111 protein-coding genes, 3 tRNA genes and 1 pseudogene (2 of these 115 only partly in view) are annotated in these 110164 nt (G+C 67.8%); 65 read left to right on the forward strand and 50 right to left on the reverse strand.

The window, feature by feature from the left end:
• Nucleotides 1-243 carry the 5' portion of a type II toxin-antitoxin system VapB family antitoxin gene (locus ACJH6J_RS12960; RefSeq protein WP_064860908.1) on the reverse strand. The gene continues 87 nt to the left of window position 1, outside the view, so 243 of the gene's 330 nt are visible here — the first part of the coding sequence; it begins with the start codon at nucleotides 241-243; the stop codon falls past the left edge of the window.
• A gap of 190 nt (nucleotides 244-433) precedes the next feature.
• Between ACJH6J_RS12960 and hrcA the strand changes: the two genes are divergently transcribed.
• From hrcA to ACJH6J_RS12975, 3 genes are read left to right on the forward strand one after another with little or no spacing between them, the layout of a single operon-like run.
• Nucleotides 434-1465: a heat-inducible transcriptional repressor HrcA gene (gene hrcA, locus ACJH6J_RS12965; RefSeq protein WP_212812251.1), complete on the forward strand. Its 1032-nt coding sequence runs from the start codon at nucleotides 434-436 to the stop codon at nucleotides 1463-1465.
• Nucleotides 1466-1506: 41 nt separating this feature from the next.
• Nucleotides 1507-2658 (forward strand): molecular chaperone DnaJ, encoded by a 1152-nt coding sequence (dnaJ, locus tag ACJH6J_RS12970; protein ID WP_212812250.1) that lies wholly within the window; start codon nucleotides 1507-1509, stop codon nucleotides 2656-2658.
• A gap of 15 nt (nucleotides 2659-2673) precedes the next feature.
• The gene (locus ACJH6J_RS12975) at nucleotides 2674-3429 is read left to right on the forward strand and encodes a 16S rRNA (uracil(1498)-N(3))-methyltransferase (protein ID WP_318985309.1); all 756 of its coding nucleotides are present in this window, start codon (nucleotides 2674-2676) and stop codon (nucleotides 3427-3429) included.
• A 75-nt stretch (nucleotides 3430-3504) separates the two neighbouring features.
• Here the strand turns inward: ACJH6J_RS12975 and ACJH6J_RS12980 are convergent, their stop codons facing one another.
• Genes ACJH6J_RS12980 through ACJH6J_RS12990 form a run of 3 tightly spaced genes read right to left on the reverse strand, consistent with a single transcriptional unit; the run spans nucleotide 3505 to nucleotide 6099 of the window.
• Nucleotides 3505-4095 (reverse strand): hypothetical protein, encoded by a 591-nt coding sequence (locus ACJH6J_RS12980; RefSeq protein ID WP_318985308.1) that lies wholly within the window; start codon nucleotides 4093-4095, stop codon nucleotides 3505-3507.
• Nucleotides 4096-4098: 3 nt separating this feature from the next.
• Entirely contained in the window at nucleotides 4099-4413 is a 315-nt protein-coding gene (locus ACJH6J_RS12985; protein ID WP_064980653.1) for an ESX-1 secretion-associated protein, read from the reverse strand.
• A 30-nt stretch (nucleotides 4414-4443) separates the two neighbouring features.
• Nucleotides 4444-6099, reverse strand: a complete 1656-nt coding sequence (locus ACJH6J_RS12990) for an EspA/EspE family type VII secretion system effector (protein WP_406804042.1) — start codon at nucleotides 6097-6099, stop codon at nucleotides 4444-4446.
• Between the two features lie 639 nt (nucleotides 6100-6738).
• On the opposite strand from ACJH6J_RS12990, the gene ACJH6J_RS12995 reads away from it, so the two are divergent.
• From ACJH6J_RS12995 to era, 4 genes are read left to right on the forward strand one after another with little or no spacing between them, the layout of a single operon-like run.
• The gene (locus tag ACJH6J_RS12995) at nucleotides 6739-7800 is read left to right on the forward strand and encodes a PhoH family protein (protein ID WP_064982702.1); all 1062 of its coding nucleotides are present in this window, start codon (nucleotides 6739-6741) and stop codon (nucleotides 7798-7800) included.
• A gap of 4 nt (nucleotides 7801-7804) precedes the next feature.
• The gene (ybeY, locus tag ACJH6J_RS13000; RefSeq protein WP_020102089.1) at nucleotides 7805-8341 is read left to right on the forward strand and encodes an rRNA maturation RNase YbeY; all 537 of its coding nucleotides are present in this window, start codon (nucleotides 7805-7807) and stop codon (nucleotides 8339-8341) included.
• Nucleotides 8338-9678 carry a hemolysin family protein gene (locus tag ACJH6J_RS13005; RefSeq protein WP_212812245.1) on the forward strand — a complete coding sequence of 447 codons (1341 nt, stop codon included), beginning with the start codon at nucleotides 8338-8340 and terminating at the stop codon, nucleotides 9676-9678. Before ybeY ends, ACJH6J_RS13005 begins: the two co-directional genes overlap by 4 nt.
• Nucleotides 9671-10585, forward strand: coding sequence for a GTPase Era (era, locus tag ACJH6J_RS13010; RefSeq protein WP_212812244.1), 915 nt, complete (start codon nucleotides 9671-9673; stop codon nucleotides 10583-10585). The genes ACJH6J_RS13005 and era overlap by 8 nt, the downstream gene beginning before the upstream one ends.
• 171 nt (nucleotides 10586-10756) lie before the next feature.
• Here era and ACJH6J_RS13015 read toward each other — a convergent pair whose 3' ends face one another.
• Entirely contained in the window at nucleotides 10757-12184 is a 1428-nt protein-coding gene (locus tag ACJH6J_RS13015) for an amidase (protein ID WP_406804043.1), read from the reverse strand.
• Nucleotides 12185-12265: 81 nt separating this feature from the next.
• Here ACJH6J_RS13015 and recO point away from each other — a divergent pair, with 81 nt between their 5' ends.
• The 4 genes from recO to ACJH6J_RS13035 are packed head-to-tail and all read left to right on the forward strand — an operon-like array spanning nucleotide 12266 to nucleotide 14765.
• Nucleotides 12266-13111 (forward strand): DNA repair protein RecO, encoded by an 846-nt coding sequence (gene recO / locus ACJH6J_RS13020; RefSeq protein ID WP_212812242.1) that lies wholly within the window; start codon nucleotides 12266-12268, stop codon nucleotides 13109-13111.
• Nucleotides 13056-13940, forward strand: a complete 885-nt coding sequence (locus ACJH6J_RS13025; protein WP_212812241.1) for a decaprenyl diphosphate synthase — start codon at nucleotides 13056-13058, stop codon at nucleotides 13938-13940. Before recO ends, ACJH6J_RS13025 begins: the two co-directional genes overlap by 56 nt.
• Nucleotides 13940-14353, forward strand: coding sequence for a hypothetical protein (locus tag ACJH6J_RS13030; protein ID WP_212812240.1), 414 nt, complete (start codon nucleotides 13940-13942; stop codon nucleotides 14351-14353). Before ACJH6J_RS13025 ends, ACJH6J_RS13030 begins: the two co-directional genes overlap by 1 nt.
• 7 nt (nucleotides 14354-14360) lie before the next feature.
• Complete coding sequence (locus tag ACJH6J_RS13035) at nucleotides 14361-14765, forward strand: NUDIX domain-containing protein (RefSeq protein ID WP_318985305.1); 405 nt, start codon at nucleotides 14361-14363, stop codon at nucleotides 14763-14765.
• Nucleotides 14766-14768: 3 nt separating this feature from the next.
• Here ACJH6J_RS13035 and ACJH6J_RS13040 read toward each other — a convergent pair whose 3' ends face one another.
• Both ACJH6J_RS13040 and ACJH6J_RS13045 read right to left on the reverse strand, forming a co-directional pair.
• Nucleotides 14769-15164, reverse strand: coding sequence for a Fur family transcriptional regulator (locus tag ACJH6J_RS13040; protein WP_212812238.1), 396 nt, complete (start codon nucleotides 15162-15164; stop codon nucleotides 14769-14771).
• Nucleotides 15161-15517 carry a metalloregulator ArsR/SmtB family transcription factor gene (locus ACJH6J_RS13045; RefSeq protein ID WP_212812237.1) on the reverse strand — a complete coding sequence of 119 codons (357 nt, stop codon included), beginning with the start codon at nucleotides 15515-15517 and terminating at the stop codon, nucleotides 15161-15163. The genes ACJH6J_RS13040 and ACJH6J_RS13045 overlap by 4 nt, the downstream gene beginning before the upstream one ends.
• A gap of 150 nt (nucleotides 15518-15667) precedes the next feature.
• Here ACJH6J_RS13045 and ACJH6J_RS13050 point away from each other — a divergent pair, with 150 nt between their 5' ends.
• From ACJH6J_RS13050 to ACJH6J_RS13065, 4 genes are all read left to right on the forward strand, one after another.
• A complete protein-coding gene (locus tag ACJH6J_RS13050; RefSeq protein WP_318985304.1) occupies nucleotides 15668-17053 on the forward strand; it encodes a glycine--tRNA ligase in 1386 nt (461 codons plus the stop codon).
• Between the two features lie 113 nt (nucleotides 17054-17166).
• Nucleotides 17167-18378 carry an EspA/EspE family type VII secretion system effector gene (locus ACJH6J_RS13055; protein WP_318985303.1) on the forward strand — a complete coding sequence of 404 codons (1212 nt, stop codon included), beginning with the start codon at nucleotides 17167-17169 and terminating at the stop codon, nucleotides 18376-18378.
• Nucleotides 18379-18461: 83 nt separating this feature from the next.
• A complete protein-coding gene (locus tag ACJH6J_RS13060) occupies nucleotides 18462-18812 on the forward strand; it encodes a hypothetical protein (protein WP_318985302.1) in 351 nt (116 codons plus the stop codon).
• A gap of 69 nt (nucleotides 18813-18881) precedes the next feature.
• Nucleotides 18882-19721, forward strand: coding sequence for an SDR family oxidoreductase (locus ACJH6J_RS13065; RefSeq protein WP_318985301.1), 840 nt, complete (start codon nucleotides 18882-18884; stop codon nucleotides 19719-19721).
• Between the two features lie 13 nt (nucleotides 19722-19734).
• Here ACJH6J_RS13065 and ACJH6J_RS13070 read toward each other — a convergent pair whose 3' ends face one another.
• Nucleotides 19735-21693, reverse strand: a complete 1959-nt coding sequence (locus ACJH6J_RS13070) for a TPM domain-containing protein (RefSeq protein WP_406804044.1) — start codon at nucleotides 21691-21693, stop codon at nucleotides 19735-19737.
• A 63-nt stretch (nucleotides 21694-21756) separates the two neighbouring features.
• On the opposite strand from ACJH6J_RS13070, the gene ACJH6J_RS13075 reads away from it, so the two are divergent.
• The 3 genes from ACJH6J_RS13075 (at nucleotide 21757) to ACJH6J_RS13085 (ending at nucleotide 25302) form a co-directional block, all read left to right on the forward strand.
• Nucleotides 21757-23025 (forward strand): deoxyguanosinetriphosphate triphosphohydrolase, encoded by a 1269-nt coding sequence (locus tag ACJH6J_RS13075; RefSeq protein WP_346414413.1) that lies wholly within the window; start codon nucleotides 21757-21759, stop codon nucleotides 23023-23025.
• 25 nt (nucleotides 23026-23050) lie between these two features.
• The gene (gene dnaG / locus ACJH6J_RS13080) at nucleotides 23051-24940 is read left to right on the forward strand and encodes a DNA primase (RefSeq protein WP_406801284.1); all 1890 of its coding nucleotides are present in this window, start codon (nucleotides 23051-23053) and stop codon (nucleotides 24938-24940) included.
• An 80-nt stretch (nucleotides 24941-25020) separates the two neighbouring features.
• Nucleotides 25021-25302 carry a hypothetical protein gene (locus ACJH6J_RS13085; protein ID WP_212812229.1) on the forward strand — a complete coding sequence of 94 codons (282 nt, stop codon included), beginning with the start codon at nucleotides 25021-25023 and terminating at the stop codon, nucleotides 25300-25302.
• A 38-nt stretch (nucleotides 25303-25340) separates the two neighbouring features.
• Here ACJH6J_RS13085 and ACJH6J_RS13090 read toward each other — a convergent pair whose 3' ends face one another.
• Entirely contained in the window at nucleotides 25341-25583 is a 243-nt protein-coding gene (locus ACJH6J_RS13090) for a hypothetical protein (RefSeq protein ID WP_212812228.1), read from the reverse strand.
• A gap of 158 nt (nucleotides 25584-25741) precedes the next feature.
• Between ACJH6J_RS13090 and ACJH6J_RS13095 the strand changes: the two genes are divergently transcribed.
• From ACJH6J_RS13095 to ACJH6J_RS13105, 3 genes are all read left to right on the forward strand, one after another.
• Nucleotides 25742-25814: transfer RNA gene (locus ACJH6J_RS13095), tRNA-Asn, on the forward strand.
• Nucleotides 25815-25996: 182 nt separating this feature from the next.
• Nucleotides 25997-26227 carry a hypothetical protein gene (locus tag ACJH6J_RS13100; protein WP_133427281.1) on the forward strand — a complete coding sequence of 77 codons (231 nt, stop codon included), beginning with the start codon at nucleotides 25997-25999 and terminating at the stop codon, nucleotides 26225-26227.
• Nucleotides 26228-26403: 176 nt separating this feature from the next.
• Complete coding sequence (locus ACJH6J_RS13105; RefSeq protein ID WP_406775434.1) at nucleotides 26404-27255, forward strand: DUF2382 domain-containing protein; 852 nt, start codon at nucleotides 26404-26406, stop codon at nucleotides 27253-27255.
• 5 nt (nucleotides 27256-27260) lie between these two features.
• Here the strand turns inward: ACJH6J_RS13105 and ACJH6J_RS13110 are convergent, their stop codons facing one another.
• The 3 genes from ACJH6J_RS13110 to ACJH6J_RS13120 form a co-directional block, all read right to left on the reverse strand.
• Nucleotides 27261-27731 (reverse strand): GNAT family N-acetyltransferase, encoded by a 471-nt coding sequence (locus ACJH6J_RS13110; protein WP_406775433.1) that lies wholly within the window; start codon nucleotides 27729-27731, stop codon nucleotides 27261-27263.
• A gap of 30 nt (nucleotides 27732-27761) precedes the next feature.
• Nucleotides 27762-28157 carry a hypothetical protein gene (locus ACJH6J_RS13115; RefSeq protein ID WP_406775432.1) on the reverse strand — a complete coding sequence of 132 codons (396 nt, stop codon included), beginning with the start codon at nucleotides 28155-28157 and terminating at the stop codon, nucleotides 27762-27764.
• Between the two features lie 87 nt (nucleotides 28158-28244).
• Nucleotides 28245-29900, reverse strand: coding sequence for a cellulase family glycosylhydrolase (locus ACJH6J_RS13120; RefSeq protein ID WP_406775431.1), 1656 nt, complete (start codon nucleotides 29898-29900; stop codon nucleotides 28245-28247).
• 257 nt (nucleotides 29901-30157) lie between these two features.
• Here ACJH6J_RS13120 and ACJH6J_RS13125 point away from each other — a divergent pair, with 257 nt between their 5' ends.
• On the forward strand, nucleotides 30158-30658 hold the full coding sequence (locus ACJH6J_RS13125; RefSeq protein ID WP_406804045.1) for an LppP/LprE family lipoprotein: 501 nt from the start codon (nucleotides 30158-30160) through the stop codon (nucleotides 30656-30658).
• Nucleotides 30659-30661: 3 nt separating this feature from the next.
• Here ACJH6J_RS13125 and ACJH6J_RS13130 read toward each other — a convergent pair whose 3' ends face one another.
• Nucleotides 30662-31105, reverse strand: coding sequence for a MarR family winged helix-turn-helix transcriptional regulator (locus tag ACJH6J_RS13130; protein ID WP_212812223.1), 444 nt, complete (start codon nucleotides 31103-31105; stop codon nucleotides 30662-30664).
• A 100-nt stretch (nucleotides 31106-31205) separates the two neighbouring features.
• Between ACJH6J_RS13130 and ACJH6J_RS13135 the strand changes: the two genes are divergently transcribed.
• Nucleotides 31206-33233, forward strand: coding sequence for an ATP-binding cassette domain-containing protein (locus ACJH6J_RS13135; protein WP_318985292.1), 2028 nt, complete (start codon nucleotides 31206-31208; stop codon nucleotides 33231-33233).
• Nucleotides 33230-34066, forward strand: a complete 837-nt coding sequence (locus tag ACJH6J_RS13140) for a CbiQ family ECF transporter T component (protein ID WP_406775429.1) — start codon at nucleotides 33230-33232, stop codon at nucleotides 34064-34066. Before ACJH6J_RS13135 ends, ACJH6J_RS13140 begins: the two co-directional genes overlap by 4 nt.
• Here the strand turns inward: ACJH6J_RS13140 and ACJH6J_RS13145 are convergent.
• Genes ACJH6J_RS13145 through ACJH6J_RS13155 form a run of 3 tightly spaced genes read right to left on the reverse strand, consistent with a single transcriptional unit; the run spans nucleotide 34063 to nucleotide 37053 of the window.
• Nucleotides 34063-35385, reverse strand: a complete 1323-nt coding sequence (locus ACJH6J_RS13145) for an ABC transporter substrate-binding protein (protein ID WP_406775428.1) — start codon at nucleotides 35383-35385, stop codon at nucleotides 34063-34065. The two genes, ACJH6J_RS13140 and ACJH6J_RS13145, sit on opposite strands and share 4 nt — an antisense overlap.
• Nucleotides 35382-36194 carry a carbohydrate ABC transporter permease gene (locus tag ACJH6J_RS13150; RefSeq protein WP_406801289.1) on the reverse strand — a complete coding sequence of 271 codons (813 nt, stop codon included), beginning with the start codon at nucleotides 36192-36194 and terminating at the stop codon, nucleotides 35382-35384. The genes ACJH6J_RS13145 and ACJH6J_RS13150 overlap by 4 nt, the downstream gene beginning before the upstream one ends.
• A complete protein-coding gene (locus ACJH6J_RS13155) occupies nucleotides 36181-37053 on the reverse strand; it encodes a carbohydrate ABC transporter permease (protein ID WP_406801290.1) in 873 nt (290 codons plus the stop codon). The genes ACJH6J_RS13150 and ACJH6J_RS13155 overlap by 14 nt, the downstream gene beginning before the upstream one ends.
• Nucleotides 37054-37091: 38 nt before the next feature.
• On the opposite strand from ACJH6J_RS13155, the gene ACJH6J_RS13160 reads away from it, so the two are divergent.
• A complete protein-coding gene (locus ACJH6J_RS13160; RefSeq protein ID WP_212812217.1) occupies nucleotides 37092-38609 on the forward strand; it encodes a TldD/PmbA family protein in 1518 nt (505 codons plus the stop codon).
• A complete protein-coding gene (locus ACJH6J_RS13165; RefSeq protein ID WP_212812216.1) occupies nucleotides 38609-40009 on the forward strand; it encodes a metallopeptidase TldD-related protein in 1401 nt (466 codons plus the stop codon). The genes ACJH6J_RS13160 and ACJH6J_RS13165 overlap by 1 nt, the downstream gene beginning before the upstream one ends.
• Here ACJH6J_RS13165 and ACJH6J_RS13170 read toward each other — a convergent pair.
• Complete coding sequence (locus ACJH6J_RS13170; RefSeq protein WP_212812215.1) at nucleotides 39993-41018, reverse strand: low specificity L-threonine aldolase; 1026 nt, start codon at nucleotides 41016-41018, stop codon at nucleotides 39993-39995. The two genes, ACJH6J_RS13165 and ACJH6J_RS13170, sit on opposite strands and share 17 nt — an antisense overlap.
• A 14-nt stretch (nucleotides 41019-41032) precedes the next feature.
• Here ACJH6J_RS13170 and ACJH6J_RS13175 point away from each other — a divergent pair, with 14 nt between their 5' ends.
• Together ACJH6J_RS13175 and ACJH6J_RS13180 are read left to right on the forward strand one after the other, a co-directional pair.
• On the forward strand, nucleotides 41033-41875 hold the full coding sequence (locus ACJH6J_RS13175) for a carboxymuconolactone decarboxylase family protein (RefSeq protein ID WP_212814887.1): 843 nt from the start codon (nucleotides 41033-41035) through the stop codon (nucleotides 41873-41875).
• A 118-nt stretch (nucleotides 41876-41993) separates the two neighbouring features.
• Nucleotides 41994-43391, forward strand: a complete 1398-nt coding sequence (locus tag ACJH6J_RS13180) for an HNH endonuclease signature motif containing protein (RefSeq protein WP_212812214.1) — start codon at nucleotides 41994-41996, stop codon at nucleotides 43389-43391.
• 79 nt (nucleotides 43392-43470) lie between these two features.
• On the opposite strand, the gene ACJH6J_RS13185 is transcribed toward ACJH6J_RS13180, so the two are convergent.
• A complete protein-coding gene (locus ACJH6J_RS13185; RefSeq protein WP_212812213.1) occupies nucleotides 43471-44274 on the reverse strand; it encodes an acyl-CoA thioesterase II in 804 nt (267 codons plus the stop codon).
• Nucleotides 44275-44397: 123 nt separating this feature from the next.
• Between ACJH6J_RS13185 and ACJH6J_RS13190 the strand changes: the two genes are divergently transcribed.
• On the forward strand, nucleotides 44398-44880 hold the full coding sequence (locus ACJH6J_RS13190) for an SRPBCC family protein (RefSeq protein WP_212812212.1): 483 nt from the start codon (nucleotides 44398-44400) through the stop codon (nucleotides 44878-44880).
• Nucleotides 44881-44956: 76 nt separating this feature from the next.
• Nucleotides 44957-45030, forward strand: a tRNA-Ile gene (locus ACJH6J_RS13195).
• 1 nt (nucleotide 45031) lies between these two features.
• Here the strand turns inward: ACJH6J_RS13195 and ACJH6J_RS13200 are convergent.
• Nucleotides 45032-45403 carry a hypothetical protein gene (locus ACJH6J_RS13200; RefSeq protein WP_406804046.1) on the reverse strand — a complete coding sequence of 124 codons (372 nt, stop codon included), beginning with the start codon at nucleotides 45401-45403 and terminating at the stop codon, nucleotides 45032-45034.
• 184 nt (nucleotides 45404-45587) lie between these two features.
• Here ACJH6J_RS13200 and ACJH6J_RS13205 point away from each other — a divergent pair, with 184 nt between their 5' ends.
• Together ACJH6J_RS13205 and ACJH6J_RS13210 are read left to right on the forward strand one after the other, a co-directional pair.
• Nucleotides 45588-47663 carry an FUSC family protein gene (locus ACJH6J_RS13205; RefSeq protein ID WP_406804047.1) on the forward strand — a complete coding sequence of 692 codons (2076 nt, stop codon included), beginning with the start codon at nucleotides 45588-45590 and terminating at the stop codon, nucleotides 47661-47663.
• Nucleotides 47664-47780: 117 nt separating this feature from the next.
• Nucleotides 47781-49112, forward strand: a pseudogene (locus ACJH6J_RS13210) (erythromycin esterase family protein); the annotation flags it as partial.
• A gap of 56 nt (nucleotides 49113-49168) precedes the next feature.
• Here ACJH6J_RS13210 and ACJH6J_RS13215 read toward each other — a convergent pair.
• From ACJH6J_RS13215 to ACJH6J_RS13225, 3 genes are read right to left on the reverse strand one after another with little or no spacing between them, the layout of a single operon-like run.
• Complete coding sequence (locus ACJH6J_RS13215) at nucleotides 49169-49783, reverse strand: hypothetical protein (RefSeq protein ID WP_244872610.1); 615 nt, start codon at nucleotides 49781-49783, stop codon at nucleotides 49169-49171.
• A 28-nt stretch (nucleotides 49784-49811) separates the two neighbouring features.
• On the reverse strand, nucleotides 49812-50156 hold the full coding sequence (locus ACJH6J_RS13220) for a heme-binding protein (RefSeq protein WP_212812209.1): 345 nt from the start codon (nucleotides 50154-50156) through the stop codon (nucleotides 49812-49814).
• Between the two features lie 36 nt (nucleotides 50157-50192).
• Entirely contained in the window at nucleotides 50193-50486 is a 294-nt protein-coding gene (locus ACJH6J_RS13225; protein WP_406804048.1) for a hypothetical protein, read from the reverse strand.
• Between the two features lie 240 nt (nucleotides 50487-50726).
• Here ACJH6J_RS13225 and ACJH6J_RS13230 point away from each other — a divergent pair, with 240 nt between their 5' ends.
• The 6 genes from ACJH6J_RS13230 (at nucleotide 50727) to ACJH6J_RS13255 (ending at nucleotide 54735) form a co-directional block, all read left to right on the forward strand.
• Nucleotides 50727-51287, forward strand: a complete 561-nt coding sequence (locus tag ACJH6J_RS13230) for a hypothetical protein (RefSeq protein ID WP_406804049.1) — start codon at nucleotides 50727-50729, stop codon at nucleotides 51285-51287.
• The gene (locus ACJH6J_RS13235; RefSeq protein WP_406804050.1) at nucleotides 51284-51688 is read left to right on the forward strand and encodes a YybH family protein; all 405 of its coding nucleotides are present in this window, start codon (nucleotides 51284-51286) and stop codon (nucleotides 51686-51688) included. The genes ACJH6J_RS13230 and ACJH6J_RS13235 overlap by 4 nt, the downstream gene beginning before the upstream one ends.
• Nucleotides 51655-53019 (forward strand): Dyp-type peroxidase, encoded by a 1365-nt coding sequence (locus tag ACJH6J_RS13240; RefSeq protein ID WP_406774967.1) that lies wholly within the window; start codon nucleotides 51655-51657, stop codon nucleotides 53017-53019. The genes ACJH6J_RS13235 and ACJH6J_RS13240 overlap by 34 nt, the downstream gene beginning before the upstream one ends.
• Before the next feature lie 136 nt (nucleotides 53020-53155).
• Nucleotides 53156-53395 carry a CsbD family protein gene (locus tag ACJH6J_RS13245; RefSeq protein ID WP_318985278.1) on the forward strand — a complete coding sequence of 80 codons (240 nt, stop codon included), beginning with the start codon at nucleotides 53156-53158 and terminating at the stop codon, nucleotides 53393-53395.
• A 27-nt stretch (nucleotides 53396-53422) separates the two neighbouring features.
• The gene (locus ACJH6J_RS13250) at nucleotides 53423-54409 is read left to right on the forward strand and encodes a TIGR03557 family F420-dependent LLM class oxidoreductase (protein ID WP_212812204.1); all 987 of its coding nucleotides are present in this window, start codon (nucleotides 53423-53425) and stop codon (nucleotides 54407-54409) included.
• Nucleotides 54410-54588: 179 nt separating this feature from the next.
• A complete protein-coding gene (locus ACJH6J_RS13255; protein ID WP_212812203.1) occupies nucleotides 54589-54735 on the forward strand; it encodes a hypothetical protein in 147 nt (48 codons plus the stop codon).
• Between the two features lie 12 nt (nucleotides 54736-54747).
• Here the strand turns inward: ACJH6J_RS13255 and ACJH6J_RS13260 are convergent, their stop codons facing one another.
• The gene (locus tag ACJH6J_RS13260) at nucleotides 54748-55164 is read right to left on the reverse strand and encodes a transglycosylase family protein (RefSeq protein ID WP_020104397.1); all 417 of its coding nucleotides are present in this window, start codon (nucleotides 55162-55164) and stop codon (nucleotides 54748-54750) included.
• A gap of 518 nt (nucleotides 55165-55682) precedes the next feature.
• Here ACJH6J_RS13260 and ACJH6J_RS13265 point away from each other — a divergent pair.
• The 3 genes from ACJH6J_RS13265 to ACJH6J_RS13275 all read left to right on the forward strand — a co-directional run bounded on the left by ACJH6J_RS13265 (nucleotide 55683) and on the right by ACJH6J_RS13275 (nucleotide 59423).
• Entirely contained in the window at nucleotides 55683-55913 is a 231-nt protein-coding gene (locus ACJH6J_RS13265; protein ID WP_212812202.1) for a hypothetical protein, read from the forward strand.
• A 69-nt stretch (nucleotides 55914-55982) separates the two neighbouring features.
• Nucleotides 55983-57485, forward strand: coding sequence for an alpha/beta hydrolase family protein (locus tag ACJH6J_RS13270; protein ID WP_212812201.1), 1503 nt, complete (start codon nucleotides 55983-55985; stop codon nucleotides 57483-57485).
• A 144-nt stretch (nucleotides 57486-57629) separates the two neighbouring features.
• Nucleotides 57630-59423, forward strand: coding sequence for a hypothetical protein (locus ACJH6J_RS13275; protein WP_212812200.1), 1794 nt, complete (start codon nucleotides 57630-57632; stop codon nucleotides 59421-59423).
• 14 nt (nucleotides 59424-59437) lie between these two features.
• Here ACJH6J_RS13275 and ACJH6J_RS13280 read toward each other — a convergent pair whose 3' ends face one another.
• The 3 genes from ACJH6J_RS13280 to ACJH6J_RS13290 are packed head-to-tail and all read right to left on the reverse strand — an operon-like array spanning nucleotide 59438 to nucleotide 61593.
• Complete coding sequence (locus ACJH6J_RS13280) at nucleotides 59438-59809, reverse strand: cupin domain-containing protein (protein WP_212812199.1); 372 nt, start codon at nucleotides 59807-59809, stop codon at nucleotides 59438-59440.
• Nucleotides 59806-60732: an alpha/beta hydrolase gene (locus tag ACJH6J_RS13285; RefSeq protein ID WP_406804051.1), complete on the reverse strand. Its 927-nt coding sequence runs from the start codon at nucleotides 60730-60732 to the stop codon at nucleotides 59806-59808. The genes ACJH6J_RS13280 and ACJH6J_RS13285 overlap by 4 nt, the downstream gene beginning before the upstream one ends.
• Before the next feature lie 54 nt (nucleotides 60733-60786).
• Nucleotides 60787-61593, reverse strand: coding sequence for a helix-turn-helix domain-containing protein (locus ACJH6J_RS13290; protein WP_406804052.1), 807 nt, complete (start codon nucleotides 61591-61593; stop codon nucleotides 60787-60789).
• Nucleotides 61594-61710: 117 nt separating this feature from the next.
• On the opposite strand from ACJH6J_RS13290, the gene ACJH6J_RS13295 reads away from it, so the two are divergent.
• The 7 genes from ACJH6J_RS13295 to ACJH6J_RS13325 all read left to right on the forward strand — a co-directional run bounded on the left by ACJH6J_RS13295 (nucleotide 61711) and on the right by ACJH6J_RS13325 (nucleotide 68694).
• Nucleotides 61711-62736 (forward strand): zinc-binding dehydrogenase, encoded by a 1026-nt coding sequence (locus tag ACJH6J_RS13295; protein ID WP_406804053.1) that lies wholly within the window; start codon nucleotides 61711-61713, stop codon nucleotides 62734-62736.
• Nucleotides 62737-62741: 5 nt separating this feature from the next.
• Nucleotides 62742-63641 (forward strand): alpha/beta fold hydrolase, encoded by a 900-nt coding sequence (locus ACJH6J_RS13300; protein WP_212814884.1) that lies wholly within the window; start codon nucleotides 62742-62744, stop codon nucleotides 63639-63641.
• A gap of 156 nt (nucleotides 63642-63797) precedes the next feature.
• Nucleotides 63798-65102, forward strand: coding sequence for a saccharopine dehydrogenase family protein (locus ACJH6J_RS13305; RefSeq protein WP_212812195.1), 1305 nt, complete (start codon nucleotides 63798-63800; stop codon nucleotides 65100-65102).
• Complete coding sequence (locus tag ACJH6J_RS13310) at nucleotides 65099-66385, forward strand: FAD-binding oxidoreductase (RefSeq protein WP_212812194.1); 1287 nt, start codon at nucleotides 65099-65101, stop codon at nucleotides 66383-66385. The genes ACJH6J_RS13305 and ACJH6J_RS13310 overlap by 4 nt, the downstream gene beginning before the upstream one ends.
• Nucleotides 66386-66387: 2 nt before the next feature.
• Nucleotides 66388-67077 carry a transporter gene (locus ACJH6J_RS13315; RefSeq protein ID WP_212812193.1) on the forward strand — a complete coding sequence of 230 codons (690 nt, stop codon included), beginning with the start codon at nucleotides 66388-66390 and terminating at the stop codon, nucleotides 67075-67077.
• A 7-nt stretch (nucleotides 67078-67084) separates the two neighbouring features.
• Nucleotides 67085-67681 carry a TetR/AcrR family transcriptional regulator gene (locus ACJH6J_RS13320; protein ID WP_212812192.1) on the forward strand — a complete coding sequence of 199 codons (597 nt, stop codon included), beginning with the start codon at nucleotides 67085-67087 and terminating at the stop codon, nucleotides 67679-67681.
• A 2-nt stretch (nucleotides 67682-67683) separates the two neighbouring features.
• Nucleotides 67684-68694, forward strand: a complete 1011-nt coding sequence (locus ACJH6J_RS13325; RefSeq protein ID WP_212812191.1) for a TIGR03617 family F420-dependent LLM class oxidoreductase — start codon at nucleotides 67684-67686, stop codon at nucleotides 68692-68694.
• Nucleotides 68695-68750: 56 nt separating this feature from the next.
• On the opposite strand, the gene ACJH6J_RS13330 is transcribed toward ACJH6J_RS13325, so the two are convergent.
• From ACJH6J_RS13330 to ACJH6J_RS13340, 3 genes are read right to left on the reverse strand one after another with little or no spacing between them, the layout of a single operon-like run.
• On the reverse strand, nucleotides 68751-69221 hold the full coding sequence (locus ACJH6J_RS13330; protein WP_020104387.1) for a DUF5078 domain-containing protein: 471 nt from the start codon (nucleotides 69219-69221) through the stop codon (nucleotides 68751-68753).
• Between the two features lie 18 nt (nucleotides 69222-69239).
• The gene (locus ACJH6J_RS13335; protein WP_212812190.1) at nucleotides 69240-72152 is read right to left on the reverse strand and encodes an RND family transporter; all 2913 of its coding nucleotides are present in this window, start codon (nucleotides 72150-72152) and stop codon (nucleotides 69240-69242) included.
• Entirely contained in the window at nucleotides 72149-72580 is a 432-nt protein-coding gene (locus tag ACJH6J_RS13340) for an MmpS family transport accessory protein (protein ID WP_133425868.1), read from the reverse strand. The genes ACJH6J_RS13335 and ACJH6J_RS13340 overlap by 4 nt, the downstream gene beginning before the upstream one ends.
• Nucleotides 72581-72841: 261 nt before the next feature.
• Here ACJH6J_RS13340 and ACJH6J_RS13345 point away from each other — a divergent pair, with 261 nt between their 5' ends.
• Nucleotides 72842-73177, forward strand: a complete 336-nt coding sequence (locus ACJH6J_RS13345) for a DUF732 domain-containing protein (RefSeq protein ID WP_053853988.1) — start codon at nucleotides 72842-72844, stop codon at nucleotides 73175-73177.
• A 23-nt stretch (nucleotides 73178-73200) separates the two neighbouring features.
• Here the strand turns inward: ACJH6J_RS13345 and ACJH6J_RS13350 are convergent, their stop codons facing one another.
• Nucleotides 73201-73953, reverse strand: a complete 753-nt coding sequence (locus tag ACJH6J_RS13350) for an SDR family NAD(P)-dependent oxidoreductase (protein WP_064860214.1) — start codon at nucleotides 73951-73953, stop codon at nucleotides 73201-73203.
• 72 nt (nucleotides 73954-74025) lie between these two features.
• Between ACJH6J_RS13350 and ACJH6J_RS13355 the strand changes: the two genes are divergently transcribed.
• A complete protein-coding gene (locus tag ACJH6J_RS13355) occupies nucleotides 74026-74556 on the forward strand; it encodes a hypothetical protein (RefSeq protein WP_212812189.1) in 531 nt (176 codons plus the stop codon).
• A gap of 12 nt (nucleotides 74557-74568) precedes the next feature.
• On the opposite strand, the gene ACJH6J_RS13360 is transcribed toward ACJH6J_RS13355, so the two are convergent.
• The gene (locus ACJH6J_RS13360; protein WP_371824531.1) at nucleotides 74569-75282 is read right to left on the reverse strand and encodes a FadR/GntR family transcriptional regulator; all 714 of its coding nucleotides are present in this window, start codon (nucleotides 75280-75282) and stop codon (nucleotides 74569-74571) included.
• Between the two features lie 127 nt (nucleotides 75283-75409).
• Between ACJH6J_RS13360 and ACJH6J_RS13365 the strand changes: the two genes are divergently transcribed.
• The gene (locus ACJH6J_RS13365) at nucleotides 75410-75943 is read left to right on the forward strand and encodes a gluconokinase (RefSeq protein WP_212812187.1); all 534 of its coding nucleotides are present in this window, start codon (nucleotides 75410-75412) and stop codon (nucleotides 75941-75943) included.
• The gene (locus ACJH6J_RS13370) at nucleotides 75943-77340 is read left to right on the forward strand and encodes a GntP family permease (protein ID WP_406804054.1); all 1398 of its coding nucleotides are present in this window, start codon (nucleotides 75943-75945) and stop codon (nucleotides 77338-77340) included. The genes ACJH6J_RS13365 and ACJH6J_RS13370 overlap by 1 nt, the downstream gene beginning before the upstream one ends.
• On the opposite strand, the gene ACJH6J_RS13375 is transcribed toward ACJH6J_RS13370, so the two are convergent.
• The 3 genes from ACJH6J_RS13375 to ACJH6J_RS13385 all read right to left on the reverse strand — a co-directional run bounded on the left by ACJH6J_RS13375 (nucleotide 77337) and on the right by ACJH6J_RS13385 (nucleotide 80190).
• The gene (locus ACJH6J_RS13375; RefSeq protein ID WP_212812185.1) at nucleotides 77337-78404 is read right to left on the reverse strand and encodes an SAM-dependent methyltransferase; all 1068 of its coding nucleotides are present in this window, start codon (nucleotides 78402-78404) and stop codon (nucleotides 77337-77339) included. The two genes, ACJH6J_RS13370 and ACJH6J_RS13375, sit on opposite strands and share 4 nt — an antisense overlap.
• A 77-nt stretch (nucleotides 78405-78481) precedes the next feature.
• On the reverse strand, nucleotides 78482-79105 hold the full coding sequence (locus ACJH6J_RS13380; protein WP_212812184.1) for an MBL fold metallo-hydrolase: 624 nt from the start codon (nucleotides 79103-79105) through the stop codon (nucleotides 78482-78484).
• Entirely contained in the window at nucleotides 79102-80190 is a 1089-nt protein-coding gene (locus ACJH6J_RS13385) for an S-(hydroxymethyl)mycothiol dehydrogenase (RefSeq protein ID WP_053853984.1), read from the reverse strand. The genes ACJH6J_RS13380 and ACJH6J_RS13385 overlap by 4 nt, the downstream gene beginning before the upstream one ends.
• A gap of 113 nt (nucleotides 80191-80303) precedes the next feature.
• Here ACJH6J_RS13385 and ACJH6J_RS13390 point away from each other — a divergent pair, with 113 nt between their 5' ends.
• The gene (locus ACJH6J_RS13390) at nucleotides 80304-81122 is read left to right on the forward strand and encodes a serine hydrolase (protein ID WP_212812183.1); all 819 of its coding nucleotides are present in this window, start codon (nucleotides 80304-80306) and stop codon (nucleotides 81120-81122) included.
• On the opposite strand, the gene ACJH6J_RS13395 is transcribed toward ACJH6J_RS13390, so the two are convergent.
• A complete protein-coding gene (locus ACJH6J_RS13395) occupies nucleotides 81119-82537 on the reverse strand; it encodes an NCS2 family permease (RefSeq protein ID WP_406804055.1) in 1419 nt (472 codons plus the stop codon). The two genes, ACJH6J_RS13390 and ACJH6J_RS13395, sit on opposite strands and share 4 nt — an antisense overlap.
• A 256-nt stretch (nucleotides 82538-82793) precedes the next feature.
• Between ACJH6J_RS13395 and ACJH6J_RS13400 the strand changes: the two genes are divergently transcribed.
• Nucleotides 82794-83309 carry a DUF3145 domain-containing protein gene (locus ACJH6J_RS13400; RefSeq protein WP_212812181.1) on the forward strand — a complete coding sequence of 172 codons (516 nt, stop codon included), beginning with the start codon at nucleotides 82794-82796 and terminating at the stop codon, nucleotides 83307-83309.
• A gap of 124 nt (nucleotides 83310-83433) precedes the next feature.
• Here the strand turns inward: ACJH6J_RS13400 and ACJH6J_RS13405 are convergent, their stop codons facing one another.
• From ACJH6J_RS13405 to ACJH6J_RS13415, 3 genes are read right to left on the reverse strand one after another with little or no spacing between them, the layout of a single operon-like run.
• Nucleotides 83434-84891, reverse strand: coding sequence for an NAD(P)/FAD-dependent oxidoreductase (locus ACJH6J_RS13405; RefSeq protein ID WP_212812180.1), 1458 nt, complete (start codon nucleotides 84889-84891; stop codon nucleotides 83434-83436).
• Nucleotides 84891-85805: a patatin-like phospholipase family protein gene (locus ACJH6J_RS13410; protein WP_212812179.1), complete on the reverse strand. Its 915-nt coding sequence runs from the start codon at nucleotides 85803-85805 to the stop codon at nucleotides 84891-84893. Before ACJH6J_RS13410 ends, ACJH6J_RS13405 begins: the two co-directional genes overlap by 1 nt.
• On the reverse strand, nucleotides 85802-86665 hold the full coding sequence (locus tag ACJH6J_RS13415) for an SDR family oxidoreductase (protein WP_244872608.1): 864 nt from the start codon (nucleotides 86663-86665) through the stop codon (nucleotides 85802-85804). Before ACJH6J_RS13415 ends, ACJH6J_RS13410 begins: the two co-directional genes overlap by 4 nt.
• A 136-nt stretch (nucleotides 86666-86801) precedes the next feature.
• Between ACJH6J_RS13415 and ACJH6J_RS13420 the strand changes: the two genes are divergently transcribed.
• The gene (locus ACJH6J_RS13420; protein ID WP_212812177.1) at nucleotides 86802-87440 is read left to right on the forward strand and encodes a TetR/AcrR family transcriptional regulator; all 639 of its coding nucleotides are present in this window, start codon (nucleotides 86802-86804) and stop codon (nucleotides 87438-87440) included.
• An 11-nt stretch (nucleotides 87441-87451) separates the two neighbouring features.
• Here the strand turns inward: ACJH6J_RS13420 and ACJH6J_RS13425 are convergent, their stop codons facing one another.
• Both ACJH6J_RS13425 and ACJH6J_RS13430 read right to left on the reverse strand, forming a co-directional pair.
• Nucleotides 87452-88339 (reverse strand): diacylglycerol kinase, encoded by an 888-nt coding sequence (locus tag ACJH6J_RS13425; protein WP_212812176.1) that lies wholly within the window; start codon nucleotides 88337-88339, stop codon nucleotides 87452-87454.
• Complete coding sequence (locus tag ACJH6J_RS13430) at nucleotides 88336-89916, reverse strand: FAD-binding oxidoreductase (protein ID WP_371824562.1); 1581 nt, start codon at nucleotides 89914-89916, stop codon at nucleotides 88336-88338. Before ACJH6J_RS13430 ends, ACJH6J_RS13425 begins: the two co-directional genes overlap by 4 nt.
• 50 nt (nucleotides 89917-89966) lie before the next feature.
• Here ACJH6J_RS13430 and ACJH6J_RS13435 point away from each other — a divergent pair, with 50 nt between their 5' ends.
• From ACJH6J_RS13435 to ACJH6J_RS13455, 5 genes are all read left to right on the forward strand, one after another.
• Nucleotides 89967-90551 carry a TetR/AcrR family transcriptional regulator gene (locus tag ACJH6J_RS13435; protein ID WP_212812174.1) on the forward strand — a complete coding sequence of 195 codons (585 nt, stop codon included), beginning with the start codon at nucleotides 89967-89969 and terminating at the stop codon, nucleotides 90549-90551.
• Nucleotides 90548-92068, forward strand: a complete 1521-nt coding sequence (locus ACJH6J_RS13440) for a glycerol-3-phosphate dehydrogenase/oxidase (RefSeq protein ID WP_212812173.1) — start codon at nucleotides 90548-90550, stop codon at nucleotides 92066-92068. Before ACJH6J_RS13435 ends, ACJH6J_RS13440 begins: the two co-directional genes overlap by 4 nt.
• A 256-nt stretch (nucleotides 92069-92324) precedes the next feature.
• Nucleotides 92325-93458, forward strand: coding sequence for an LLM class flavin-dependent oxidoreductase (locus ACJH6J_RS13445; protein WP_212812172.1), 1134 nt, complete (start codon nucleotides 92325-92327; stop codon nucleotides 93456-93458).
• Nucleotides 93459-93461: 3 nt separating this feature from the next.
• On the forward strand, nucleotides 93462-94661 hold the full coding sequence (locus tag ACJH6J_RS13450) for an acyl-CoA dehydrogenase family protein (protein ID WP_212812171.1): 1200 nt from the start codon (nucleotides 93462-93464) through the stop codon (nucleotides 94659-94661).
• A 64-nt stretch (nucleotides 94662-94725) separates the two neighbouring features.
• Entirely contained in the window at nucleotides 94726-96006 is a 1281-nt protein-coding gene (locus ACJH6J_RS13455) for an MFS transporter (RefSeq protein WP_212812170.1), read from the forward strand.
• Here the strand turns inward: ACJH6J_RS13455 and ACJH6J_RS13460 are convergent, their stop codons facing one another.
• Nucleotides 96007-96888 carry a LysR family transcriptional regulator gene (locus ACJH6J_RS13460; protein ID WP_212812169.1) on the reverse strand — a complete coding sequence of 294 codons (882 nt, stop codon included), beginning with the start codon at nucleotides 96886-96888 and terminating at the stop codon, nucleotides 96007-96009. It lies immediately after the preceding gene.
• A gap of 88 nt (nucleotides 96889-96976) precedes the next feature.
• Between ACJH6J_RS13460 and ACJH6J_RS13465 the strand changes: the two genes are divergently transcribed.
• Nucleotides 96977-97726 (forward strand): SDR family oxidoreductase, encoded by a 750-nt coding sequence (locus tag ACJH6J_RS13465; RefSeq protein WP_212812168.1) that lies wholly within the window; start codon nucleotides 96977-96979, stop codon nucleotides 97724-97726.
• Nucleotides 97727-97737: 11 nt separating this feature from the next.
• On the opposite strand, the gene ACJH6J_RS13470 is transcribed toward ACJH6J_RS13465, so the two are convergent.
• From ACJH6J_RS13470 to aceE, 8 genes are all read right to left on the reverse strand, one after another.
• The gene (locus ACJH6J_RS13470) at nucleotides 97738-98382 is read right to left on the reverse strand and encodes a dihydrofolate reductase family protein (RefSeq protein ID WP_212812167.1); all 645 of its coding nucleotides are present in this window, start codon (nucleotides 98380-98382) and stop codon (nucleotides 97738-97740) included.
• A 97-nt stretch (nucleotides 98383-98479) separates the two neighbouring features.
• On the reverse strand, nucleotides 98480-99907 hold the full coding sequence (locus ACJH6J_RS13475) for an acyl-CoA carboxylase subunit beta (protein ID WP_212812166.1): 1428 nt from the start codon (nucleotides 99905-99907) through the stop codon (nucleotides 98480-98482).
• A gap of 39 nt (nucleotides 99908-99946) precedes the next feature.
• Nucleotides 99947-101215: a 3-oxoacyl-ACP synthase KasB gene (kasB, locus tag ACJH6J_RS13480; protein WP_212812165.1), complete on the reverse strand. Its 1269-nt coding sequence runs from the start codon at nucleotides 101213-101215 to the stop codon at nucleotides 99947-99949.
• A gap of 22 nt (nucleotides 101216-101237) precedes the next feature.
• The gene (kasA, locus tag ACJH6J_RS13485; RefSeq protein ID WP_212812164.1) at nucleotides 101238-102488 is read right to left on the reverse strand and encodes a 3-oxoacyl-ACP synthase KasA; all 1251 of its coding nucleotides are present in this window, start codon (nucleotides 102486-102488) and stop codon (nucleotides 101238-101240) included.
• Nucleotides 102485-102778, reverse strand: a complete 294-nt coding sequence (acpM, locus tag ACJH6J_RS13490; RefSeq protein ID WP_061006272.1) for a meromycolate extension acyl carrier protein AcpM — start codon at nucleotides 102776-102778, stop codon at nucleotides 102485-102487. The genes kasA and acpM overlap by 4 nt, the downstream gene beginning before the upstream one ends.
• A gap of 92 nt (nucleotides 102779-102870) precedes the next feature.
• Nucleotides 102871-103803 carry an ACP S-malonyltransferase gene (locus ACJH6J_RS13495; RefSeq protein ID WP_212814883.1) on the reverse strand — a complete coding sequence of 311 codons (933 nt, stop codon included), beginning with the start codon at nucleotides 103801-103803 and terminating at the stop codon, nucleotides 102871-102873.
• Between the two features lie 198 nt (nucleotides 103804-104001).
• Entirely contained in the window at nucleotides 104002-105246 is a 1245-nt protein-coding gene (locus tag ACJH6J_RS13500) for a PucR family transcriptional regulator (protein ID WP_406801306.1), read from the reverse strand.
• Between the two features lie 98 nt (nucleotides 105247-105344).
• A complete protein-coding gene (gene aceE, locus ACJH6J_RS13505) occupies nucleotides 105345-108134 on the reverse strand; it encodes a pyruvate dehydrogenase (acetyl-transferring), homodimeric type (protein ID WP_406801307.1) in 2790 nt (929 codons plus the stop codon).
• Nucleotides 108135-108343: 209 nt separating this feature from the next.
• Here aceE and ACJH6J_RS13510 point away from each other — a divergent pair, with 209 nt between their 5' ends.
• From ACJH6J_RS13510 to ACJH6J_RS13525, 4 genes are all read left to right on the forward strand, one after another.
• Nucleotides 108344-108826, forward strand: a complete 483-nt coding sequence (locus ACJH6J_RS13510; RefSeq protein ID WP_406801308.1) for a hypothetical protein — start codon at nucleotides 108344-108346, stop codon at nucleotides 108824-108826.
• A 107-nt stretch (nucleotides 108827-108933) separates the two neighbouring features.
• The gene (locus ACJH6J_RS13515) at nucleotides 108934-109356 is read left to right on the forward strand and encodes a DUF3052 domain-containing protein (protein ID WP_020104234.1); all 423 of its coding nucleotides are present in this window, start codon (nucleotides 108934-108936) and stop codon (nucleotides 109354-109356) included.
• 148 nt (nucleotides 109357-109504) lie between these two features.
• On the forward strand, nucleotides 109505-109960 hold the full coding sequence (locus tag ACJH6J_RS13520) for a peroxiredoxin (protein WP_138248534.1): 456 nt from the start codon (nucleotides 109505-109507) through the stop codon (nucleotides 109958-109960).
• 41 nt (nucleotides 109961-110001) lie between these two features.
• Nucleotides 110002-110076: transfer RNA gene (locus ACJH6J_RS13525), tRNA-Val, on the forward strand.
• A gap of 42 nt (nucleotides 110077-110118) precedes the next feature.
• Here the strand turns inward: ACJH6J_RS13525 and ACJH6J_RS13530 are convergent.
• Nucleotides 110119-110164, reverse strand: partial view of an MgtC/SapB family protein gene (locus ACJH6J_RS13530; protein WP_163693127.1) — the end only. 665 nt of this gene lie beyond the right edge of the window; 46 of the gene's 711 nt are visible here — the last part of the coding sequence; its start codon lies beyond the right edge, outside the window; it ends in the stop codon at nucleotides 110119-110121.

Raw genomic sequence — 110164 nt, forward strand, 5'->3', positions numbered from 1 at the left:
CGACCGCACCGCACGGTGCAGGCCGTCCTCCAGGTAAATGGTGCCCTGCCAGCGCACGGCATGCGGGAACAGATCGCCGTAGAACGTCGAATCCTCGGACAGCAGCCGGTCCAGGGCGAGCACCGTCGTCGTGGTGACGATTTCGTCGAGACGCAACTGGCGCGGCGGAATCTGGGCCCATTCGCGGTAGCTCAGCCCATGCTCCGGGTAGGGCTTTCCGTCGCGTACCCCTTTGAAAATCATGAGTAGATCACTCTGCAAAGCTCCCCGTGAGCCGAGCGGGTCCGCGGTGACAGCGTCGGCATACAGGTGACCCTAGCGGGTCGACTCGGCGTTTGCCGAGGCATCCGACCACCAGATGCTGCCGAATGACGTCTGTCGACCGCCCGAATCCATCGTCACCGTAAAATGGCGGTGAAACTGGAGGTGACGAATGGGTAGTGCCGACGACCGTCGCTTTGAAGTGCTGCGTGCCATCGTTGCCGACTTCGTCTCCACGAAGGAGCCCATCGGCTCCAAGACGCTTGTCGAGCGCCACAACCTCGGCGTTTCGAGCGCCACGGTGCGCAACGACATGGCTGTGCTGGAGGCGGAGGGCTACATCACGCAGCCACACACCAGCTCGGGCCGGGTGCCCACCGAGAAGGGCTATCGCGAGTTCGTCGACCGGATCGACGACGTCAAGCCGCTGTCGTCCAGCGAGCGCCGGGCCATCCTGAGTTTCCTCGAATCCGGCGTCGACCTGGACGACGTGTTGCGCCGCGCGGTGCGCCTGCTCGCGCAGCTCACCCGGCAGGTCGCCATCGTGCAGTACCCCACCCTGTCGCGCTCCACGGTGCGCCACCTCGAGGTCGTGGCGCTCACCCCGGCCCGGCTGTTGCTGGTGGTCATCACCGATACCGGACGCGTCGACCAGCGCGTCGTCGAGCTCGGCGACGCCATCGGTGAGCACGAGCTGTCGCAGCTGCGGGAGCGGCTCGGCGCGGCCCTGGAAGGCAAGCTGTTGTCGGCCGCGTCGGTCGCGGTGGCCGACCTGGCATCGCAGATGGACGGTCACGGCGGCCTGGGCGACGCGGTGGGCCGCGCGGCGACGGTCTTGGTCGAGACGCTGGTCGAGCACCAGGAGGAGCGGCTGTTGCTCGGCGGCACCGCCAACCTGACGCGCAACACCGCCGATTTCGGCGGGTCCCTGCGGTCGGTGCTGGAGGCGCTGGAGGAGCAGGTCGTGGTCCTGCGGTTGCTGGCCGCCCAACAGGAGGCAGGTAAAGTCACGGTACGCATCGGCCACGAAACCGAGGCCGAGCAGATGGCTGGGACGTCCGTCGTGAGCACCGCCTACGGCAGTTTGGGCAAGGTTTACGGCGGCATGGGCGTGGTGGGCCCCACCCGGATGGACTATCCGGGCACCATCGCCAACGTCGCGGCTGTCGCCCGGTACATAGGCGAGGTACTGGGCACCCGGTGAGGGTGCCCAGCAGTTCGAGAGATTAGGCAAGGTTCTTAGGCGTGGCACGCGATTACTACGGCCTGCTCGGCGTGAGCAAGGGCGCCAGCGACTCGGAGATCAAGAAGGCCTACCGCAGGCTGGCCCGGGAGCTGCACCCCGACGTCAATCCCGACGAGGGTGCACAGCAGCGGTTCGCCGAGATCAGCACCGCGTACGAGGTCCTCAGCGACCCGGAGAAGCGGCGCATCGTCGACCTCGGCGGTGATCCCATGGAGAGCGGCGGCGGTGGCGGCGGTGCCGGTGGCTTCGCCGGTTTCGGAGGCCTCGGCGACGTGTTCGAGGCCTTCTTCGGTGGCGGCGCGTCCGCGCGCGGTCCGATCGGCCGGGTGCGCCCGGGCTCGGACTCGCTGCTGCGCCTGCGGCTGAACCTCGAGGAGTGCGCGACGGGCGTCACCAAGCAGGTCACCGTCGACACCGCGGTGCTGTGCGACCTGTGCCAGGGCAAGGGCACGCACGGCAATTCGCAGCCCGCCCGCTGTGATACCTGCCACGGCCAGGGTGAGGTCCAGACGGTCCAGCGCTCGCTGCTCGGGAACGTCATGACATCGCGGCCCTGCCCGGTGTGCGGTGGTGTCGGCGAGGTCATCCCCGACCCGTGTCACCGCTGCGGCGGCGACGGCCGGGTGCGCGCACGGCGCGACGTCAGCGTGAAGATTCCGGCCGGCGTCGGTGAGGGCATGCGGGTGCGCCTGGCGGCGCAGGGCGAGGTCGGCCCGGGCGGTGGCCCCGCCGGCGACCTGTACGTCGAGGTCCACGAGCAGCCTCATGAACTGTTCCTGCGCGACGGCGACGACCTGCACTGCACCGTCTCGGTGCCGATGGTCGACGCCGCGCTGGGCACCACCGTCACCGTCGACGCCATCCTCGATGGGCCCACCGAGATCACCATCGCGCCGGGTACCCAGCCCGGTTCGATCACCACGCTGCGCGGCCACGGTATGCCGCACCTGCGGTCCGGGGTCCGCGGCAACCTGCACGCGCACATCGACGTCGTGGTGCCGACGCGGCTCGACAACCGTGACCTCGAACTGCTGCGCAAGTTCAAGGAGCAGCGGTCCCGCGACGTCACCGAGGTGCGCTCGACGCAGGCCGTCGCCGGCGGCGGGGGCGGCCTGTTCAGCCGCCTGCGCGAAACCTTCAGTGGCCGTTAGCCTTCGGGGCTATTGGTGAGCCGGGCGCTGTTCTACGTCGACGCGGTACCGGAGGTCGGCGGTCTCGCCGTCGTCGACGGCGACGAGGGCTTCCACGCGGCGACGGTGCGACGCATCCGTCCGGGCGAGGAACTCGACCTGTCCGACGGTGCCGGGGCGCTGGCGCACTGCGTCATCGAAGACGCCGTGAAGGGCCGGTTGACAGCACGGGTGCTGTCGATCACCGACGTCCCGGCCGCGGTGCCGGCGGTGACGGTGGTGCAGGCCCTGCCCAAGTCCGAACGCTCCGAGCTGGCCATCGAATTGGCCACCGAGGCCGGTGCCGACGCGTTCGTCGCGTGGCAGTCCGAGCGCTGCGTCGCGCGCTGGGACGGTACGGCCAAGGTGGAGAAGGGTTTACGGCGCTGGAGTGCGGTGGCCCGGTCGGCGGCGCGGCAGTCCCGTCGCCCGTACGTACCTTCGGTCAGTGGCCCGGTGTCGACGGCTGAGCTGGTCGCGTCGATCGGCGAGGGAAGCGACGGGACGGGTCACGTCACGCTCGTGTTGCACGAATCCGCGGAAGTTCCCCTGCGCGAGGTGGTTTCGGCAGCCACCGAGGCGGTGACGCTGATCGTGGGTCCGGAAGGCGGCATCACCGACGGCGAGGTGGCGGCGTTGGTGGGCGCCGGCGCCGTTGCCGTTCGGCTGGGGCCGTCGGTGTTGCGCACGTCGACTGCGGCCGCGGTTGCCTTGGGTGCGCTGGGTGTGCTGACGCCGCGCTGGCAGGTCTAGAACTCAGCGCGGCCGGTCAAGGGCAGCCGAACCTCTCAGCCGCCCAACCATGTTCGGGCAGGTGTCGCCGGCCGGCTAGCGATGCTCACCGCGCAGGTATGCCGCCTCTGCCTCGGCGACCGCGTCGTCGGCCTGTCGCGGTGTCGGCAGGTCGGGCGCGTTCATCTCGATGATGGTCTCGACGCGCTCTTCGTCGAGCCCTTCGGCCGCGAGGACGCCTTCGATGAGTGCCCGTTGCACCGCACGGCCCTTCATGTTCGCGAGCTTCGCGGTCGCCAGGATGTTGCGGGCAAGTTCGGCCTCGGGCATCGAGGCCGCCTTGGGCGCCAGCTTGATCCGCTGGATCGACCCGGCGATGGACGCCTCGGCCGTGACGTTTCCTGCGGGGTCGGAGACCGCGAACACCACCACCCGGGGTGCGTCGTCGTCCGGCGTTTCGTCGTCGGCGTCGTCCACCGCGCCACCGACATTGGGCGCCATGGCGTCCGCATAGGAGCCCGCCGTCTCGTCGTCGTACGTCTCGTGATCCGACGTCACCAGGTGGTCGAGACCCGAATCGCCCGGGTCCGGGTCGTCACTGCCGTCGGTGGTGAAGTAGTCGAGCGAGCTCTCGGGTTCGGCGAGATGCTCGTCGTCGTCGTGGTCGTCCCAAGAATGGTCTGACATCGATCAGATCTGCATCTGCTTGCCGAGGTTGGAACCTTCCTGCGCATCCGTCTGGTCGTATTGCGCCGCGGCCTTGTTCAGGTTCGAGGCCAGGTTGCGCGACTTGTTCATCATCTGCTCGCAGGCGGCCTTGCGCGCGTTGTTCGCAGCACTCAGTGCCGATTGCGTCGACATGCACAGCGGCCCGTGGGTCGCGAGCACCTTGACCTCGACGTAGGACGTGGTGTTGCCGGCGGCGCTGAACGTCGCGGCCGCATCGGTCTGCTTGGTGGAGAGCGCCTGCAACTCTGAGGTCTCCACGGTGAGCTTGCCGCCCATGTGTTGCTCCTTTCGGGAAAGCCGGAAAAACTAGGTTTCGGTCGTGATGCGCGGGGGCGCAGTGGGATTCGACGGGTCCAGGCTCACGTGCACGGGGCCTTTGGCGGTGTCGGGATCGACGGCCACCTCGACGTGGTGCGCGCCGTCGTCGAACGACACCTGGATGGGCGCCCGTCCCGCGGGCGACTCCGTCCCGGCTGCCGCGCCCGGCGGATTCGCTTCCGCGGGTTGGGCATTGGGGTCGGCGGCCGGATCGTCCGGCTTGCCGTCGCCGTCTTTGTCTTCGCCGAGCGCGTTGGGGTCCTGTGCGTTCGGATCCTGCTTGCCCTGCTGGGCGGCCTGGGCCGCCTGCGTCGCGGTCTGTGCCGCCTGGCCGGCCAGGCCGGCGAGGGTGCCGAGGAGACCGCCGCCTCCGCTGCCGGAGCCACCGCCGCCCATCTGCGGCAGCGACGGCATACCGCCCATACCGGACCCGGCGCCGGTGCCGGCACCCGATGCCGCTGGGGCGGACGGCATCTCGGGTACCTCGGGCATCTTCGGCATGCTCGGGGTGCCGCCGCCGGCGCCCGAACCGCCACCGGAGCCTGAGCCGCCACCGGAGCCTGAGCCGCCGCCGGAACCTGAACCGCCACCGGTGCCCGTCGGGCTGCCGGTGCCGGGCGGGTTGCCCGTGGGCGGACCGGACGGCGTGCCCGTTCCCGGCCGCCCGGGCTGGTTGGGATTGCCCGGCGCGTTCGGGTCGGCATTGCCGAAATCGGGTCCGTCGCCCGGCTTCTTCGCGGGCGGCGGCATGGTGCTCAGTGGCGGAGCGTGCGAGGCGCTCTGGTACATGCTCGTCGCCTGGCTCAATTGCGCCGCGTTGCTCGATGACTGCGCCATCATGTTGTTCATCGTCACGGCCGAAGCCGCGGCGGCGACGGCGACGGATGCGGCCTGCAGCGCGAGCGACTCGGGGGCGCCGATGACCGTCGCCTCCAGGGCCAGACAGACGGGGATCATCGCGCCCAGGCAGGTGGCGATGTTGTCCATCTGCTGGCGGCCCGCGTCGACCTGTTCGGCTTCGGCGCTCAGGATCTGCACGACGAAATTGTCGGCCTGCAGCAGCTGTTCGGCGCTGCCGATCTGTTCGGCGTTCCGGTTGGAGTAGGCCGTGGAGGACGTGCCTTGCCACACGGTCGGATAGGCGCTGCTGAGTCCGTCGCCGGCGGCCTGGAAGAGTTCGGCGCCGTCGGAGAACGATTCCCCGGTGTCCGGATCGCCGATGCCGAAACCGAGCCCCGCGAGGTCCAGGGCCCACAAGCCGCCCTCGATGATGGGCGTGCCGGCGGCCGCGGGCATCAGCATCTTGGCGATGTCGCCGGCATCGCTGATGAGCCCGACGGCGCCCATCGGATCGCCTTCCATCAGCTTCTTGACGTTGTCGGCGATGTCCGAGGCGGTGTCCAGGACGTCGTTGGCCTTGTCGAGGATGTCGTTGATCTTCTCGCCGAGGCTCGGGCTGTCACCGCCGTCGTGGTCACGCCGGTGCGAGTTGCCGTCGTGATCGTCGTGGCGCCGCGGGTTGTGGTCGTTGCGGTCGTTGTGGTTCGGCCGGGGGATGCGCACAGTGGGCTCGTCGTCGTGGCGCGGATGGCGGTTGCTCGGCGAATTGTGCGAACCGCCGTGATGACCGCGACCCCTACCCATGCAGAACCCTCCCCGATTCCTCATCGCCCCGGCGGACCCTCGCCGGTGAATCGAGCGTAACAGCGGCCGGCGCCCCTCCAATGCGCTAATTCCGAACTCCGCGACGTGGCCTTTCGGGCCAATCCTGTGGCCTGGGTTACAGCAATTCCTGCCAGTAAACACTAATTTCCTGCCAGCGGAATTAATCCTTTGACCTGCCTGTTTACATGGATGTCACAGCGGCTCGGGCCGCCAGGGGACAAAGACGGACAGAAGACGCGAAGGGAACACTCCATGAAGAATTTCGGAATTGCAGCAGTTATCGCCGGTGCATTGGCCGCCGGTGCCATGGGGTTCGCCGTTCCCGCCGTAGCCGCCACCGGACCGGCCCCGACAGGGGTGTAGGCAACTGTGGTGCCGACGGGAGTTGATCACCTGAACTGGCTGGACGACGTGCACCAGGGCGCCAAGTCGCCCAAGGTCGACACCAACGTCCACCAGAGCCGGTAATCGGCGACCCAACTACTACGCAACCCGCGGGCGGTACCGAAAGGTGCCGCCCGCGGCTTGCGTGACCAGCCAACTCGTTGGGCGTGCCTTCGGCCCGGCGGTAGAATGTGCTCCTCAGCTCGACACCAGAAAGCAGGCATCGAAAACCACGTGACGCCCCGCGATACGAACGCCGCCGCGTCGCGCTCCTCGGAGCTCGACCCGTCGGTTCGAAGCAGCATCACTGTTCCGCCTGATCTTGTCGTGGGCCTGCTCGGCTCGGCCGACGAGAATCTGCGAGCTCTCGAGAACCTGCTCGCGGCCGACATCCACGTCCGCGGCAATTCGCTCTCGATATCCGGCTCGCCCGCCGACGTGGCGAAGGCCGAGCGCGTGGTCAGTGAGCTCATCACGATTGCCGCCGGCGGGCAGACACTGACCCCGGACGTCGTGCGCCGCAGCGTCGGCATGCTCGACGGCGCCGACGCCGAGTCGCCGGCACAGGTGCTGACGCTCGACATCCTGTCGCGCCGCGGCAAGACCATCCGTCCCAAGACGCTCAACCAGAAGCGCTACGTCGACGCCATCGATGCCCACACCATCGTCTTCGGCATCGGCCCCGCCGGTACCGGCAAGACCTACCTGGCAATGGCCAAGGCCGTCAGCGCTTTACAGACCAAACAGGTCAGCCGGATCATCCTGACGCGTCCGGCCGTCGAAGCGGGCGAGCGCCTCGGCTTCCTGCCGGGCACGCTCAACGAGAAGATAGACCCGTATCTGCGGCCGCTGTACGACGCGCTGCACGACATGATGGACGCCGAGATGATCCCGAAGCTGATGGCAGCCGGGGTGATCGAGGTCGCGCCGCTGGCATACATGCGCGGCCGTACGTTGAACGACGCCTTCATCATCCTCGACGAGGCGCAGAACACGACCGCCGAACAGATGAAGATGTTCCTGACCCGCTTGGGTTTCGGTTCGAAGATCGTCGTCACCGGTGACGTCACGCAGGTCGATCTGCCCGGCGGATCGAAGTCGGGTCTGCGGTCGGCCATCGAGGTCCTGGACGGTATCGACGACATCCACATCGCTGAGCTCACGAGTGCAGATGTGGTGCGCCACAAGCTGGTTTCGGAGATCGTCGACGCGTACGAAGCGGCGGAAGCCAAAGTGAGCGAGCACGGTCTGGCCAACCGCGCGCACCGTCGAGCCACCGGCCGGACGAGGCGGTGACGCAGTGACGGTCGAGGTTTCCAACGAGTCGGGAATCGACGTATCCGAAGACGAGCTGATCAGCGTCGCGCGGTTCGTCATCTCCAAGATGGACGTCAACCCCGCCGCTGAACTCTCGATGGTCCTCGTGGACCAGTCGGCCATGGCCGATCTGCACATGCGCTGGATGGACCTGCCGGGCCCCACCGACGTGATGAGCTTCCCGATGGACGAGCTCGAGCCCGGCGGCCGGCCGGATGCGCCCGAGCCCGGGCCGTCGATGCTCGGGGACATCGTGCTGTGTCCCGAGTTCGCCGCGAATCAGGCTGAGGCCGCCGGACATTCACTGGGGCATGAGCTGGCGCTGTTGACCGTGCACGGCGTGCTGCACCTGCTGGGCTACGACCACGCCGAGCCGGACGAGGAAAAAGAGATGTTCGACCTGCAGCGTCAGCTGCTCGAGGAGTGGGTCGCCGACCAGGTGCACGCCTACCACAAGGATCGGCAGACCGAGAAAGACCGCCGGCTGCTGGACAAGTCGCGGTACTTCGACGAACCGTGACCGGGTTGACGCCGTTGATCGGCGCCATAGTGCTCGTCGTGATCGGCGGGGTGTTCGCGGCGATCGATGCCGCCATCAACACCGTCTCGATCGCGCGGGTCGACGAGCTGATCCGCGATGAGCGGCCCGGTGCGGTGCGGCTGGCCAAGATCGTCCGGAACCGGCCGCAGTACGTCAATCTCGTTGTGCTGCTGCGGGTTGTCTGCGAGGCTTCGGCGACCGTCCTGCTGGTCGACTACCTCGACGAGCTGATGACGCGCGGGTGGGCCCTGGTGTCCGCCGCGGCCATCATGGTTGTCGTCAGCTTCGTCGCCATCGGTGTCGGCCCCCGCACCGTGGGGCGGCAGAACGCGTACTCCATCTCGCTGCTGTCGGCGCTTCCGCTGCAGGTGATCGCGGTGCTGCTGACCCCGATCAGCCGGCTGCTGGTGCTCATCGGTAACGCCCTGACGCCGGGGCGGGGTTTCCGCAACGGACCCTTCGCCTCGGAAATCGAACTGCTCGAGGTCGTCGACCTCGCGCAGCAGCGGGGTGTCGTGGCCGCCGAAGAGCGGCGAATGATCAAGTCCGTCTTCGAACTCGGTGACACCCCGGCACGCGAGGTCATGGTGCCCCGCACCGAGATGGTGTGGATCGAGAGCGACAAGTCGGCCGGGCAGGCGACCTCGCTGGCGGTCCGCAGCGGACACTCCCGCATCCCGGTGATCGGGGAGAACGTCGACGACGTCGTCGGCGTCGTCTATCTCAAAGACCTTGTGGAGCAGACCTACAACTCCACCAACGGCGGTCGCGAGACCAAGGTGGCCGCGGTGATGCGTCCCGCGGTGTTCATGCCGGACTCCAAACCGCTCGACGAGCTGCTCAACGAGATGCAGCGCACCCGCAACCACATGGCGTTGCTGGTCGACGAGTACGGCGCGATCGCCGGCCTGGTGTCCATCGAGGACGTGCTCGAGGAGATCGTCGGTGAGATCGCCGACGAATACGACACCGACGAGGTGCTGCCGGTAGAAGAACTGGGCGACAACCGGTTTCGGGTGTCGGCGCGGCTACCGCTGGAGGACCTGGCCGAACTGTGTGGCTTCGAGGTCGACGGCGACCTGGACGTGGACACCGTCGGCGGGCTCCTGGCGCACGAACTGGGGCGCGTGCCGCTGCCGGGCGCCGAGGTCCGGGTGTCGTTCCCGTCGCATCGATCGCAGTACCCGGCGACCCTCCAGCTGCGGGCCGAGGGCGGCCGGGACCATCGCGGCCGGGTCCGGATCGGCACCGTCCTGGTGACGCCGGTGGAGCCGGAACGCACTGATGACGTGGAAGAAGGAGAACCCGATGAGTGACGAATTCCGTTCCGGCTTCGTCTGTTTGGTCGGCCGGCCGAACACCGGCAAGTCGACGCTGACCAACGCGCTCGTCGGCACCAAGGTCGCGATCACGTCGAATCGCCCGCAGACCACGCGGCACACCATCCGCGGCATCGTGCACCGCGAGGACTTCCAGATCATCCTGGTGGACACGCCCGGTCTGCACCGGCCGCGCACGCTGCTCGGCCAGCGGCTCAACGAACTGGTCAAGGACACGTATTCCGAGGTCGACATCATCTGTCTGTGCATCCCGGCGGACGAGGCCATCGGGCCCGGCGACCGCTGGATCTACCAGCAGATCCGTGCTGTCGCACCGCGAACCACGCTGCTGGTGGTCGTTACCAAGACCGACAAGGTGCCGCGCGACAAGGTGGCCGCGCAGCTGCTGGCGGTCAGTGAGCTCACCGAGGGCAAGGCCGAGATCGTGCCGGTGTCCGCGGTGGCCGGCGAACAGGTCGATGTCCTGATCGACGTGCTGGCCGGCAAGCTGCCGCCGGGGCCGGCGTTCTACCCGGACGGCGAACTGACCGACGAACCCGAGGAAGTGCTCATCGCCGAGCTCATCCGCGAAGCCGCGCTGGAAGGCGTCCGCGACGAACTGCCGCACTCATTGGCGGTGGTCATCGAGGAGTTCACCGAGCGCGAAGGCCGCACCCCCGAGCAGGGCGAGATGTGCGACATCCACGCCATCATCTACGTCGAGCGCGACAGCCAGAAGGGCATCGTGATCGGCAAGGGCGGCTCCCGCTTGCGTGAGGTCGGGACGGCGGCGCGGACGCAGATCGAGAAGCTGCTCGGCACCAAGGTGTACCTGAACCTGCGGGTCAAGATCGCCAAGAACTGGCAGCGTGACCCGAAACAGCTTGGCAAGCTGGGCTTTTAATCACCCGCGAGCGGCCGTGTCTGTACGCGACACGCGGGTCTTGGTGTGCCGTCCGCGCACGCTCGCGGCCGGCGAGCGCGACGATAGTGCTCGGTTCACGCGGCGTGTCGCGGGCAGACACGCACGCTCGCGGAAAATGAATGGACAGGGCCTCGGGGCAATGGCCAGGGCCTAGGGCTGAGTCCACCAGTTGTCGGGCTGCTTGGTGGCCCAGCCGGTGATCGCCTCCAGGCTGGCGGCCAGCGAGATCAGGAGCGGCTCGCTGCCTTCGGGGCCCATGAGCTGCACACCGATGGGCAGCCCGTCGGGGGTGAAGCCGGCCGGGATGTTGATCGACGGCCAGCCGAGTGCGTTCCACGGCCAGCACACCGGGCAGGCCGCGATGATGGCGCGGTCGGTGGCGGTGCTGCCCAGCCGGTCGAAGGCATCGATCAGCGGTGGCGGCTGCGCCGTGGTCGGCGCCAGCACGACGTCGACCAGGTTGAAAATCCAGCCGATGCGGCGCGCAAGCGTCTTCTCCCGCTGCCGTGCCTGCCGGAGGGCGTGTTCCGACATAAGCCACGCGGTCCGGATGTTGCTGCGGGTGCGCGGGTCCAATGCCACACCGGGTCCGACGCGGTCGCGCCATTCGGCGAGTCCGGAGGTGGAGCGGGCCAGGAAGTCCAGGGACAGCCGCAGCCCGTACTCGGGATCGGCCGGCCGGACCGTGTGACCGAGCTCTTCCAGTTGTCCCGCAACGGTGTTCAGCGCGGCCCGGATCTCCGGATGCAATCGGGCCGGGAACAGCGTGAACGGAAACTTGGTCGACAACGCGACGCGCAGGGGCCCCGGCGCCCGGCCGACGGCCTCGGCCGCCGCGATGGGCGCCGGCTTGTGCAGATCACCGTCGACGTTGCCGGCGGCGGCGTCGAGAACCAGCGCCGCGTCGGCGACGGTGCGGGCCAGCACACCGTTGACCGTGATGCCGTTGAAGGCCTCGGGCAGCGGCCAGGTGGAGATGCGTCCGCGCTGCGGTTTGATACCGACCAGATGGGTCCAGGCGGCGGGGATGCGGACGCTGCCCGCGCCGTCGGATCCGATTGCGGCGGTGACCAATCCGGCCGCGACGGCCGCGGCGCTACCGCCCGACGACCCGCCCGGGGTGTGCTCGCGCGACCAGGGGTTGCGGGTGTGCCCGAAACCGGGCCCGCTGGTGAACGGCCACTGGCCGAGCTCGCAGGTGTTGGTCTTGCCGACGATCACCGCGCCGGCCGCCTTCAGCCGGCGCACCACCTCGGCATCCGCGGTGGCCGGGGGTACGTCGCCGTCGGTGCCGAACCGGGTGGGCACGCCCGCGACGTCGACGTCGTCCTTGATCGCGATGGGTACGCCGAGAAGTGGAAGGTGTTGTCCGGCATCGCGTTTGCGGTCTGCTTCGGCGGCGTCGGCGAGCGCCTGTTCGGTGAAGACCACCCGGAAGGCGTTCAGCTCGAGCTGACTGGCCGCGATGGCATCCAGCGACTGCCGCACGATCTGCTGTGACGTCACCGTGCCGCTCGCGAGGCGGTACAACTGCTGGGTCAGAGTCGGGAATCGGGGCTGCGCGGAACGTTCGGCCATGACGATTTACGAGGATAGTGGTGCGCACTCGCCCGGCGCTGCCTAACGGAAGTTGTCGGTCCGTGATGGGACAATCGCCCGATGCGGTTGTACCGGGATCGAGCGGTCGTGCTGCGCCAGCACAAGCTCGGCGAGGCCGACCGGATCGTCACGCTGCTCACCCGCGAACACGGGCTGGTCCGCGCGGTGGCCAAGGGCGTGCGGCGGACCCGTAGCAAGTTCGGCTCGCGGCTCGAGCCGTTCGCCCACATCGACGTGCAGCTGCATCCCGGCCGCAACCTCGACATCGTCACCCAGGTGGTGTCCCTGGACGCGTTCGCCGCCGACATCGTCAACGACTACGGCCGCTACACCTGCGGCTGCGCCATCCTGGAGACCGCCGAGCGGCTGGCCGGTGAGGAACGCAACCCGATGCCGGCGCTGCAGCGGCTCACCGTCGGCGCACTGCGGGCCGTCGCCGACGGCAGCCGGCCCCGTGAACTGGTGCTCGACGCCTATCTGCTGCGGGCCATGGGGATCGCCGGCTGGGCGCCGGCCATCACCGAGTGCGCGCGCTGCGCCGCACCCGGTCCGCACCGGGCGTTCCATGTCGCGGCCGGCGGCAGCGTCTGTGTGCACTGCCGGCCGTCGGGATCGGTCACCCCGCCGCAGGGTGTGCTGGATCTGATGGCCGCGCTGCACGACGGCGACTGGGAGTTTGCGCAGGCCTCGCCGACGGGGCACCGCAGCCAGGCCAGCGGGCTGGTGGCCGCGCACCTGCAGTGGCATCTGGAGCGTCAGCTGCGGACATTGCCCCTCGTCGAGCGTGCGTACCGTCCCGATACCGCACTCATTGAGCAGCGCGTGACCCTACTCAGGCAGGATATTGCCCATGGCACTCAACCGGGCGCGCAAGACCAGCTATCCACAGCTGCCTCAGGCGCCTGACGACTATCCGATCTTCCCGGACGTTTCGACCTGGCCCGTGGTCTTTCCGGAGCTCCCACCGAACTCCAACGGCCGCTTCGCACGGCCGCCGCAGCATCCGTCCAAGGCCGTCGCACCGCAGATTCCCGCCGACCAGGTACCTAACCACGTCGCCGTCGTCATGGACGGCAACGGCCGGTGGGCCACCCAGCGCGGGCTCGGACGCACCGAGGGCCACAAGATGGGCGAGGCGGTGTTGATCGACATCACCTGCGGAGCCATCGAACTGGGCATCAAACACCTGTCGGTGTACGCGTTCTCCACCGAGAACTGGAAGCGCAGCACCGAAGAGGTGCGGTTCCTGATGGGCTTCAACCGCGAGGTGGTGCGCCGCCGCCGCGAGAACCTCAACGCGATGGGCGTCAACATGCGGTGGGTCGGGTCGCGGCCGCGCATGTGGAGCAGCGTCATCAAGGAGTTCGACATCGCCGAGCAGATGACCGTCGGCAACGACGTCATCACCGTCAACTACTGCGTGAACTACGGCGGGCGTACCGAGATCGTCGAAGCGGCGCGCGAACTCGCCGAGCAGGCGGCGGCCGGCAAGATCAACCCGAACCGCATCTCCGAGGCGTCGTTCGCCAAGCACCTGCACCGCCCCGACATCCCCGACGTGGACCTGTTCATCCGCACCTCGGGCGAGCAGCGCGCCAGCAACTTCATGCTGTGGCAGGCGGCGTACGCCGAGTACGTCTTCCAGGACAAGCTCTGGCCGGACTACGACCGCCGCGACCTGTGGGCGGCGTGCGAGGAGTACGTCAACCGCAACCGACGGTTCGGGAGGGCCTGATGGCGGACTTGTTGCAGCGGTTGGCAGCCGTGCTCGCCGACTCGGTGACCATCGTCGAAGAGACCGACGGCGCCCTCACCGTCGCGCACGACGGGACGGTGGCGTCACTGCGGGTGGTGAACATCGGCGAGGGACTCGACCTGGTCTCACTGACGCAGCCACTGGCATGGGATATCAAGCTGGACAACAAGGTTCGGGACCGCGTGGCCGACCACGCCGGTCGCACCATGCTCGGCTCGGTGGTGCTGGTCGAGCGGGCCGGTGATCCACGGTCCAACGGCGCCAAGAAGGTCGGCGACGTGATGCTGCGCTACAACTTCCCGGCCGCCGGACTCAGCGACGACGCCTTGTCCACCCTCGTCATGCTGGTGCTGTCCACCGGTGTCGACGTGCGGGCCGACCTGACGTCGTGACGCCGACGTGACCGTCATCCGGATCGTCGCCGCGGTGGTCGCCGACGAACGCGGGCACCTGCTGGTCGTCCGCAAACGCGGCACGACGACGTTCATGCAACCCGGCGGCAAGTTCGAACCGGGGGAGTCGCCGGTCGACGCGCTGGCCCGCGAGATCCGGGAGGAACTCGGGGTCGGTATCACCGACGTGCGGGAGTTGGGTCACCACACGGCGGTCGCGGCCAACGAACCCGGGCACACGGTCGACGCCGAACTGTTCCTCGTGCAGCTCGACGGCGCGCCGCAGATCGCCGCCGAGATCGAGGAGATGGCCTGGATCGATCCGTCGGCACCCGGCGACATCAAGCTGGCGCCGCTGACGGCCGAGGCGGTGCTGGACTGGGCGCGGAGCCGGGCGGCGCTGGAGCCCTGAACCTCAGGCGCCGGTGCAGGCCGAGCACACCCCGAAAATCTCGATGGTGTGACTGACATCGGAAAAGCCGTGGGCGGCAGCGGTTTCGGTGGCCCAGGCCTCGACCTCGGTGCCGGCCACCTCGACCGTGGCGCCGCACTGCCGGCACACGAGGTGATGGTGATGGTGGGCCTGCGAGCAGCGCCGGTAGAGCGCCTCACCGCTGTCGTTGCGCAGGCTGTCGACCTGTCCGGCCGCGGCCATCGACTGCAGGGTGCGGTAGACGGTCGTCAGACCGATGCCCTCGCCGCGGCGGCGCAGTTCGTCGTGCAGCTCCTGTGCGGACCGGAATTCTTCGACGTTGGTGAGCAGCGCCGCGATCGCGGTGCGCTGCTTGGTGGACCGGGTGGGAGCGCTCACGACCGGTCCTCCTCGACGTGCGCGATGGCGTCGACGACGATGTGCGCGAGGTGATGGTCGACCAGGCGGTACATCACCTCGCGGCCGGCGCGTTCACCCGCGACGACCCCGGCCGACTTGAGGATGCGCAGGTGCTGGCTGACCAGGGGCTGCGGGACTTCCAGGGCGTCGACGAGTTCGTGCACGCAGCGCTGGGACTCCCGCAGCTGCATCACGATGGCGATGCGGATGGGCGCGGCGAGGGCGCGCAGCAGGTCGCCGGCGGCGTCGAGCGTGTCCCGCGGCGGGGACGACGGAAACGGCGCGCCGCTGTGCTGGTGGTCGAGCTCGTCATGCGTAGTGGTGGGTGGCACCCCGGTAACTCCCGGCTATTGGAAATAGTTTTCATTTAGCTTTCCATGCGCGCATACGCATGTCAAAGGTGGGTGCGACATTGGCCGATCAGCGGGGCCTTTAGGCTGGACGGGTTGCATCCCAGCTGACTCGAGGAGTGCTCGAACATCGTGGCGTCCATCATCGACACCGTTGCCAACCTGGCCAAACGCCGTGGTCTGGTCTTCCAGTCCGGCGAAATCTACGGCGGCACAAAGTCTGCGTGGGATTACGGGCCACTGGGTGTCGAGCTCAAGGAGAACATCAAGCGCCAGTGGTGGAAGTCCGTCGTCACGTCCCGCGACGACGTCGTCGGCCTGGACAGCGCGATCATCCTGCCCCGTCAGGTGTGGGTGGCCTCGGGCCACGTCGCGGTGTTCAACGACCCGCTGGTCGAGTGCCTGAACTGCCACAAGCGGCACCGTCAGGACCACATGCAGGAGGCCTACGCCCTGAAGAAGGGTCTCGATGACCCCGATGCCGTGCCGATGGACGAGATCGTCTGCCCGGACTGCGGCACCAAGGGCCAGTGGACCGAGCCCCGTGACTTCAACATGATGCTCAAGACCTACCTCGGGCCCATCGAGTCCGAGGAAGGCATGCACTACCTGCGCCCGGAGACCGCACAGGGCATCTTCGTGAACTTCGCCAACGTGGTGACCACCGCGCGCAAGAAGCCGCCGTTCGGCATCGGCCAGATCGGCAAGAGCTTCCGCAACGAGATCACGCCCGGCAACTTCATCTTCCGCACCCGCGAGTTCGAGCAGATGGAGATGGAGTTCTTCGTCGAGCCCTCGACCGCGCCCGAGTGGCACAAGTACTGGATCGACACCCGCTTCCAGTGGTACGTCGACCTGGGCATCAACCCGGAGAACCTGCGGCTCTACGAGCACCCGCTGGAGAAGCTGTCGCACTACAGCGCCGGCACCACCGACATCGAGTACAAGTTCGGCTTCGCCGGCAACCCGTGGGGTGAGCTCGAAGGTATCGCCAACCGCACCAACTTCGACCTCAGCACGCACGCCGAGCACTCGGGCGTCGACCTGTCGTTCTACGACCAGGGCACCGACACCCGCTACGTGCCGTACGTCATCGAACCCGCGGCCGGCCTGACCCGCTCGCTGATGGCGTTCCTGGTCGACTCGTACCACGAGGACGAGGCCCCCAACGCCAAGGGCGGCGTCGACAAGCGCACGGTGCTCAAGCTCGACCCGCGCCTCGCGCCGGTCAAGGCCGCGGTGCTGCCGCTGTCGCGCAACGCCGATCTGTCGCCCAAGGCCCGCGACCTGGCCGCCGAGCTGCGCAAGAACTGGAACGTCGAGTTCGACGACGCCGGCGCCATCGGCCGCCGCTACCGTCGCCAGGACGAGATCGGCACGCCGTACTGCATCACGGTCGACTTCGACTCGCTCGAGGACCACGCCGTGACCATCCGCGAGCGTGACGCCATGACCCAGGAGCGCGTCGCCATCGACGCCGTCAGCGACTACCTCGCGGTGCGCCTCAAGGGCTGCTGACGGCCGACTGGCCAACCGTCGTATGCGCACCGGTGAGAAATTGCCGCCGGGGACCCGCAGCAGGCTCGAATAGGCTTGTGGGCCAGGGGCAAGGGACGCCGGAGGGGGCGACAGTGACGGTTCTCGGCGCATTTCTTTCGACGTGGGACGACGCGCGCGCGACGTTCGGGTCCGGGACGCCGGTCGGCGGTGCCGAATTCGACATGAGCGACCAGTTCCACGAACTGCGCAGCACGGTGCTGTCGGCGGCGACCGGCGGCGAGTGGACGGGCACCGCGGCCGAGGCGTACGACGACCGCAACCGCGCGCATGCCGGGGCCATCGGCAGGCTCGCCGAACTCGACCGACGGCTCGGTGTCGAGGTCGACCGGTCGGCTGCCGTGGTGACAGCGGGCCGCCGCGATCTCGACTCCGTCAAACAGTGGGTGGTCGACGCGGCCGCCAGCGTGCCGCCCACCGCCGCGGGTGACCGTGTACTGCTTCCCGTGGTGGTGAAGGGGACGGCCGAGATCGCCGACATCATCAGCCGGTCGAACGCCGATATGGATGCCATCGCGGCGCGCATCCGCGAGATCGGTTCGGGCTATGAGGAAATCGCCGGGCGGGACGGACGCGATCCCGGCGATCCGAACGGAAAACCGGAGGACCCGCCGGCCGACAAACACCCGGGCGACACCATTCCGGCGCCGCCGCCATGGGCGAAACATGATGGCGGGGCTGGAGAGTGGGGTTCGCAGCCGTGGTACGCGCGGGGTGACGACGCCGCCTTCAAAGCCGCCATCGAGGCCGGGCTGCCATTGATCGGGCTCAAGTGGCCGCATGCGGCCGACCTGATGGACCACTATCTCGACAACACCGGGAAGCTCTACAACCTCGATGTGAACTCGATGATGAACGACATCCCGCAGATGCGCGCGCGAGCCGACGCCAAGATCAATGACGAGGTCAACCGGATTGTCGCGGACGCCGCGGCGACGGGGCAGTACGGCCGGCCGGTGGCGTTCCGGACAGGCTGGGACGGCTATTACATGGATGCCGAGGCCAATCCCGACTGGTACCACGCTGTCGGCGGCGTCGACATGTCGGTCGGTGGGGTGGTCACCGTCTACCCGCCGGACACTCCGGGCGGGCCGCCTCGCGTCCACGTCGAATCGCAGGTGAACGTGGCGGATCAGTACAACTGGGACGAAGGGAAGGAGACCAAGGTGGGACCCGTCACGATCACCGACAAGGACATGGGCGGCCTCCAGACCGCAGGCATGGCAAGGGAATTCGAGATCGCGGGGGCGTCGTCGGTCGCGACGCACGACGGGGTGCCGCGGTGATACGGCACCTGGGAATGTTGGCCGCCGTCCTGGTGATGTGCGCGTTCTCCGCGTGTTCGGTCGAGAAAACAGGAGAGCAGAAGGTGTCTGCGGAAACGGCCGCGGCGTTCGGCGATGTGACACTGCCGCAGGGCGCGCAGGTTCTGGCCACCGCCACCGATGCGGGCCGGGATACCCGCTACCGGCTGTCCCTGCGGCTGACCGACAGCCAGCTGCGCGAATTCCTGGGCCAGTTCCCGGCGCAGCCGCGGCCGTCCGAGATTCCGAAAACCATCACCGTGCTCGCCGGGCCGTCGCCGGCGACCGCGTCCAAGCCGTTGTTCCTGCAGGACAAGGTCACGACCAAGGACCACAAGCTGGTCAACCGCGAGGTCGTCGTCGACGAGCGCGGGCCCGACGAGGTGTACGTCCACCTGTCGCTGTACACCACCTGACCGAAGTGCTGAGCAGTCTCTCAGCACCCGTCGTCGATCCCGTTGCGCTCCCGGTATAGCGTGACGCCCATGACACGAGTTTCGGTGATCACCGGCGGTGCCGGCGGGATGGGCCGGGCGACGGCCGAGATCATCGGGCGGGACCACACGGTGGTGCTGGCCGATGTGCGTCAGGACCGTCTCGACGCCGCGGCGGCAGAACTGTCCGGTCTCGGGATCGCCGCAATACCGGTCCACGCCGATGTCACCGACCGGGTCGCGGTGGACCAATTGTTCGCCACCGCAACAGAGTTCGGTCCGATCGTGTCGGTGATCCACGCTGCCGGCGTCAGCCCGAGCATGGGGCCGGCGGATTACGTGGCACGCACCAATGCGATCGGCACCGTGAACGTCAACGAGGCCTTCTACCGCTTCGCGGACGCAGGTGCGGCGATCGTCAACGTGGCGTCGATGGCGGCACACCTGCTGCCCGACGAGATCATCCCCACGGCGAAGTTCCCGCTGGCCCTCACCGACGCGGACGCGTTCCTGGCCGAGATGCTGGCGGCCTGTGCGTTCGCGCCCGAGGAACTGCGCTCGGGCATGGCCTATGGCGTGAGCAAGAACTTCGTCAAGTGGTACAGCAGCTCTCAGGCCGAGCGCTTCAACGGCAAGGGGCTGCGCATCGTCTCGGTGTCGCCGGGCTCGGTCGACACCGAGATGGGACTGCTCGAGGCCGACGCCGGCGCCGGTGCGATGGTCATGAACGCCGCGGTACCGCGCTGGGGCAAGGCCGAGGAGATGGCCGAGCTGTTCGCGTTCTGCGCCAGCGACAGGGCCGGGTACCTCACCGGCACCGACATCCTGAACGACGGCGGCGTGGTCGCCTCGATGCGGGAACGGGCCCGTCGCGCCGCCGCGGCGGGCTGATCGCTCACCGCGACTAGAACCGCCCGCCACCGCCGGAGAAGCCGCCGCCGGAGCCACCGAAACTCGTTGAGCTCCAACCGCCTCCGTGGCTGCCACCACCGCTGCCGCCGCCGCGGATCATCCCCGACAAGATGCCGCCGATGATGATGCCGCCGATGTCGCCCGCGGTACTCGAACCGGTCCCGGCGTAGGCCTGGCGGGCGGCGCGGACGTCGTCGTCGGCCAGTCTCTGGGCCTGAGCTGCCAGGGCGTCCGCGGCGTTGGCCTGTTCGATGGCCGCCGGCAGGTCGGTGGCCTGTGCTGCCTGGGCGGCTTCGAGGCGGCGCTGCGCCTCGGCCAGCCGGGTACGGGCTTCGGAACCGACGCTGCCGCGGCGGGTGTCGATGAAATCCGAGACGCCCCGCACCCGGGACTGGGCCGCCAGCAGTGCCTGACCGAACGACTGCCGGAGCCGGTTCAGGGCAGCGGTTTCCTCCGAGATGGTCGCGAGGAGCTTGTCGAGCTGCGAGTCGGCGGCGGTCAGTTGGGTGAACGCGCTCAGCGGATCGGCCGCGCCCGACGCCTGCGCGTTCGAAACCGCTTGTACCGCAGCGGTACGCGCGGCCGTCAGCTCGGCGTAGTGCGCGCCGGGCGGTACCGCTTCCGCGGCCTTGATGCCGTTCTGGATATCGGAGATCGCGGCGGGCAGGGCGCTGATGGCGTGGGCGATATCGGTCGCGGCACTGTCGACCGAATCGAGCAGCCGTTGTGCCTGACCCAACGCCGATTCAGCGGCGCGGATGGCATTGACCAGGGCAGCCTGGCTGTCGCCCGGCTTGCTGACCAACGCGCGCGCGGTGGTGATGTTCTGGTCGGCGAACGTCAGCCGTTCTCTGGCGCCGTCCACGTTGCCGGCCACCGACGCCAGCGCGGTCTCGGTGAACTGGCCGTGCAGCCCGGTCAGGGTCTGCTGGGCCGGCTCGATGCGGGCGGTCAGGGCGACCATCTGCTGTGTCAGCGCGTCCAGCCGGGTCGGCGCGTTGATGACAAGGTCGCGCATCTGATGGAAGGCGGTGCGCTGGTTCTCCAGTTCTCTGTCGGCGCGGGCCGCCGAGACGACCACCTGGGTCAGGAGATCGCGGCGTTGTTGCGGCGTCTCGGGCACCGCGTCGTCGAGCGTCTGGCGCACGCTGAACGCCTGTGCCATGGCGGCTTTCGCGTTCTGCACGGCGGCGATGAACGGCGCGGTGTCGTGCTCGCCGAATTCGCCGACGGCCAGGGCCAGCTCGTTGTCGCTGGTGCGCACGGCGTTGTCGACCTCGACGAGGATCGACTTGGACAGGTCCTCCAACGTCTCCGGCGGCATCTTCGCGAGGACCGCGGGATCGGTGGCGTCAGCCTGCTGCGCGGCGTTGAGGTCGGCCTGCCGGCGCTGCCGACGCCGCCGCCGGGCCCACCAGATGAGCCCGGCGAACGCGACGCCGATGACCGCCAGCGCAATCACCAGCCCGACCCAGTTGAACGGCGCAGACGAGGCCCCGCGAAGTCCGTCGGCGGCCGCGACGGCCGCGCCCGCCCAGTCGCCGTCGTGCAGCTTGGCCTCGACGATCTCCTGGCGCAGGCGGTCGACGTCCACATCGCCCGTCGCGGCCTCGGGGACCAGGAGCGCGTAGGCACGATCCTTGATCGCCACGGCAAGGATGGCGTCGTGGTTGCCCAGAAAGCTTTTGCGCCAGGTGCTTTCTGCCCAGTCGCGGGGACTGGACTCGGAGAAGGTGTCGACATAGACGACCCACAACCGGGTACCGCGCTTGTCGTACAGCTGCTGCACCGCGCCGGAGACCTGGCTGCGTTGTTGCGCGTTGAGCGCACCGGCCCCGTCGGTGACGTAGTCCGGGAGCCGCATGGGTGGTTCAGCGCACGCGACCGGGGCCAGCAGCGTTCCCGCCAGCAGGACCGAAATCATCAGCCAGAGCACTCGCACGATGCGCATGTCGCTCAATGTAGTGACAGGGTATGTGGTAAGCGGACGCGCCCGGGCTGGCAGACTTCGGCCGTGGGCATTGCAAGCGACGGATACAGCGACTTCGACCGGCAGCGGCTGGTCGGGGAGGGCACGAAGAGCGCCACGCTGCCCGGCACCGATTCCGGCCACCGCACGGATTTCGCGCGTGACCGGGCCCGTGTGCTGCACAGCGCTGCGCTCCGCCGGCTCGCCGACAAGACACAGGTGGTCGGGCCCCGCCAGGGCGAGACCCCGCGCACCCGGCTCACCCACTCGCTCGAAGTGGCACAGATCGGGCGCCACATGGCGGTGGGGCTGGGCTGTGATCCCGACCTGGTCGACCTCGCCGGTCTGGCCCACGACATCGGCCACCCGCCCTACGGCCACAACGGCGAACGCGCGCTCGACGAGATCGCCAAGCCGTTCGGCGGGTTCGAGGGCAATGCCCAGAACTTCCGCATCCTGACCCGGCTCGAACCGAAAACGCTTGACAGCGAAGGGCGTTCGGCCGGACTGAACCTGACCCGGGCCGCACTGGACGCCGTGATCAAATACCCGTGGTTCCGTGAGGACCGCGTGAAGTTCGGCTTCTACGACGACGACGCGGCGGCCGCCGCCTGGGTGCGGGAGGGCGCGCCCGCCGAGCGGCTGTGCCTGGAAGCCCAGGTCATGGACTGGGCCGACGACGTCGCGTACTCCGTGCACGACGTCGAGGACGGCATCATCTCGGGCCGTATCGACTTGCGCGTCCTCGCCGACGCCGACGCCGCCGACACCCTGGCCAAACTGGGTGCCCGGTCGCATCCGACGGTGACGCACGACGACATGCTGGCCGCCGCCGCGCGGTTGTCGCAGCTGCCCGTCGTCACCGCCGTCGGCAAGTACGACGGTTCGGTCGCGACGTCGGTGGCGCTCAAGCGGCTCACCAGTGAGTTGGTCGGCCGGTTCGCCAATGCCGCGGTCACCGAGACCAAGAAGCAGGCGGGCCGCGCGACGATGCGCCGTTTCGACGCCGAGCTCGCGGTGCCGACCCTGGTCCGGGCCGAGGTGGCCGTGCTCAAGATGCTGGCCCTGCAGTTCATCATGTCCGACCACCAGCACCTGCAGATTCAGGCCGACCAGCGCACCATGGTCCGCGAGGTCGCGCTGTCACTGTGGGGCCAGGCCCCGGCGAGTCTCGACCCGCAGTTCGCCGCCGAGTTCGCCCTCGCCGACGACGACGGGGCCCGGCTGCGGGTGGTCGTCGACCAGATCGCGTCGTACACCGAGACCCGGCTGGAACGCGTGCACGAGGCGCGCTCGCCGCGGCCGCTGGACTGAATCCCGCGCCGCCTACACTGGGCGCGTGGCCGGCCGGATTCCTGATCGCGATATCGCGGCCATTCGTGAACGCACCCGCATCGAGGACATCGTCGGCGAGCACGTGCAGCTGCGGCGCGCGGGCGCCGACTCGCTCAAAGGCCTGTGCCCGTTCCACGACGAGAAGTCGCCGTCGTTCCATGTGCGGCCCAACCACGGGCTGTTCCACTGCTTCGGCTGCGCCGAGGGCGGCGACGTCTACGCGTTCGTGCAGAAGATCGAGCACGTCACCTTCGTCGAAGCCGTGGAGCTGCTGGCCGACCGGCTGAACTACACCATCAGTTACGAGGGGTCGTCGACCACCAACGTGCAGCGCGACAAGGGCAGCCGCAGCCGCCTGCTCGCCGCCAACGCCGCCGCGCAGGAGTTCTACGCCGAGGCGTTGCAGTCGGCGGAAGCCGCCGCCGCCCGCCAGTACCTGATCGACCGGAACTTCGACGCCGACGCCGCCAAGCGTTTCGGCTGCGGATTCGCCCCGTCGGGCTGGGACACCCTGACAAAACACCTGCTGCGCAAGGGATTCACCTTCAAGGAGCTGGAGGCCGCCGGGTTGTCCCGCGAGGGGCGCCGCGGCCCCATGGACCGCTTCCACCGCCGGCTGCTGTGGCCCATCCGGGGCGCGACGGGTGAGGTGATCGGGTTCGGCGCCCGCCGCCTGTTCGACGACGACCACATGGAAGCCAAGTACGTCAACACGCCGGAAACGGTGCTGTACAAGAAGTCCCACGTGTTGTTCGGCCTCGACCTGGCCAAGCGTGACATCGCCAAGGGCCATCAGGCCGTCGTCGTCGAGGGCTACACCGACGTCATGGCCATGCACCTTGCCGGGGTGACCACCGCGGTCGCATCGTGCGGCACGGCCTTCGGCGACGAGCACCTGTCGATGCTGCGGCGCCTGATGATGGACGACAACTTCTTTCGCGGCGAGCTGATCTACGTGTTCGACGGTGACGCCGCCGGACGCGCCGCCGCCGTGAAAGCCTTTGAGGGCGAACAGAATCTGACTGGGCAGTCGTTCGTGGCGGTCGCCTCCGACGGCATGGATCCGTGCGATCTGCGGCTCAAGTCCGGTGACGGTGCGCTGCGGGATCTGGTAGCGCGCCGAACCCCGTTGTTCGAGTTCGTGATTCGCACCGCGCTCGAGGAGCACGACCTGGACAGCGCGGAGGGCCGCGTCGCGGCGCTGCGCCGGTGTGTGCCGCTGACGGCCCGGATCAAGGACCCCACCCTGCGTGACGAGTACGCCCGCCAGCTCGCCGGCTGGGTCGGTTGGGACGACGTGGCACAGGTGATCGCGCGGGTGCGCGAGACCGCCAAGTCGGGCCCGGCGGCGTCGAAGCGGGACGCGCGGCGTCCGGCGGCGCCGGCGGCCCCGGCCGCGGCAGTGGGGCGCCCGAACCCGAAGGACCCGACGCTGTGGCCGCAGCGCGAGGCACTCAAGTCGGCTCTGCAGTACCCGGCGATGGCCGGCCCGGTGTTCGACGGGCTGCCGGTCGACAGCTTCACCCATCCCGGGTACGCCGCCGTCCGGCAGGCGATCACCGCGGCAGGCGGGACATCTTCGGGCCTGGGCGGTGCGGAATGGATCGAGGCGGTCCGGGCGGCCGAGCCGTCGGCCGCGAACCTGATCAACGAACTGTCGGTCGAGGCCTTCCAGGCCGAAGAGGACAAGCTGCCGCGGTACATCGCGAGCGTGCTGGCCCGCTTGCAGGAGGTCTGGGTCGGCCGCGAGATCGCCGAGCTGAAGTCGAAACTGCAGCGCATGTCGCCCGTCGAGCAGAGCGACGAGTACCACGCCCTGTTCGGCGACCTCGTCGCCATGGAGCAGTACCGGCGCAGCCTGCTGCAGCAGGCCAGCGGCGACGATCTCAGCTGAGGGCTTTCGTCTGCTGTAACGCGGGGACGCAGTCTGCGCGATATGGTGGGGCAGAACCGACCCCAGGGGAGAGGCCAATCATGACCTTCGGAGCAACCCGGCTCTTCGCCGCAGCAGCGCTCGTGGCCACCGCAGTGGCCGCCCCCGTCGTCGTTGCGCTCAGCAGCGCCCCGTCATCGCAGACGACGGCCGACGGTGGCTGCCTCGCCTGGTTCGGTAACAAGGAAGACGGCTACTGCATGGGCCGTTCCAACGGCCAGCCGGTGAACGTGGGCACGCCGTGGGGCGTCTGGGGACCGCAGGGCGGCATCAGCAGCGGCCCGCTGCTGCCGGGCCAGAGCTGGAACCAGCCGCTCGGCTGACGCCGCCCGCACCGATAACCGCCCGATTGTCGGTCGGGTCAGTCGTGAACCGACTCCGGATGCAGCACAGCGGTCTGTGAGTCGATAGCCGTCAACCGCACCATGTTCGGGTCCGGTGACACCTTGTCGGCCAGCTTGCGCCGCCCGGCATCCAGCATCGCCTTGGTCATCGGGCTCTCGGTGATGGCGCGGTATGTGCCGGCGATCTGCTCGTAACGGCGACGGCCTGCTTTGGCTCCCAGAACATAGCCAACGGCCATGACGGCGACGGCTCGGATCACTGGACCCCTCCCTGATGACGGTGCGTGGCTCCATCCTGCCTCACGATCGCCGATGCGTCTGGCCCGACCGGCAGCTACCAGCCGATTCAAAGATCCGCGCAGTCATGCGCTAGAGTCATGCCTCGGTTCAGGGACACGCGCCCAGGGCCTGAGCACAATCCCCTGTAGCTCAATTGGCAGAGCTCCCGACTGTTAATCGGGCGGTTATTGGTTCGAGTCCAATCGGGGGAGCAACGGTGACCAGCACGGAAGTGCTGGTCATTTTGCATTCCGGGGCTACTGCGTCGGCCTCGCCTCGGGCCCTGCGCCGAGCGTGCGGCCTGACGTGATTTTTCTGGCGCGTGACCTCGAAAAGACCCACGCTCGGTGCGCGCCCGGAGTTTGGTGCCCACGCTCACGGGTACCCGCAAGGCATGAACGAATCGCGTACCTCGGTCGGCGCCATGGTGCCGGGCCTGGTGACCATCGCCACGAGTTTCGTGGCCCTGGTCGTCGGAGCCGTCGCGATGGTGGCCGGATATCTGACGTTCGGCGCAGTGGCGATGATCGTTTCGCTTGCCGCTGCGACCTTCGGCGCCGTGTGGTTGCTGTCGGGCATGCTGCTCAGTGAGCACCATCCGCACCTCCACGGCCGGCACGTCTGAGCCGCCGGCAGATCCCAAAAGCACTCGAGAAAAAGGCGTTTGAGCGCCTTTTCGGTGTGGTGTTGCCGCGTGCGGCAACCGGGACCGACCGAGATCGCCGTCAACACGCCCACGTGGGCCCGAACGGGTCTGCGGCGCAATGGGAAATAGGAGTACGGACGAAAGGGAGCGAATCTATGACGAACGTTTTGGAACAGATCAAGGGAGCGACCGCTTACGACCCGTCTGGCGAGAAGATCGGCAAGATCCACGAGCTCTATCTGGACGCACAGAGCAGGCAGCCCAAGTGGGCATCCGTTCACACCGGCCTCTTCGGTATTTCGGAGTCGCTGGTCCCGCTGGCGGGCGCGCGCCCCGACGGCGACGATTCGGTGCAGGTGGCCGTGGCGAAGAGCGCCGTCAAGAACGCCCCGCACGTGGACATCCGTGACCGGATCAGCCCGGCCGACGAAGCCACCCTGATGCAGTACTACGGCATGCGGTCCGATCGGCCGGCCACCCCGCAGCCTGGGCAGCGACCCGCGCCGCAGCCCGGCCCCGAGACCCCGCCGTCCAATGGCGGCAAGCACCTGCGCGGAGCGGCACCGGCCCTTGGCGGCATCGGCGGCACCTCGGCGAACACGTCGGCCCACGCCTCCCAGGCGTCGCCCACTGCTCAGACCGGGCCGGAGATGATCCGTTCGGAGGAGCACCTGCAGGTGGGCACCGAGCGCGCGACGTCGGGTACGGCCCGCCTCAACAAGCATGTGGTGACCGAGCAACAGACCGTCCAGGTGCCCGTCACCCACGAAGAGGTGCGCGTGGAGCGCGCCGCCATCACCGACCCGTCCCATGCCCGTGACAACCGGATCGCCGACGACCAGCGCGAAGTGACGCTGCACGAGGACAAGGTCGTCGTGAGCAAGGAATCGGTTCCTGTCGAACGGGTTCGACTCGCAGTCGACGAGGTCACCGAGAACAAGCAGATCACCGAGAACGTGCGCCGCGAAGAGATCAACGCGGAAGGCGTGCACCGCCGTCAGCGCTGACCATCTCAGTCGAGCGGAGCCGACGGGGCGGGGCCCAGATGCAAGATCGGAAACGGTCGCCCGTCGCCGTCGGTCTCCGACCGGCTCAGGGTGACGAAGCCGTGACGCTGGTAGAACCCGACAGCTTGTGGATTCTGCTCGTTCACATCGACCAGCAGCCCCGGATTCTTGGCCCGCGCGTCGGCCAGCAGGACCGAGCCCGCGCCACGACCACGGTGCTGGTGGTCGATGAACAACATCTCCAGGTTGCCACCGGCAACACCCGAGAAGCCGACCGGCACACCGTCGGAATCCGCGACCGTGAGGTCGACCATCTTCAGGTACTCCTCGGCCAGCCGCCGCTCGTAGAAATCGATGTCGCCGGCAGTCAGGAAGTCATGCGTCGCTTCGACCGCACTACGCCAGATCCGTAGGAGCTCCGGCCATTCCGCGGGTCCGTGGCATGGCCGGAGTACGAAGTCTTGCGTTGTGGTCACGTTCTCAGCGTAAAGACACGCCGGGTCGCCTCACCAAGCCAGGACGTGATCCGGGCCGGAATTCGGTTCTTCGTCGGCCGCCGGGGGAGTCAGCAGGTCGCCCCAATGCTTCAGAGCGATTCGCATCGCGTCGGGTCGAGACCCTCCCGCCAGCCGCAGCGAATGGCCACCGGACAGTTCGACCAGGGCCTCGGCCAGGACGTACGGCGACATGTCGGAATCGTGGGCGACGCCGATCAATTCGACGGCCGCATCCTGCCACCGCCGTCGCTGCAGGCCGACCAGAACGCCGACGGCAAGGGCCAGTACGCGACGTTGCGCCTTGCTGCCCGCGGCCGGCCAGGTGCCGCCGCCGTAGAGACCGGCGACGCCTCCAGGCAAATCACCGTCATACTCCGGTGGCCCACTACCGACCGTGATCGACATGGCCATTGTTTACCCGCGCGACAGTGCCGCGAAACGCACAGCTATCCGGAGCGGTGCCGGCGCACCGCCCCGGATGACTGGATGACGTTACTTCTTCGTGGTGTTCTTCGGTGCGGTGTTCTTCGGGCCGGAGTTCGTCGGCGCCGACTTCGCCTTCGGGCTCTGTTTCGGTGTCGTTGCCTTCGAGGACGCCGCCGGTGCTGCGGTATCGGCGGTTGTCGTCGAGGTGGTCGCTGACGCTGTGGGCGCCAACGCCTTTGGCGTGGCCGGGGCCGTTGGCGCGGCCGGCGCCGATATGGGTGCGGCCGGCGTCGCGGGAGCTGCCGGTGTGGCGGGGGTGGCCCGTGTTGCCGGGGTGGCCCGTGTCGCCGGAGTGGTGGCGGTGGCCGGGACTGCCGGCGTGGCTGCGATAGCTGCAGTGGCCGGGGTGGCCGCAGCGGCAGGCGTCGCCGGGACGGCAGTGACGGGCGTGGTGGCCGCGGCTATCGGGCCGGCGATCACGGGCACCGCCGCCGGGTCGGTCGCTGCCGAGGTCGTGCTCGTCGTCTTCAGCGCTGCCGCAGGATCACCGGAGGCAGTGCGCATCGTCGAAACCGATGGATCGGCGACGGGATCGGCGGTGGCGCTCAGTGTCGAAACCGACGGGTCGGCAAGGGATCTGGTGGCGCTGAGTGTCGTGAGAGCCATCATGGGGCTCGAGATGGTCGCCGGGTCCGGCGCGCCGATCGGCGTCTGCGGATGCGTCGCCGTCCACTGGGCGATGACGTTCGCCGCGGGCTTGGGCGTCCAATCCGTCTGGAAGACACCGAGAGTGTCCTGGTCGCTCGTGCTGGCGGTGTTCCGGTCGCGGGTGGTGTAGATGAACATCGGCCCGGTGTAGTCGAAGCTGCTCCACGAGTTCAGGAAGTTGGAGATGAACGCTGCCTGGGTGTTGTTGTCGACGACCGAGGTCGGCTCTCCGTACTCGGTGGCCCAGATCTGCTTGCTGCCGTCGCCGGCCGCGACCATTTCCTGATGGATCGTCGCGAGCTGGTTGATCGGCGCGATCGGCCCGTACGGCGTGCCGTTCCCGAAGGGCACCTGGTACTGGTACGGGTGGAACGAGAGCGCGTCGAAATACCCTTGGGCTCCGTTGTCGTACATGCCCTGGACGTATGAGGCCGCGTTGATGGCCAGGCCAGGGGTATCGGTGACCCAACCGACCACGCCGCCGATCACCGTCGCGTTGGGGTCAGCGGCCTTGATCGCCGGATATGCCGCCTGCAGCAGCCGGGTGTACGCCGCGGGATCGGGTGTCGGGTACCAGGAGGGTGCCGCGTTGGGCTCGTTCCACACTTCGTAGGCCGACACCTTGCCCGCGTAGCGCTCCGCCACTGCGCTGACGAATTGCGCGTACTGAGTGTTGTCGGCCGGCGGCGCGGCCACGGCCGGATAGCCGGGCTGCACTGCCCACGCCGGCGTCGCGTTGAGCACGCCGAGGATGCCCATGTTGCGTTCGGCGGCAGCGTTCACCAGGGTGTCGACGGTGCTCCAGTTCCAATAGCCCGGTGCGGGCTCGATGTTGTTCCACGGGAGCAGGATCCGCACGTTCTGCACGCCGAGGGACTGCATCTCGTCGAGTGTCTTGTTGATGTCGGCAGTCGACATCCCGATGATGTCCGAATCGGCGAAACCCACCGTCGTGTTCGATTCGGTGATCGCCGCGGACAGCAAATAGGGCACCGGTCCAGGACCGGTGCCCACGCTCGCAAAAATCAGACCTGCAACCCCAACGGGCAATGCCGCCGAGATTGCCACTCTCACACCGGTCTTGATCACCGGCCGTTGCTGTTGACCTCGCTTCTGTCTGTGCCACATCGAAATTCCCCTAATCACAATTGATTTCGCTCCCGGCTAACCCCGCCGGGGCGTCAAAGACAAGGTTTGGGTGCCCCGTGCAAACTGTGGGCAAACCAGGTTCCTGTCAAAAAGCTTGGTGCGCTTGGCCGTAGGCTGGCCGCATGCGGTCCTCCGGCTACCTCTCGGCGTTCGTCCTGCTCTCGGCATCTGCCCTGCTCACCGCGGGATGTGGGTGGAGTCCGAAAGGTCCCGACCCGATGCCGCAGGCTGACAAATGCACACCCTCCGACGGGCCGGCGCAGAACGTCGTGACCGCAGCCATCTACGCGCTGCCGGCGCCGCCGTCGGGCAAGTGGACCCAGATGGGCAGTGGCCACACCGCGAACTGCGCGTTGTACTGGGTGCAGGTGGGGCAGAACAATTCGACGCCGGACAGCCTGCAGCAGGTGGTGTTCTTCAACAAGAACACGATGATCGGCACGCCGACGCCCGACGCGCGGCCGTACATCACCGTGACCGCGAGCGCTCCGGACACCGCGACGGTGCAGTACCAATGGCAGCAGCCGAAGGATCAGCCGGGGATGCCGACCGGTATCGGCAGCGTGCGGTTCACCGTCGACGGTGGCGCGCTCAAGGCGCTGGACCCGATCCCCGGGCCGTGAGCGTCAGTGCGCGGCGAGCAGCCCGCGCATGATCTCGACGGCCGCGGCCAGGGTGTCCCGATCGGCGCTGTCGAGTTCCGCCAGGAACGGGTCGATGGCGTTGCCGCGGTCGGCGCGCACCTGCGCCAGCGTGGCGATGCCCTGCGGCGTGATGCTGATGAGGACGGCGCGGGCATCGTCGGGGTCGACGGTGCGGGACACCAGTCCGGCGTCCTCGAGGCGACGGACCTGGGTCGTCATCGTCGGTTGTGAACAGTGGTCGAGCGCGGCGAGATCGGAGATGCGCGCGCGGCCCTCGGCTTCGATGGTGGAGAGCAGGCGGGCCTGGGCGAAGGGCAGCGGGAGCCGGACGCGCTGATTGGCCAGGCGGTTGATGCGTGCGACGACGGCGAGCAGATCCGAGGCGAGGGTCGTTTCGGTCGCCGGTGCAACTGTCATGTTCAACATGGTTCCATAGATTCTCTATGTAGTCGAACCTGTCATCGAGAGTGGTGACGGTCACAACACCGTCGAGTTTACGCGTCTGCGCAGCTGGCAGAATTGTGCAATGACTGCTGCCGGCACCAGAGATAAGGCCGGTCCCCTCAATCCGGGCGAGTACGCCCAGGCCGCTGTGATGGCGGCACTGAGCGCGGCCACCGCCATCATCGCCGTCGTCGTCCCGTTCGCCGCGGGGCTCGGCATGCTGGGCACGGTCCCGATGGGACTGCTGGCCTACCGCTACCGGATTCGGGTGCTGGTCGCCGCGACCATCGCCGGCAGCACCATCGCGTTCCTCATCGCCGGCATGGGCGGTCTGATGACCGTGGTGTTCTGTGCCTACATCGGCGGACTGACCGGCATCGTCAAGCGCACGGGGCGCGGGATCGTCACGGTCCTGTGGGCGTCAGTGGTCGCGGGCGCCGCATTCGGCGCCTACGTCATCGGCATCCTGCTCGTGGTGGCGCGGCTGCGAGAGCTGATCTTCGCGTCGATGACCTCGAACATCCACGGCATCGCCAACGTCATCGCGGCGGTCCCGGGCGGGGAGCGCGCGGCCGAGGATCTGCGCACCGATTTCGCCGTGTTCCTGCACTACTGGCCGGTGCCGGTGATGATCTCCGTGATCATGCACATCATCGTCGTCACGCTGCTGGGCTGGTGGGCGCTGTCGCGGGTGCTGAAGCGGCTCTTCGGAATTCCCGATGTGCACAAGCTCGACACCGTCGAATCCACCGGCCTCGTCGCGCCGGTGCCGGCGCGCCTGCGCGATGTCCGATTCCGGTATCCGGGTACCGATCGCGATGCGCTCGGCCCGGTCAGCATGGACATCGACGCGGGTGAACATGTCGCCGTCACGGGCGCCAACGGATCGGGCAAGACCACCCTCATGCTGACGCTCGCCGGCCGTGCGCCGACTGCCGGCACCATCGACCGGCCGGGTGCGGTGGGGCTCGGCAAGGCCGGCGGCACCGCGGTCGTCATGCAGCATCCGGAGAGTCAGGTGCTCGGCACCCGCGTCGCCGACGATGTGGTGTGGGGTCTGCCGTCGGGGACGACGATCGACGTCGAAAAGCTGTTGGGCGAAGTCGGTTTGAGCGGCATGGCGGACCGGGACACCGGCGGGCTGTCCGGTGGTGAACTGCAGCGCCTCGCAGTCGCCGCCGCCCTGGCCCGCGAGCCGGCACTGCTGATCGCCGACGAAGTCACCAGCATGGTCGACCAGGAGGGCCGCGATGTGCTGCTCTCGGTGCTGTCCGACCTCACCCGTCACCACCGCACCTCGCTGGTGCACATCACGCACTACAACGACGAGGCCGACTCGGCTGACCGGGTCGTCCGGCTCGACGGCGCCAGTGACAACATCGAGATGGTCGCGACCGCACCGGTGCCGATCGTGTCCGCCGGCGTCGAACCCGACGGCCCGGCGGTGCTCGAGGTCCAGGGTGTGGGACACCAGTACGGCAGCGGGACGCCCTGGGAATCAACGGCATTGCGCGACATCAGCTTCACCGTCCACGAGGGCGAGGGTGTGCTGATCCACGGGCTCAACGGCTCCGGCAAGTCGACACTGGCCTGGATTCTGGCCGGCCTCACGGTGCCGACCACCGGCAGCTGTCTGCTCGACGGCAAGCCTGTTTCCGACCAGGTTGGCGCCGTGGCGATCTCGTTCCAGGCGGCGCGGCTGCAGTTGATGCGGTCCCGCGTCGGTGCCGAAATCGCCTCGGCTGCGGGCTTCTCGAAGCGCGACACCGTCCGGATCACCGAGGCGCTCGCGATGGTCGGGCTGGACCCCGAACTGGCCGACCGCCGCATCGATCAGCTCAGCGGCGGCCAGATGCGCCGGGTCGTGCTGGCGGGCTTGCTGTCTCGTCGTCCGCGGGCGCTGATCCTCGACGAGCCGCTGGCCGGCTTGGATGCGGCCAGCCAGCGCGGCCTGGTGACGTTGCTCGCTGAACTGCGCCGGACCACGGGGCTGACGGTAGTCGTCATCTCGCATGACTTCGCCGGGCTCGACGAGCTGTGCCCGCGCATCCTGCGGCTGCACCGCGGCGAACTCGTCGAGGCTCCGATCACTGCGGGAGGACGATCATGACGGCTCCCGCGACGCAGCGCCGTTCGATGGTGCTGTTGCGTCCCGTGCCGGGGACGTCGCCCATTCACGAACTGTGGGCCGGTACCAAGCTCATCGTGGTGGCGCTGATCGGCATTGTCCTGACGATGTACCCCGGCTGGGTGCCGATCGGCCTGGTCGCCCTGCTGGTGCTGTTCACGGCGTGGCTGGCCCACATCCCGCGCAGCGTGCTGCCGTCGGTACCGCGCTTGGTGTGGGTGCTGCTGTTGCTCGGTGGTGGAACGGCGGCCCTGGCCGGCGGCGAGCCGTTCCTCGACTTCGGGTCTGTGCATCTGGGAGTGGGTGGTCTGCTGAACTTCCTGCGGATCACCGTGCTGTCGATCGTGCTGCTGGGACTCGGCGGGCTGGTCTCGTGGACCACCAACGTCGCTGAAATCGCGCCCGCGGTGGCCACTTTGGGTCGGCCGCTGAAGTGGCTGCGCATCCCTGTCGACGAGTGGGCGGTCACGCTGGCCTTGGCGCTGCGCGCCTTCCCGATGTTGATCGACGAATACCGGGTGCTGTTCGCGGCCCGCCGGTTGCGGCCGAAGGTGCGGCCCGAGACGCGACGGGAGCGCAGCCGGCAGCGCCGCGCCGAGATCGTCGACCTGCTGGCGGCCGCCATCACGGTGGCGCTGCGCCGCGGCGATGAGATGGGCGACGCCATCACGGCGCGCGGTGGTGTGGGCCAGATCGTCGCCAGTCCGGCACGGCCGGGACGGGCCGATACGGTGGCGCTGCTGATGGTCGTCGCGATGTGCGCGTTGTCGCTGTGGGTCGAGGTGGCCACGCCGCTGGCCACCCACCGGCTTTAGCGATCAGAGGCGGCATTGGCTGCGCGCTGGGCATCGGCCAGGGTTGATGCGACCGGCGCGCGGCCCAGGAACATCTCGTCGAAAAATGGCCTGATGGCGAGGAACCCGGCCGGGAAGCCCGCGCCGCCGGGGGCCGGGAGACGGGGGCCGTCCAGCACCGAGAAGAACGGCTGCACGTCGACACCGCGCCGTTTCCAGTAGTCGAAGTAGACCGGCTGGGCAGCCAGTACGGCCGGCACTGCCGCCCCTTTGGTGCCCAGGAACGCATTTCCGTCGGCGCTGCCCATCCACTGCAGTACCGCGCGCACCGCATCGGGATGGCGGGTGGCCGAATTGGCCGCGGCGGCAATCCCGTTGGTGACGCTGACGCGGCCGTCCGGTCCGCTGGGCAGCATGGCCACACCCCACCGGAAGCGCGCCTGATCGGCGATGGCGGCCAGGTTGTAGGTGCCCGACTGGAACAGCGCCATGCGGCCCTGCAGGAACTGGTTGCGGGAGAAGTCGCCGTTGCCGTTGGTGTCGGCGGCAGAAGGGGAGACGTGGTCGGTGTTGATCAGCCGCACCAGGTACTCGAAAGCCTCCCGGGCTCCCGGATTGTCGAACGCGAACCGGTCACCGTCGCTGAATATCCCACCGGCCGAACCGATGTAGTTGAGATAGATACCCTGCAGATCGTTGGCGGCGTTGTAGCCCCACTGCCGTACCTGCTCGGGGTCGAATCCCGGTGTCCCGGCCTGGTTTCCGTGCCGATCCAGCGTCAGCCGGGCCAACAGCGGACGCAGCGTGTCATCGGCGCCGGGAGACCAGCGCACCGCATCCAGGTCGGCGGGCTCGACGCCGGCGGCCGCCAGCAGGTCGGCGTTGTAGTACACCGCGATGCCGCCGTCGGTCAGTTGCGGTACCGCCCACAGTGTCCCGTCGCGGGTGAACTGCTGATTCACCGACGGCTCCCACGCATCGGCGGCGCCGCGGCCCAACAACTTTCCGATGTCGAGCAGCCGGCCGGTGTCCGCGTAGCCGGCCAGGTAGGCGTTGGACAGCCAGAAGATGTCGTCGGCGCCGCCGCCGGCGACATCGGTGCGCAGCGAATCGAAGTACGACGCATAGGCGACGACGTCGACCCGGACCTCGATGCCCGGGTGCCGGCGGGCGAACTCCGCGAATGACGACCGGTACGCGGCTGCGACCTGCGCGTCCCACAGCCGCACCGTGACAACGGTTTTCCCGGTGTCCTGCGTCCGGCCCATCAGCACGGCGGCCACCAGCAGCACCGCCATGGTGGCGGCCAGCGCGATGACGAACCGGGTCGAGAACTTCATTTCAAGCCGGTGACGACGATCGAGCGGACGATGTGCCGGCCCAGCACGCTGAACAGCAGGATCAGCGGCACGATCGCGACGGTCGTCGCGGCGAGTACGACGGTCCACTGGGTGTCGAACTGGGATTGCAGCCCTGCGGTCGCGACGGTCAGCACCCGCCAGGACGAGCCGCTGGTGATCACCAGCGGCCACATGAAGCTGTTCCATTGCGAGACAACGGTGATCAGTCCGAGCGTGACGAGAATCGACCGGCTGGCTGGCAGCACCACGTGCACGATGACGTCCAGCGTGCCGGCACCGTCGATGCGGGCGGCGCGGATCAGGTCGGCCGGGATGGACCGGAAGTACTCGCGCAGCAGGAAGATCGCGTAGGGCGAGCCGAACATGAACGGCAGCACCAACGCCCAGAAGGTGTTACGCAGCCCGGCCTCGGCCATCATGAGATACAGCGGCACGACCGTCACCGTCGCGGGCACCATCAGCGTCGCCAGGTACAGCCAGAACAGGGTGTCGCGTCCCGGAAATTCGAGCCGGGCGAAGGCGTACGCGGCGGTCACCGAAAACGCCAGCTGGCCCAACAGGATCACCGCGGTCATCAACGCGGTGACCAGCGCGGCCCGGCCGAAGCCGGCGTCGGACAGGGCGGTGTAGTTGGCCAGCGTCGGTGGATTCGGCAGGGACAGCGGCGATTCGGTGTTGAACTGGCGCGCCGAGGTGAACGACGTCAGCAGGCCCAGGCCGAACGGCACGAGGGTGATCGCAGCGGTGAGCACCAGCACCGTATAGATGAGTGCGTTACGTGAGGTCATAGGTGACCCGCCGGCGGAAGTAGAGGTGCTGCACCAGCGTGATGCCGAGCAGCAGGACGAACAGGATGAGGGCCATGACCGCGGCGCGGCCCACGGCCGCCGAGCCGAAGGCCTCGGCATAGATGCGGTGGGCGATCAGGTCGGTGCGGCCCTCGGGGCCGCCGCCTGTGAGCGCGTAGACGGTGTCGAAGACCTGCGCCGCGCTGACGACACCCGTCACCAGGACGAAGAAGAATGTCGGCCGCAGCATCGGCAGCGTGATGCGGCGGAACCGTTGCCAGGCGCTCGCCCCGTCGATGCGGGCCGCGTCGTGAACGTCGTTGGGGATGGCCAGGATTCCGGCGAGGAAGAACAGCGTCACATAGCCGACGTTGGTCCACACGGTCACCGCCGAAACCAGCGGCAGCGCCAGGGTGGGGTCGGTCAGCCATTCGATGCGGTGCCCGAGCACGGTGCTCACTGCGCCGTCGGTGGGGCTGAGAATCCAGCGCCACAGCACCGCGATCGCCAAGGGCGAGCAGATCCAGGGCAGGACATAGAGCGTGCGGAAGAATCCGGTGCCCGGCAGTCCGCGGGCCAGCTGCATCGCGGCCGCCAGACCCAGCACCGTCTGGACCGGCACCACCAGTGCGACGAAACCCAGCGTCACCGCCAGCGAGCGGTCGAATGTCGGGTCGGTCAGCACGGCGTGCCAGTTGTCGAGTCCGACGAACCGGATGGGTCCGAGCAGGTCCCACCGCTGCAGGCTCAGCCAGCCGACGACCAGCATGGGGAGCAGCAGGAACATCACCACGCCGAACAGGCTGGGGGCGAGCAGCGCATAGCCGGTCAGGGTGTCCCGAAACCTGCGGCGTGCCACCGGATCATTAAAGCGTGTGGTGCTACTACGGTGTAGCCGTGACTGCGCTGCGACGGGTTGACGCCGACTTCCTGGCCTTGCCGCGCCATTTGCTGGCCGAGGCCGCGGTGTCGGCCGCGCTGGCTGCCGGTGCGAGCTACGCCGACCTCCGGATTCACCGGATCACCACCGAACACATCCAGCTGCGTGACGGCGAGCTGGAATCCTCGGTGGTCAACCGGGAAATCGGGCTGGCGGTGCGGGTGATCGTGGACGGCACCTGGGGTTTCGCCTCGCACGCCGAGCTGAACCCCGAGGTCGCGGCCGAGACCGCCCGTCGCGCCGTGCAGGTCGCGGTGGCGCTGGCGCCGCTCAATGCCGAGCGCATCGAGCTGGCTTCCGAACCGGTCTACACCGATGTGTCATGGGTGTCGCCGTACCGGATCGACCCGTTCGAGGTCACCGCTGCCGACAAGATCGCGCTACTGGGCGAGTACTCGGGCCGGTTGCTCGCGGCCGACGGCGTGGACCACGTGTCGGCGGGACTGCAGGCCGTGAAGGAGCAGGTGTTCTACGCCGATGCGTTCGGTTCGTCGATCACGCAACAACGGGTCCGGGTGCAGCCGACGATCGAGGCCGTCGCGGTGGATGCCGCAGCCGGTGCGTTCGAAACGATGCGCACACTGGCGCCGCCGACCGCGCGTGGTTGGGAGGCCGTCGCCGGTGACGAGGTCTGGGACTGGACAACCGAATTGGCGGAGCTGCCGACGCTGTTGGCCGAGAAGATGAAGGCGCCCAGCGTGACGGCCGGTCCCACCGATCTGGTGATCGACCCGACCAACCTGTGGCTGACCATCCACGAATCCATCGGCCACGCCACCGAATACGACCGGGCCATCGGCTACGAAGCGGCGTACGCCGGTACGTCGTTCGCCACCCCGGACAAGCTGGGGACCATGCAGTACGGGTCACCGATCATGAACGTCACCGCCGACCGCACCGTCGAACACGGTTTGGCCACCATCGGATTCGACGACGAAGGCGTCCGCGCGCAGAGCTGGGACCTGGTGCGCGACGGTGTCTTCGTCGGCTATCAGCTGGACCGCGTGTTCGCGCCGAAGCTCGGGGTCAGCCGGTCCAACGGCTGCTCGTACGCGGATTCGCCGCATCATGTGCCGATCCAGCGGATGGCCAACGTCTCGCTGCAGCCGGGTACTGACGACCTCAGCACCGAGGATCTGATCAGCCGGGTCGAGAACGGTATCTACATCGTCGGCGACAAATCGTGGTCAATCGACATGCAGCGGTACAACTTCCAGTTCACCGGGCAGCGGTTCTTCAAGATCCGCGACGGCAAGCTGGACGGCCAGGTGCGCGACGTCGCCTACCAGGCGACCACCACCGACTTCTGGGGATCGATGGAAGCCGTTGGCGGAGAGTCGACCTGGCGACTCGGTGGCGCGTTCAACTGCGGCAAGGCCCAGCCCGGCCAGGTGGCCGCCGTCAGCCACGGCTGCCCGTCCGCGCTGTTCCGCGGAATCAATGTGCTCAACACGCGAACTGAATCGGGGCGTTGATGCTGAATAATTCTCCCGGTCGCTACGCTCGCCCTGCTGCACCGCAGGTTGTCGACCTGGTGTTGGACGAGGCTGCCCGCCGGGGTCGAGCCGACGAGACCATCGTCCTGGTGACCGACAGGTCCACCGCGTCACTGCGCTGGGCCCGCAACACCATGACCACCAACGGTGAGTCGGTGAGCCGCGAGACCACCGTCATTTCGATTGTCCGCCAAGGGGATAAGGCCCGGGTCGGCGTCGTGAAGTCCAGTGAGGTCGATCCGTCGACCATCGCGGGCCTGGTGGCGGCGTCGCAGGACGCCGCGGAGGCGGCGCCCGAGGCGCGTGACAGCGCGCCGCCGCTGGCCGGCGTGGAGACCTCCGACGACTGGGACGCACCGTCGCCGTTGACCGGTGCCTCGGTGTTCGGGAACGTGGCCACGCGTCTGGTCGACGGCTTCCACCGCAGCGACGCGCTGTACGGGTTCGCGCGGCACGAACTCGACACCACGTACCTGGCGACGTCCGGTGGCATCCGGCGGCGGTTCACCCAACCGACGGGCTCGGTGGAGATCAACGCCAAACGCGATGGTGCCAGCGCGTGGGCGGGCGTCAGTACCGCCGACTTCGTCGACGTGCCAGTCGATTCCATGCTCGACGATCTGTGCCTGCGTCTCGGCTGGGCCTCGCGGACCGTCGAGTTGCCCGCCGGTCGGTACGAGACGCTGATGCCGCCGTCGACCGTCGCGGACATGATGATCTACCTCGGCTGGAGCATGGACGGTCGTGGCGCGCAGGAAGGCCGAACCGCGCTGTCGGCGCCGGGCGGCACCCGGGTGGGGGAGAAGCTCACCGACCTCGGGCTGACGCTGTACTCGGATCCCTTTGCGCCCGGGCTGGATTGCCTGCCGTTCGTGGCGACGTCGAGTTCGTCGGAGCGGGTGTCGGTGTTCGACAACGGCTTGGACATCGGTCGCGTCGACTGGATTCGCGACGGTGTCGTGAACGCGTTGGCGTATCCGCGTTCTGCCGCAGCCGAATTCGACGCGCCCGTGGCCGTGCCGGCCGACAATCTGCTGATGACGGGCGGCACGGTGAGTCTGTCGGACATGATCGCCGGCACCGAACGCGGCCTGCTGCTGACCACGCTGTGGTACATGCGTGAGGTCGATCCGACGGTGCTGCTGCTGACCGGCCTGACGCGTGACGGCGTCTACCTCATCGAGGACGGGGAAGTGACGGCCGCGGTCAACAACTTCCGGTTCAACGAGAGTCCGCTGGACCTGCTGCGGCGCGCGACCGAGGCCGGCGTCAGCGAAACCACGCTGCCGCGCGAATGGGGCGACTGGGCCACCCGGGCCCAGATGCCGTCACTGCGGATTCCGGACTTCCACATGTCGTCGGTCAGTCAGGCGCAATAACTTTCAGCGCCCCGGCGACGTCGTCGTTGGTGGTGGCCCAGGAGCAGACGAAGCGCACGATCGGTCTCAGCGGGTCGGGAGCATGGATCGCGAACCGCTCCCGGACACGCGCTGTGGTCGCGGCGTCGAGGATGACGAACACCTCGTTGGCCTCGGTCGGCGCCGCCAGCTGCAGCCCTGCCTCCGCGAATCCGGCGCTCAATGTCGCCGCCATGCGGTTGGCGTGGGCTGCCGTCTGCAACCAGAGATCGTCGTGCAGCATGGCCTCGAACTGAGCCGAGATGAAGCGGTGCTTGCTGGCGAGGTGGCCGATCTGCTTCTGTACGAAGCGAATTCCCTCGAAATGTGCGGGCCGGCGGATCAGTACCGCGTCGCCGAACAGCATGCCGTTCTTGGTGCCGCCAACCGTGACGATGTCGGCGTCACCGATGGCTTCCTGTGGACTGATACCAAGGGCGGCAATGGCATTGGCGACCCGCGAGCCGTCCACGTGGACCAGCAGGTCGTGCTGGTGGGCGTAGTCGATGAACTCCGTCAGCGCGGCGGGCGACCAGACGCGGCCGTTCTCGGTCGACTGGGTGATGGTGACGATGCGCGGCTGCGAGTGGTGCACCTCGCCGCGGCGCGCAATGTGTCGATCGAGCTCCTTCGGTGAGATCAGGCCGTCATCGCTCGGTAGTGGTGTCAGTTGTGCCGCCGCGATTCGTACCGGCCCACCGGCTTCGTCGAGCAACGAGTGCGCGATATCGCTGCACAGAATTTCCTGCCAGGGCCGCACTGCCGAAGCCAGCGCGATGATGTTGGCCGCGGTGCCGGTCAGCGCGAACAGGACCTCGGCATCGGGGGCCCCGAAGGCCGCTCTGAGGGCCTGCGCTGCGCGTTCGGTGCCCGGGTCGGTGCCGTACGAGCTCACCGGGCCCTGGTTGGCGGCGACGATCGCCTCCAACACCCGTGGGTGAGCACCAGCAGCGTTGTCGGAGGCGAATGCGGCCGAGACGGTCGAACTCATGCGTCGATGGTCTCATCGCGGCAATAATCCGGGGTGTGGAGGAGCTACTGACGTCCCTGATCGCACTGTCGCCACCCGCCGATCGGCGGCTCAACGCGGCGATGCGGCAGACGTGTGCCGAGACCCTGGGCCTCGCGCCATTGCCCTATGAAGCAGTGTTCGGGCCCGTGTCCGACGCCGAGCCGCTGGTGGCTGAGTTCGCCGAGCAGTTCAGCACCGACGTGTCGGTGATTTCTGTGGCTCAGCGCGGAGAGCTCACTGCAGCGCTGGGCGCCAACAGTTTTCGCATCGTGGCGTTGATGTACGTCGCGGACTTCGTGCCGCGAGTGCGGGCCGGATTTGCGGCGCTCGGGCTGCCGCCGATCGCCGATCCCGACGGCTGGGACCACGACACTGACCCGGTGGACCTGCTGTTGAACCGCTTCGCAAGTTCGGTAGGGGCGCGTCGCGAACTCGATCCGGTGATGACCGAGGTGGTGCGACTGCGCGGCGCGGCCGCGCACAACTGCCGGCTGTGCAAGTCGCTGCGCGAGGGCACAGCATTGGATGCCGGCGGCAATGAGTCGCTGTACTCGGAGATCGAGCTGTACGAGTCGTCGACGCTGCTCGACGAGAGGCAGAAAGCCGCGCTGCGCTACGTCGACGCCCTGGTGTGGACGCCGTCGCGGATACCGGCCGACGTTGCCGCGGGCGTACGGGCGCACTTCTCCGACGCGGAGGCCACCGAGATCACCCTCGACGTGATGCGCAACGGCATCAACAAGATTGCCGTCGCGTTGGGTGGGGACGCGCCGCGGGTCAGCGAGGGCACCGAGCGCTATCTGCTCGGAGCCGACGGGCAGCCGGTGTTCTCCTAGGCGTTCTTCGGGAGCTCTCTGAAAAACTTTGGTCACTTTGTTTGCGCTGGTCACAGTGGGTAACTAGCGTCACATTCGCGGCGGCTTCTTGTCGGTGGTTCGAACTAATGTTCGATGTATGGGGTTGACCGATCCGGCTGTTGTCGAGGAGGCGTACGCCGCCTACGAAGCGGCGCACGCGCGGCTCGCGTCCCTGGATTACAGCGGTCTGGATGTGGCGACGTTGTTGGCGTTGAAGTCGCGCCGCGAGAGGTTGAGGTGTGCGGCCGAGGCGGTGGATCACCGGATCTTGGTTGCGGCGCAGTCTCAGGTCACGGCCCGAGAACTTGGCGCGAAAAACTGGGCCGAGGTGCTGCGTATCCGGCTGCGCCTGGACACCACCGAAGCCAACCGCCAGGTCCGCGACGCCCAGTATTTGGCGCCCCGCACCGGGCTGACCGGCGAACCGTTGCCGCCGCTGTGGGAGTTCGTCGCCGCCGCCCAGGCCGAAGGCGCGCTCAACACCGAGCACGTGAAAGTGATCGGCCAGTTCATCAACAAACTCCCCGGCTGGATCGACCCCGCCACCCGTGGGCAGTTCGAACAGTCCCTCGTTGCCGGGGCGCGGCACCAGACCCCCGAAGAACTGCGCGCCGCCGCCGAGGCGCTGCTGTACCTGCTCGATCAGGACGGGCCGCTGCCCGATGACGCCGAACGCGCCCGCAAACGCAGCTTCCGCATCGGCAAACAACAACCCGACGGCATGTCCAAAGTGGACGGCTGGCTCGACCCCGAAGCACGCGCCACCCTCGAAGCAGTCCACGACAAACTCGGCGCCCCCGGCATGTGCAACCCCGCCGACCCCACACCCTGCCAATCGGGCACCCCCACCCAGGCCCAGATCGACCACGACACCCGCAGCACCGACCAACGCAACCACGACGCCCTGGCCGCCATGGGCCGCATCGCCCTCGGCACCGACCTCGGCGACCACAACGGCCTACCTGTGGCCATCGCGGCCACCTGCACTGTCGCCGAATTGGAGCGCGGCACCGGCCACGCACTGACCCTCACCGGCAGCCGGTTACCGATCCGCGATCTCATCCGCATGGCTGCCCGCGGCGCCGACCACTACCTCGTCGTCTTTGACGACCACACCGAACAACCGCTGTACCTGGGCCGAGCGCGTCGCACCGCCACCGTCGCCCAACGCTTTGCCCTGTTCGCCCGCGACCTGGGCTGCACCAAACCCAACTGCACCGCCCCCGCCTCCCGCTGCCAGGCCCATCACGTCGACACCGACTGGCGCGATGATGGCCCCACCGACATCACCAACCTTGCCCTGGCCTGCGGCCGCGACAACCGCCTCGCCGACACCGGCGGCTGGACCACCACCATGGCCAACGGCCGCGCCCACTGGACCCCACCACCACTACTGGACGTCGGCCAACCCCGAACCAACCACTACTGGCATCCCACGCTCTACCCACCCGAGAGCGGCGATGATGACGGTGAAACAGACAGGCCCGCAAGCTAACTCGGCACCGCGCCACGGCATCCGATGCCGCGACGGCAGTGCCACGTGCGTCGCAACGAGTCGCTCGCCGGTGAGGACGTCAGCCCTTGAAGTAGACGACCTGGTGGGTGCTGGCGAGCAGCGCGCCGTCGCGGGCCCACGCATGCGCACTCTGGTCGAAGTATCCGTCCGAGAAGCGATTTGCGTGCGCACTGCCCAATACGTAGTCCCCGCCGATGCTTTCGAGCTCCTGCCCATTGGCGTGGAAGTACGTGGTGAGTGAGATGGTGCCGGCCGGGAAGAATCCGCCGCGCCGCAGGAAAACCCGGGGATAGAAGATGTCGGACATCGCGGCCAGGGCGGCGAAGTCGAGGCCGCGCTGGTTGGCGTCCCGCACCCACAGCGTCGTCCGCGAGGACTCACTGGGCTCGGCATCCTCTGCCGGGAAAGGGTTTTCGACGAAACGCATGTCGTACTGGCTGACCCATGGCAGGGGAGGGCCGCTGACTTCGAGTCCCTCGGGCCCGGGCGCACTCGGCATGCGTGACTCGTCGTCCGACCAGGTGTCGCGGCGGATGCCGAAAACCATGGTGGCCGTGGTCTTGATGTCGCCGTCCTGGCTGAGTTCGGCGATCCAGTGCTGGTTCGTCCGGTTGGTGCGGGCGGGCTTCAGTGCGATATCGAACTCGCCGTCGGCGATGGGTGCCGCGAAGTTGACCGTGAGTGCCAGCGGTTCACCGATGCGGTCGGGCCGCAGCTCGACTGCATGCAGCAGCGTCGCCGCAGTGATGCCGCCGAAGGGGCCGACCATGTTCGCCCAGTCCGGGTGCGTCTGCCCACGCATGCGCGTGTCATCGACGGGCTGTAGTTCCAGGGCTTGGTCGAACGGATGAGAGTCGGTCACGCTCCACATGATGCCTGGTGGCAGTGCGGTCAAAGAGACGCATCCGCTCAGGGCCGATCAGATGCCCGTTTACACAGAGCCACGATGACAAACGGCGCGGTGCGCAGTCTCGATAGATAGGCGGTGAATTCGCAGAGGAGATCAGTGATGGCTATCCAACACAGCCGCATACAGGTATCGCGTGTCGTGGACGCGAGTGCAGATCTCGTGTTCGCGTTTCTGACCACGCCGGACAACCATGTTGTGCTCGATGCGAGCGGCATGATCCTCAGTGCGGCCGACCATCGCCCCTTCAGCGAATTGGGTGCGGTGTTCGTGATGAACATGCGTGCGGGCAACCGCGTCGAGAACCACGTCATCTGTTACGAGCCCGACCGTGCTGTCGGATGGGCCCCCGCCGAACCCGGCCAGGAACCTGCGGGTCACACCTGGATATGGCGGCTCACGCCGATCGGACCGGAGCGGACACTTGTCACTGAGACATACGACTGGTCGGCATTCCGACACACCGACATGCTGGAGCACCTGCCGGTCATCGGCCGCGCGCAGATGGAAGAGTCGACGGAGCGGCTGGCGGAAGCGCTCTGCCGGCGTGGCATCTCTTAGACCGCAACGCCGATGGCAGCCCATGGGGTGCCCGCCCGTGGCGCCATGCGAACATGGTGGCCGCGATCTTCGCGATGGGGCGGTAGCTCAGTTGGTTAGAGCCGGGGACTCATAATCCCTTGGTCGCGGGTTCGAGCCCCGCCCGCCCTACTCAAAGCCGCTGGGACGGTGGACTCAACGACACCCGCCGCGTCACCCGTGCCGAACTGCCCCGACTATCCGTCGCTTCGACTTCGATCACGGCGATGACGGGTTCGCCTCGCTTGAGCGCGCGAGCGGCCTTGCGCTGTGCGACGGGAGGGATCTCCACGGCGAGCGTGGCTTTGCGCAACGGCGGCAGGTTCAGCATGGCGGGGCGTAGATGCAACGTCCGCGGCTGGCGCATGCGGCGGGGAACATCGATCTCTCCGGTGGCGATCACGTCGCAGGGCAGGCCGGCCGAACGCACTTGCAGCACGACCGAATCGCACAATGGCTGATTGCGTTCGCCGCCGAGCCACAGCCGCACGTTCGGCAGGGTCATCCCACCGACTTCCTCCTCGCGGCTTAGCCGCGATGCGATGGCAGCGCTGATCAACCTGCTGGTCAGCCCACCTTTGCGACGTGCCACGACGGTAACTTACGCCGGTTGGCAACGCTGCGAAGCCAGAACCGCGACGTCCATCGACCTGGACATGCCACACAGGCTGATGCCGCAGAATTGACCTGTGGAGGTAGCGACAGCGGTGCGGAGAGCGAGTGTCCTCAACGCTGCCGACCCCGGCCGCATCCGGTTGCGCAGTGCGGCGGCGACCACCTTCTCGCTGCTGCTGGCGATCGGTGCGATGCTCGCCTTTACCCGTGCGGCCGGGCAACCGGTGACCGTCGCGATGCTGGGCGCGGTGGTCGCGATGCAGGCCTCGGCCGCCGTCAAGGATCGCGATCAGCGCAGCCGGAACATCACCACGCTGTTGCTGTTCTTCCCGGCGATCGGCGCCATGGCCCTCGCGGCATTCCTCGCGCCTCACGGCAAGATCGTCGACGTCGGCTTCATCGCCGTGCTGTTCGCCGCGGTGTGGGTGCGGCGGTACGGTCCGCGCGGAAACGCGCTCGGGATGGTCGCGTTCATCTCGTACTTCTTCGTGATGTTCCTGCGGACCCCGGTACATCAGATTCCGGTGCTGGCGGTCGCGGTGGCAGTGGGAATCGCGTCGTCGCTGCTGGTGCACGTGCTGCTGTTTCCGGAACGGCCACGTGTCGAGGCACGTCGCCTGCTGTCGGCACTGCGCGCCGCGTCGCTCTCGACGCTGGACGTCGCCACCCGGCGCGGTCAGGTCAGCGTCGACGTCGCGCGGCACGAACTCGATCAGCTGGGTGAGACGGCGCTGCTCATCGACGACTGGCTGGACCGGTATGAGGCTGCGAAATCACTGAGTGTCACCAGCAAGGACCTGGCGCTGCGGGTGTTCGAAGCGCAGATCATGCTGGAACAGGCGGCATCGTTCCTGTGGTGGCTGGACCAGGACGAGCCGTGGCCCGAGGGTCTGGTCGACGCGGTGGCCGCGCTGCGAATCTGCCTGGACAACAACCCCACAGAGGAACAGTTGCGGCAGGCCCGACGGATGGGCGCGGCAGCGGCGGACAAGGCCGACCTGTCGACCTCGGCGGGCGTCGCGACGGTCACGGCGTACCGGGCGATGCAGGCACACTTGGCGATTCACCACATCACCACCAACGCCCGCGGCATCAGCGACGACGACATCGCCGCAGCCGCAGCCGCTGTCGAGGCCGACGGCGACGACGGCCAGGACGCGCCGTCGGGACTGGATCCCAGCACCAAAGCCGCGATTCAGGTCGCGGTGGCGACCAGCGCCGCAACGGTTTTGGGCAATCTCATCTCACCTGACCGCGGGTATTGGGCGGTGCTGACAGCTTTCCTGGTGTTCACGGGTGTCTCGACGCGCGGTGAAATCCTGTCGCGCGCCGGGCATCGCATCGTCGGCACCATCGCCGGGGTTGTGGCGGGCGTGCTGCTTGCCGCGGAGATCGGGCGGAACCCGGCTCTGCAGATCGTCGTCCTGGTGGTCTGTGTGTTCTTCGCGTTCTACCTGGCGACCGTCGCCTACTTCTGGTTGACGTTCTTCGTGACGGTCCTGCTCGCGATGTTGTACGGGCTCCTGGGCAATTTCAGTGCCCAGGTGCTCGAGGTGCGCATCGCGGAAACAGCGGTGGGCAGCTTGGTGGGTATCGCGTCCGCGTATTTCGTCTTCTCCACCAAGACCCGCGCCACCTTCGTCGAAAAGGTCAACGATTACCTCGACCACATGGAGCGGGTGATCGACACGGCGGTAACGGCAGTACTCACCGCAGGCGATGCTGGTGACCTGGTTGCCGACACCCGCCGGATGGACAACGCCCTGAAGGAAGCCGTCACGGCGGGCAAACCGCTTCAGATGGGTCCGCTTTCGGAACTCCGGCATGGGGTCCGGCGCCTGATGCGCGGTCTGCAGGTAGCCAACCGTTCGGCGCATGCGCTGGCGCGTGCCGGGGTCACCGCGTCGCATGTCGGGCCGCCTCTCGAGGGCGCCGACGACGCTCTGCATCAGGCCGCGGCACGTGCTGTCGACGCGATAGCCCGGGTACGGAAACTGGTCGCCGGCGATGACGTGAGAAACGAGAAGCGCAGCGAGGCAGCTGTTTTCGATGTCGGCCTGCCCGAGATGCGGCCGGGTCCGGTGCGTGCGTCGGTGCGCGCGCTCAACATGCTGGATCGGGCGCTGACCGAGGTCACCAGCAGGGTCTGAGTCATGCGTAGGGCCTCCGAGAATCGGGGCTGCCGTTTACGCATCTGAAAGCGGGGAATGCCGGTCGATGAGAGGAGTCGATCGATGTCACTGCGAACCCTGGGCAGGCACGCGTCAGCGCACGTCATCCGCTCCGTCGCGATCGAGGCGCCCGACGGGGTACCGCCGGTGGACGTGCTGGAACAGCTGATCGGCGATGCGCGAATCGTCCTCATCGGGGAGGCGTCACACGGAACGCATGAGTTCTACGCCGCACGTGCCGCGATCACGCGGTGGCTCATCCGGCAGAAGGGATTCTGCGCCGTTGCGGCCGAGGCGGATTGGCCGGACTCCTACCGGGTGAACAGGTTCGTTCGTGGACTGGGCGACGATCGGTCCGCGGATCAGGCGCTGAGTGGGTTCGAACGATTTCCGGCCTGGATGTGGCGCAACATCGTGGTCCGGGATTTCGTCGATTGGCTGCGCCGCTGCAACACCGAATTCGCCGATCGCAGCGGCAGGCCGGCCGGTTTCTACGGCTTGGACCTCTACAGCATGCACCGCTCCATGAGTGAGGTCATCGCGTATCTCGACAAGGTTGATCCGCGAGCCGCGGGGAGGGCCCGCGAGCGCTACGCCTGCTTCGACCATGTCGCGTCGGCCGAAGACGGTCAGGAATACGGCTATGCCGCGGCCTTCGGCGCGGGACGGACGTGTGAACGCCAGGCGATCGAACAGCTCTTGGATATGCAGCGCAACGCGGCGGATATCGCCAATCAGGACGGCCTGCTCGGTGAGGACGAGGCGTTCTACGCCGAACAGAACGCGCAGGCCGTTCGTGACGCCGAAGAGTATTACCGCACGATGTTCGGTGGCCGGGTTTCGTCATGGAATCTGCGCGACGAACACATGGCTCGCACGTTGAGCGCGTTGCTGGACCACCTGGACCGCGACGGCGCCAAAGACTCAAAAGTCGTTGTCTGGGCGCATAATTCGCATGTCGGTGACGCTCGCGCGACGGAGGTGGGTCGTGATGGAGAGCTCACGCTCGGCCAGTTGGTCCGGGAACGGTATGGCCGTGAATGCCGGTTGATCGGCTTCAGTACCTACGCAGGCACCGTGACCGCGGCGAGCAGGTGGGGTGGCGTCGCCCAACGCAAGGCGGTCCGGCCTGCACTCAGCGGCAGTGTCGAGGAGCTCTTGCACGCAGTGGGTGGCCCGTCATTCTTCGTATCGCCCCTGCTCACTCGCCAAGCCGCCGAACCGCTTTCGGTCGCGCGCCTGAGCCGCGCCATCGGCGTCATCTACCGCCCCGAGACGGAACGGCAGAGCCACTACTACCACGTGCGTGCCGCCGATCAGTACGACGCGATGATCCACATCGACCGGACCCGGGCGCTGGAACCACTCGAGCCGACCAGCGTCTGGCACGAAGGGGAAACGCCGGAGACGTATCCGAGTGGGCTCTGAACCGCTCGCCTCAGCGTGAGGTCGATGCCGCGCCTACGGGAGGGAGCGGACGACCGTCAGCCGTGCAGTCCGTTCTTGATGGCCAGGGCCTGTTTCTGGCCGACGTCGAGCACGAAGTCGGACGGCGGGGTGGCGTCCTTGGGTCCGTCGAATTCGAGGGTGACGAACGCGCGGCCTTCGGTGAACAGCACGACGGTCACTGATTTGGAGTCGTCTGGCGAGTTCCCCGACACCGAAATGCCGCCGCTACCAACCTCGATCGGCGTGGGGGTACCGCCGACCACGCTGCCCCCGAGCGTGGCTTTGGCTGCCTCGAGCGCCGCGGTGGCGGCGGCCGGGTCCGGCAGGATCAGGATGGTGTCGCCGACGACGTGGGTGCGGTCGGCGTTGCCGAACGACGTTGCGACACCGGGTTTACCGCCCGGGTCCGGTACGGGCGGGGTTGCGATGAATTCCTCGGGTGCGACGAGGTCGGTCGCCTTGATCAGCAGCGCCGAGTAGTCGACGGGCTGGGCCGGAGTGGAGGCGGTCGTCGACGTGGCGGCGCTCGACGACGTCGCCGACTTCGACGCGGCGGGTGGCGCAGAATCCTTGCTGCATCCGGTGATCGTCACGATCACCGCCGCGCTGACCGCAACCGCGCCGCCGGCCACCCTCATGCGAGAGCTCATCGGTTTCACTCCTCTCCGGCCCCCGCCGTCAGTTCAGCGGACCGTCCGGCATCGGGGCGTTGCAGCGCGCGCGGAAGTCGGCCGCAGGCTGGCGGATACCCTCGATGTCGGTCTTCACCTGCGGGTTCGCATCCATGTACGCGGTGATATCGGTCCGCATCTGATCCCGAGTCTTGCCCTTGAGACCCGTGAAGAACGCATTCACATCGGGGTGCGTGAACAGGTACGACGCGGTTGCGGCGTTCACGCCGGACATCACGTTCGCGAGGTCGCCGGCAGTGCAGTCCGGCGGGTCGGCAATGGCGGTCGTGGCTGTGCCGATGAACGTCGCACCGGCGATCAGGCCGGCACCGATGATGTTGCGGATTCTCATGTTTGGTTGCTCCTCGAGGTTGTCGAAATAAAGGGATCAGCGACGCGGACCGATACCGCCACCGCCGCCGGGGCGCAGCGGCGGGCGCGGGGGCAGGGGCACGATGACGTCCACGCCCCAGCCGTCGTCGCAATACCAGGGATCAGCGCAGTACGACGGGTAGGCCGCGGACGGCGGAGTTGGGCCGCCACCTCGGACATCACCCTGTGCGCACACGGTGGCGTATCCGGCGCCGGTGCAGTCGGCCGAGGCCGGTGCTGCCGCACTGATGCCGATGGGCACAAACGTGAGCGCCAGACCCAGACTCAGGGAGCGCTGCTTCAGTCGCATGGTCGTCTTCCTTCGAACGGTTGGCTCGCGGTTGTCGGCACTGCGCCGGTGCGCGGAACCGGTGTCGGCTGAGCATAATTGGACGTTGCCGCTCAAGAAGCGGTTGCGCGATTATTGCGTTGTTCAGGCTGTGTTAATCCTTCGTGCGGTTTGCTGAGCGACCGTGCCGCAATCGCCGCGCCACGCATGGCGGCGGTGGTACGGTCCGCCATGTCGAGTATGCGTGACGAAGGGGTCAATATGAGCGAGAACAGCCAGGATTGGACCAAGCCGGCCGCCATGGCGATCCCCAAGGAGGGCTACTTCGAAGAGGTGCGGGGTCGCTACGGCCCGGTGTTCCCGAAGACCCCGGCCTGCTACGGCTTCTCGATCATCGCGAAGGTGAAAGAGGGCCGCGAGGAAACGGTCAGGGCGTACGGCAGGACCATCGAGGAGACCATCAAGGCGAGCCCGGAAGCGTTGGCGCCGCTGCGCTTGCACTACCTGCGCTGGAACCTCTTCGACGTGGGCTCGGGTCTGCACTTTCAGTACATGGGCATCTTCGACACCGATTTCGACAAGTACACCGAGGACGCGGTCGCCCTGTTCAGCGCGACGGGCATCACGACGGTGTTCACCAATCTCGAAGGCTTTCCCGAGGATTGGAAGACCAACACCGAGGCGTTCATCAAATTCGTCCGGGACCACCAGCAGCCGAGCTTCCTGGAGTATGGCGAGTACCCCTACGTGACCGCGGACGAGATCAAGAAGGCGTTGCGGCTCAAGGCGGCGTTCTCGACGATGCTCGATCAGATGCAATGACCGATACCCCACTGGGTGCGGTCCGTGCCTACATCGATGCGTTCAACGCCAACGATCCGGATGCGATGTCGGCTGCCTTCGCTCCCGACGGGGCGATCCTCGATGGCATGGCTCCGCACCTGTGGGTGGGACCGACCGCGGCGACGGATTGGCATCGCGGTGTCGTCGCCGAAGGGGCTCATCTCGGAGCGGCGAACTACCGAGTCATCCTCGGTGACCCGCTGCACGACGAGACCTCCGGCGACAGTGCGTATGTGGTGGCCCCGGCGACCATGACGTTCGACCTCAACGGCGTCCGCGTTACCCAGACGGGAGCGGTGTTCACCGTCGCGTTGCGCCGACTTCCGGACGGCTGGCGAGTCGCGGCATGGGCTTGGGCGAAGGGGCAGCGCACACCGTGACGGACACTCCCAACCTGGAATTCGACGACATTCAGCACATCCTGCTGACCCGGACCCCTGCGCTCACCGGGCGCTACGAGTTCCTGACGTTCGACACCCCTGAAGGTGGCCGGGCATGGCTGGCAGAGATGCAGGACAAGGTGCAGTCCGCGACCGACGCCAAGGCGACGATGGACGAGTCCGATCGTTGGGTCACGTTGGCGTTCACCTGGAATGGCCTGCGCGCGTTGGGCGTGCCCGAGGAGTTATTGGCGACGTTCCCCGATGCGTTTCGGGAGGGTATGGCATCGCGGGCCGCCATCCTGGGTGACGTCGGGCCCGCGGCACCGGAGCACTGGGTCGGCGGGTTGGCCGGTGATGACCTGCACGCCATCGCAATCCTGTTCTCCCGCACGGACGAACAGAATGCGAAGTCCATCGCGGCGCATGACGACCTACTCGCGCGGACCGACGGCGTGCGCAGCCTGTCGTATCTGGATCTCAATGCCACGCCGCCGTTCAACTACGCCCACGACCACTTCGGATTCCGGGACCGGTTGTCGCAACCGGTCATGAAGGGGTCGGGGGAGGAGCCGACGCCAGGCTCGGGCGACCCGTTGGCGCCCGGGGAGTTCATTCTCGGGTACGACGACGAGAACGGGCCGGTGGTGGATCTGCCTCAGCCCGAGGTGCTTTCGCGCAACGGCAGCTACATGGCGTACCGCAGGCTCGAGGAGCACGTCGCCGTCTTTCGCGAGTACCTGCGCCAGAACGCGGACAGCCCGGAAGGTGAAGAGCTGCTGGCCGCCAAGTTCATGGGCCGGTGGCGCAGCGGCGCCCCGCTGGTGCTGGCTCCGGACAAGGACGACCCCGAGTTGGGCGCGGATCCGATGCGCAACAACGACTTCAACTACAAGGAAGAGGATCCGTTCGGTTACGCGTGTCCGTTGGGGGCGCACGCACGGCGGCTCAATCCGCGCGATACCGCGCACTACATGAATCGCCGCCGGATGATCCGGCGCGGCGCGACGTACGGCCCGGCACTGCCCGACGGAGCACCGGACGACGGTGTCGACCGCGGTATCGCGGCCTTCATCATCTGCGCGGATCTGGTGCGCCAGTTCGAGTTTGCGCAGAACGTCTGGATCAACGACAAGGCGTTCCACGAACTCGGCAACGAGCATGACCCGATCTGCGGTACGCAGGACGGCACGCTCGACTTCACGGTCCCGAAACGGCCGATTCGCAAGGTGCACAAGGGACTTCCGGCCTTCACCACGTTGAAGGGCGGCGGTTATTTCTTCCTGCCGGGTATCGGCGGCATCCGTTATCTGGCGTCGCTGGGGGACTGAGACTTCTCCACGGCCCGGCGTGGGCCATGTTGTGCAGCCACGCGAGCCCATGTTTCGCATCCGACGGTCGGGGAACCCATCCAGTGGCGGCTGGATGGCTCGGCCGTCGCGAAACCACGACCGGAAAGAGGAGCTCATGGGTAAGAGCGGTCCGGAAGAAGCTGCCAAAGGTCTCGTCGAAGGCATCAAAGGCAAGGTGAAGACGTTGCTCGGTGCGCTGATCGGCCGCGACGACCTGTTCCGTGAGGGCCAGGCGCAGCAGGACAAGGGCGAGGCGCAGCGCGACGCGGCGAAGCGGGAAGCCGAGGCGGAATCCGCCCGGGCGGCCGCAAAGGCGGCAGAGGCGCGGGAGCGCGCGAACCAGCAGGATCAGTAGTTGGCGCTACATCGGAGGGGCGCGCGTATGACTTCATTCGGCTACACCTTGATGACTGAACAATGCGGCCCGAAAGAGCTTGTCAGACATGCTGTTCGGGCCGAGGAAGTGGGCTTCGACTTCGAAGTTTGCAGTGACCACTACTCGCCGTGGTTGGTCTCGCAGGGGCATGCGCCGAACGCCTGGGTGGTGCTCGGTGCCGTTGCGCATGCGACCAGCCGGGTGGAGCTCTGTTCCTACGTCACGTGTCCGACGATGCGGTACCACCCGACTGTCGTCGCACAACAGGCGGCGACGGCACAGATTCTGGCGGACGGCCGGTTCCTCCTCGGGCTGGGCACCGGCGAGAACCTCAACGAACACGTGGCGGGTCAGGGCTGGCCGGCCTACGAGCGCCGCCTCGACATGCTGTGCGAGGCGACCAAGATCATCCGCCAGCTCCTCGACGGCGCGGTCGTCAACCACAAGGGTGAGTACTTCCAGGTCGACTCCGCGCGACTGTGGGATCTGCCTGCCGATCCCGTCCCGATCGGCATCTCGATGACAGGGGAGAAGGCGGTCGGGCGGCTGGCTGACTTCGCCGACTTCATGATCGACGTGTCACCTGACAAACCGATCGTCGACCAGTGGATCCATGAGCGTCGGGTGCAGGGCCTGGAGACGACGGGACGCGCGGTGGCGCAGTTGCCGATCTGCTGGGACCGCGATCGCGACAAGGCAGTGGCGCGTGCGCACGAACAGTTCCGGTGGTTCGGCGGTGGCTGGCCGACGAACGCGGAATTGCCCAACCCCAAGGCTTTTGATGCCGCGACGCGGTTCGTGCGACCGGAGGACGTGGCAGAGCAGATTCCCTGTGGCCCGGACATCGACGCCGTCGTTGAGGCCGTCAGCGCCTACCGGGACGCCGGCTTCACCGATATCGCACTCGTGCAGATCGGCGGAGATTCCCAGGACAGCTTCTTCGATGAGGCGGCCCCGGCGCTGTTGGCGGCACTGCGCGCCGACGCCGCCTGACGGGCGTCGTGTCGCGGAGCGCGGCACGGTCTCACGACGATTGCGCGCGACACGCGCACGGCACGCCAACGTGCGCGACATGTGATGCAGCCGTATCCAAAATGTGACGCGTGTAGACCAGTGTGATCAGAGTGGCCGGAGGGCAGTCAGGCCATTCAGTTCGTGGTTGGGAGCGTCCAATGATGTCTACAGCTCGCAAGGTGGAACGCATCGTCGCGCAGGTCACCGCCGCCGTCACCCGTCGTCCGTCCGACGACCAGGCCTACCGGGCCGAGATGGAGCGCTTGGTCACCGAGCAGGAACTCGCGATGCTGACCAGCAGGTAGTTCTCCTGGCCGTCAGCGGAAGACGCTGAGCAGCGTCCGGCACAGGAACGGCAGGTTCGACAGCGGGATGAACTGCACGAGAGTGCGGCACACGTTGGGCGCTTGAGCCTGTCCAGCCGCGCTACCGCATACCGGCCATGCGCCGATTCCCTGTGTCTTCATGACATTTCGGGCCACGCGGATCTGTTCTCCGCGGCTGGCCGCCGCCGGTGAGCCGGTGCCGCCGTTGGCGGTCCAGGTGCCGGGGCTGAATTGGAGCCCGCCGTAGTAGCCGTTGCCGGTATTGGCCGACCAGTTGCCCCCCGATTCGCACTGGGCGATGGCGTCCCAGTTGGGTTCGGCGTTTGCCTCGGAGATCGCCAACGACAGTTGGGAGATCGCGAGGACGCCGGAGATGGCGACCGCACGAACAAATAGGTGCCCGCTCATACCCACCTCGATCCTGTTGTGCGAACGGCCTGATTCCGCTCGCAAAAATGGTTCGCAATTGACGCATGGTGCTGTCTATACAGACGTTAAACCTGATAATCAGCTGTGCTAATGGGGTAATTGTTATTCTTCGAGTAATTTTAGTGTTTCTGCATATTTCTGATGCAGAAGCGACGGCGCTGACTGTTGTTACTGGGCGTGTCGCTGCAGGTCAGTGAGTTGTTACGTGAGTAGTGTTTACCGTGTGGTTATAGGCACTACTGGGGCCTGTGATTCTTTTGTTATTAGTGATTCAATCGCGCTCAGTGATGCAATTGTTATTGAAGTGATCTGAGTTACTAATCCACATTAGAGTTTCCTATGTGACAGCTGTGACTGCTGTTACTAGAGTGAATTGGACCGTCTGGCATTCGTTCGGAATGGTCCTGGCGTCCCGAATCGGCCGGGCGCAAACTGGTCACAAGGCGGAAACCGGCATGGCGACGAATGCCCGAGCAATGACGAGTGCAATGAACGCGATGAACAAGACAGCGCGGCTGGCCGCCGGACTGTCGGCGGCTCTCTGTGCCGGATTCCTCACGGCGCCGACCGCGACCGCCGACCAGCCGGCCACCTGCCAGAGCCGGCACGTCGACGGCGTCGAGGAGGACGTCTGCGTCGGCATTCCGGGACAGGCCGGCGGCGCCAACCCGCGCGACCTCTTTCCGGGCGTCGTGCCCGAGCTGTATTTCGGCGTGGGGATCGGCTAGCCCGAAGCTCACGAGCCTCATGCGGTCAGCACAGCCGGCGCACAGCTACCGCCACCATCATCGAATTCTGTGACGACGACGCTCCTTGCCGACGCCTCCGGCGGCCCCGCCGCCCCGACTCTTCCGCCCGTTGTCGCCCCCAATCACCACGGACTGTCCCTGCTCTACGGCTGGCTGCCGGTGACCATCCAGGTGATCGCCGCGATCGTGCTGCTCGTCGCCATCGGCTGGCGGGGCCGGCGGTGGCGCTACCTGTGGCTGCCGGTCTGCGCCATTCTCGGCATCGCGGCCGCCGCATGGGCGAACTGGTTCACCACATCGCAAGGCCTGGCGGGGAACCCGGCGCCGCCGGCCCTGTGGATCTGGGTGGGCCTGTCGGGCCTGGCGCTGGGCGTGCTGATACTCGGCTGGCGCGGCACCCCGTGGTGGCGCCGCGGCGTCGCGGTCCTCGCCGTGCCGCTGTGTGTGCTCAGTACCGGCGTTGCCCTCAACGACTGGGTCGGCTACTTCCCGACGGTGCAGACCGCGTGGGGCGAGCTCACCGCCGGCCCGTTGACCGACGAGACCGAGATGTCCAGCGTCACCTCGATGAAGGCCGCCGGTGTCGTCCCGTCGCACGGCGCGGTGGTCGAGGTGGACATCCCGGACACCGCATCGGGCTTCAAACACCGCACCGAGATCGTCTACCTGCCGCCGGCATGGTTCGCGCGCAACACCCCGCCGCTGCCGGCTGTGATGATGGTCGCCGGCGAGTTCAACACCCCGGCGGACTGGCTGCGCATCGGCAACGTCGCCAGCCTCTTCGACAACTTCGCCGCGACCCACGGCGGCAACGCGCCGGTGTTCGTCTTCGTGGACGCGGGCGGTTCGTTCAACAACGACACCGAGTGCGTCAACGGCCCGCGCGGCAACGTCGCCGACCACCTCACCAAGGACGTCCCGCCCTATATGGAATCGACGTTCGGCGTCAGCGCCACACCCGCCAACTGGGGCGTCGTGGGCTGGTCCATGGGCGGCACCTGCGCGGTGGACCTCTCGGTGATGCACCCCGAGCAGTTCGGCACGTTCGTGGACATCGCCGGGGACATGGGACCCAACGCGGGTACCAAGGAGCAGACCATCGCCCGGCTCTACGGCGGCAGTGAAGCTCAGTGGGCGGCGTTCGATCCGCGCACGGTGATGGCCAAACACGGTCCTTATCAAGGTGTTTCGGGCTGGTTCGCCATCTCGTCGGATGCCCCGACGCAGTGGAAGGGCGCCAAGGCACACCCCGATGCCATCGGCCTCGGCGGCCGCGACGGCGCCGGCAACCCGGGCGACCAGACCGAGGCCGGGAAGACGCTGTGTGCCCAGGGGCGTCAGCTGGGCATCGACTGCGCCGTCGTGGCGCAGCCGGGCAAGCACGACTGGCCGTTCGCGGTGACGGCGTTCCAGACCAGCCTGCCGTGGCTGGCGGGACGCGTCGGCACTCCCGGTGTGCCGGTGACCGGGTTCCCGGCGGGATCGACGACCCCCGCACCGCCCGCCGGCCCGGCCGCGACGATCGCGGCCGGAACAAACCCGGGCAAGTAGACGTCGAATGTAACGCCGAGCCCGTCTAAGTAGATGGACTCGGTGAGACGTTGCGACACAGCAGGGAGTCGATGCGCGATGGGTACTCGAACCGATAAAACCGATAACAAAAATTTTGGCCAGGCACGCCGGCAGAGCCGGCTCGTGGGAGTCGTCGCCACTGGTGTGGTGACGACGTTGACCGCGCTCACCGTGGGCGCGGCGCCGGTGTCCGCCAAACCGAGCAGTGATTCAGACAGCTCGAGCACCACCACGCTGGTGCCGAAGCCGCCGCGGCAGGATTCGTCCGCTGCGCAGGACGGCTCCGGTTCCGGTGGCGGCTACGGGCAGGACGGCGGCCAGCGGGGACGCAAGCAGCGCGAGCAGCCGGTAGAGGCAGAGGCGCCGAGCCGGCCTGTTCCTGCCGACGTTCCCGCCGTTCAGGCCAAGCCGCCGGCCGATCCGCCCGCGGCGCCCGTCACCCCGGTGGCGCCGGTGATCGCCGCTCCGGAGAACAAGGTCCCGGAGAACAAGGCTCCCGAGAAGGCACCGGAGAAGACGCCACAGGCTCCGGCGACCACGACCCCGCCGGTCGAGACGCCTGTCGTCGCGGCCCCGCCGTCGCACACCGAGGCTCCCGCGCCGACCACCAAGGTCACCAAGGCGCAGGAAGCGCCTGTCGACCCGACCACGCCGGCGCGGCCATCGACCGCCGTCGCCGAGCCCGACAAGTCGGCGCCGTCCGCCACCTCGGTGACGCAGGGCCCGACCACCGCGCTCGCCGAGCGTCCGGCGCCGGCCGGTGCTGTCGATCCGGACAAGTCGACGGCGCCCACGGATCGCACTGTGGCAGAAGGCAAGCCGGTCGCCGGTGTGGAGGGCCAGCTCGGTGAGCGCGTCGAGGCCGGGCCGGGACGGGTCGAAGCCTCGGCCTCCGCGTCGGCCACGGTGACGGCAGGTTCGTCGAAGTCGGCGTCGCCGTCGACCGCCGCGGCCCGCGAAGTCCGCGACGTGAAGCCGATCGAGCTGCTCAAGCCCGAGACGCTGACCGCTCCGGTCGAGGACATCGCCACCGCAAAGGCCGCCGCAGCAGTCGACGTGAAACTGCCTGCGCCGGCCCCGGTGCACGACGTGGCCGATCTCGCCAAGGTCGTCAACGTCGCCAACTTCCAGTTCGACAGCCGCGCCGACTGGAACCTTCGTGACAACCGGCGGGACTGGGACCGTCGCGACGACCGGCCCATGGGCCGGGACTGGGACAACCGCGTGCGGCAGTGGCGGCCGGACTGGGTGCAGTACGACGACTACTACCGTCCGGTGCTGTTCAACCCGTACCGCGACCCCGTGCGGGTGGTGTACGTCTACCGGAACGCGCCGCGCATCGTGTACATCCCGCCGCTACAGCGCATCGTCATGGAGGTCGCCGACCTCGCGGCGTACAGCTTCACCGCAGTCGTGGTGAACGCCGTCAACACCGCCGTCAACGTGGCAGTCGGCAGCTTCTTCGGTGGCGGCTACTACCCGGGTGTCGGCGTGCCGCTGCCCCCGCCGCCTCCGCCGGTGCTGAGCTACGCGAATGTGCCTGTCCAGGTTCGCTATTCGGATGCGGTCTACCAGCCGTTCCGGGTGCAGCGCATCGTCGACGCCGGTGACGACGTGCAGTACGGCGAACGCCGCGTGCTGCTCGACGGTGTCACCCCGGCCTGGGGTCAGTGGACCCAGAGCCCCAGTGGCGAACGGCAATTCGAGGTGCACCGGACGCAGCAGTTCCCGGGCCTCGACGAGCCGCGTGAGGCGCCGCTGCCCGGTGACTACAACCTGCAACTGGTCAACGACCAGAAGGGGCTGGAGAACCCGAACAAGGCGCTGACCATCGCCGCGGTGACCTGCGGCGTGCTGAGCCTCGGTGCGGTCGGCCTGGCCGTCTACATCGGGCGCCGTCGCCGCGAGGTGGTCTGACGTTGTCCCCGCGGTCAGTCGCGCTGCTCGAGCCGGCTGCCGCGGGGAAACGTGATCGACATGATGTCGCTGGGACGTGACAACGCGATGCGGTGCCACGTCCCACTCGGCACGACCAGCGCGTGTCCCGTCGTCAGGGTGACACCTGGACCGTCGTCGGCAGCCCTTAGGAACAGCCGAATCTCCCCGGCGAGGCAGACGACGAGTTCGTCTGCCTCCGTGTGGATTTCCCAATAGTCCGCATGCACCTCGGCGTCGGTCTCCGCGTGGAATGTCATGACGTGCCACCCTGGCTCGCCGGAGCCGAACGTGCGCTCGGCCGGTTCGATGCGGCCGTCGTCGTAGAGATGGACGAACGAGGCGAACAGATCGACGGCGGTGGTCATGCCGGCACCGCCCGCAGGTCCGCCGAGCCGGCGGTCAACCCGCGGCGCAACGCACCGCTGATCTCGGCGAGCAGACGAACCGAGACGTCGGCACCGAGGATCACCTGAGATCCGTGGAACGTGCCGGGCCACTGGTGCAGTTCGACGGACACGCCGGCCTGCAGCAGCCGGATCCCGAATTCGAGCGCTTCGTCGCGGTTGGGGTCGAACTCCGCGGTGGCGAGGTACGTGGGCGGCAGCCCGGACAGATCCTCGGCCCGGGCCGGTGCCGCGTAGGCCGTCGCGGGTCGGCCGCCGAGATAGTGCCGCCAGCTGGCGGCGACCTTGGCGCGCGTCATGAAGACGGTGTCGGTGAAGGTGCGGGCCGACCAGCTGCGCTGACGGTCGTCGAGCGGTGGCTGGTTCAGCAGTTGAAAAGCGATCCGGGGGCCACCCTCGTCACGTGCCCGCAGCGCGGCCGCGGCGGCCAGGTTGGCGCCCGCCGCGTGACCCCCGACGGCGATGCGGCCCGGCTCGACACCGAGCAGTGACGCATTCGACGCCAGCCAGGTCAGTGCCTCGTAGACGTCGTCCAGCGCTGCGGGATAAGGGTTTTCGGGTGCGCAGCGGTAGCCGACGGACACCACGACGGCGTTGGTGGCCTGGGCGATGCGCGCCGCCCAGGGGTGCTCGGTGTCGAGATCACCCATGACGAATCCGCCGCCACGCAACCACAGGATCGCGCCGACCGGTTCCGCGGGTTGGTACAGCCGTACCGGAACGTCGGGGCGGCCGGGAACGCTACGGTCGCTGATCTGCAGGCCGGCGGTGTCGGGGGCGGGCACGGCGGCGGACAGTTCGGCGAGCCGCCGGCGGGCGGCCACGGGATCGTCCAACTCGGCTTTCGGGAACAGCGACAGGAAGGGCTGCAGCTCGGGGTCCATGCCCCCACGATGGCGGCCCGGTGCGGCGGTGTCTTGGAGGAATGTTCCCGCGGACTACCGCCACGCCACGGGGTCGACGTCGAGCCACGGTGCCTCGGCGACACCCGCCGGTGTCAACCCCGCGAACAACCGGGCGTCGCGGTGCAGATGCGACTGGTCGGCATAGCCGCAGGCGTCGGCCACCTCGGCGGGCGCGGCGCCGGTCGCAAGACGGTGCGCGGCATCGTCGAACCTGACCAGTCGCGCGGCCCGCTTGGGTGGCAGGCCGATCTGCGTGCCGAACCGATGCCACAGTCGCTTGCGACTCCAGCCGATCTCGTCGGCGATGTGCTCGATGCGGACCTGTCCACGGCTGCGCACCATCGCGCGCCAGGCGGCAGAGACCTCAGGGTCCACGGCGGGCCCGGTTTCGCGCCGGTGCGCCAATTCCGTTGTGGCGATGGCGAACCGCTCGTCCCACGACGCTGCCGTGTGCAGCCGGTCGCACAGCCGCTCGGCGGCACGGCCCCAGACCGCGTCGAGGGACAGCACGCCGGTGGGGTCGCAGCCGCCGAACACCGTGTGGGCGAGTGTCGGCGACAGTCGGATCTGCAGGCAGTCGACGTTGCGGCCGACGGCGGTCACGGTGCCGGGCGTCAGGCCGACGACCCCGCCGCCGGTCCGGCGTACGCCTGTGGCGTCGACGAGTACACCGTCGCCGAACTCGATGAACACCGTCACCGCGGGGTAGGGCACGTGCTGCAGCGCGAGCTGCGACGGCGCCCGGCCGCGGAAACCGGCCATCGCCATCCCCGGCTGCCGATGCGCCGGAATCGCGAGGTCCCACACGGCGGCACTCAGCCGCCGCGTGCTCGCTTCCATGTCTCGATGGTAGGCGCGGCGCGGGCTTGCCGAGGGTTCTCGACACAGCCGAATCCGGACTCCGTAAGGTGGCTCTGTAACAGCGTTACGGAACGCCGGATCAGCAGAGGTGGACAGTTGAGAACCGTATTGATCGACGCCCCCGGGAATGTCTACGTCGACACCGTGCCCGACCCGGCGCTGCCGGGGCCCGACGGCGCCGTCGTCCAGATCACCACGGCGGCCATCTGCGGATCGGACCTGCATTTCTACGAAGGCGACTACCCGTTGGCCACGCCGCTGGCGCTCGGTCACGAGGCCATCGGCACGGTCGTCGAGGTGGGTCCGGAGGTGCGCACCGTCAAAGTCGGTGACCCGGTGCTGATCTCGTCGGTGGCCGGTTGCGGCCACTGCGTGGGCTGCGACACCAAAGACCCGATCACCTGTGTATCGGGCCCGCTGATCTTCGGCTCCGGCGTGCTCGGTGGCGCGCAGGCCGAACTGCTCGCGGTGCCGTCCGCCGATTTCCAGTTACACCGGCTGCCAAGCGATCTCAGCACCGAGGCCGCACTGCTGCTGACCGACAACCTCGCCACCGGCTGGGCGGCGGCGCAACGTGCCGACATCCCGCCCGGCGGCACCGTCGTCGTCTTCGGTCTGGGTGCGGTCGGCCTGTGTGCCGTGCGCTGCGCCATCGCGCAGGGCGCGGGTCAGGTGTTCGCCGTCGACCCGGTCGAGGGGCGCCGCGAGATGGCCGCGCTCAGTGGCGCCACCGCGATCACGCCGGAGCAGATCGGCGCCGTCCACGAAGCGACGGGCGGCAGGGGAGCAGCCGCGGTCATCGACGCTGTCGGCAACGACACCACCATGAACGCGGCGCTGGCCACCGTGCGCGCCGGCGGCACGGTGTCCGTCGTCGGCGTGCACGACCTCAACCCGTTCCCGTTCCCCGCGACCCTGTCACTCATCCGCAGCATCACGCTGCGCATGACCACTGCGCCGGTCCAGCAGACCTGGCCGGCGTTGATCCCGCTGCTGCAGTCGGGCCGGCTCGACGTCGACGGCATCTTCACTCACGCCATGTCGCTCGATGACGCGCCGAAGGCCTATGCCGCGGTTGCGGCCCGGACCGCGGATTGCATCAAGGTCACGCTGACCCCGTAGTGATGATGGCCAATCAGGAGACCCTGGACCTCACGCTGCCGCGACTGCGCATGCGGGCGCTGGCGTGGGGGCCGGCTGACGGACGATTGATGTTGTGCCTGCACGGTTTTCCGGACAGCGCACATGGCTGGCGCCGGGTCGCCCCGCTGCTCGCCGAGGCGGGCTACCGGGTTGTGGCACCCTTCATGCGCGGCTACGCCCCGAGTGGCGTGCCCGCCGACGGCAACTACCACGTCGGCGCGCTGGTGTCCGACGTGCTCGACCTCTACGACGCGTTGGGCGGCGGGCCCGACGCGGTGCTGGTGGGGCATGACTGGGGCGCCTTCGCCGCCAATGCCGTTGCCGCGTATCAGGATTCGCCGTTCGCTGCGGTGGTCTCGATGTCCGTCCCGCCGCTGGCGGCAATGAGCCAGGCCAAGTTCAGCCCGGCCCGCACCGCCCGGATGGGCCTGGTCCAACTCCGAATGAGTTGGTACATCATGTACTTTCAGCTCCCCTGCCTGCCGGAACGCACGCTGCACCGGGTCATCCCGCGACTCTGGCGCGACTGGTCGCCGGCCGGCACCGACGTCGCCGCGGATGTCGCGACGACGCTCGCGGCGCTGCCGACACCCGAGCACCGTGCGGCCGCCGTCGGCTACTACCGGGCGCTGGTGCGGCCGGGCAGTGTCGGTGGGCCGTACGCCGAGTTCGAACGCTATCTGCGGGAGCTGCCGTGCGCGCCGATCCTGTACCTGCACGGTACGGACGACGGCGCCATGCAGGTGGGCTACACCGAGCAGCTGCTGACCGCGCTGCCGGCCGGTTCGGTGGTCCGAACCATCGACGGGGCAGGGCATTTCCTGCAGGTCGACCGTCCGGCCGACGTGGCCGCGGCGATCCTGAGCTACGTCGGGCGCAGCTAGGCGGCGCCGTTGCGGTGCTCGCGACCCTGACAACAGGGTGATTTTCGACGCCGGTTCCGCCACCTGGTCAGGGCCGCGGAACCGGCGGCCGGCATGTGCCCCCTTCAATTACATCGTGTCATTGACAACGCGTAATTATGGGCGCAAGCTGGTGCCATGACCACGACAAAGCGAATTGTCTTCATCGGTGCAGCCGGCGAGATGTGCCGCGTCGCCATCGAACGTTTCGCCACGGCGGCCGGCGACGGCGGCTGGGCGCTCGAGCTCTACGACATCCGGCCCGAACTCCTGCACGACTTCGCGGCGAAGCTGCCCGGCACCGCGACGGTCGGCTCGTTCGACCTCTTCGACGGCGGCGCGTTGCGCCGGGCCATCGAGGGTGCCGACCTCGTCGTCCTCGGCGCGGGGCCGTACAACCGCACCGCCGAGCCGGTGATGGCCGCCTGCATCGAGAAGAAGGTGCCCTACCTGGATCTCGACGACGACGAGGCGAGCACCCGCGCGGCGCTGGCACTCGACGCCAAGGCGAAGGCCGCGGGCGTGCCGATCCTGATCTGTTGCGGGGCCTCACCCGGATACACCAACGTGATGACGGCGGACGCCGCTCGCGACATGGATGTTGTTGAGCGCATTGACATCTGCTGGGTCACCGGCGACGAAGGACCGGTGCCGTATGGCCGCGCGGTGCTCGACCACGCGATCCGGGGCTTCGCCGGGCCGTGCTGGACCTGGGAAGGCGGCCGCGCCGTGCAGCATCAGACGTTCATCGAGAACGACGTCTTCGACGTCGGCAACTCACTCGGCGATGCCTACCGGTTCTACGAGTGCGCGCATCCGGAAGCGGTGACGTTGCCGCGGCGCTGGCCGGGCGCCGACCGGGTTCGCGTGCTGGGCGCGCTCGACCCGCCACCCACGAACGGCATCATGCGCGGCGTCGCAGTTGCCGTACAGGACAACAAGATCACCATGGACGAGGCCATCGACTTCGTCAACGACCTGCTGACCGACAAGACCGGCTCGGTCAAGGTGTGGCGGCACGCGCTGTCCGGGCTCTGGGGCACCATCCGTCGCGGCGAGATCGGGGCCGTCGAGGTGCTGAAGTTCATGGCGACATCGGCGGCCAAGAAGCACCCGCCGTTCCGGGGCACCAACTACGTGCGGGTGACCGGCACCCGCGATGGGCAGCCGGTGGTTTCCGTGCGGCGGGCGCCCGTGAGTGGGCCGGGCACGCCGTGGACCACCATGGCGTCGCTCACCGGATCGGCCACCGCGGCGTTCATGCTGTTGGCACTCGATCGGTTGGGTGAACGGTCGGGTGTCCTGGCGCCAGAGGACTGGGCGGACCCGGAGACGTTCTACCGCGCGCTGGCGGCGACCGGCCGGGCGCCGCTGCACCAGGTGGTCGAGGCAGTGGTCACGCCGAGCACCGCGGTGACCTCCCGGAAGGCGGTCTCGGCATGAACCTGTTGACGGAAACCGGTTGGGCCGAGGTACCGGTCGGCGAACCCGCGCTCGCCGGCGAGGTGACATGTGATGTCGCGGTCGTCGGGGGCGGCGTCGGCGGGATGACGGCAGCCCTGCGGCTCGCCGAGTCCGGTGCCGACGTCGTGCTGATCGAGGCACAGACCTGCGGCTGGGGCGCCAGTTCGCGCAACGCCGGCTATGTCACCAACTCGATCGCCGCTGACCCGGCGCTCCTGGCGCTGCTGTTCCGGCGGGAAAAGGTCCGCGCGCTGTTCCAATTCGCCGAATGCGCAGTCGAATTCACCGAGGAAGCCATTGCGCGCCGGGGCATCGACTGCGACTTCGAGAAGGTCGGCATCGTGCAGGCCGCCGTGTCGAAGGGGCAATTGCGCAAGGCCCGCCGCAACGCGAAGATCATGGCGGAGGCCGGATCGTCGGCCGAATTCGTCGAAGGACCCGCGGCGGGGTTGCCGGACGGGTTCCTCGGCGGCATGCGCGAGGGCATCGGCGGCACCCTGAACCCGGGCAAGTACGTGCTCGGTCTCCGTGACGCCGTCTTGCGCTCGGGGGCAAGGGTTTTCGAGCATACGGCCGTGCAGGACGTCGATGCGGGTCCGGCCGGGGTGACGGTCCGGACCGCAGGTGGTCGCGTCCGCGCCAAGCAGGCGCTGCTCACCGCCAACGCCTACGGCAAGGACCTCGCCGTCACGCCGCGGCGGCTGGTGTCGCCGGTGTGGACCTCGCTGGTGGAGACCGAGCCGGTCGCACCGGAACGGCTGGATGCGATCGGCTGGACGAGTCGTGCACCCCTGGTGACCGCCCACATGATCCTGGAGAGCTACCGCGTAACCCCCAGGAAAACCATCGTTTTCGGCACGCGCCGGCTGGAGACCACCAACGGCCCGCTGCGCGCACGGACGCCGTCGGCGCCCGTCGTCGACGACCTCGTGCGCGGCTTCCGGGAACGCTTCCCCGGACTGAGTGATGTTGCGCCTGGGCGGGCGTGGGGTGGCTGGATCGGCATGAGCTCCACGTGGCTGCCGGTCGCCGGAGAAGCGGCGCCCAATGTCCTGTATTCGTTGGCGTGCAACGGACATGGCTTCGCCCAGGCACAGTATGTCGGCAGCATGCTCGCCGACAGGCTGTCCGGCGCACCCGTGCCGGACGACCTCGCGGCCATCTGGCACGAGGGCCGATTCTGGCCCAGCTTCGTCAGCCAGCCGGCGCTGACCCTCGGCTGGTTCGGCGACCGGGTTCTCGACCGTCTGGCCCGGGTGTAGCCATGGACGTCATCGGCGCGCTGTTCGTCCTCGCGGACCTGCTCATGATCTTCGCCGGGTTCACTTACGGGTGGAAGTTCATCCGGCGCCATGGGAACTACCTGCTCGGCCTCGAATGGATCATCGTCGCGACCTCCGGGGTCAACTTCCTGCTCTACGCGGTGCTGCGGCTGAGCCAGGACAGCCCGAGTTTCCACGTCGCGATCTTCTTCGACGCGTTCTCCCGGTCGGTCGGCATCACCTTGATCCTCGTGTTGGGGTTGATGGCGGTGACCCACGGCTACAAGCCGTCGCGCGCCGTCGACATCGGTGTCTTCGCGCTCGCCGGTGCGGTCGGTCTCGGCCTGACGTTCTACGCGCTGCGGACGGCGTCGCCCGTCACCCACCACATCGGGTTGGCCGGCGCGGTGTTCCTGGTCACGGTCAACGTCCTCACGAGCATCTTCCTCGTCTATTTCGCGGCCCGGCTGTGGCGCGTGGGGGAGCGCAAACATGCGGTTCTCGTCGGCGCCGTCACGGCGATGGGAGCCGTCATCGCCGCGACGTACGACTTCTATGACGTCCCCGGTGATGATCCGAACCGGACGATCTTCTACACCGCGGCGTTGACGACGTGGGGGCTGCAGTTGATCGTCTACTACTACGCCTACCGCGCACTGGACAAACACAATCGAGCGGTTGTGATGAACTAGGGACACGATGAGCAGACGTCCGAAGCACGACCCCAAAGAGTCTGAACGCGAGATCCTCGTCGCCGCGGAGGAGTTCTTGCGGGAGCGGCCCTTTCGCGAGATGACGGTCGACGCCGTGATGAGCCGGACCGGGCTCAAGCGGCCGGCGTTCTACGTGCACTTCCGCGACCGCCACGACCTGGCGCTGCGCGTCGTCGAGCATCTCGGGATGGAGATCGGAGAAATGGTCGACCGGTGGCTCGTGGGAACCGATCTCGTCAACGATGCCCGGTCGGCATTCCGGGGCCTGACCGAGGTCTACTCGCAGCACGGGCGCGTCTTGCGTGCGCTGTCGGATGCGGCGGGCTCCGACGAGAAGGTCGAGGCCGCATACGCACAACTGATTCAGCAGTTCATCGACGCCACCGCCAAGCGCATCGCCGACGACCAGGCGGACGGGAAGATCAAGGCCGGCCTCGATGCGGTGGAAACCGCGCGGGCCTTGGTGTGGATGGACGAACGCTATCTGACACAGTCGTTTTCGGCCGAGCCGCACCCGGATCCCGATGTCGTCGTCGAGGTGCTGTACAACATTTGGATGGCAGCGTTATACGGACCGCGGTAGTCATGCGGGTACAACTGCAGATCGACGGAGCACCGCAGCGGGCGGCCGACCACGCCCGCGAGCTGGCGGGTCTCGGTGCCGACGGGGTGTTCACCTTCGAAGGCCCGCACGATGTCTTCCTGCCGCTCGTCGCGGCGGCCGGCGCGGCGAACGTGGACCTGATGACCAACGTCGCGATCGCCGGCCCGCGCAGCCCGCTGCATCTCGCGCACGCCGCCTACGACCTGCAGGTGTACAGCGGTGGCAGGTTCCGGCTGGGCCTGGGCTCACAGATCAAGGTGCACATCGAAAAGCGTTACGGCGCACAGTGGGCCAAACCCGCCGAGAAGATGGCCGAGACCGTCACCGCGATCAAGGCGATCTTCGACTGCTGGGAAGGCAAGGCGCCGTTGAATTTTCGCGGCAAGCACTTCACCCACACCTTGATGCCGCCGAACTTCAACCCCGGGCCCAACCCCTTCGGTCCGCCGGCGGTGCTCATGGGGGCGCTGGGGCCGATCATGACCCGCACCGCCGCGCAGGTCGCCGACGGGCTGCTGGTGATGCCGTTCCACAGCGCGCGGCATTTCGCCGACCGGACCCTGACGGCAGTGGGGGAGGGCTTGCAGATCGCCGGGCGCGCGCCCGGCGATCTGCAGATCATCGCGCAGGCCATGGTGGCGGTGGCACGGACCGAGGTAGATCTGACCGCGGCGATCAACGGCGTCGCCACGCTGATCGCGTTCTACGGCTCCACGCCCGCCTACCTGCCGGTGCTCGAGACCGAGGGGTGGGCGGACCTGCAGCCCCAACTCAACGCGATGTCCAAGGTCGGTGACTTCGCGGGCATGCGCGCCTTGATCAGTGACGACATGGTGCGCACCATCGGCATCGTCGGCACCCCGGAGGAATGCGCCGCCGAGATCGGCCGCCGCTTCGGCGGACACGTCGACGAAATCTGTTGCTATTTCCCGGGTTACGAACAGCGGCCCGAGGACGTACGGGACCTGGTCACGGCCCTGCACACCCAGTGATTTGTGCACGAAAATCCGCGGTCCGCGCGGAAAATCGTGCACAAATCGCTAGGAGACTACGGTGCCTGGACCCAGTTCCAGACGCTCAGGTCGCCCTTGGGGTAGTTCTGGCAGACGTCGGTGGCCTTGGCGACGACGCCCTTGTTATTGAAGAAGATCTTGGCCCAGTTGCCCCAGTGCGTGGCCACCTGCTCGTAGTAGACGTTGGTGGCGGTGTCCTCGGAGTACTGGCGGCGGCCGACCGGGTCGAGCGAGAAGAACCAGTGGATGCGGTCCTGGGCCATCTGCTGGATGTCGGCCGGGCGGTTGTGCATGTCGATCATGTACCGCGAGTAGTAGACCGGGCTGGTGTCGCGGGCGGCGGCCAGGTACTGCTCGGCATCACAGGTGGTGATGATGATGCGGTGGGGGATCGGGTAGTCGTCGGTGGCATCGGCGGCTGCCGGTCCGGCGAGCGTCGTCGCGACCGCGCCCAGGGCTGCGACCGCGGTACCGGCGCGCTTCAGGCCACGCTTGATCTGGACCATAGTCATTACTCCTGTTTCCTAGATACCTGTGCTGCTGGAGGCTGATTGCAGTTCGCCGGTCGGCTTGGGCTGGGGCCACGGCTCTGGCACCGGACGCTGACGCACCCGCTGCGGCCACCAGAACCACTTGCCCATCAGGGCGGCGATGGCCGGTGTCATCAGAGATCGGATGATCAACGTGTCGAACAACAGACCCAGACCGATGGTTGTTCCCACCTGACCGACCACGTGCAGCTCACTGACCGCCATGGACATCATGGTGAAGGCGAAGACCAGGCCGGCCGAGGTGACCACGGAACCGGTGCCGCCCATCGACCGGATGATGCCGGTGTTGAGGCCGGCGTGGATCTCTTCCTTGAACCGGGCGACGAGCAGCAGGTTGTAGTCCGCGCCGACGGCCAGCAGGATGATGACCGCCATCGCGATGACCATCCAGTGCAGGTTGAGCCCGATCAGGTGCTGCCACAGCAGAACCGACAGACCGAATGATGCGCCGAGTGAGAGCACCACGGTGCCCACGATGACCGCCGCGGCCACCACGGACCGCGTGATGATCAGCATGATGACGAAAATCAGTGCGAGGGCGGAGATTCCGGCGATCAGCAGGTCGTAGTCGGCGCCCTCCTGCAGATCCTTGAAGGTCGCCGCGGTGCCGCCGAGGTAGATCCTGGAGCCCTCCAGGGGAGTGCCCTTGATGGCCTCCTTGGCGGCGTTCTTGATCGCGTCGATGTGCGAGATGCCTTCGGCACTCATCGGTTCGCCCTCATGCGAGATGATCAGCCGCACGGCTTTGCCGTCGGGCGAGATGAAGTTCTTCATGCCGCGCTTGAATTCGGCGTTGTCGAAGACCTCGGGCGGCAGGTAGAACGAGTCGTCGTTGCGGGAGTTGTCGAACGCCTCGCCCATGGCGCTCGCGTTGTCCTGCTGCGCCTGCATCTGATCCTGCAGACCTTTCTGGGTCTGGTACATGGTCAGCATGTACTGCTTCATGTTGGTCATCGTCGAGATCATCTCGGGCATCAACGCGACCATCTGAGGCATCAGCTTGTCGAGCTTCAACATGTCCGGCATCAGGTTCTGGATGTCGTCGGTCATGGTGTCGATGCCGTCGAGGGTGTCGAAGACCGAGCGCATGGTCCAGCAGACCGGGATGTCGTAGCAGTGCGGTTCCCAGTACAGGTAGTTGCGGATCGGCCGGAAGAAGTCGTCGAAGTCCGAGATGTGGTCGCGCAGGTCGGCCACGTCCAGGGTCATGTTCACCATCTTGGCGACCATGCTGTGCGTGGTGGCCGCCATCTGGGTGGTGATGCCCTGCATCTTCTTCATCGTGTCGATGTTGATCTGCATGTCGTTGGCCTGCTTGAGCATGTTGGCCATCGAGTCCTGCGCGTACTTCTCGTTCATCTTCTGAGAGGTGCCGCTCATGCTCATCAGGAACGGGATCGAGGTGTGCTCGATCGGCTTGCCCTCGGGGCGCGTGATCGTCTGCGACCGCGAGACGCCGGGGACCTTGAAGATGGCCTTGGCGATCTTGTCGATCACCAGGAAGTCGGCGGAGTTGCGCAGATCGTGGTCGCTCTCGATGAGCATCAACTCGGGGTTCATCCGGGCCGGCGAGAAGTGCCGGTCCGCCGCCGCATAGCCCTCGTTGGCGGGGATGTCGGCGGGCAGGTACAGGCGGTCGTTGTAGGCGGGCTCGTAACCCGGCAGCGTCAGAAGGCCGACCAGGGACAGCGCGATGGTGCCGACCAGGATGGGAGCCGGCCACCGGACCACGACGGCGCCGAGCTTGCGCCAGCCGCGCACGCGCATGGCGCGCTTGGGCTCGAGCGTCTTGCGGAACCGGCTGGCGAGCGAGATCACGGCCGGGCCCAGGGTCAGGGCGGCGAACACCACGGTGATCATGCCGATGGCCAGCGGGACGCCGAGCGACACGAAGTACGGCATGCGGGTGAAGTGCAGACAGAACGTGGCGCCGGCGACGGTCAGGCCGGAGCCGAGCACGACGTGGGCGGTGCCCTCGAACATCGTGTAGTAGGCGTCTTCGCGGGATTCGCCCGCGCCGCGCGCCTCCTGATACCGGCCGATCAGGAAGATGGCGTAGTCGGTGGCTGCGGCGATGGCCAGCGTGACCAGCAGGTTGGTGGCGAAGGTCGACAGACCGATGATGTCGTAGAAGCCCAGCGCCGCGACGACGCCCTGTGCCGCGGACAGCTCGAGGACCACCATCAGCAACGTCAGCAGCACGGTGATGAACGACCGGTACACCAGCAGCAGGGTGACGATGATGACGAGGAACGTGACGCCCTCGATCATCTTGACGCTGCGGTCACCGGCGATGTGCTGATCCGCCGCCAGTGCCGCGGGGCCGGTCACGTAGACCTTCAGGCCGGGCGGCGTCTTGATGCTCTTGATGATGTCCTGCGCGGCCTGAACGGACTCGTTGGCCAGCGCCTCGCCCTGATTACCGCGCAGGTAGACCTGGACGTATGAGGCCTTGCCGTCATTGCTCTGGGAGCCGGCGGCGGTGAGCGGGTCGCTCCAGAAGTCCTGGATGTGCTCGACATGCGTGGTGTCGGCCTGGAGCTTCTTGATCATCTCGTCGTAGTAGGCATGTGCCTCTGCGCCGAGCGGCTGATCGCCTTCCAGCACGACCATGACCGAGCTGTTCGACTTGAACTCCTGGAACACCTCGCCGACGCGCTTCGTCGCGATGACCGACGCGGCCTGGTCCGGCGACATGGAGACCGAGCGCATCTTGCCGACCTCGTCGAGCGACGGGACGGCGCTGCCGAGGAAGACGATGACGCCGATCCAGAAGAGGATGACCGGGATCGCGAAGGTGCGGATCAGGCGGGCGATGAGCGGCCGGTGCGGCGGCTGCTCGGCCTTCGGGAAGATGACGGTGTCTTCGTCTGTTGGCTGTGTCATGCGGATTTCACCAGGCAGAAGGTCTGGGCGTGCACGCCGGTGGAGGTGCGGGTGTCTTTGAGTTCGTCGTCGACGTGGACGGTGCAGGTGATGGAGTCACCGTCGCCCTGGGCGACGATGTTGGGCGATGCTGCCGGTGCGGTGGTGGACAGGGTGAGCTTCCAGGGCAGCGGCGCGTGGTCGATGCGCTGGGGCTTGGCGTCCAGGTCGAGGTAGTTGATGTCGGCGTAGCTGCCGGTGCCGGTGATCTCGTAGGTGACGACCTTGGGTTTGAACGGTTTGGCATCGTCGGCGAAGTTGCGTGGGGTGACGATGACGGGGTTCTGGCCGAAGTAGGTGCGTACGCGCTGCACGGTGAAGCCGGCGACGAGGGCCACGGCGAGGATGAGCAACGGGATCCACGCCTTCTTGAGCGCATTGCCGATCACGCTGCGGACACCATGGTCGACTGCACTCGCTGTTCCCCGCTTCCCGTACCCTGACCCCGACAGATTAGGTCATTTAAGTGTTAGATTAGACCAGTTAAGTTAATCATGGGAAACCTACGCTGCGGGTGGCTCGTATCACCGTAGCCGGTAACGCGCAGCAGATCGAACCAAATACGCAGCAGTTCAATGGGATTGAACAGGCGGCGACGACTGTTCAGGGAGCAGGGGCACATGGCAACCAGCACGAATAGACTCCGTCACATGAAGGCACGCACTCTGGTCGCAGTTGCGGGTGCCGTGGCGGCTGCCGTCACCATGGCGGCTCCCGCGCAGGCCGACCCCGACACCGATTTCGCCAACCAGCTGCACACCTACGGGATCTACGGCCCCAAGGACTACAACGCCTGGATCGGCAAGATCACCTGTCAGCGGCTCGACAACAACGTCGACCACAGCGCCACCGACTCGGCGGCGTTCCTGAAGAAGAACCTGCCCCGCAACAGCAGCTCGGAGCAGCAGGTGTACCAGTTCCTCAACGCCGCTTTCGACACGTACTGCCCCGAGAAGCACGACCTGCTGGTCGCGCTCGCGCACTAGTCGCCGGACTCGATTCCGGCCGGTCAGGCCGGGCCCTTGCCGTTGTCGACGCGGTACACCGAGCCGTGGATCGCGGCGGCGTCGTCGCTCGCCAGGAACGCGATGACGTTCGCGACGTCACGCGGCTCCATGAAGCCACGCGGCGCGGCGATCCGCATGATCAGGTCCCAGTCGGCGTTCTCGGGCGCCGCGAACTCGGTGACCTGTGCGGTGAGCATGCCGCCCGGGCACACCGCGTTGACCCGGAGCTTTTCCTTCGTGTACTCGACGGCCAGTGCCCGCGTCAGACCGATCAGCCCGTGCTTGGCGGCGCAGTAGCCCGCCGAGTAGATCTCGCCCTCGACGCCGGCGATCGACGAGACGTTGACGATGTTGCCGCCGTTCTCCAGCAACTGCGGCAGCGCCGCCCGGGTCAGGTAGAACGGGCCGTTCAGGTTCACCGCGAGGTCGCGGTCCCAGTCGTCATCGGTCATCGACAGGGTGTGCCGCATGACATGGAATCCCGCGACGTTCACCAGCACGTCCAGCCGCCCGAATTTCGCGATGCAATCCTCGACCGCCTGCCGGCAGGCGTCGGCCGTGCTGATGTCCACCGCGGCGAACGCGCCGCCGGGCTCGTCGCCGTAGGCGTCGGCGAATACCGTCGCCATCCGCTCGGCGTCCCGCGCGATACCGAAGACCGATGCGCCGCGTTCGGCGAAAACCTTGACCGTGGCCGCGCCCAGGCCGGCCGAGGCCCCGGTGATCAACGCGACCTTCCCGCTGAGTGAACTCATACGGTGACTTTCTCACGCCGTGGGCAAGTCATTTGCGATACTCGGGCGGTGAAAATGAAACGTGTTCTCGCTATGGTTTCGAGTTTTGGCTTCGTCGCAGCGGGCGCACTCTTCGGCACGGCGGCGCCGGCGCAGGCCGACAACATCCGGCTGCCCGAAGGCATCTACACCTACATCCAAGAGGGCACGCCGATGAGCGTGTGGACCATCTGGCCCGTCTGCGCCCCGACCGTCGGCGATCTGCGCAACAACCTGGAACTGCCGGTGGGCTGCCTCGTGCACGTCGGCTCCGACCAGTACGGCGGCACGCTGGGCGGCGATGCCCGCCAGACCGGCGGTGAGGGACATTGGATGTTCACCCAGACCGACCTCCAGGGTTTCACGTGCCCGGACGGCACCAAGTCGAAGCTCGTAGAGACCTACGAGTGGGAGGACACCAACTGGACCGGTACCCGGACCACCACCAACAACGAACAGTGCGGCGTGCAGGCGGCCATGACGAAGAAGTCGTTCCGGCTGGAATTCCAGAAGCCGCTGCCGATTCCGGTGCAGCAGTTCCCGTTGTTCTGTGATCCCAACGACGGCCTCAAGCGCTGCCGCTGACGGCCGGGCCGGTCAGGCCGAGCCCTGCTCCTCGGCGACCGCGGCGGCGGCCTCGTCGATGATGGCGCGCATCGCGCGTTCGGCGCCGGCCTGATCGCGCATCCGCACGGCGCGGGCCACTTCGTCGTGCAGCGCGATGGCCGCCGGGTTGGGGGAGTCGGGCATCATGCCGTGGTGGGTGCGTCCCGCCAGGACCTCCGACACCACCGCGGTGAGCGCGCGGAACATCTCGTTGCCGCTGGCCTCCAGCAACGTCTGGTGGAAGATCTTGTCCGCCAGCAGGTATGCCTCGAGATTGCCGTCGCGCCCGTGTACCGCCATGTCCGACACGGCGGCGGCCATGATCCGGCACTGGTGCGGGTCGGCGCGCTCGGCAGCCAGGGCGGCCGCGACGGGTTCGAATCCGCGCCGCAACTCCGACAACGACACCAGTTGGGCGGCCCGGTCGCCGGACTCGAGTCGCCAGCGAATCAGCCTGGGGTCGAACACATTCCAGTTGGCCGCCGGCTGAATCGTGATGCCGACCCGGCGGCGGGAGGCGACCATGCCCATCGATTCGAGGACCCGGATCGCTTCCCGGACGACGCTGCGGGAGACGCCGTGTTCCGCGCTCACTCCTTCGAGCGTGATCACCTCGCCGGGGGCGTACCTACCGGAGACCACCGCGGCCCCCAGCGCGCTCAGCACGTTGTCGTGGAGAGCGCCGACGTTTGACGGGGTGGACACGCATAACATCCTGTCATAACTCCGGAGATCTGACTTAGAACCGATGTTTTTCTGTGGCCTCTTGAAAAAGTATGACTTTTGAGTCACGCTGTGTGAGTCAAACCACAACAAGGGGCGGGTGCAGAACATGCCATCACCCATCGTCGTCATGGGCGTTTCAGGATCCGGTAAGTCCACCGTCGGCGCGGCGCTCGCGCAGCGGCTCCGCGTGCCGTTCGCCGATGCGGACGACTTCCATCCCGCCGCCAACATCGCCAAGATGAAGGCCGGTCACCCGCTGAACGACGACGATCGCCGGCCCTGGCTCGAGACCATCGGCCGATGGCTCGGGGAGCACTGCGGCACCGGCGGCGTGATGAGCTGTTCGGCGCTGAAATACAAGTACCGCGTGCAGCTGCGCAGCCACTGCCCGGAGACCCGGTTTCTGCACCTGTTCGGCACCCCCGAGGTCATCGGCGCCCGGCAGGCCAGCCGCCCCGGCCACTTCATGCCGGCGTCGCTGCTCGCCTCACAGTTCGAGACCCTCGAACCCCTGCAAGCCGATGAGGCCGGCATCGTGATCGACGTCGGGCAGAGCATCGATTCGATTGTCGACGAATACATTTCGCGCACCCAAGGGGAGAACCGACGGGGCGAGCGGAGCGACGGGGAGAAGATCTGATGCGCACCGCCGTCACCGTCCTCGCCGACGCACCCAAACTCATCGAACCGGTCTCCTCGGCCACTCAGCTGATCCTGGCCTTCGTGGCCGGCATCAGCGTCATCGTCGTGCTCATCACGCTGGTCAAGCTGCACCCGTTCCTGTCGCTGATCTTCGGTGGCCTGACGGTGGGGCTGACGGCCGGAGAGAACCTCACCGCGGTCCTCAAATCGTTCTCCGACGGGTTCGGCGCGACGGCGGCCGGCGTGGGCATCCTGATCGCGCTCGGCGCGATGTTCGCCAAGCTGCTCGCCGACTCCGGTGGCGCCGACGAGATCGTCGACACCATCGTCGGTGCCGCCTCGCCCCGCGCCCTGCCCTGGGCGATGGCGCTGGTCGGCGCGATCATCGGGTTGCCGATGTTCTTCGAGATCGGGCTCGTGCTGCTGATGCCCGTCATCTATCTGGTGGCCCGGCGCTCGCAGCAGTCGCTCATCACCATCGGCATCCCGGCACTGGCCGGCCTGTCGGCCATGCACGGCTTCGTGCCACCGCACCCCGGGCCGCTGACCGCCGTCGGACTCCTCAATGCCGACCTCGGGGTCACGCTCGGCCTCGGCGTGCTCGTCGCGGTCCCGACGATCGTCGTCGCGGGCCCGCTGTTCGGCCGTCTCGCCGGCAAGTGGGTCGTCGTCGCGGCGCCGGACACCTTCACCACCGATCCGGAAGCTCTTCGGACACATGGCAAACGGCCCCGCTTCAGCGTCACGCTGTTCTCGGTGCTGCTGCCTGTGGCGCTCATGCTGGGCAAGGCCCTCGTCGACATCTTCATCGACGACAAGACGCAGTGGTTCCGCCGGATCTTCGACGCCGTGGGTACCCCGCTGGTCGCGCTGCTCATCGCCGTCGTGGTCGGCACCGTCACCCTCGGTCGCGGCGCCGGCATGGACCGCACCGCGATCACCAAGTGCATCGAGTCGAGCCTGCCCCCGGTCGCGGGCATCTTCCTGATCGTCGCCGCCGGCGGTGGCTTCAAGCAGGTGCTGGTCGACACCGGCATCGGCACCATGCTGGCGCGCTGGGCCGAAGGCGTGCACATCTCGGTGCTCGTCCTGGCCTGGGTGCTCGCGGTCCTGATCCGGCTCGCCACCGGGTCGGCCACAGTCGCCACCATCACGGCGTCGTCGCTGGTGTTGGGTCTGGTGCACGGGATGGGCACCGGCGAACTGTCCCTGGTGGTGCTCGCCGTAGGTGCCGGCTCGCTGTTCTTCTCGCACGTGAACGACGCCGGCTTCTGGTTGGTCAAGGAGTACTTCAAGCTCGGTGTCGGCCAGACCATCAAGACCTGGTCGATCATGGAGACCGTGCTCTCGGTGTCCGGCCTGGCCATGGTCCTGATCCTGGATGTGTTCGTCTAACTTTCGCGCTGCTGTTTCTCGACGACGATGTGCGCCACCGGAATCGGCATCGGGCGGGGCGCGGCGGACAGCAGCTCGACCAGTGCGGCGTCCAGGGCATCGGCGAGCTGACATCGGCGCGCCGGATCGGCCGGCTCCAGCGCTTCCAGAAGGGTGTCGAACACCGCCGCCCTGGTGAAACCGACCCAGCTCTTGGCGAAAGCCGTTGCGTCACCGTCGGTCTGGTATCGCTGCCAGAAGCGGTCCGGTTCGTCGGCGACCACGAGGTGGGTGATCCGCAGGCGCTCGAAGCGACCCGAAGGGGCGAACGGTGAGCGGAAGTCGGCTTCACTGCGGCCCACGATCGGCAGCCGCATGCGCCGCACCTCCTCGGAGGTGACGAGCCGTTGGTCCTGCAGGTCGGACAGCGCACGCATCAGTCCGTCGAAAAGCGGCTCGAGTCCGAGCCGTCCGTCGTCGTGCTGGCCCATGGTCATGACCACGAGGCGGCCGCCCGGACTCAACTCGCGGCCGCGGAACGCGATGAACTCATGCCAGTCGTGCGCCGCCTGCCGCGCGTACGCGGCGCGCACCTGCGCGTCGGCGCTGTAGGACGGCTGGATGTGATCGGGGATGTCGGACGGCATGCGGCTGAGCCAGTGGATGGCCCACGCCGACCAGCCCAGGTGCACGCCTTCCGACGGCAGGATCTGGCTCAGATACGACCGCCCCACCGCCGAGGCGAACGTGGCCCGATCGGTCCGCAGGTAGCTGAATGCGTCGTCGCGCAAGGTGCGGAACAGGGCGCTGAAATCGTTGTCGGGGATGTCGGTGTGCGTCACCGCGATGGGGTGCTCGGGCCGGATGCGCTTGCGCAGCGCGGTGATGCCCGCGCCGATGGGCAGCAGGCCGTTGTGCGCGTTGCCGCAGCCGTACTCGGCGATCACCACCGGCCGCGGCGCCGCCGGGAGCGGCACCTCGGCGGCGGCCTGTTCGAAAAGCTTTGTGGCCGTGCGGAGTCCGACGGTCTGCAGGCGCGCGCTCCCGATCGGGTCGGGCTGCACCACCACGCTGGACTCGGGCATGTCTCACGGTAGCGCCGTGAGCTGTGTGGCGCGCTCTGAACCAGCGTGGAATCAGTGGCCGGTGCTCGATCGGCAGCTCAGCTGCCGCGGGCCACCCATTCGTCGTAGTGGACCAGCTCGCCGCCGATGGTCGTGGTGTCACCGTGGCCGGTGTAGACGACAGTGTCGCCGGGCAGCTTGCCGAGCTTCTCCGATATCGACGCCAGGATGGTCGGGAAATCCGAGTACGAGCGGCCGGTCGCGCCGGGGCCGCCGTGGAACAGGGTGTCGCCCGAGATCACCGCGCCCAGTTCGGGGATGTGCCAGCACACCGAGCCGGGGGAGTGCCCCGGGGTGTGGATGGCCTTGATCTCCAGGCCGCCCACGGTGAGCACCTGGTCGTCGTCCACGGTGTGAAAAGGGTTGTCCGGGTGGACATCCCGCCACAGCATCTCGTCGGCCGGGTGCAGCAGCACCGGGGCGTCGAGGGCCGCGGACAGTTCCGGGGCGACGGTGATGTGGTCGTTGTGGCCGTGGGTGCAGACGACGGCGACGACGTTGCGGCCGTTCACCGCCTCGATGATGGGCGCGGCGGTGTGGGCGGCGTCGAACACGATGACGTCCGTGTCGTCGCCGACGAGCCAGATGTTGTTGTCGACGTCCCAGGTGCCGCCGTCCAGGCTGAAGGTGCCGCTGGTGACGACGCGCTGGATGGCACTCATTTGAGGACCACCACCGAGCGCAGCACCTCGCCGCTGTGCATCTTGTGGAAGGCGTCCTCGATCTGGTCGAGCCCGATGCGTTCGGTGACGAACTTCTCCAGCGGGAGCCGGCCCTGCAGGTACAGGCTGATGAGGGTGGGGAAGTCGCGTTCGGGCAGGCAGTCGCCGTACCACGACGACTTCAGCGACCCGCCGTGGGAGAAGAAGTCGATCAGCGGCATCTCGAGGGTCATGTCGGGCGTCGGAACACCCACGAGGACAACGGTTCCGGCGAGGTCGCGGGCGTAGAACGCCTGCTTCCAGGTCTCGGGCCGGCCGACGGCGTCGATCACGACGTCGGCGCCGAAACCGTCGGTCAGGTCCTGGATGGTCTCGACGGCGTCGAGGTCGCGGGCGTTGATGGTGTGGGTGGCGCCGAACTCGCGGGCCCAGTGCAGCTTCTTGTTGTCGGTGTCGACGGCGATGATGCGCTTGGCGCCGACCAGGGCGGCGCCGGCGATGGCCGCGTCGCCCACGCCGCCGCAGCCGATGACCGCGACGGTGTCGTCACGCGTCACGCCGCCGGTGTTGATGGCGGCGCCGATGCCGGCCATCACGCCGCAGCCCAGCAGTCCGGCGACGGCCGGGTCGGCCTCGGAATCGACCTTGGTGCACTGGCGTTCGTGCACGAGGGTCTTGTCGGCGAAGGCCCCGATGCCCAGGGCGGGGGTCAGTTCGGTGCCGTCGGTCAGCGTCATCTTCTGGGTGGCGTTGAAGGTGTCGAAGCACAGGTGCGGGCGGCCGCGCTTGCAGGCGCGGCACTCGCCGCACACGGCGCGCCAGTTGAGGATGACGAAGTCGCCGGGGGCGACGTGGGTGACGCCCTCGCCGACCGACTCGACGGTGCCGGCGGCTTCGTGGCCGAGCAGGAAGGGATATTCGTCGTTGATGCCGCCCTCGCGGTAGGTGAGGTCGGTATGGCACACCCCGCAGGCGATGATGTCCACGACGACCTCACCGGGTCCGGGATCGGGGATGACGATGTCGACGAGCTCGATGGGCTGCTTCTTGGCCCGGGAAATCACACCACGCACTGTCTGACTCATGGCTATAACCTAATGCCTCCGGGAAGGGTTGGAATGGTGTCCATACAAATGTCTGGTCAACGGCGGCTCGGCGCCCGCCCATCGGCGCTGCGATGTGTGACAGGGTCGATGACGTGACCGCTCTCGAGCTGCTGGATTCCTGGCCGGTACCGAACGCCGCGGCGGCGGTCGTGTCGCCCGCCGGTGTGCTCGCCACGCACGGACCCGTCGACCGCGCGTTCCGGCTCGCGTCGGTGACCAAGCCTCTGGTGGCCCGCGCCGCGCAGATCGCGATCGAAGAGGGCGTCGTCGAGTTGGACACCCCGGCCGGCCCGCCCGGGTCGACGGTGCGCCACCTCCTGGCACACACCTCGGGTCTCGCGATGCAGACACCCGACGCCATCGCCGCGCCCGGCACGCGCCGCATCTACTCGAATGTCGGGTTCGCGGTACTGGCTCAGGTGCTGCAGCACGAGTCCGGCATCGAATTCGCGCAGTACCTGCGGGAAGCGGTTTTCGAGCCGCTGGGGATGAGCGATTCCGACCTGCCGGGCGCGGCCGAAACCGCCGGCTACGGCGCCTGGTCCACGGTGGCCGACCTGGCGGCATTCGCCGGTGACCTGCTGCGTCCCGCCCTGGTGTCGACGCCCATGCATGCCGACGCGATCTCGGTGCAGTTCCCGGGTCTCGACGGCGTGCTGCCGGGATTCGGATCGCAGCGCCCGAACGACTGGGGTCTGGGTTTCGAGATTCGGGACGGCAAGCAGCCGCACTGGACGGCGGCGGGCAACTCGGGCCGGACGTTCGGCCACTTCGGTCAGTCGGGGACGTTCCTCTGGGTGGATCCCGAAGCGGACCTGGCGCTTGTCGTGCTGACGGACCGCGATTTCGGCGACTGGACGCACGCCGTCTGGCCGGAAGTGTCCGCCGCGGTTCTGCGCGAGTTCGCCTAGCGGACGACCCCGATCATGCTGTCGATCCAGCCGCGCGCGAAGAACAGCAGGAACCCGGCGGCGACGATCCACAGCAGCGGGCTGATCTCCTTGATGCGGCCCGACGCCGCGCGCAGCACCGCCCAGGCGATGAAGCCGACGCCGATGCCGTTGGCGATCGAGTAGGACAGCGGCATGACGGCCACGGTCAGCACGACCGGCAGGGCCACCGAGAAGTCGGAGAAGTCGATCTCGCGGAGCACCGAGACCATCAGTGTGCCGACGATGACCAGCGCGGCGGCGGCGACCTCGGTGGGCACGATCTCCGTCAGCGGCGTCAAGAACATTGCGGCCAGGAACAATCCACCGGTCACCAGGCTGGCCAGACCGGTGCGGGCGCCTTCGCCGATGCCGGTGCCCGATTCGACGAACACCGTGTTGGACGATGCCGACACCGCGCCGCCGACCACGGCGCCGGTGCCCTCGATCACCAGGGCGGACTGCAGGCGCGGGAAGTTGCCGTGTTCGTCGGACAGACCGGCCTGCCGGGACAGTCCCGTCATGGTGCCCATGGCGTCGAAGAAGTTGGTGAACAGCAGCGTGAACACCAGCATGAGCGCGGCGATGGCGCCGATCCGGCCGAAGCTGCCGAAGTCCACGTGACCGATCAGGGACAGGTTGGGCACCGCGAACGGCGAACCGGACAGCGTCGGGACGGACAGGCTCCAGCCGCCGGGCTTTTCCGTCGCCGAGCCGAGGTGCCAGATCGCCTCGATGATGGCGGCCAGCACGGTGCCCGAGATGAGGCCGATGAGGATGCCGCCCCGCACCTTGCGGGCCACCAGCACACCGGAGGTCAGCAGGGTGAACACGAAGACCAGGGTCGGGATGGCGCGGACCGAGCCGGTGCCGCCGGCGCCCAGGCCCAGCGGCGGCGACGGATGCCCGGTCGACGCGACGAAGCCGGCGTTGACCAGGCCGATGAACATGATGAACAGCCCGATGCCTGCGGTGATGGCCAGTTTCAGCGGCATGGGCACGGCATCGAAGATCATGCGCCGCAGGCCGGTGACGGCCATCGCGACGATGATGAGGCCTTCGATGACCACCAGCCCCATGGCTTCCGGCCACGTCAGGACGCCGACCACGGAGCTGGCCAGGAACGAGTTGATGCCGAGGCCGGCGGCGAACGCGAAGGGCAGGCGCGCGACGACGCCGAACAGGATCGTCATGGCGCCGGCCGCCAGTGATGTCACCGCCGAGACCTGGCCGAACGGGAGCTTGTGCCCGGCGATGTCTGCCGTGCTCGACAGGATGATGGGGTTCAGCACGATGATGTACGCCATCGCGATGAAGGTCACCGCGCCGCCGCGCAGTTCAGCAGCGACGGTCGAGCCGCGTGCGGAGATCTCGAAGAACCGGTCCAGGGCAGTCACGGCTTAGAAGATAGATGGCGCGCTGGTGCGCCGCGCGGGTGTTGGCGTCTGTTCGGCAATTGCCGGGATCGTCGACACCGAGTCGGCAACGCCCCTGATCGCGGTGCGATTCTGTGGCCGTCCTGAGAGATTGCGCGACAGACTAGCGCAACAGGGGTCTCAGGCGGCACAATAGACACGCACTAAACAACTGCAACATTTCAGCAACACCAGGTCGTTGGGGAAGACGTCCCTCGTGTAGCTGAAGGAGCAGATGATGCGTGCGTCGAACCAACTCGCCGACGCGACGACGGGCGTGGTGTATATCCATGCCTCTCCCGCGGCGGTATGCCCGCATGTGGAGTGGGCACTTTCGTCGACTCTGTCGGCGCGGGCGAACCTCAAGTGGACGCCCCAACCCGCCATGCCCGGTCAGCTGCGCGCCATCACCAATTGGATGGGACCCGTCGGCACCGGAGCTCAACTCGCCAGCGCTTTGCGGTCGTGGTCGGTGCTGCGCTTCGAGGTGACCGAGGATCCGAGCACCGGCGTCGACGGCCACCGCTGGTGCCACACCCCGACGCTGGGCCTGTGGAGCGGATCGATGAGCGCCAACGGCGACACCGTGGTCGGCGAGCAGCGGCTGCGCGCGCTGATGGAGGGCGGCGCCGACATGCTCGCCGCTGAACTCGACACCGTGCTCGGCACCGCCTGGGACGAGGCGCTGGAGCCGTATCGCGGCGGCGGCGCCGAGGTCGGCGAGGTCAGCTGGCTGAACCGGGGCGTCGGCTAGTTCGACCGGTCCACGCGGCTGTCGCATCGACGCGAGCGTGCACACAGCTCGCCGAACCGGCGAGATTCGCGATCCACGTGCACCTTCGCGGTCGATAGAGTTCTACGCGCCGATCCATCCCCGGCTAGCTGACCCGGTAGTGCTCCGGTTCGGGCTCGCTCAGCATGCTGGTGATCGTGGCGACGTCGAACGGCCACAGGTCGATGGTGCCGCCTTCGCTGAAGTACCAGGAGTTGCAGCCGGTGTTCCACACCGTCGGCTCCATGGCCTCGACAGCGGCGGCGTTGAATTCGTCGGTGGCCGCCTCGGTCACTTCGACCTCGTTGATCTCGCCACGCTCGAAACGCTTGAGCCACTTCACGATGTACCGCGCGGTGAGTTCCGCGGTGTACTGCAGCGAGATGGACCCCGTGGGTGAGTTCGGGCCCAGCACGGTGAACAGATTCGGGAAGCCGGGGATCGCGGTCATCCGGTAGGCGCGCGGGCCTTTGACCCAGGCGTCGTCCAGGGTGACGCCGTCGCGCCCCACCACCTGCATCGGACGCATGTAGTTGTGCGCCTGAAAACCGGTGGCCAGCACGGCGATATCGATCCTGTGGTGCTCGCCCTCCGTGGTGCGGATGCCGGTGGGCGTGAACTCCGCGATGCGATCGGTGACGAGTTGGGCATTGGGGGCCTTGATCGCCTGGTAGTACGTGCCCGACAACACCTGCCGTTTGCACAGCGGCTGGTAGTCGGGCGTCAGCTCGGCACGCAACTTCGGGTCGCGGACCTGGGCCCGCAGGCTCAGTCGGGCGTACTGCTGCACCAGCTTGCGACGCCACGTCGGCTTGGTCACGATGTCGACGAGAACGCTCGAACCCCACAGCGGAATGCGTTCGGCGACAGCCTGATACAGCTGCGGCATGGCGCGCAGCAGCGCGGTGACGGCACCCAGCTGCGGCAACTTCATCGGTGCCCACAGCATCCACTGCGGCGACCGCGCGAAGTGCAGCAGCCTGCCGGCGGTGGGCTGCAACGCCGAAACCACCTGCACGCCGGTCGACCCGGTGCCGATCACGGCGATGCGCTTGCCCGCGGTCTCGAGTTCGGGATCCCACCGGGCGGTGTGCACGACGGTGCCCTCGAAGGCGTCCATGCCGGGGATGTCCGGCGTGAAGGGGTGGTGCAGCACGCCCGTGGCACAGATGACGAAATCGGCTGTCAGCGTCTCGTTCTGGGTCGTGACGGTCCAGGTGTGTTCGTCCTGGTTGTAGTGCAGCGCCGTGACCTCGGTGTTGAGGCGCAGGTGCTTGTCGAGCCCGAAGCGCTCGACGACGTCGCGGTGATACTCCTGAATCTCCTGGCCACCGGCCCAGATATGGCTCCAGTCGGGCTTGGGCGCGAAGGCGAACTGGTAGATGTGCGACGGCACATCACACGTCAGCCCGGGGTAGCGGTTCCAGTGCCACACCCCGCCGACGTCCGAACCCTTCTCCAGGATGGTGAAGTTGGTGAACCCGGCCTGCTGGAAGGTGTACGCGGAGGCGATCCCGGCGACGCCGGCGCCGATGATGACGATGCGCGGATCACGTGTGCTCATCAGGACTCCCAGGCTCGACGCACCGTGTTCGGTGCGGTGGTCATGGCGGATTCGAACGCCGCGCGCCGCTTGCCGCGCAGCATGAAGTTGGCACCCAGGCCGGCCAGATCGTCGGCGTCCGGTTGGATCACGACGACCTCGATGCCGCGGGCCCGGGCGGTGGCGACTTCGGCATCCAGCACGGTGGACATCGGGCGGCGCAGCAGTCGGTGTTCGAGGATGCCGCCCAACCCCGGTGCGCGAACGCCGCTTTCGGAGGCCATCGGCGTGATGACGTAGATGAGGTCGGCGTCGTCAGGGCTGATGAGGTCGACCGACGCGGTGGACGCGGCGCCGCCGTCGACGAACGTGCGATCGCCGATACGGACCGGTGGCATCCAGCCGGGGACACCCCATGACGCCCGGAGTGCTTCGCCCGCCGTGGCTTTCGGCGCGCCGGGGGCGCCGAAAGCCACCCGCTCGCCGCGCTGGTAGTCGAATGCCACCATGCGGGCGCCCGGGTGATCCAGCCAACCCGATTTGTTGGCGAAGCCAGATGCCAAGTGCTGCAGCCAGTCTGCGTTGCCGCGGCCGGTCGGTGCGATGCCGGTGACCGCGGCCAGGCCGTTCTGACTGCGCAGAAGTGCGGGGTTGAGCAGGCGGGGTGCCGGCAGCGGCGGCAGGCTCGGCGGCGTCGCCTCGATGTGCCGGCGCAGACGTTCGTCGGTACTGGTGCCGCGGTGCATCGCGACCAGGTCGTCGACGGACGCGCCGCCGCCGAGCATCGTGACGATCTCGGCGCCCGCCGAGGTGCCCTGCAACACCGAGGCTTCCCGCGGGTCCCAACCGGTCTGCTCCTGGAGGGCGTGCAGGGCCGCGACGATCCAGGCGCCGCCGATGGTCCCGCCGCAGCCGATGACGAGCGCCCGCTTCATCGGCGCGCTTCCGAGTTCGACTCGACATCATGGTCTTTCGACTGCCGCTCGATCCGATCCAGGTAGGCCGAACGGCCGACGGGGTCGAGGGCGGTCAGGGCGCGGCGATCGTCGATGAGCGCGCGTGCCGCACGCTGGACGAACTCCGGCACCAGCGCGTCGACCAGAGCCCAGCCTGGTGCCACCCATTGGGGTACCGAGGTCCGGGCGGCCTTGGTGCGCAACGTCTTGAGGACCGCCTGCGCGACATCTTCCGGGTCGACCGTCGGCATGCCGCCGCCGAGTTGGACGCCGGAGGACAGTTCGGTGCGGACTGCTGACGGCAGCACCGCGCACACGGTGACGCCCGTTCCGGCGTATTCGGTTCTCGCCGCCAGCGACGCCCCGACGGCGGCGAACTTGCTGGCGTTGTAGGTCACCATGCCCGGGACGGGAATCATGCCCGCCATCGATGCGATGTTCACGACGTGGCCGCTGCCGCGCGTGATCATCAGCGGGATCACTGCCCGCATGCCGTTGAGCACGCCCCGGACGTTGACGTCGAGGATCAGGTCGGTCGTGGCCTCGGCTTCGGACTCGAAAGCGCCCAGCGGCATCACGCCGGCGTTGTTGATAAGGATGTCGATGCGGCCGGACTCCTTGACCACCTGCCCGACGAACTGGTCCCAGGAGTCACGCCGGGTGACATCGAGGCGTGCGCTGCGACAGCGGGGGATTTTGCGGGCCGTCTGCTCGGCGATGTCGGCGTCGACGTCGCCGATCCACACGGTGGCGCCGTGCTGAGAGAACAGCTCGGCGGTCTTGGCGCCGATGCCCCTGGCACCTCCGGTGATGATGACTGTGGCGCCGTCGAGTGACATGGCGCGTCGTGCTAGCTGCATCGATAGCCTCGAATCTGCTGGTAGGAGCCTTGCTGGCTCGTTCGAATACTCACGGTATCCGAATTCTCCGAGTAAAGCCAGTACTCCCGGTATCGCAAACCATTAATATCAACGCATGCCGCGATTGACCAGGGTGCAGCGTCAGGAACAGACGCGTGCCGAACTGCTCGACGCGGCGAAGGCCCGGTTTCTCGAGCACGGTTATGCCTCCACGAGCCTCGAGGACATCGCCGACGACGCCGGCTACAGCAAGGGCGCGGTGTATTCGAATTTCGGCAGCAAGCCGGTCCTGTGCCGGGAGGTGCTCGAGGCCATCCACCGCGAGAAGTTCGCCGAGATGTCAGAGCTGGCGATGTCGGATGCCGATGTGCCGAGCCGCGTCGAGGCGGTGAACGCCTGGCTGGAACGGACCGCCGGCGACGTGGGCTGGACGATGCTGGAACTCGAATTCGTGGTGCTGTCGCGCAACGATCCCGAGTTGGGGCAGATGGTCACGGACCTTCGCAACGAAGCCGCTCAGATGGTCGTCGACGTATTGCGTTCGCTCGCGGTCGATTTGGGGCTCGGCGAAGAGCAGATGGTCGCCGCCGGGGTGATCGACAGCTTCGACGACATCGGCAACCTGTTTCTCAGCGCCGGCATCGGGCTCGGGATTCAGCGTGCCGTCGATCCGACACTGCCGGCCCGGCCGGTCACCGGCGCCATCACCCGGTTGATGAATCTGCTTGCGCTGCTTGCCGCTACGCAGGACTGACGACCGCCGGACTACGGAACCAGGACCCGCAGCGCGTTGGGCACCGCGGACACCGTCACCGGCAGCGGGCACACGTATTCGCCGTCGGCATAGGCGTTGATGCCCGGCACGTCGATGGTGACGGTTCGGGCCCGCCGCGTGGTCACCTCGTCGAGGTGGACATGCGTGCCCTTGAACACCGTGGGGAACAGCCGGATCAGTTTGGTGCGCGACGCCGAGGCCGCCATCGTGACATCGAGCAGGCCGTCGCCCAGGTCGGCGCCCGGGCAGATCAGCATGCCGCCGCCATAGCTCTTGCCATTGCCGAAAGTCGCCAGTGTCACGGGGATTTCCTGCTCGGGACCGCCGTCGAAACTGACCCGCGCCGTGTGCAGCCGCAACTGCGACAGCTCGACCAGCATGGCCGCGTTGTAGCGCATCCGGCCCCGCGGCCACGTCATCCGGTTGGCGCGATCGGTGACCAGCGAGTCGAAGCCTGCTGACATCACCGTGCCGAACCAGCGGACGGTGCCGTCGGCGCCCTCGATCCGGCCCAGGTCGATGGTGCGGGTGCGGCCTGTCGCGATGATGTCGGCGGCGGCTTCCGGGTCGTCGCGCGGAATCTCGAACTCGCGGGCATGGTCGTTGCCGGTGCCGGCCGGGATGATGCCGAGCGGCACGTCGCCCTGCGCAAGTGCCTGCAGCGCAAGGGAGATGATGCCGTCACCGCCGGCCACCACCACCGCGTCGGTGCCGTGGTCGAGTGCCTCGTCGAGCAGTTGGCGGGCATGGGCGGCGTCGGACCCGATCAGCTCGACCACGTCGACACCGCGGCGTTGCAGCCGCACGACGGCGCGCTGCGCTGCCGCCGAGCCGCGTCCCTGGCCCGAGGCGGGGTTGGTCAGCAGGGTGACTCTCACGGGATCAGCTTGCCCGGGTTGAGGATTCCGCCGGGATCGAGCACGTTCTTGACGGCGCGCAGTACCTCGACGCCCAGGTCGCCGACCTCGGCCGTCATCCACGGCTTGTGGTCGGCGCCGACGGCGTGGTGGTGGGTGATGGTGGCGCCGCAGCGCACCATGGCCTCGGACGCCGCGGTTTTCGCCGCGCGCCACTGCTCGATGGGGTTGCCGCGCTGGCCGGCCACGACCGTGAAGTACAGCGAGGCACCGGTGGGGTAGACGTGCGAGATGTGGCACATCACCAAAGCCGGTGTGCCGCTTTCCTGTAGCGAGCTGGTGAGGGCCTCGGTGACGGCCGCCTTCAGCGCCGGCACGTTGGACCACGTCGTCGCGGTCTCCAAGGTCTCGCACAGGGCGCCGGCCGTGAGCAGTGAGTCGCGTAGATACGGGGCGCCGAACCGGCCGTGCTGCCACGCGCGGGCCGGGGCCTCGCCGAGCGAGGTGCCACCCTGAGCGGCCAGCAGCGCACGCGTCTCGTCGTGGCGGCTCTCGGTGTGCGCGGCCGTGCCTTCGAACAGCGTGATGGCCAGGCAGCCACCGGTGATGGTCTGCTCGCCGATGCTGTCGGTGGTGGCCAGGTTGATGCCGGTCTCCACCTCATCGGACAGGCGGATGACCGTCGGGCCGGTGCCGGTCTGCACGACGGCGCGCAAAGCCGCTGCGCCGGTGGCGAAGTCGGGGAAGGACCACGCCTCGTAGCGGGTGGTCTCGGGCACCGGGTGCACGCGCACCCGCACCCGGGTGATGACGCCGAAGGTGCCCTCCGAGCCGACGATCAGCTGACGCAGGTCGGGCCCGGCTGCCGACGCGGGGGCGCGGCCCAGGTCCAGGACGCCGGCCGGGGTGACGACGGTGAGTCCGCGCACCATGTCGTCGAACCGGTTGTAGCCGGCCGAGTTCTGCCCCGACGACCGCGTCGCGGCGAACCCGCCGATGGTCGCGAATTCGAAGCTCTGCGGGAAGTGGCCGAGCGAAAAGCCCTCGGCGCCAAGGAGTTCCTCGGCCTGGGGGCCGGTGACGCCGGCCTCGAGCTCGGCCTCGCCGGATTCCTTGTCGAGCCCGACCAGCCGGTCCAGGCGGCGCAGGTCCAGCGATACGACGGCGCTGAAGCCGTTCCGGATCGGGTCGAGTCCGCCGACCACACTGGTGCCACCACCGAACGGGACGACGGCGATGCGGTGTTCGGTGCAGTACTGGAGCACCCGGGCGATCTCGTCCTCGGAGCCGGGCAGCAGGATCGCGTCCGCTGCGTCCTGCTCGCCGGTGTCCTTGCGGCGCAACAGGTCCAGTGTCGACTTGCCGCCGGCCCGCAGCAGGCGGTCGTGATCGTCGGTTCGGCAGAACTCGTCGCCGACGATCGCCGCGAGTGCAACGCGGTCGGCGTCCGCCAGGGCGGACGGGCGCAACGTGACCTGGTCGGCCTCGAGCTCGTCGGCCGGCGTCGCGTCGATGCCCAGGGCCGCGGTCAGCAGGCCGCGGATGCCGTCGGACAGGGGCTTGGCTGCAGCGGGGTCACCCCAGGCGTTCCACTTCATCGGCGGTTCGAGGTGGTCACGTGTCGCGGTCATGCGTTACAGTATTACACATGATGTCAATCAGTAACGATGAAGCTCGGGATTCTCTGGATGCCCGAATCATCGACGCTGCGGCTGATTGCGTGATCGCCTTCGGCGTGGATCGCGTGACGTTGGCCGAGATCGCACGTCGTGCCGGCGTCAGCCGGCCGACGGTGTACCGGCGCTGGCCGGACACGCAGGCGATCCTCGCGGCGCTGCTGACGGCACGAATCACCAACGCGCTCAATGAGGTTGCCGTCACTGGCGACGACCGCGAGGCGATCGTCAAACGCATGGTCGGCATGGCGGAGCGGCTGCGCGCCGACGAAGTCATCATGTCCGTCCTGAGCAGCGCACCCGCGCTGGCGATGGTCTACATCTCGCAGCGCATGGGCACCAGCCAGCAGATCCTGCTGGAAGTGCTGGCCGGCGCGCTCGCCACGGCGCAGGCCGACGGCAGCGTCCGCCCCGGCGACCCCAGGCAACTCGCCGCCATGTGCCTGCTGATCGTCCAGTCCGCCATCCAGTCGGCGCAGATGGTCGCGCCTGTCCTCGACGTTGCCGCGCTGGACATCGAACTCGCGCACTCCCTGAACGGATACCTGAAACCATGAGCAGCAGTGCCCTCAACGCCGCCCGCCGCACAGCCGAGCTGACGGCGCTGGCGGACGGCGAGACCGTCGACGTCGTCGTCATCGGCGGCGGCATCACCGGCGTGGGCATCGCGCTGGACGCCGCGACCCGCGGACTGTCGACGGTGCTCGTCGAGAAGCACGACCTGGCGTTCGGCACCAGCCGGTGGAGTTCCAAACTCGTGCACGGCGGCCTGCGCTACCTGGCCACCGGAAACGTGGGCATCGCCCGGCGCAGCGCCATCGAGCGCGGCATCCTGATGAGCCGCAACGCCCCGCACCTCGTGCACGCCATGCCGCAACTCGTGCCGCTGCTGTCCGAGATTAACCGGGCCTCAAGGGCTTTGGTGCGTACCGGATTCATCGCCGGCGACGGCCTGCGCCGGCTGGCCGGCACATCGGCGTCGATCCTGCCGCGGTCGGGACGGGTCGACGCGGCCCGCGCGGCGGAGTTGGTGCCCGCGGTGCGCCGCGACGGACTCGACGGCGCGTTGCTCGCCTACGATGGCCAACTGATCGACGACGCCCGTCTGGTCACCGCGGTGGCGCGCACCGCCGCCCAGCATGGCGCCCGCATCCTGACCCGGGTGGCGGCGTCCGACGCCACCGGCACCTCGGTGCGGCTGACCGACCAACTCACCGGGGAAACTTTCGATCTGACGGCGCGCGCGGTGATCAACGCCGCCGGCGTGTGGGCCGGTGAGCTCGACGGCGCGATCAAGCTGCGGCCCAGCCGCGGCACCCACCTGGTGTTCGACGCCGCGGCGTTCGGCAATCCGACTGCGGCGCTGACGGTTCCGATCCCGGGCGAGCTCAACCGGTTCGTCTTCGCCATGCCCGAACAGCTCGGCCGCGTCTACCTCGGCCTCACCGACGAGGACGCGCCCGGCCCCATTCCGGATGTGCCGCAACCGACTCCGGCCGAGATCACGTTCCTGCTCGACACCGTCAACACCGCGCTGGCGACGAGCCTGGGGCCGGACGACGTCCTGGGTGCCTACGCGGGGCTGCGGCCATTGATCGATACCGGCGAGGGCAACACCGCCGACGTGTCGCGCGATCACGCCGTCGTCGTGTCCGGCAGCGGTGTGCTCAGCGTCATCGGTGGCAAGCTCACCGAATACCGGTACATGGCCGAGGATGTGCTGAATCGGGCGATGTCGCTGCGCGGGCTCGGCGCGGGGGAGTGCCGGACCCGGAATCTGCCGCTGGTCGGCGCTCCGGAGAACCCGGTGTCAGTGGATCGTCTTGCGGCGCTGCCGGAGTCGCTCGTGGCGCGCTACGGCGCCGAGGCGCCGAACGTGTTCGCCGCCGCCACGTGTGAGCGTCCCACCGAGCCGGTGGCCGACGGCATCGACGTCACCCGCGCCGAATTCGAATACGCCGTCACGCACGAAGGCGCGCTGACCGCCGACGACATCCTGGACCGCCGGACCCGGATCGGGCTCGTCGACGCCGACCGCGACCGCGTCGCCGAGGTGGCACAGGAGTTCATCTAGCTCCAAGACCCGTGTTGGAATCAGCATGATTCTGACGGAATCGCAGCCACGTCCGGTGGTCACGCCTGTCGCGGCACCGGGATCGGAGTCAACGGCAGTTCCCGGTGACGGCGCTTGGCTCTAGATTCCGGAGAGAAGTCTGCATTCGCCACTGCTCTTCTCTTGTGGTGGCATCACGTTCCCGGGAGTTGAGAAATGCCTGTTCTGACCACGACCACTCGCAACGGCAGTCGCGTCGAGTTCTCGCGGTAGACCGATGGCAATCACATTGCACTGGTTCCTGCCGACCAACGGTGACTCGCGCACCGACCTGAGTCTCGGCAACGCGGTCGGTGGCGCAGGCAGCCGGGCCGACGCCTTCGGCGCGGATCGGGCTCCCGACCTCGACTACCTCAGCCTGGTGGCCGGCGCCGCGGAGAAACTCGGGTTCACCGGCGCGCTGACCCCCACCAGCAGCTGGTGTGAGGACGCCTGGGTGTTCACGGCAGCGCTGACCCAGCGGACCGAACACTTCAAGTACCTCGTGGCCTTCCGGCCGGGGCTGCAGGCGCCGACCCTGGTCGCCCAGGCCGCCGCCACCTACCAGCGCATCTCGCGAAACCGATTGCTGCTCAACGTCGTCACCGGTGGTGATGACATCGAGCAGCGCCGCTTCGGCGACTACCTCGGCAAGTCGGAGCGCTACGAGCGGGCCGCCGAGTTCCTCACGATCTTCCGGCAGCTGTGGTCCGGCGAGCCGGTCACCTTCACCGGCAAGCACCTGTCCGTGGAGAACGCGACGATCATCCCGGCCGAGACCTGGCCGGACATCTACCTGGGCGGCTCGTCGGCCGAAGCGCTGGAAGTGGCCGCCGAACACGCCGACGTGTATCTGACCTGGGGTGAGCCGCCCGCTCAGGTCGCCGAGAAGCTCGACGCCGTGCGTCACCAGGTCAAGAACCTGGGCCGAGCGCGGCGCGCTGCCGGGGAACTGCGGTTCGGGATTCGGCTGCACGTCATCAGCCGCCCCACGGAAGAGGAGGCGTGGGCGCAGGCCGACAAACTGCTCGCGGGCCTCGATCCCGAGAGCATCAAGCGCGCCCAGCAGGTGCAGCGCAGCTCGCAGTCCGAGGGGCAACGCCGGATGTCGGCCCTCCACGGCGGTCGGACCGACAACCTGGAGGTCTCGCCCAACCTGTGGGCCGGTATCGGTCTGGTCCGTGGTGGCGCCGGCACCGCACTGGTCGGCAGTCATGAGCAGGTCGCCGACCGCATCGCCGAGTACCACGAGCTGGGCCTCGACGAGTTCATCCTGTCCGGGTATCCGCATCTGGAAGAGGCCTTCAGCTTCGGCGAGGGCGTCATCCCGATCCTGGCGGAGCGCGGCCTGCTCGCTGATCGGCACTCCTGAGACATGGCCCGCACCCGGGCTCCCCGGAGCCACGCCGAAGTCGTCGCCGTCGCGGAAGAGTTCGCGGCATCGGTGAAGCCCGGTGCGGCAGAACGTGATCGGGCCGGTGCGGTACCCCGCGCCGAAGTGGCCGAGTTCGACAAGCTGGGCCTGCCGGCCGTCACGGTGCCGATCGACGACGGGGGAGACGGGCTCGGGCCGCGTACGCTGGCCGAGGTCATCAGGATCGTCGCGGCCGCGGATCCCGCGCTGGCGCAGACGCCGCAGGGTCACTACCTGGCGGTGGACATCCTGCGCCTGCTCGGCACACCACTGCAGCGGGCCCGAATCCTGCCGGCTGTCGTCGACGGCGCGCGCATCGCCCCGGTGCTCGCCGAGCGCGGCGGTCACCATGCCCAGGACCTCAAGACGCGCCTGGTCAAGGACGGTGCGCGGTGGCGACTCGACGGCACCAAGTACTACTGCACCGGTGCCATCACGTCGCGGTGGCTGGCGGTCAGCGCGCTCGATCCCGCCGACCGTCTCGTGCTGGCCTTCGTCGAACGTGACGCCCCCGGGGTGTCGATCGACGAGGACTGGGCCGCCATGGGGCAGCGCTCGACCGTGAGTGGCACCACCACGCTCGACGGCGTCGCCGTCGACAGCGATCTGGTGGTGCCCTACTGGTCGGCATTCGAGAAGCCGCAACTGCTCGGTGCCCGCGCGCAGCTGGTGCACACCGCCATCGAAGCCGGCATCGCCGAGGGTGCCCTGGCCGATGCCGCCGAGTTCGTCCGCACCCGCAGCCGGCCGTTCTTCGAGGCGGTGCGCTACGGCGGCGCCAAGGCCGCGAGCGACGATCCGCACATCCTGCTGCGGTTCGGTCAGCTCGCCACCCGGACGCGCGCGTCGACCCAGCTGTTACGTTGGGCCGCAGGCGAACTCGAAGACATCGGGCTCGATGTCGCCGATCCCGACGCCGCCGCGCACGGCTCGATTGCGGTTGCGCAGGCCAAGGCCTTCGCCAGTGACGTGGCCGTCGACGTCGCCAGTCAGCTGTTCGCGTTGACCGGCGCGAGCGGCACCGACCGCCGCCACGACCTCGACCGGCACTGGCGCAATGCGCGGACCCACAGCGTGCACGACCCCGTCGACTGGAAGTACCACCACATCGGCGCGTGGGAGCTCTCCGGTGTCGCGCCGCCCAATCACGGGCAGATCTGAACCACTTGCGATCCGGGCGATTCTGAATCTTCGGACGCCGTCCGGTGCCCGATACCGTCGACAGATGTCCGCGAATCTGGAAGAGACACAGGTCGATTCGCCCCCGCGGAAGTCGCAGCCGTTCAAACCGGCGTTGTTTGTGGCGGTGACGGCGGGGCTGGGGTACGGCTTCGACTCCTACGCCGTGAACATCTACGGCCTGGTCCTGCCCGAGATCAAGAAGACCCTGCAGATCACCGAGGCCCAGGCCGGGTACATCGGGTCGATCTTCCTGGTCGGCTACACCATCGGCACCATCGGTTTCGGTATCGCCGCCGACCGGTGGGGCCGCAAGACCACGCTCGGTGCGTCGATCCTGCTCTACGGCATCACCACGGCACTGGCGGGCATCACCACCAATCTGGCCGCGTTCACCGGCCTGCGCTTCCTCACCGGTGTGGGCGGTGCCGGCGAGCTGGCGGTGGGCGCCCCCTATACCGCCGAGGTGTGGCCGACCAAGACCCGCGCGATCGGGGTGGGCGGCGTGATCTTCTCGTTGTTCTCGCTCGGTTACGTCCTCGCGGCCGCCGTCGCGCTGGTGCTGGTGCCGCGGTTCGGCTGGCAGGCGTCGTTCATCGTGGCGATCGTCCCGGCCATCATCCTGTTCCTTGTCCGCCAGGGCATCACGGAATCACCGCGCTACACCGAGGTCAACGAGACACGGAAGCGCGACGGCATTCCGCGAGCGAAGCTGTGGCAGCTACCTGGCGTACGGCGGCGGCTGGTCGTGGGCTGGCTGATCTACACCGCCAATGCGGTCGGCTACTGGGGCTCGACGCTGTTCCTGACCACCTACATCGTCAAGAGATTCCACGCGTCCACCACCGATGCGATTCGCTACGCCCTGGTGTTCTTCCTGCTGCAGGTCGTCTTCGTCTTCATCGGCACCGCGTTGGCCGACCGCTTCGGCCGCCGGCCCTCGGCGATCCTGGGCGCCGTCATCGAGGCCGGTTCGGCGATCTTGGCGGCCACGTCGGATTCGCTTGCCGAATACCAGGTCTACGGTGCCATCTCCATCGCCACCCTCGGCTGGCTCTGGGGCGTCGGGGACGCGTACATCTCCGAGCTGTTCCCAACCGTGCTGCGCGGCACCGGCTTTGGTGTCGCCGTCGGTGGCGGCCGCATCGTGTCGATCGCCGCGCCGACCGTCGTCGGCTGGGCCATCGGTCATTACGGCGTGCAGACGCCCTATCTGGCGCTGTCCGCCATCTGGCTCCTGACCGTGATCGGTTATCTGTTCGGGCCAGAGACCAAGGGCAAGGAGTTGGACGACCTTGCCGACGAGGCGCTGCTGGCGCGCGCCTGACTACGCCTGCTGGGCGAGCAGCAGGTCACGGATCGGCGAGCGCGTGTGCCGCTGCCACATGGCCTGCACCGGCAGCAGCAGCGGCGGCTGGAGGTCGACGACCGTGACCCGCCCGTCCAGCACCGGCCCCACCGGATGCGTGACGAACGCCACCGCGCCCGTCGTCAACGGCGCGGCCACGGTGGCCGCGCCCTGTACGCGACTCACGACATAGTCCGGCTCGAATCCGGCGCGGCGGCAGGCGCCGAGCAGCAGGTCGCTGTAGTACGACGCGCCGGGCGGTGCCCAGAGTGCGATGCGTTCGTCGGTCAGGTCGGTGAGGTCGACGGCGTCGCGCCCCGCCAAGGGGTGCGAACTCAGCACCGCCACGCGCACCGCGTGATAGCCCAGCACCGCGGTGGCGAGGTCGCGGTCCGGCACCACGCCGCGGCGCAGGGCGAGCTGGATCGAGCCGTCGAGCAGCGCGGGGGACAGCTGATCCGGAAACATCTGGCGGAACGTGAAGGACACGTCGTGGTAGGCGTCGATCACCGGCTCCAGCAGTGCGTACACCTCGACGCTCTCGAGCGCCGGCGTGTGGCCGACGACGTAGTTCTCCCGTGCGGCGCTGGCCGCGCGCTGCACGTGGTCGGTGACGGTGTGGGCGGCGGCCAGGAGGGTGCGCGCATCGCTGTGCAGCTGCCGGCCTGCCGGCGTCAAGGTGACCCGGCGGCCGTCCCGGTCGAAAAGCGTTGCGCCCAGCTCTTTTTCGAGCTGGCGGATCGAGCTGCTGAGCGCCTGCTGGCTCAGGTGCAGCTGGTCGGCGGCGCGGGTGAAGCCGCCCGCGTCGGCGACCGCGAGGAAGTGCTGCAGCCGGCGCAGATCGGGATACGGCCTGGTCATGCCGACCACCCTAACTACAACCATTGCTTGTGGATAGGTAGAAAAGTTTCGTTTCTAATTGTGGTCCGCCGTGGCTAGCGTGGGCCACATGAGCAATCTCGAAGGTAAAACAGCAGTCGTCGCCGCCGGAGCCAAGAACCTGGGCGGCCTGATCAGCACCACCCTCGGTGCCCGCGGCGTCAACGTCGCGGTGCACTACAACAGCGCGGCCACCGAGGCCGACGCCGATCAGACCGTTGCCGCCATCGAGTCCGCCGGCGCCAAGGCCATCAAGGTTCAGGGCGACCTGACCGTTCCCGGCAACGTGGAGAAGCTGTTCGACGCGGCTGTCGAGGCGTTCGGCGGTGTCGACATCGCGATCAACACCGTCGGCAAGGTGCTGCGGAAGCCGATCGTGGAAACCACTGAGGCCGAATACGATTCGATGTTCGACATCAACGCCAAGGCCGCGTACTTCTTCCTGCAGCAGGCGGGCCGCCGGCTCAACGACGGCGGATCGGTGATCACCATCGTGACGGCGCTGCTGGCGGCGTTCACCGACGGTTACAGCACCTACGCCGGCGCCAAGAGCCCCGTCGAGCACTTCACCCGCGCCGCCGCGAAAGAGTTCGCGGCGCGCGGGATCAACGTCAACAACGTGGGTCCGGGGCCCATGGACACGCCGTTCTTCTACGGCCAGGAGACCCCGGAGCGCGTGGCGTTCCACAAGTCGCAGGCGATGGGCGGCCGGCTGACCCTCATCGAGGACATCGCCCCGCTGGTCGTGTTCCTCACCGACGAGGGCCACTGGATCACCGGCCAGACCATCTTCGCCAACGGCGGCTACACCACGCGGTAGTGGCCGAAAGCTCAGCGGCGCCAGAACAAGTGGTGGATGACGCCGCTGGAGCTGGGCACCACGTCGCAGTGGTACCGGTCGAGCAGCTCGTCGGGGGACTCCCAGAGTCGTGAGCCCTCGCCGAGCGTCACGGTGGGGGACACCACGATGTGCAGGGTGTCGATCAGGTCGGCGTCGAGGAACTCCCGGACCGTCGTGGCCCCGCCGCCGATGCGAATGTCCTTGCCCTGCGCGGCCTCTCGGGCCAGTTCCAGCACCTCGGCGGGGGTCGCGTCGACGAAGTGGAATGTGGTGTCCGACAACGTGAACGACGGCCGCAGGTGGTGCGTCATCACGAAAACCGGGGTGTGGAACGGCGGTTCGTCGCCCCACCAGCCCTGCCAGTCGAGCCGCGCCGGCCCGCGGTAGGGGCTGAACTTGCCCGCGCCCATGATCTCGGCGCCGATGTTGTGGTGGAAGTCGCGCACGAGGTGGTCGTCAAGGCCGCGGGTGCCGCCCGGATCGGTGCGGTTGGGCCAGCTGGCGGTGGCGCCGGCCCAGGCGAACATGGTGCCCGGGTCGGCGTGGCCGAAGGGCCGCTCGAAACTCTGCCCGACACCGGCACCGAAGCCGTCCGCCGAGACGTTGAAGTTCTGCACTTTCACCAGTTGCGTCATGTGCGTGTTGACCTCCGGGGTTGGCGAAATTCATCGCGGACAAACAAAACTGCCCCTCGTCCTAAGGAGAGGGGCAGTTTTGTGGTTTGTCGCGTGATTACAGCGCGATGTTCTTGTGGCGACCGCGGCGGGCCGGGGCCTCGGCGAGGGCCTGGGTGATCTTGGACCGGGTGTGGGCCGGGTCGATCTTCTCGTCGACGACGCCGATCTCGATGGCCGAGTCGACGCCACCGGCGATCTTCTCGTGCTCGAGGGCCAGTTCCTCGTGCAGGGCCTCACGCTCGGCGGCGTCCTCGACGGCGGCCAGCTTGCGCTTGTGCAGGATGCCGACGGCGGCCTTGGCGCCCATGACGGCGACCTCGGCGTCCGGCCAGGCGAACACCTTCGTCGCGCCCAGCGACCGCGAGTTCATGGCGATGTACGCGCCGCCGTAGATCTTGCGGGTCACCAGCGTGACGCGGGGGACGACGGCCTCACCGAACGCGTGCAGCAGCTTGGCGCCACGGCGCACGACGCCGCCCCACTCCTGGTCGACACCGGGCAGGTAGCCGGGGACGTCGACCAGAACGATCAGCGGGATGCCGAAGGCGTCGCACAGCCGCACGAAACGTGCTGCCTTCTCGGCGCTTTCGGAGTTCAGGCAGCCGCCCAGACGCAGCGGGTTGTTGGCGATGACGCCGACGGAGCGACCGGCGAGGCGGCCCAGGCCGACCACGATGGACGGCGCCCACTTGGACTGGAACTCTTCGAACGGCACGCCCTCGTCGAGCAGGGCCTCGACGATCGGGTGCACGTCGTACGCGCGACGCGCCGACTCGGGCATGAGGGCCTTGATGTCGGTGTCGCCGGCCTCGGCCTTGGTGCGGTCGAAGTGGCCCTGCTGGCTGAACAGGCCGACCAGGCGACGGCCGCGCTCGTAGCAGTCGAGTTCGTCGTCGGCGACGATGTGGCACACGCCGGACTTCTTGTGGTGGGTGTCGGGGCCACCGAGCGAGACCATGTCGACGTCCTCACCGGTGACGCTGCGGACGACGTCCGGGCCGGTGACGAAGACGCGGCCCTCGGGGGCCATGACGATGACGTCGGTCAGGGCGGGGCCGTAGGCGGCACCACCGGCGGCGAAGCCGACTACCAGCGAAATCTGCGGGATGTAGCCCGAGGCCCGGATCATGGCCTCGAAGACCTGGCCGACCGCGTGCAGCGCGCGCACACCCTCGGCGAGGCGGGCGCCACCGGAGTGCCAGATGCCCACGATGGGGGCCTGCTCGTCGATGGCGGTGTCGTAGGCGCGGACGATGTGCGCGCAGCCGTCAACGCCCATGGCACCACCCATGACGGTGCCGTCGGTGGCGAACGCGATGGTGTGCACGCCGTTGACGGTGCCGGAGGCGGCCAGGACGCCCGACTTGTCGCGCTCGTGCAGCGGCTTGACGCTGCCCGGGTCGAAGAAGGTCGAGAGCCGCAGCAGCGGGTCGCGAGGATCAAGTGATTCGGCGGCCGTCGCCTCAGGTGCCAGGGTCGTCATTCTCTAATCTCCTTGATCTCGCGGTATGCGCTTCGTCGCTCAGTACCGGCCGAATGCGAGTGCGACGTTGTGTCCGCCGAACCCGAACGAGTTGTTGATCGCGTACTTGTAGTCGCCCTGCCGCGGAGCCTTGGAGACCACATCCAGATCGATCTCCGGATCCAGGTTGTCCAGGTTCAGTGTGGGCGGAATTACGCCGTCGCGCAGCGCGAGCACGGTGAGGATGGACTCCACCGCACCAACTGCACCCACCGAGTGGCCCAGCGCCGACTTGGGGGCGTACACCGCCGGCCGGTGGCCCTTCATGGCGTTGTTGATGGCCACGCCCTCGGCGACGTCACCGACGCTGGTGCCGGTCGCGTGCGCGTTGACGTGGTCGATGTCGGACGGCACGAGCCCGGCCAGTTCGATGGCCCGGGTCATGGCGTAGCCGGCCTGCTCACCGTTGGGGTCCGGCGCCACGATGTGGTAGCCGTCCGAGGTGACGCTCGCGCCCATCAGGCGGGCCAGAATGTTGGCGCCGCGGGCCTTGGCGTGTTCCTCGGTCTCGAGCACCAGCATGGCGCCACCCTCGCCGAACACGAAGCCGTTGCGGTCGCGGTCGAACGGGCGGCAGGCACCGGCCGGGTTGTCGTTGGTGTTGGACAGCACGATGCGCATCTGGGCGAACCCGGCGATCGGCACTGCCTCGATCTTGGTTTCGACACCGCCGGTGATGGCGACGTCGGCCTCGCCCAGCACCAGCTGGCGCCAGGCGTTGGCGATGGCTTCGGACCCGGACGCGCAGGCCGAGATCAGGGTGGACACCCCGGCCTTGGCCTTGCGCTCCAGTCCGACAGCGGCCGCCGCCCCGTTGGGCATGTACATCTGCACGACCAGCGGCGAAACCGCTCGCAGGCCGCGCTCGCGCATGCCGTCGTAGGCGAAGACCAGTTCCTCGGTCGAGCCGAGGCCGGTGCCGATCGACACCATCAGTCGTCGGGGGTCAACGTCCGGCGAGCCTGCGTTTTCCCAGACTCGCCGGCCGATGACCGTCGACATTTTCTGCAGATATGACAGCCGACGCAGTTCGACGCGCGTCAGTTCACTGTCGAAATCCTCGTGCAGATGCCCACCGATACGGACGGGAAGGTCGTACTTCTCGATGAAGTCATCTTCGAGAAGACGGATCCCGCTCTGCCCGTCAAGGAGCTTCTGCCACGTGGTTTCGGCATCGGTCGCCAGGGCAGTCGTCATGGCTACACCAGTGACGACCACATTGGGGAGACCATTCCCCGTTGACAACCTCTGTGCGGTTACCCCTGCCATTACTGCTCAATGTCCCTTCGACTTAATAACGCCCAAAGGCCAGGGCGACATTGTGTCCACCGAACCCGAACGAGTTGTTGATGGCGTACTTGTAGTCGCCATAACGAGGCTCGCCCGCAACAACATCGAGATCGATGGCGGGATCCGGCGTCTCGTAGTTGAGCGTCGGGGGGATGACCCCGTCGCGCAACGCGAGCACCGTCAACACGGACTCCAGCGCACCGACCGCACCGATGGAGTGGCCGAGCGCCGACTTCGGCGCGTACACCGCGGCGTTCTGACATCCGGCGACGCGGATGGCATTGGCCTCGGCGGTGTCACCGATCGGGGTGGCAGTGCCGTGGGCATTGACGTGGTCGATGTCCTTGGCGTCCAGCCCCGCGGTCTCCAGTGCACGCTTCATCGCGGCACCGGCGCGCACGCCGCCGTCTGCCGGGGCCACCATGTGGAACGCGTCCGAGGTGATACCGGCACCCAGCAGGCGGGCGATCGGCTTGGCGCCACGCGCCAGCGCGTGCTCTTCGGTCTCGATGATCATCATCGCGCCGGCTTCACCGAACACGAAGCCGTCACGATCCTTGTCGAACGGCCGCGACGCACCCGCGGGATCGTCGTTGCGGGTCGACATGGCGCGCATCATCGAGAACGCCGCGATGGGCAGTGCCTCGATGCCGCCTTCCACGCCACCGACGACGGCGAAGTCCGCGTCGCCCATGACGATCTGACGCCAGCCGTGGGCGATGGCCTCAGAACCCGACGAGCACGCCGACACCGGGGTGATGACCCCGGCGCGGGCGCCCAGCTCCAAGCCGGCGACCGCAGCCGCGCCGTTGGGCATGATCATCTGAACGGCGAGCGGGCTGACCTTGCGGATGCCGCCCTCGTTCATGGCGTCGTAGGTTTCGACGATCTTCTCGCCGCCACCGAGACCCGTGCCGATCACGACGGCGAAACGGTCGGGATCGACCTCGGGCGCACCCGCGTTCTTCCACAACCGTCGCGCCAGCACGAGCGACATGCGCTGCACGTACGAGTTACGGCGCAGTTCGACGCGGGTGAGCTCGGCCTCGAGATCGTCGACCAGGTGGCCACCGATACGCACCGGAAGGTCCCACTTGGTGACGAAATCGTCGGTCAACTCACGGATGCCGCTTTCGCCTGCCAGGAGGCCCTTCCACGTGCTCTCGATGTCAGCAGCGAGCGCCGTGGTTGCCTCCACGGCGGTCACCACGACGTTCGGGAAGCCTCCGTTAGCCGTGGAAGGCCTGGTCACTTGCTGAACTTATCGCGCAGCGCGGCAGCAGCCTCGGGGTTCTCTTCCTCGAGCTTCTGGATGTAGGCGACGACGTCACCAACGGTGCGCAGGCCGGCCAGGTCCTCGTCCGGGATCTTCACGCCGTACTTGTCCTCGGTCTGGACGGCGATCTCGACCATCGACAGCGAGTCGATGTCCAGGTCGTCGACGAAGGACTTCTCGGGGGTCACCTCAGACGGCTCGATGCCGGTGACCTCTTCGATGATCTCGGCGAGGCCGGCGATGATTTCTTCTTGACTGGCAGCCACGATGGCTCCTTCTTTTTGTTGTGTCGGCACACCGGATTTGGTGTGCCGGGTCGGTTGATTCGGGTTGGTTGCTTTTCAGGCCTACAGCCCTGTCAGAACTCGGTGAGTCCGTCCAAATCTGCGGGGGTCTTGATGGCGAAGGTGGGCACGCCCTTGACTTCGCGCTTGGCGATACCGGTGAGGGTGCCCGCCGGGGGGAACTCGATGATGCCGGTCACTTCCTGGCCTTCCTGTGCGGCACTGAAGCGCTTCCGCATCGTTTCCGAGCACAGGTCCCAGCGGACCGGGCGGGTCATCTGGGCGACCAGCTTGGCCATGGCGTCCGCGGCGTCGGCGACCGGCTGGCCGTCGGCGTTGGACAGCAGCGTGGTGGTCGGCTCGCTGGGGGTGACGGTCGCCGCGGCAGCCGCGTACGGCTCCTGCGCCGAGCCCATGAAGTGCGTGTGGAAGGCGCCGGCGGTGGCCAGGACACGGACGCGGGCCTTGGCCGGCGGATCCTCGGCCAGCTTCTCCAGCGCCGAGACGGCACCGGCCGCGACGATCTGACCCGCCGCGTTGCGGTTGGCCGGGACCAGTTCCAGGGCTTCCAGACGTGCGAGCACCTCGGCCTCGTCGCCACCGAGCACCGCGGCCATGCCGGTGGGCTCCAGGGCGCAGGCCTTGGCCATCTCGGCGCCGCGGGTGGCGGCGAGCTTGATGGCCTCGTCGGCGGAGATGACGCCCGCGATGGCGTAGGCGGCGATCTCGCCGACCGAGTGGCCGGCCACGATCGTGGTGGCACCGGCCAGGAGGCCGCGCTTGGTCAGCTCTTCGTGTGCGAGCAGCGTGGCCGCGACGACCAGCGGCTGGGTCACCGCGGTGTCGGTGATCTCCTCGGCGGTCGCCGTGGTGCCCAGCTGGGCGAGATCGAGACCGCTGATCTCCGACCAGGTGGCCAGACGGTCAGCCGCACCGGCCAGCTCCAACCATGGGGTGAGCATGCCGGGCGTCTGAGATCCCTGCCCGGGGGCAAGCAGCGCAAGCACAGGTGTTTGAGGCACGGATTAAGAAAACACTGTGAAGCGGGATTTATGCCGTGTAAGAGATTATGAACCTGGTCTTAAAGTTTTGTGGAATGTCTACAAAAACGCACGTTATGCAACGTTGGCGAGACCTGGCTGCGATGTGGATCACAGTCGGGGGTCGATAGCTACCGGCGGGTAGGTTTGCTGTAACTGTGCTGATCAGGCCGTTTGCTGGTTGGCTTGAGCGGGGGTACGGCTCAATCGACCCACTGTCGAGGCCACTCGGAGCACATAGGCGTCCCTGGGCACCATCGGATCGCGGCCGGTGAAGTCCGCGATCCGGCGCAGCCGGTACCGGACGGTGTTTGGATGAACGAACAATTTACGGGCGCACGCTTCTATGGCGCCGCCGGCGTCGAGGTAGGCGTCGAGCGTCTCTGTCAGCGCCGGACCCGCGTCTGCCAGCGGCCGGACGACCTCGAGTTCCAGGGCCGCGATGGCCGTGCGGTCCCCGAGCAGGGCGCGTTCGGGCAGCAGTTCGCGCGCGGCGACGGGGCGCGGTGCACCCGTCCAGCCGCTCACCGCATTCATTCCGGAGATGGCTTCGGTGGCGCTGTAATGGGCGGCTGCCAGCGTGGCGGCGGTCGGGCCGATGACCACCGGGGCGTCGGCGAACACGCCCATCAGTTCGCCCAGGAACCGATCGGTGGGCGAGATCTGTCCGGAGATGATGGCCACCAGCCAGGTGCCGTGGACGTCGGACAGGGCGACGCGACCGTTGCGGCTGGCGACGTCGTGGACGTCCTCGCTGGCCAGATCGGCGCGGTCGGGTTGCGGGTAGCCCACCACGACGGTGGCGGGCGCGGTGGCGTCCCAGTTCAGTGCCGCCGCCTGCGACTGCAGGCTGGTGCCGACGTCGCCACGCACCACGGCGTCGACGACGTTGGCCTCCATCCGGGTGTCCCAGGCGCCGCGGGCCTCGGCCTGGTCGGCGTATGCGCTGGCGGCGGCAAAGGCCAGGTCGCGGCTGTAGCGCAGGATGCCGGCGGTCAATGCCGTCAACTGTTCCTCGGTGCGGGCCAGCAGCGGCACCACTTCCTCGAAGAACTCCATGGTGGTCCGCACCATCTCCACCGACTGCCGCAGCGCGATGCGTCGCCGCAGGTCCTGGGGCACGACCTCGAAGGCCTCCGCGGTGTAGCTGACGTCGCTGTTGGGGTCGCGCATCCACTCGACGAAGTTGACGACCGCGGTCTGCACCACCAGATGCACGCTGGCCCGCTGCGAGGCCTCCAGTTCGGCGAAGAATGGCAGCCGTTCTTCGAGGGCGTGCACCGCCTGCGTCGCCAACGTGCCGGAGTACTGCTTGAGGCGACGCAGCACCGTCTCTGGGACGTTCTCGAGCACTTCGAGTGTCGACTTGGGCGGCACGAACCGCTTGCCGCTGGTCGCGTTGTCGGGCATGACTAAAAGCTACGCCTGATTTCTGGAGACTTCTGCCAATCCGGCCGCGCTGAGATGACGGTTTCTGACAGAAACCGTCATCTCAGCGTGCGCGGGCTCTACGCGCTGCCGGTGTCGGCGTACGACACCTCGGCGGCCGAGACGTCGTCGATCCGGTACTGCTTGGCGGCCGCGACGGCCACCGACGGGTCGATCTCGCCGTCGCGAGCCAGGGCCTCCAGCACCGCCACCACCACCGACTCCGCGTCGGTGTTGAAGAAGCGGCGGGCCGCCGGGCGGGTGTCGGAGAAGCCGAACCCGTCCGTGCCCAGCGTGACGTAGGTGTTCGGTACCCACGGGCGGATCTGCTCGGGCACCGCGCGCATCCAGTCGGATACCGCGACCACGGGGCCCGCGGTCTTCGCGAGCTGGGCGGTCACGTACGGCACGCCGGCCTGCTGGTCCGGGTGGCGCAGCGCGTGCCGGTCGATGTCCACGCCGTCGCGGTTCAGCTCGCCCCAGCTGGTCACCGACCACACGTCGGCGGCTACGTCCCAGTTCTCGGCCAGCAGGTCCGCCGCCCGCAGTGCCTCGGGCATCGAGACGCCCGACGCCAGGATCTGCGCCGTGCTGGAGCGCTTCTCCGGCGCGACGCGGTAGCGGTACATGCCGCGCAGGACGCCTTCGGGGTCGAAGTTCTCGGGCTCGGCCGGCTGGACGTACGGCTCGTTGTAGATGGTGATGTAGAAGTAGACGTTCTCGGAGTTCTCGCCGTACATGCGCTCGAGGCCGCTCTCGATGATGTACGCGATCTCGTAGGCGAACGCCGGGTCGTACGACACCACCGCGGGGTTGGTGGAGGCCAGCAGCAGCGAGTGACCGTCCGCGTGCTGCAGGCCCTCGCCGGTGAGCGTCGTGCGTCCGGCCGTGGCGCCCAGCACGAAGCCGCGGCCCATCTGGTCGGCCGCCGCCCAGAACCCGTCGCCGGTGCGCTGGAACCCGAACATCGAATAGAAGATGTAGATCGGGATCATCGGCAGGTCGTGCGTGGCGTACGACGTCGCGACCGCGGTGAACGACGCCGTCGACCCGGCCTCGTTGATGCCCTCGTGCAGGATCTGGCCGACTTCGGATTCCTTGTACGCCAACATCAAATCGGCGTCCACGGCGGTGTAGAGCTGGCCGTTGCGGTTGTAGATCTTCAGGCTCGGGAACCACGAGTCCATGCCGAACGTGCGCGCCTCGTCGGGAATGATCGGGACAATGCGTGGCCCGATGTTCTTGTCCCGCAACAGTTCTTTGAAGGTGCGCACCGTCGCCATCGTGGTGGCGACGGCCTGGTTACCCGAACCCTTCTTGAGCGATTTGTAGACGTCGCGGCCCGGCAGCGGCAGCGGCTTGGACTTGGTGCGCCGCTCCGGCAGGAAGCCGCCGAGCGCCCGGCGCCGGTCGAGCATGTACCGGATTTCCGGCGACTCGGAGCCCGGGTGGTAGTACGGCGGCAGGTACGGGTTCTCTTCGAGCTGGGCGTCGGTGATCGGCACCCGCGTCGCGTCGCGGAACTTCTTGAGGTCGTCGAGCGCCAGCTTCTTCATCTGGTGCGTCGCGTTGCGGCCCTCGAAGTGGCTGCCCAGCGTGTAGCCCTTGATGGTCTTGGCCAGGATCACGGTCGGCTGGCCCTTGTGCTCCATCGCGGCACGGTAGGCGGCGTACAGCTTGCGGTAGTCGTGGCCACCGCGCTTGAGGTTCCAGATCTCCTGGTCGGTCATGGGGTCGACCAGTGCCTTGGTGCGGGGGTCCCGGCCGAAGAAGTGGTCGCGGACGTACGCGCCGTCGTTGGCCTTGTAGGTCTGGTAGTCACCGTCGGGCGTGACGTTCATCAGGTTCACCAGCGCGCCGTCCTTGTCGGCGTGCAGCAGGGCGTCCCATTCGCGGCCCCACACCACCTTGATGACGTTCCAGCCGGCGCCGCGGAAGAACGACTCCAGCTCCTGGATGATCTTGCCGTTACCGCGGACCGGTCCGTCCAGGCGCTGCAGGTTGCAGTTGACGACGAACGTCAGGTTGTCGAGCGCCTCGTTGGCGGCGACCTGGATCAGGCCACGGCTCTCGGGCTCGTCCATCTCGCCGTCGCCGAGGAAGGCCCACACATGCTGATCGCTGGTGTCCTTGAGGCCGCGGTCGTGCAGGTAGTGGTTGAAGCGCGCCTGGTAGATGGCGTTCATCGGGCCCAAACCCATTGACACCGTGGGGAATTCCCAGAAATCGGGCATCAGGCGGGGATGCGGGTACGACGGCAGGCCGCCGCCGGCGTGGCTGTGCTCCTGCCGGAAGCCGTCCAGTTGGTCGGTAGACAGCCGGCCCTCGAGGAAGGCGCGGGCGTAGATGCCGGGGGAGGCGTGGCCCTGGATGAAGATCTGGTCGCCGCCGCCGGGGTGGTTCTTGCCGCGGAAGAAGTGGTTGAAGCCGACCTCGTACAGCGACGCCGAGGATGCGTACGTCGAAATGTGGCCGCCCACACCGACTCCCGGCCGCTGGGCGCGGTGCACCATGATCGCGGCGTTCCAGCGGATCCAGCGGCGGAAGCGGCGCTCGACCTCTTCGTCACCGGGGAACCACGGCTCCAGGTCGGTGGGGATGGTGTTGACGTAGTCGGTGGACGTCAGCGCGGGGATGGACACGCGCATCTCCCGCGAGCGCTCCAACAGCCGCAGCATCAGGTAGCGGGCACGCGCGGGCCCTGACCGACCCAACAGGTCGTCGAACGATTCCAGCCATTCGGCGGTCTCGTCTGGGTCGATGTCGGGTAGGTACGACGCGACACCATCACGGATCACCCGGACCCGGTCGGGTTCGGCTGAGGTACTGGAGTTTTGAGCCAGGTCTTGGCGCACGAACTCAGTGGTCAACTGCCACTCCTTGGTATTCGATTTTGGGGATGCTTTTGGCACTGCCCATCGTCCCCCCATCGTTGCGCAGATTAGGCGTTGGGGTGGGCTACCGGCGAGTACGCGTTCGGATGCCCGCGATTGACACATCAACCCTGTACGGTCAGCTGATGATGACCAGCGCGGCTAGTGTGTCGCGGCTTCGCGCAGCCGCTTTGGTATCCGGAGGCGTGGCGGTATCCGCCATGATGCTCGTCGGCTGCAGTAAGTCCGTCGAGGGCAGCTCGACGGTCGACCAACCGGGCGCCGCGGCATACCGCACCTCGGTGTCGCTGTCCGCGGCTGCGTCGGCCAGTTCCAGTTCGTCGAGCGCCTCCGCGGCGGCGACGGAGGCCGCGTGCCAGACGTTCGTCGACACCGGCAAACCGGCGATGCAGGCCGTGAACGCCTACGTCGACGCCGAGAACGCCGGTGGCACCGACGCCGCCAAGCTGCAGGCCGCGGTCGACGCGCTGCACAACGCCGCGGACGCGGTGACCAAGAGCGCCACGACAGTGCAGTCGGACACCCTCAAGGCGGCGCTCGCCGGCTGGTCGGCGGCGGCCCAGTCGTTGGCGACGGCGATCAGCACCAATGCGTCGACCTCGGATTTCAACACGGCGGTCGACTCGTTCAATGAGGCCAAGTCGGCCACCGAGACCGCGTGCGAGTAACGCCCGCACATCAAAGATGTGTCTTGCGTCGAATGAATCGTCGTCGCATGCGACTATTGGGTTCCACACATACAGGCTGCAAACAGGCAGGTTAGAGGAGGACACCGGTGGCCGCGGCGGACGCGCCGAACTACGCCCAGAGACTGGGCATTCACAAAGATCAGATCGTCCAGGAGCTGGGCTGGGACGAGGACACCGACGACGACATCCGCGCTGACATCGAAGATGCCTGCGGCGGAGAGCTTCTCGACGAGGATTCCGACGAAGTGGTGGACGTCGTGCTGCTGTGGTGGCGCGATGATGACGGTGACCTGGTGGACCGCTTGATGGACGCGATCACCCCGCTGGCCGATGACGGCGTCATCTGGGTGGTCACTCCCAAAACCGGCAAGGGTGGCCACGTCCAGCCCGCCGAGATCGCCGAGTCCGCGCCCACCGCCGGGCTGGTCGTCACCTCGTCGGCCAACCTCGGGGACTGGATCGCCAGCCGCCTGGTGCAGCCCAAGTCGAAGGCCGCGGGCCGGCACTAGTGCGGTTGGCTGTTGTGCCGCGGCTGGACGGTGCGGCCGCCTCTGTGCGGCAAATCCGTTGTCGGTGGGCCGTCGTCGCGTCGAGTGCAACCACACGGCGGAAAACCGGCCTGCTTTCCGCCACCACGTTGCGTTCGCGGGTTCGGTCATGATCGACGTCGGGTCCGTCGCACCGGACTTCACGCTCAAAGACCAGCACGGTCGCGCCGTGACGCTGTCGGCGTTACGCGGCCGGAACGTGTTGCTGGTGTTCTTCCCGCTGGCGTTCACCCCGGTGTGTGCGGGGGAGCTCGGCGAGATTCAGGACAACCTGGCCCGGTACCGCAATGACTCGGTGGAAACGCTGACCATCTCGGTCGGGCCGCCGGCCACCCACAAGGTGTGGGCGCGCGAATCGGGCTTCGAGTTCCCGATCCTGTGCGACTTCTGGCCGCATGGCGCGGTGGCCCAGCTCTATGGGGTTTTCAACGAGGTTTCCGGGTACCCGGACCGAGGCACGTTCCTCGTCGACCGGGAGGGCATCGTGCGATTCGCGGAGTGCACATCGCCTGGCGAGGCGCGCGACCAGTCGGTCTGGGTTTCGGCGCTGAACGCGCTCGACTGATTTTCCCTTGGCCGCCATCGGCGTGTAGCGTGCCCGAGGCGGGGCGCGTAGCTCAGTGGTAGAGCTCTGGTTTTACACACCAGCGGTCGGCGGTTCGATACCGTCCGCGCCCACCAAATTTCCCCTGGTAGCGGCCTTGTCGGCCGCCGGGGTGCGGTCTAGTCGACCGGGCTCATGTCGTCGGCGCTCCAGCGCACCGCGGTG

The sequence above is a fragment of the Mycobacterium sp. SMC-18 genome (genome assembly GCF_045310895.1).
In the GTDB taxonomy this organism is placed as follows: Bacteria; Actinomycetota; Actinomycetes; order Mycobacteriales; family Mycobacteriaceae; genus Mycobacterium.

What these genes read in the sequence shown, in the direction of transcription:
- kasB (WP_212812165.1), bottom strand. Translation starts at nt 101,215, where the DNA reads ATGGCAGGGGTAACCGCACAGAGGTTGTCAACGGGGAATGGTCTCCCC.
- ACJH6J_RS13135 (WP_318985292.1), top strand. Translation starts at nt 31,206, where the DNA reads ATGACTGCTGCCGGCACCAGAGATAAGGCCGGTCCCCTCAATCCGGGC.
- ACJH6J_RS13200 (WP_406804046.1), bottom strand. Translation starts at nt 45,403, where the DNA reads ATGACCCTGCCGAACGTGCGGCTGTGGCTCGGCGGCGAACGCAATCAG.
- ACJH6J_RS13180 (WP_212812214.1), top strand. Translation starts at nt 41,994, where the DNA reads ATGGGGTTGACCGATCCGGCTGTTGTCGAGGAGGCGTACGCCGCCTAC.
- era (WP_212812244.1), top strand. Translation starts at nt 9,671, where the DNA reads ATGAGTGACGAATTCCGTTCCGGCTTCGTCTGTTTGGTCGGCCGGCCG.
- hrcA (WP_212812251.1), top strand. Translation starts at nt 434, where the DNA reads ATGGGTAGTGCCGACGACCGTCGCTTTGAAGTGCTGCGTGCCATCGTT.
- ACJH6J_RS13150 (WP_406801289.1), bottom strand. Translation starts at nt 36,194, where the DNA reads ATGACCTCACGTAACGCACTCATCTATACGGTGCTGGTGCTCACCGCT.
- ACJH6J_RS13370 (WP_406804054.1), top strand. Translation starts at nt 75,943, where the DNA reads ATGCGCACCGCCGTCACCGTCCTCGCCGACGCACCCAAACTCATCGAA.
- ACJH6J_RS13300 (WP_212814884.1), top strand. Translation starts at nt 62,742, where the DNA reads ATGGCCAATCAGGAGACCCTGGACCTCACGCTGCCGCGACTGCGCATG.
- ACJH6J_RS13335 (WP_212812190.1), bottom strand. Translation starts at nt 72,152, where the DNA reads ATGACACAGCCAACAGACGAAGACACCGTCATCTTCCCGAAGGCCGAG.
- ACJH6J_RS13365 (WP_212812187.1), top strand. Translation starts at nt 75,410, where the DNA reads ATGCCATCACCCATCGTCGTCATGGGCGTTTCAGGATCCGGTAAGTCC.
- ACJH6J_RS12990 (WP_406804042.1), bottom strand. Translation starts at nt 6,099, where the DNA reads ATGGGTAGGGGTCGCGGTCATCACGGCGGTTCGCACAATTCGCCGAGC.
- ACJH6J_RS13470 (WP_212812167.1), bottom strand. Translation starts at nt 98,382, where the DNA reads ATGACGCAACTGGTGAAAGTGCAGAACTTCAACGTCTCGGCGGACGGC.
- ACJH6J_RS13245 (WP_318985278.1), top strand. Translation starts at nt 53,156, where the DNA reads ATGGGTAAGAGCGGTCCGGAAGAAGCTGCCAAAGGTCTCGTCGAAGGC.
- ACJH6J_RS13330 (WP_020104387.1), bottom strand. Translation starts at nt 69,221, where the DNA reads ATGGTCCAGATCAAGCGTGGCCTGAAGCGCGCCGGTACCGCGGTCGCA.
- ACJH6J_RS13100 (WP_133427281.1), top strand. Translation starts at nt 25,997, where the DNA reads ATGAACGAATCGCGTACCTCGGTCGGCGCCATGGTGCCGGGCCTGGTG.
- ACJH6J_RS13350 (WP_064860214.1), bottom strand. Translation starts at nt 73,953, where the DNA reads ATGAGTTCACTCAGCGGGAAGGTCGCGTTGATCACCGGGGCCTCGGCC.
- ACJH6J_RS13320 (WP_212812192.1), top strand. Translation starts at nt 67,085, where the DNA reads ATGAGCAGACGTCCGAAGCACGACCCCAAAGAGTCTGAACGCGAGATC.
- ACJH6J_RS13355 (WP_212812189.1), top strand. Translation starts at nt 74,026, where the DNA reads ATGGTTTCGAGTTTTGGCTTCGTCGCAGCGGGCGCACTCTTCGGCACG.
- ACJH6J_RS13070 (WP_406804044.1), bottom strand. Translation starts at nt 21,693, where the DNA reads ATGCGCATCGTGCGAGTGCTCTGGCTGATGATTTCGGTCCTGCTGGCG.
- ACJH6J_RS13165 (WP_212812216.1), top strand. Translation starts at nt 38,609, where the DNA reads ATGCTGAATAATTCTCCCGGTCGCTACGCTCGCCCTGCTGCACCGCAG.
- ACJH6J_RS13440 (WP_212812173.1), top strand. Translation starts at nt 90,548, where the DNA reads ATGAGCAGCAGTGCCCTCAACGCCGCCCGCCGCACAGCCGAGCTGACG.
- ACJH6J_RS13405 (WP_212812180.1), bottom strand. Translation starts at nt 84,891, where the DNA reads ATGAGCACACGTGATCCGCGCATCGTCATCATCGGCGCCGGCGTCGCC.
- ACJH6J_RS13025 (WP_212812241.1), top strand. Translation starts at nt 13,056, where the DNA reads ATGGCACTCAACCGGGCGCGCAAGACCAGCTATCCACAGCTGCCTCAG.
- ACJH6J_RS13420 (WP_212812177.1), top strand. Translation starts at nt 86,802, where the DNA reads ATGCCGCGATTGACCAGGGTGCAGCGTCAGGAACAGACGCGTGCCGAA.
- ACJH6J_RS13215 (WP_244872610.1), bottom strand. Translation starts at nt 49,783, where the DNA reads ATGAGCTCTCGCATGAGGGTGGCCGGCGGCGCGGTTGCGGTCAGCGCG.
- ACJH6J_RS13140 (WP_406775429.1), top strand. Translation starts at nt 33,230, where the DNA reads ATGACGGCTCCCGCGACGCAGCGCCGTTCGATGGTGCTGTTGCGTCCC.
- ACJH6J_RS13345 (WP_053853988.1), top strand. Translation starts at nt 72,842, where the DNA reads ATGAAGGCACGCACTCTGGTCGCAGTTGCGGGTGCCGTGGCGGCTGCC.
- ACJH6J_RS13225 (WP_406804048.1), bottom strand. Translation starts at nt 50,486, where the DNA reads ATGCGACTGAAGCAGCGCTCCCTGAGTCTGGGTCTGGCGCTCACGTTT.
- ACJH6J_RS13460 (WP_212812169.1), bottom strand. Translation starts at nt 96,888, where the DNA reads ATGACCAGGCCGTATCCCGATCTGCGCCGGCTGCAGCACTTCCTCGCG.
- ACJH6J_RS13065 (WP_318985301.1), top strand. Translation starts at nt 18,882, where the DNA reads ATGACACGAGTTTCGGTGATCACCGGCGGTGCCGGCGGGATGGGCCGG.
- ACJH6J_RS12980 (WP_318985308.1), bottom strand. Translation starts at nt 4,095, where the DNA reads ATGTCAGACCATTCTTGGGACGACCACGACGACGACGAGCATCTCGCC.
- ACJH6J_RS13115 (WP_406775432.1), bottom strand. Translation starts at nt 28,157, where the DNA reads ATGTCGATCACGGTCGGTAGTGGGCCACCGGAGTATGACGGTGATTTG.
- ACJH6J_RS13315 (WP_212812193.1), top strand. Translation starts at nt 66,388, where the DNA reads ATGGACGTCATCGGCGCGCTGTTCGTCCTCGCGGACCTGCTCATGATC.
- ACJH6J_RS13255 (WP_212812203.1), top strand. Translation starts at nt 54,589, where the DNA reads ATGATGTCTACAGCTCGCAAGGTGGAACGCATCGTCGCGCAGGTCACC.
- ACJH6J_RS13085 (WP_212812229.1), top strand. Translation starts at nt 25,021, where the DNA reads ATGACCTTCGGAGCAACCCGGCTCTTCGCCGCAGCAGCGCTCGTGGCC.
- ACJH6J_RS13280 (WP_212812199.1), bottom strand. Translation starts at nt 59,809, where the DNA reads ATGACCACCGCCGTCGATCTGTTCGCCTCGTTCGTCCATCTCTACGAC.
- ACJH6J_RS13385 (WP_053853984.1), bottom strand. Translation starts at nt 80,190, where the DNA reads ATGAGTCAGACAGTGCGTGGTGTGATTTCCCGGGCCAAGAAGCAGCCC.
- ACJH6J_RS13465 (WP_212812168.1), top strand. Translation starts at nt 96,977, where the DNA reads ATGAGCAATCTCGAAGGTAAAACAGCAGTCGTCGCCGCCGGAGCCAAG.
- ACJH6J_RS13290 (WP_406804052.1), bottom strand. Translation starts at nt 61,593, where the DNA reads ATGGAAGCGAGCACGCGGCGGCTGAGTGCCGCCGTGTGGGACCTCGCG.
- ACJH6J_RS12985 (WP_064980653.1), bottom strand. Translation starts at nt 4,413, where the DNA reads ATGGGCGGCAAGCTCACCGTGGAGACCTCAGAGTTGCAGGCGCTCTCC.
- recO (WP_212812242.1), top strand. Translation starts at nt 12,266, where the DNA reads ATGCGGTTGTACCGGGATCGAGCGGTCGTGCTGCGCCAGCACAAGCTC.
- ACJH6J_RS13410 (WP_212812179.1), bottom strand. Translation starts at nt 85,805, where the DNA reads ATGAAGCGGGCGCTCGTCATCGGCTGCGGCGGGACCATCGGCGGCGCC.
- ACJH6J_RS13240 (WP_406774967.1), top strand. Translation starts at nt 51,655, where the DNA reads ATGGGCTTGGGCGAAGGGGCAGCGCACACCGTGACGGACACTCCCAAC.
- ACJH6J_RS13015 (WP_406804043.1), bottom strand. Translation starts at nt 12,184, where the DNA reads ATGGCCGAACGTTCCGCGCAGCCCCGATTCCCGACTCTGACCCAGCAG.
- ACJH6J_RS13260 (WP_020104397.1), bottom strand. Translation starts at nt 55,164, where the DNA reads ATGAGCGGGCACCTATTTGTTCGTGCGGTCGCCATCTCCGGCGTCCTC.
- ACJH6J_RS13325 (WP_212812191.1), top strand. Translation starts at nt 67,684, where the DNA reads ATGCGGGTACAACTGCAGATCGACGGAGCACCGCAGCGGGCGGCCGAC.
- ACJH6J_RS13265 (WP_212812202.1), top strand. Translation starts at nt 55,683, where the DNA reads ATGAACAAGACAGCGCGGCTGGCCGCCGGACTGTCGGCGGCTCTCTGT.
- ACJH6J_RS13170 (WP_212812215.1), bottom strand. Translation starts at nt 41,018, where the DNA reads ATGAGTTCGACCGTCTCGGCCGCATTCGCCTCCGACAACGCTGCTGGT.
- ACJH6J_RS13030 (WP_212812240.1), top strand. Translation starts at nt 13,940, where the DNA reads ATGGCGGACTTGTTGCAGCGGTTGGCAGCCGTGCTCGCCGACTCGGTG.
- ACJH6J_RS13285 (WP_406804051.1), bottom strand. Translation starts at nt 60,732, where the DNA reads ATGGACCCCGAGCTGCAGCCCTTCCTGTCGCTGTTCCCGAAAGCCGAG.
- ACJH6J_RS13445 (WP_212812172.1), top strand. Translation starts at nt 92,325, where the DNA reads ATGGCAATCACATTGCACTGGTTCCTGCCGACCAACGGTGACTCGCGC.
- ACJH6J_RS13450 (WP_212812171.1), top strand. Translation starts at nt 93,462, where the DNA reads ATGGCCCGCACCCGGGCTCCCCGGAGCCACGCCGAAGTCGTCGCCGTC.
- ACJH6J_RS13250 (WP_212812204.1), top strand. Translation starts at nt 53,423, where the DNA reads ATGACTTCATTCGGCTACACCTTGATGACTGAACAATGCGGCCCGAAA.
- ACJH6J_RS13125 (WP_406804045.1), top strand. Translation starts at nt 30,158, where the DNA reads ATGCGGTCCTCCGGCTACCTCTCGGCGTTCGTCCTGCTCTCGGCATCT.
- ACJH6J_RS13380 (WP_212812184.1), bottom strand. Translation starts at nt 79,105, where the DNA reads ATGAGTGCCATCCAGCGCGTCGTCACCAGCGGCACCTTCAGCCTGGAC.
- ACJH6J_RS13310 (WP_212812194.1), top strand. Translation starts at nt 65,099, where the DNA reads ATGAACCTGTTGACGGAAACCGGTTGGGCCGAGGTACCGGTCGGCGAA.
- ACJH6J_RS13475 (WP_212812166.1), bottom strand. Translation starts at nt 99,907, where the DNA reads ATGACGACCCTGGCACCTGAGGCGACGGCCGCCGAATCACTTGATCCT.
- ACJH6J_RS13415 (WP_244872608.1), bottom strand. Translation starts at nt 86,665, where the DNA reads ATGTCACTCGACGGCGCCACAGTCATCATCACCGGAGGTGCCAGGGGC.
- ACJH6J_RS13235 (WP_406804050.1), top strand. Translation starts at nt 51,284, where the DNA reads ATGACCGATACCCCACTGGGTGCGGTCCGTGCCTACATCGATGCGTTC.
- ACJH6J_RS13500 (WP_406801306.1), bottom strand. Translation starts at nt 105,246, where the DNA reads ATGCCCGACAACGCGACCAGCGGCAAGCGGTTCGTGCCGCCCAAGTCG.
- ACJH6J_RS13305 (WP_212812195.1), top strand. Translation starts at nt 63,798, where the DNA reads ATGACCACGACAAAGCGAATTGTCTTCATCGGTGCAGCCGGCGAGATG.
- ACJH6J_RS13375 (WP_212812185.1), bottom strand. Translation starts at nt 78,404, where the DNA reads ATGCCCGAGTCCAGCGTGGTGGTGCAGCCCGACCCGATCGGGAGCGCG.
- ACJH6J_RS13105 (WP_406775434.1), top strand. Translation starts at nt 26,404, where the DNA reads ATGACGAACGTTTTGGAACAGATCAAGGGAGCGACCGCTTACGACCCG.
- ACJH6J_RS13145 (WP_406775428.1), bottom strand. Translation starts at nt 35,385, where the DNA reads ATGAAGTTCTCGACCCGGTTCGTCATCGCGCTGGCCGCCACCATGGCG.
- ACJH6J_RS13435 (WP_212812174.1), top strand. Translation starts at nt 89,967, where the DNA reads ATGATGTCAATCAGTAACGATGAAGCTCGGGATTCTCTGGATGCCCGA.
- ACJH6J_RS13230 (WP_406804049.1), top strand. Translation starts at nt 50,727, where the DNA reads ATGAGCGAGAACAGCCAGGATTGGACCAAGCCGGCCGCCATGGCGATC.
- ACJH6J_RS13520 (WP_138248534.1), top strand. Translation starts at nt 109,505, where the DNA reads ATGATCGACGTCGGGTCCGTCGCACCGGACTTCACGCTCAAAGACCAG.
- ACJH6J_RS13400 (WP_212812181.1), top strand. Translation starts at nt 82,794, where the DNA reads ATGCGTGCGTCGAACCAACTCGCCGACGCGACGACGGGCGTGGTGTAT.
- ACJH6J_RS13455 (WP_212812170.1), top strand. Translation starts at nt 94,726, where the DNA reads ATGTCCGCGAATCTGGAAGAGACACAGGTCGATTCGCCCCCGCGGAAG.
- ACJH6J_RS13130 (WP_212812223.1), bottom strand. Translation starts at nt 31,105, where the DNA reads ATGTTGAACATGACAGTTGCACCGGCGACCGAAACGACCCTCGCCTCG.
- ACJH6J_RS13220 (WP_212812209.1), bottom strand. Translation starts at nt 50,156, where the DNA reads ATGAGAATCCGCAACATCATCGGTGCCGGCCTGATCGCCGGTGCGACG.
- ACJH6J_RS13430 (WP_371824562.1), bottom strand. Translation starts at nt 89,916, where the DNA reads ATGAAGTGGAACGCCTGGGGTGACCCCGCTGCAGCCAAGCCCCTGTCC.